This window comes from Pseudomonas sp. Yb2C2, assembly GCF_052112325.1.
GTDB lineage: Bacteria > Pseudomonadota > Gammaproteobacteria > Pseudomonadales > Pseudomonadaceae > Aquipseudomonas > Aquipseudomonas marginalis.
In genome coordinates this window covers 1-98,187 of record NZ_JAVAJK010000026.1, presented here as the reverse complement: position 1 = coordinate 98,187, position 98,187 = coordinate 1, and the positions used below count along the sequence as shown (strand labels likewise).

The following is a 98,187-nucleotide window of genomic DNA, read 5'->3' as shown; positions in this document are numbered from 1 at the left end:
CGTTAGCGGCCAGGCTGTCGATGGCCGAGAGGGTTTTCTCGCCATCGGGCACGGCGATCTTGATCACGGTAAAGCCATGTTCCTTGCCGGCTTTTTCGGCAAAGGCCCATTCGGTCTGGAACCACGGCTCCTCGGCCTGCTTGACCAGGAAGCCGATTTTCACTTCCTCGGCAAATGCGAAAGTACTGAGGCCGCTGAGCACGGCGGCAGCTGCCAGTACGCGTATTGCTTTTTTCATGAACGGCACCTCTTGTTGTTATTGGGAGTGGCAAGTTCTAGTCGTGGTACATCACCGACCGCCCGCCATCGATCATCAGGCAGGTGGCATTGATAAAGGGCGCCTCGTCGGTCGCCAGGAACAGCGCCGTCATCGCCACCTCGACGGGCTGGCCGATGCGCTTGGGCGGGTGCAGGTCGAACGCACGCTGGCGCTCGGCGTGGGGGTCGGGGAAACCGTTCCAGTAATCGACGTTGAGCTGGGTTTCGATATAGCCCGGGGCGATGGCATTTACGCGGATGCCCTTGGGCGCGTATTCGATACCCAGAGCGCGGGTAAGGCCGAGCAGGCCGTGCTTGGCGACCGGGTAGGGAAAGCAGCCGGGAATGATGTGGCTGGAATGGGTGGAGGCGATATTGATGATGTTGCCGATGCCCTGCTCGATCATGTGTGGCAGCACCGTGCGGCAGCCGTACCAGGCGCCGTCGAGGTCGATGGCGAAGCAACGGCGCCAGTCTTCGTCGCTCATCTCCAGCGGGTCGCGGAACACGTTGACCCCGGCGCAATTGACCAGCACATCCACCCGGCCGAAGCGCTCAATGGCCACATTGACCAACGCCAGCCATTGCGCTTTGGAGGTGATATCGACGGGTTGGGCGTAGATCTCGGCGCCGCGTTCGCGCCAGTGGGCAGCGACTTTCTCGACCTTTTCGGCCTGGATATCGGCGATCACCAGGCGCGCCTGCTGGGCCTGGAAACACGCGACGATCGCCTCACCAATGCCCTGGGCGGCGCCGGTGATGATCACCACCTTGTTCTTCAGGCGCTCGCCGTAGGTTGGCTCGGGCACAGCGGGTAATGACAACGGTTGGGCCTGCATCGCGTCACCTGTTTTATTTTTGGCAGTGAGTGCTGATGCAGACGACTATAAACCCATCATTTGAAACATCTCAATATATAAATTTGCATCCCACATAGTGAGCAAAATCAAAAAATAATGTGGGAGGAGGCTTGCTCCCGATAGCGGCACGTCAGCTACAGAAAGGCTGACTGATTCACCGCTATCGGGAGCAAGCCCCCTCCCACATTTGATCTACAGTGTGTTCAAGAAGGTGGCTTCAGCCGAGAGCAAAATCCCGCAGCGCATCACCTTCCATGCGATAGCGCACCCACTCCTCCTGCGGCTGGGCGCCGATGGATTTATAAAAGGCAATCGCCGGCTCGTTCCAGTCCAGCACGCTCCACTCGAAGCGCGCGCACCCGTTATCAAAGGCAATCTTCGCCAAATGACGCAACAGCTTCTTGCCCGCCCCGCCGCCACGTTGTTCCGGGTTGATATACAAGTCTTCCAGGTACAGGCAGTTGCTGCCCAGCCACGTGGAATAGCTGAAAAAGAACACCGCAAACCCAATCGGCAAGCCATCCCGCGAGCAGATCAGGCCATGGGCGGTGGCGCCCTCGCTGAACAGGCTGCGCTGGATGTCCACCACGCTGGCGATCACTTCATGCCGGGCTTTCTCGTACTCGGCGAGTTCGGTGATGAAAGTCAGGATCTGCGCAGCATCGCTGGGCACGGCGGGGCGAATCTCGATGGTCATGGGCGAGCCTTGGGCAATTTCAAAGCACACATACTAAGGCGCTTTGATGACTGATTGCAGTGCAATTTATGGGGAGCCCGGCAGCCGACACACAAAATCTTACAGGTGCCACGGCACCGTTCGTCGCCACCCAGGCACGATCATCAAGGCACAACTGACCAATAGAGGGTAAGGACATCAATCATATGGAGACACCCTCATGAAGCATTCCAAGTTTGCCGCCCTCGCATTTGCTGGCCTGTTGTCTTCGGTTTCGCTGAGTGGTTTGGCTGCCACGTCGTCCACTGGTCCTACCAACCCGGACGCCACCACCGAATCGCAGAAATCCATGGGCACGGGCCTGGACACCAACGGCGGCGCGGTCATCGATAACACCAATGGTGCCGACCCGCATACCCAGGGTCACGATACCCAACGCCAAGCGCCCGCGGCCGTCGGCAACGGCAAAATGGGCCCTTCGGTGAATGAGCCGAAGATAAATAAAGGCGATGACTCGAACCTGCCGGGCGCGCCGAAACAGCCTGCGCCTTAACGCATCAAATGCAATCGCAACACCCGATCATTCCCCAATGAAGAGGTACGCATGAACGTCGATAAAGACCTTGAAAAAGAAGTCCTCACCCGCCTGCTGCACGCTCATCCCCAGGGGCTGGGCAAGGAAGTGCTGGATAACTACCGCGGAGAGAAAGTGGTCGCCAGTGCGTTGGCATTTCTGCAAGACCGCGGGTTGATCAAGGATGGGCATGTGACCACCGACGACGCCGGTGAATACTCGCTGAATCTGCCGATCAAGTTGACGGCGTCGGGTGTGGACGAGGCGCGCAAACTCGAAGGTGAGACGCGCCAGTAGTCCTCATGTAAAACCCAATGTGAGAGGGAGTAAGCCTTCCTCTCACATGCTTGGGCCTATGTTCAGTCAGTAAGTAATGCGTCGACTTCAGCGGTGCCTGGGGAAGTTGCCGGGCCCCAACGCGTCACCGCCAGGGCCGCCGCTGCGTTCGCCCGCTGTGCTGCCGCAGCAGGTTTCAACCCAGCCGCCAACCCCGCAATAAACACGCCCGCATGCGCATCGCCCGCGCCATTGCTATCCACCGCCTGCACCTTGAAGCCCGGCACATGCTCGATCTGACCCGCACGCCCCACCCAGCAGCCATTCGGTCCGTCACGCACCACCAATAGCGTCTCGGCGCGCAGGTGCTGGCTGAGCGCCGGCAACGCTGCAGCGATGTCCGCCGCGCCGGTAAACGCCAAGGCTTCAGGACCATTGCTGGTCCAGATATCGATACGTGGCAACAGCGCACCCATCAAGGCCGAATCCGGCGCTTTGACCAGCGGCCCCGGATCGAACACCACCACGACTTCCGGGGGCAGTGCCAGCAGCCAGTCGATCAGCGCCTGGGCCTTGCCTTCCAGGAGCAGGCTGTAGCCACTGACGTAGACGTAGTCGTCGACACGCGGTACGACGGTGGTCAAATCCTCCTGGCTGAGTTCACCCTCGACGCCGATATGGGAAATGAACGTGCGCTCGGTAGTGGCTTCGGTCAGGGACACGCACAAGCCAGTGTCCTTTGCGCTGCTGGCCGCCAGGGCCATGTCAATGCCCTCGGCCTGCATCGCTGCGCGGGCCAGGTCGCCGAAGCGGCCAGTGCCGTGACGGCCCAGATAGACCACCGGCAAGCCATTGCGCCGCGCCGCCGCCATCACGTTGAAACCACCGCCGGCTTCGAAGCTGGCGGACTTGGCCAGCACGTCGCCGCCGGTCGCAGGCAAGGTGTCGAGGGCCATGACCAGGTCGACGATGACCTGGCCGGTGTGCAGCAATCTAGACATTAGGGCTCTCTACCAACGCCGGACGACGGTCAGCCGCGCCGCCCAGTACCGCATAAATCCCACCGGCGACCAGGAAAGTGACGATCCAGCCCAGGCCATTGTGGCCGAGCCAGGAGTCGGACAACGGCCCGGCGAACCAGATATTCTCGGCGGTGGTGCCGATGGTGGTGAAGCTGAAACCCAGCACGATGGCCACGGCCCAGGCGCCGAAGGCGCGCCATTCCACACCGCCGCGATACCAGTAGGCGCTGCTCGGGCTCACGTCCAGCAGGTCCTTGGGGCTGTAGTAGTGACGATGGATCAGGTCGACCACGAAGATCCCCACCCACGCGGTGATCGGCACCGCCAGCAACGAGATGAAGGTGATGAACGGGCCGTAGAAACTGTCGGCGATCAGCATGAAGTAGATGGAACCGGCGAAGATCGCCACGATGTCGACGATCACCGCATGCACGCGCTTGACCTTCAGGCCAAGGGTCAAGGTGGTGAGGCCGGCCGAATACACCGACAGGTTGTTCGACAGCAGCAGCCCGCCAAACGCGGTGATCAGGTACGGCACCGCCATCCAGGTGGGCAGCATGTCGCGGATCGCGATGATCGGGTCAGTGGCCGCGGCCAGGTCGTTGTTGCCGACCGACAGCAGGCCGCCGAGGGTAATCAGCAACACCAGCGGAATGCCCGCACCAAATGCCGCCGACGCCACCAGGCGCACGGCCGTGACGCTGCGGTGCTGGTAGCGCGACATGTCGGCACCGGCGTTGGCCCAGCCGATACCGGTACCGGCGGCCATGGTGCCGATGCCGATGATCATCGCGCTCAAGGGAGCCGGGGTGGCGTTGAACACCGCACTCCAGTCGATGGTGGCGCAGAGGAAACCGCCCACCAGGATATTCAACGCGCCGAACACGTAGGTGGCCCACTTCTGGATCACCAGCAAGGTGGCGTGGCCCAGGCCCGATACGGCCAAGGTCAGCAACACGAACATGCCGATGAAGATCAGGGTGAGGACCGGTGCGCTTTTCGCCTCCACCGCAGAGCCGAACAGAATTGAACACAACGACAGCAACACGAAGGCCGCCGTGGTGGTGTTGACGGTTTCCCAGCCCAGGCGCGACATCAACGACACCAGCGTCGGGCCGATATTGCCGCGCACGCCGAAGATGGCGCGGGACAAGGTCAGGCTGGGGGCACGGCCGCGACGGCCGGCGATGGAGATGATGCCCACCACGGCGAACGAGCCGGCAGCACCTAGGATCGCGACGATGATCGCCTGCCAGATGGCCAGGCCGCGAAACGCCACGAGGGTGGCGCCGAGGGGCAGGCCGAGGATGCTGATATTAGCGGCGAACCACACCCAGAACAGTTGCAGTGGATGGCCGTTGCACTCCCCTTCAGGGACCGGTTCGATACCGCGGGTTTCCAATTGCCCGGCGCTTTGGCCGGAAGAAGTGCTGCTCATGAGTGGTGCTCCTGGTGCCTGTATTGTTGTGGTTGTGGCGGATACGCGGTCTTCCTGACTCAGCGCAATGCGAGCAAGCCTTGAACCAGCGGCTGCAGATCGAGGCCGTTGACCTGCTTGACCTGTTTGATCATCGATTCGGGCCAGCACTGCAGGCCGAGGCAGGCACCGAGCATCGCGCCGAGCATCGCGGCAATCGTGTCGGTATCGCCGCCCAGGCTGGCGGCCAGGCAAAGGGCTTCGAACGCGTTCATGGCCCCCACCGCCACTTGCTGGGCGAGGGCAAACGACACCACCACCGATTCCTGGGAGGCGACGGAGGTGCCAATCAATTCATACAGCAGGTCAGCGAACAGGGCTGTGTCGCCGCTGCCGACGCTCAGGGTGCGCGCCCAACTGATACGGGTGGAGATGCGCCCGCCGGCAATCCAATGGCCATGGCCTTCCGCCTGTTGAGCCACCTGGGTGCCGATATTCAAGGCTTCACCCAAGTCCACACCGTTGATGCCCGCGGACACCACCGCCGCCACTGCCGCGGCGCTGGAGATGCCCAGGTTGGTGTTGTGGGTGACCTGGCAGGCCTGGATCACCGCCTGGATAAATCGCGCCGGGTCGCTGACATCGGCGGCGATTCCCACTGGGGTGATGCGCATGGCGGCGCCATTGGTGGTGCCGTAGCGCCCGGATTCTTCCGGGGTATGGCCGTTGAGGATCATATCGATTGCACGCTTGGTCGACGGGCCGAGCAGATCCTGGGAGCCCTTGGCGCGCATCACCGCTTCCCAATCGATCAGGCGCCGGGCGAGCACGGCGGGGTCGATCTTGCCTCGGCCCTCGACCAGCAGCTCACCGACCAGGATCGCTTGCTCGGTGTCATCGGTGATGGAGCCCGCCGGCATATTGGGCGCGATGGGTTGGTCGGCGTCGGCATTTTCCAGGCCGGTAATGGCACCAAAGCGCTGTTGCACTTGCTCACGGCTCAGGGATTGGGTGGGCATGCCCAGGGCATCGCCCAACGCCAGGCCGTAGAAAGCGCCGAGGGCGCGGGTATTGGGGGTCATTTTGAAGATCCAAACTGCAGGTGCAGGCGAAAGTGCAGAGGGTCGAGCAGGCTTTCGACGTACTCCATGAAGCGCTCGCGGCGATCGTAGGTGGTGCGCGAGGCCTTGAGGAACACCGTGCCCACCGGGCGGCCAAGCAACTCGGCGTCTTCATCGCTGAGGGGCTCGGCGCCGATCCATTGGTCACCTTCGGCACCGACGTAACCGTAGGCTGCCAGGGTGATGGTCAGGGAATTATCGATCAGCCCAACGCGCGGCAGGCTTTCCAGGCCACCGGACGCGGGCATCAGCGAGCGCTCAAGGGAAACGGCCGTGCCATCAGTCGTGCGGCGACGGCGGTCGAGGGCGATAAATTGGTCGGTGCCGAAGCGACTGAACAGATCGGCGCGCGTCACCGCTTCCAGGCGCAGAATATCGGTGGTCACCAGGGCCCCGGTGTCCGCCAGCGCCTGGGCCCAACCGCTGGTTTGATCCAGCGCCATGCCATCAAATGTGACGATGGAGCCCACGCCGCTCTGGGTCGCGATGTAATTGCGCCTTTTGAGTTCGGCGAGGGCTTCACGCAGCGTGCCCCGGCTGACCGCAAACTCTTCAGCCAGTTGATGCTCGCCCGGCAACAGGAAACCGTCGGCCATCACCCCTCCCTCGATACGGCGGATGAGCTCGTCGACGACGCGTTTTTTCTTATCAAATCGGACATGTCTAATCATGTACAAATTGATAACCGAAAGCGGCCATTTGCAGCAAGCGAATTATTTCAGGGAGATGAAAAAACCGGTCTCACGGCTCCAGGCCAATACGGAAAAACTCGCCGCCGCTCCATACGCCAAGCCAGTTCTGACCATTGATCGGGCGACTCACCGCCAACTCCACCAATTGGTAGAACACATTGCGATGCACCAGGGCTTCGAGGTTGGTACGCACGCGCAGATAGGGGGACGGTTCCTGGGTGACGGGATCGATCACCACCCGCAGTGGATGCTCAATATCGGCTGCAACCTGCTCGTCGACGTTGGTGGTGAAACGCAGCACCTGGCTTTCGCCCTGCCCTTCGACGTCGAGAGTAACCGCGACAAAGGGCGCATCATCGACGGTGATACCGACTTTTTCCACTGGGGTGATCAGGAAGTAATCATCGCCATCTCGGCGGATGATATTAGAGAACAATTTGACCATCGGCTTACGCCCGATCGGCGTGCCCTGGTAGAACCAGGTGCCGTCACGGGCGATGCGCATGTCGATGTTGCCGCAGAAATCCGGGTTCCACAGATGCACCGGCGCCGGTCCCTTGCCCTTGGGCAACTGAGCCAACAGATCGTTGGCCTTGGCGGAATCGGTCATGGTGTTCTCCTTGGTGTTACTGATCGCCCATGCCCAACAGGCCTCGGGCGTACTGCGCCAAGGGGCGGGCAATCAGGTCTTCTGGCTTGTTGTCGTGGAACGTCAGTAAACCGCCACGACTGCGAATACGTGCAGTATCAATCAAATACTGGGTGCTGGTCTCGATCAACATGATCTGGATTACCCCGTTGTCCAGGCCAAGCCGGTCCAGCGCCTCTTGATCAGCCCATTCGTCGGCGTTGCCGATACGGTCATCGGCCTTGGCGAAACGGCAGTACAGCAGGTAGTGGGCACCCGCCGCACGGGCCTCGGCCATCGCCTGCTCCAGGCCTTCCGGCTGACGAGCACGACGCACCATGGGGAAGTATTCGACGAAACCGTTGAAGGCTTCCTCGGCCACCACATTCGGCCGCGGGTAGGCGCTGCCGGGCGGTACAAATGCACCCTGGGCGATAAAGACAAAGGAATCCGGCTGTATGCGCACCGAGGCGGTACGACGAGTGTCGCTGTGGTCCAGCAACCCGGCGTCGCTCATCTGATAACGGGTGCCTTCGGCCATATCGCTGACGGTCATGCAACCACTCAGCGTCAACGACGCCAGCAACAAAACCAGACTACGCATCCTAATCCTCCAGAAGCCGGTGACGGAAAACCGGCGAATGGACACGAGATGCAGAATCCGCGCCATTTGGAAACAACGCAGAACTAAATGTGGGAGGGGGCTTGCTCCCTCCCACATTGGATGATGTTTAATCTTGGGAAAGCATTATCCGCCAATGATCTTCATGATCGTCGCACCGCCGGAGAAGGCCACTTCCTGCTTATCGCCCAAGGCCTTCATCAGCAGGCCTTGCAGGGCCGGCAGCGCCTGGTGGCGAGGCTTGTCCAACAGGTCGCCGACATAGTGACGGTTGCTCGACGACAGGCAGCCATGCAGCCAGCCGGTCGACGACAAGCGCAGCCGTGAACAGGTGCGGCAGAACGGTACGCTTTCGTTGGCGATCACGCCGAAGAAGCCTTTGCCCGGCACTTCGTAGCGTACCGCCGTGGCATCCACGGGAGCGTTGGCTTGCAGGTATTCGTGGTGTTCGCCGATCAGGCCGAGCAGCTGTTGCAGGCTGACGAACTGCTGCAGGAATGCATTGGAGTCCTTGGCCAGGTGGCCCATGCGCATCAACTCGATAAAACGCAGCTCGTAGCCACGCTCCAGACAGTAGTCGAGCAGCGGCATCACCTGGTCGAGGTTCTGGCCGCGCAACGGCACCATGTTGACCTTGATCTTGATCCCGGCAGCACGCGCCTGGTCCATGCCATCGAGCACGGTCGCCAGGTCGCCGCCACGGGCGATGCTGCGAAAGGCGCCGGCATCCAGGGTATCGAGGGAGACGTTGATACGCCGAATTCCCGCATCCACCAGCAGCGGCAGTTTGCGCGCCAGCAACTGGCCGTTGGTGGTCAGGCTGATGTCGCTGAGGCCCATGCCGCCCACGGCGCCCATGAAGGCTTCCAGCTTGGGGCTGACCAGCGGCTCGCCACCGGTGATGCGCAAGCGCTCGATGCCCGCCGCCTCGATCAGGTAGGCCACGCCACGGGCCATGGCCTCGGCCGAGAGTTCGTCCTGGGCAGCCACCAGCCGCTTGCCGTTCGGCACGCAGTAGGTACACGCGTAATTGCAGGCTGAGGTCAGGCTGATCCGCAAATTGCGAAAACGCCTGCCTTGACGATCAACGATCATGGATCACTCCGGCAGAGGATGATTCGGGCGTGCTAAAAACTGACTGATAAATCAGCTTTTAGCAATATCCTTGCCTGAGTATATTCCTGGGTTACTGCGCCTGGCAGCAAATCATTACGTGGCCGGGGTTTCGACGGGGGCCGCTTCAACCAGTGCCGGCTCGGAGCTGTGCTTGCGCTTGTTGCCCATGCGCACACCGATATCCATCAGGAACTGGAAGAAACCTTCCTGGTCTTCCAGCACATTGCTCCAGAACGGCGAGTGGTACAGCGCCACGGCGCCGTGCACCAAGGCCCAGGCGGCGCAGTAGTGGAAATACGGCGGTACGTCTTCAAGCTTGCCTTCGCTGATGCGGCCCTTGATCAGCAGGGTCAGGCGCTCGAAGTTCGAGGCGCGGATCTTGTGCAGCTCCTCGACCATCTCCGGCACTTGATGGCCCTTGACCACCTTCTCTTCCAGGCGGTCGAACAGGCGGTAGCGCTGCGGGTCGCGCATGCGGAACTCGAAGTAGGCGCGGGACAGCGCTTCCTTGTCCTTGTCGACATCGGCCGAATGCAGCAGCTCGTTCAAGTCGCGCTCGTAGTCGAGCATCAGGCGCAGGTAGATCTCGGCCTTGGACTTGAAGTGCTTGTAGATCGTGCCTTTGCCGATACCCACGGCATCCGCGATCATCTCGACGGTGACGCTGTCTTCGCCTTGTTCGAGGAACAACTTGAGTGCGGTGTCGAGAATTTCCTGCTCACGGCGGCGAAACTCACGGACCTTACGGGGTTCTTTGTGCATGAGGAAGAGGTCTGCAAAGGTCGGAATAGGGAGGGCTGCGCAGGGCCACGAATACATGGCGATACGATTTACCCAGTGCGAGGGATTATCCCGACTGAACGGTCGTTGGGCAACGTCTATGTGAACCCGCCCTGCACTTTACTTTCAAGGCGCCAACGTTTTCATGCCTATCAGTCAGAAATAATACGCAACAACAGCACCCGTGCACCTGCCCAATGAGAACTCAAGCGAAGCGCATGTATTCCAAATCTGTTTAAAAAACGATCAGTCGCGACTGGACTGAATCAGATACTGATCAATACTTGAACTGTCGGCGTGACATCTCCCCCAAGTGAAGCGCCGACCTGGGTACCGACGGACTGTGTGCCCTTGTTTTACTCCTAATGGTCTTAACCCGGATTCACCCCCCAGAACCCGGGTTTTTTTTGCCTGCGATTCAGTCGTGTCATGCGGCGACGTGGGCCAGCGGGAACAGGCGCTTGAAGTTCTCGGTGGTCTGCTCGGCAAAGCGCTCATAGGACTCACCGCGCAGCATCGCCAGGTAGTCCGCCACATCCCGTACATATTCGGGCAGGTTCGGTTTGCCACGATGGGGAATCGGCGCCAGGTACGGCGAATCGGTTTCCACCAGCAGGCGGTCGGCTGGCACTTGGCGCGCCACGTCGCGCAGGGCATCGGCATTGCGGAAAGTGACAATGCCCGACAGGGAAATATAGAAGCCCAGGTCGAGCGCTGCCCTGGCCATGTCCCAATCCTCGGTAAAGCAATGCAACACGCCGGCCTGGGGCAACGCGGCTTCGCGCAACAGGGCCAGGGTGTCGGCACGGGCGCCGCGGGTGTGGACAATCACCGGTTTGCCGGTTTGCCGGGCGGCCTGCAAATGCAGGCGAAACGAGGCCTGCTGCAACTCGGCGGCTTCCGGCTCGTAATGGTAGTCCAGGCCGGTTTCGCCAATGGCCACCACGCGCGGGTGATTGAGTTCGCCCAGCAGCCAGTCGAGGGCCGGGGCTTCGCCGGGCTTGAGGTCCAGCGGGTGGATACCCACCGAGCAATCCACATCGGCATAACGCTCAGCCAAGGCTTTGACGTCGGCAGCATTGTCGGCGCTGACGCCAATGCACAGGAAATGCCCTACCCCACGCTGGCGTGCAGCGTCGAGGGCAGCATCCAGGGAGCCGCCATGCTGGGCAAGGTCGAGGCGATCAAGGTGGCAATGGGAATCTACAAGCATAGGAAATTACGACTTAGGTCACGGAAAGTGTCTGGCCAACGATACACCCGTCGGCCAAGGAAATTAACGGCGGCCGAGCAAGCCAACCCACTGCACCAGCAGCGCTTCAAGCAACAGCACGCGGTTGAGGTTGGCCTTGCCGAGCACCTTCTGGCGCTGGGCGAGGATCCAGTCCTGGATAGTCAGCACCTTGTCCTGGGCACTTTTCTGCGCGAGGTATTGCACCACCTTGCGCATGTCCGGCAGGCCCAGGCCGTTTTCATCCTGGGTCAACTGGTAGCGCAGGATCAGGCTCGACCAATCACAGAACCAGTCGAACAGCAGCAGCAAGGGAATGTCCTTCCAGGCGCTTTCAGCCAACTGGGTGGCGGACAGCTCTTGCTTGAGCAGTTTTTTCACCCCATCCACAACCAGGGCGCGTTGCTCACGTACGCCCTGGGCTTGCAGCTTGACGGCCGCCAGCGGGGAACCGGCCGCCAGGGTCAGCAACTCGATCCGCTCCTCTGCGGAGCAATCCGGCAGCGCCTTCGCCAGCCATTGCAGGCTCATGGCTTCGCTGGGCAACGGGCAGGCCTGCTGTACACAACGGCTGCGAATGGTCGGCAACAAGCGGCTGGACTGGTGGCTCACCAGCAACAGCACCGTGTCGCCGGAGGGTTCTTCCAGGCTCTTGAGCAAGGCATTGGCGGCGTTGATGTTCATCGCCTCCACCGGCTCGATCAGCACCACCTTGCGCCCGCCCATCTGCGCGGTCTGCACCACGAAACTGACGAGGTCACGCACCTGGTCGACCTTGATCGCCTTATCGGCCTCCTCGGGTTCGAGCAGGTAGTTGTCCGGGTGGCTGCCGGCCTTGAGCAACAGGCAGGATTTGCACGCGCCGCAGGCTTCAAGGTTGACCGGGCGCTGGCACAGCAGGCTGGCCATGAGTCGCTCAGCCAGATCGCGCTTACCAATACCGATCGGCCCGTGCAGCAGATAGGCATGGGCGTGCTGGGCACGGCCGGCCAACTGCTGCCAGAGACTGTCCTGCCATGGGTAGGCTTCAGCCACGGGCGCGCTCCAACAGCTTGGGTAACAGGGCGTCGATGGCCTGCTGCACCTGCGTCAACGGCTGGGCTGCGTCCAGCAGGTGGTAGCGCGCCGGTTCCGCCTGGGCGCGCCTGAGGAACGCGCTGCGCACAGCATCGAAAAAACCCTGGCCTTCCAGTTCGAAACGGTCGAGACGCCCACGGGCGCTGGCGCGGGCCATGCCCACTGCCACCGGCAGGTCGAACAACAGGGTAAGGTCGGGACGTAGATCACCCTGCACAAAGGTTTCCAACGTGGCGATACGCGCCAGGGACAAACCCCGGCCACCGCCCTGGTAGGCATACGTGGAATCGGTAAAACGGTCGCAGATCACCACGGCACCGCGGGCCAGGGCCGGACGAATCACCTCGGCCAGGTGCTGGGCACGGGCAGCGAACACCAGCAGCAGCTCGGTGTCCGGGTTCATCTGTTCTTCGCCTGGGGCCAGCAACACGTCACGGATGCGCTCGGCCAGGGGTGTACCGCCGGGCTCACGGGTCAACACCACCTCGACACCTTCAGCGCGCAAGCGGCCGGCCAGGTAATCGCGGTTGGTGCTTTTGCCGGCGCCTTCGGGGCCTTCCAGGGTAATAAACAAGCCAGTCACAGGCAGTCCTTAGTCAGAGTCATTGCGGGCTTTGCGGCGCGGCGGCATCCGGCGCGGGCTCGGCGGGTGCATCAGCAGGCGGCGCTACGTCTTCCGGCGGTTTTACCAGCGGTGCCGGGCTTGAGCGGTAATCGGCACGGCGCTTGAGCTGGAACTCACGCACAGCGGCATTATGCGCACCCAGGTCATCGGAGAAAATATGGCTGCCGTCGCCACGGGCGACGAAATACAGGCTGCTGCCCGGCACCGGGTTCAACGCGGCATGGATCGCCTCGCGGCCGACCATGGCGATGGGTGTCGGCGGCAGGCCGGCAACCATGTAAGTGTTATAGGGGTTGGCTTCCTTGAGGTGCGCACGGGTCAACTTGCCGTTGTAGCGCTCACCCAGGCCGTAGATCACGGTGGGGTCGGTCTGCAGCAGCATGCCGATCTTCAGGCGGCGTACGAATACCCCGGCAATCTGCCCGCGCTCTTCCGGCACACCGGTCTCTTTCTCCACCAGGGAGGCCATGATCAAGGCTTGATAGGGGTCGGTATAGGGCGCGTCGGCAGCACGCTTGCTCCACTCCTGGGCGAGGACATCATCCAGGCGGTTATAGGCTTTCTTCAGGAACTCGACATCGGTCATGCCGCGCACGAAGCGGTAGGTATCCGGGAAGAACCGACCTTCGGGGAACACGCCAGGATGGCCGAGCTTGTCCATCACTTCGCTGTCACTCAGGCCCGCCAGGGTCTGCACGATCTTTTCATGCTTGGCCAGGGCCGAACGCACCTGGCGGAAATTCCAGCCCTCCACCAGCGTCAGGCTGTATTGCACCACTTCGCCGCGCTGCCACAGGCCGATCAGGCCTTCGGCGGTCATGCCCGGGGTCATGCGGTATTCACCGCTGTGCAGCGGTTGACCGTCCAGGTTGAAGCGCCAATACAGGCGCAACCAGAACGCGCCGTCGAGCACGCCATCGGCTTCCAGGCGATTGAAGGTCCCGGTGGGCGTCGCCCCGGCCGGCACATCGAGCAATTGCTCCTGGGTCAGATTCAACGGCTGCTTCAAGGCAGCGTCATATTTCCACGCGGAAAACCCCAACAGCAAAGCCGCCGAGAACAGACCGATCAGCAGCAGTACAACCAGTTTTCGTATCAACTCAAATATCCAATAGCGCGCGAACAATGCCCTGCAGTTTACGGGTGAGCGGCCCAACCGACCAGCTCATCGCAGCGCACCCACGCACCGGCCAAATGCCATATACGCTGTTGCACATAAAGACTTCGTCAGCCTCCCGCAATTGCTCAAGGCTGATGTCAGCCACGGCTACCGGGATGCCCAGGGCGCTCGCCTGAGCCAGAATCTCGGCGCGCATGACGCCTGCAACGCCGCAACGATTCAGATCGGCGGTTAGTAACAAGCCATTACTTACCAGGAACAGGTTGCTGAACACGCCTTCGATGACACGCCCGGACACATCCAGCATCAACCCTTCGGCATATTCGGCATCCTGCCATTCCGCACGGGCGATCACCTGCTCGAGGCGATTGAGGTGCTTGAGACCGGCCAGCAGCGGCTGCTCGGCCAGGCGGGTGGCGCACGCAAACAGACGAACACCGTCGGCCCCATGGGCCTGGGGATAGGTAGCAGGCGGATTGCCCTGCAAGATACGACGCACTGGCGCCTCGGGGTTGATGCCATAACCGCGCAGGCTGTCGCCGCGGGTGAGGATCAGCTTGAGGACACCGTCGCCGAGAGCGGCGGCATAGGCCTGCACTTCGCTGCGGACCAGCACCTGATCCACAACGAGAGCGAGGCGCCTGCAGCCCTCATCCAGGCGTTGCAGGTGACGGTCAAGCAGCACGGGCTGCCCGGCCTTGACGGCGATGGTCTCGAACAGGCCATCACCGTACGCCAGGCCGCGATCTTTCAGGGGCACGCTGTCCGCTGGCTGACCGTCGACCCAACTGTGCATCACTCGGCGAACCGGCGGAACACCAAGGAACCGTTGGTGCCACCGAAGCCGAACGAGTTGGAAATCGCAACGTCGATCGGCATCTGTTGCGGCTCATGCGGCACGAAGTTCAGGTCGCAGCCTTCGTCCGGCTCATCGAGGTTGATGGTCGGCGGAGCGACCTGGTCCTTGATGGCCATCACGCTGAAGATCGCTTCTACCGCGCCCGCCGCACCCAAGAGGTGGCCGGTCATGGACTTGGTAGAACTGACCGCCAGCTTGTAGGCGTGCGCGCCGAACACCGACTTGATGGCTTCGGCTTCCGCCAGGTCGCCCGTCGGGGTCGAGGTGCCATGGGCATTGATGTACTGCACCTGGTCCGGGTTGACCTTGGCATCGCGCAAGGCGTTGGTGATGCAACGCGCAGCGCCGGCACCGTCGGACGGTGGCGAGGTCATGTGATAGGCGTCGCCACTCATGCCAAACCCGATCAACTCGGCATAGATGGTGGCACCACGCGCCTTGGCGTGTTCCAACTCTTCGAGCACCAGGGCACCGGCGCCGTCGGCCAGTACAAAGCCGTCACGGCCCTTGTCCCACGGACGGCTGGCACGGGTCGGCTCGTCATTGCGGGTCGACAGTGCACGGGAGGCGCCAAAGCCGCCCATTCCCAGGCCACAGGCGGCCATTTCAGCACCACCGGCGATCATCACGTCGGCTTCGTCATAGGCGATGTTACGCGCCGCCATGCCGATGCAGTGGGTACCCGTGGTGCACGCGGTAGCAATCGCGTAGTTAGGCCCCTGCGCCCCCAAGTGGATGGACAGGAAACCGGAAATCATATTGATGATCGAGCCAGGCACGAAGAACGGTGAAATTCGACGAGGGCCGGAATCATGCAGCGTGCGGCTGGTTTCTTCGATATTGGTCAAACCGCCAATACCCGAACCCATGGCCACGCCGATGCGCTCACGGTTGGCGTCGGTCACTTCCAGGCCAGCGTTACGCACTGCCTGGAAACCGGCTGCCAGGCCGTATTGAATGAACAGGTCGAGCTTGCGGGACTCTTTGATCGAGAGATATTCCTCGACATTGAACCCCTTTACCGAGCCGCCAAAACGGGTGGAATAGGCAGAAAGGTCCGTGTGTTCGATCAGACCAATACCACTGCGGCCAGCCAGAATGCCCTGCCAACTGCTCGGCACATCCGTACCCAGTGGCGACAACATACCCATACCGGTGACTACGACGCGTCTACGCGACACAGCACTCTCCTTTTTCTAATGACGACACTTTGCTTCAGAGCTTACTTTTCATCAGCGCTAAAGAAAAAACCGCACGCCGTTACAGCAGTGCGGTTTTTCCCTAACAGCAGGCGACGACTACAAACTATTACGCCTGGTGGTTCGTAACGTAGTCGATAGCAGCTTGAACAGTAGTGATTTTTTCAGCTTCTTCGTCCGGGATTTCGGTCTCGAATTCCTCTTCCAGAGCCATCACCAGCTCAACGGTGTCAAGGGAATCGGCACCCAGGTCTTCTACGAAGGAAGCAGTGTTGACCACTTCTTCTTCTTTGACGCCCAGTTGCTCGGCAACGATTTTCTTGACGCGCTCTTCGATGGTGCTCATACCTTGTTTAACTCCTAATGGACAAATTCAGGCAGCTGGCCAGTGGGTAAGTGTATAGAAAGCCTTTTCAGCTTTTCAACTGAAAGCTTCACCCTGTACCCGGTTTGCCACCTGCCTATAAATTAAGTTGCAGCTTTATAACGGATTTTAGACAGCTCGTATGACATTTTTTTGAAGCGATCCGTCACAATTTAGCTCATGTACATCCCGCCGTTCACCGGGATTGTAGCCCCAGTCACGTATGCCGCACCGTCGGATGCCAGGAAAGCGACCACATTCGCGATCTCTTGAGCCTGGCCCAGACGGCCCAGCGGAATCTGCGTCAGCAAGCCTTCACGCTGTGCTTCCGGCAGTTCGCGGGTCATATCGGTGTCGATGAACCCTGGGGCCACCGAGTTGACCGTAATCGACCGCGAACCGACTTCACGCGCCAATGCACGGCTGAAACCTTCCAGGCCGGCCTTGGCGGCTGCATAGTTTACTTGGCCTGCGTTGCCCATGGCACCCACTACGGAGCCAATATTGATAATTCGACCCCAACGGGCCTTGGTCATGCCGCGCAAAACCCCCTTGGACAGGCGAAACAGACTGTTCAGGTTGGTATCGACCACGTCGTACCATTCGTCGTCTTTCATGCGCATCATCAGGTTATCGCGGGTGATACCGGCGTTGTTCACCAGAATTGCCGGCGCACCGAACTGTGCGGTGATCTCGGCCAGTACGGCAGCCACGGACTCATCGCTGGTCACGTTCAGCTCAAGGCCGGTGCCTTGAACGCCGTTTTCCTTCAGGGTCGCGGCGATACGCTCGGCGCCCGAAGCAGAAGTGGCGGTGCCGATCACGACGGCGCCCTGACGGCCCAGTTCCAGGGCGATGGCCTGGCCAATGCCACGGCTCGCGCCGGTAACCAGTGCAACTTTACCTTGCAGACTCATGCAGGCTTCTCCTAAGTTCGGGGATCAGGCCAGCGCCGCACGAGCGGCAGCGAAGGCATCCGGGGTATTGAGGTTGGCAGTCGACACGCCGTCGGCGCAGCGTTTGTTCAGGCCAGCCAGGACTTTGCCCGGGCCGCACTCGACCAGCTCGGTGGCGCCATTGGCGGCCAGGGTCTGGACCGACTCGACCCAGCGCACAGGCTTGTAGAGTTGCTCCAGCAGGTCGCGCTTGAGGGTGTCGAGGTCGGCGGCCACGGCTGCGCTGACGTTCTGCACCAGCGGGATCTGTGGCGCCTGCCAGTTGATGGCAGCAATGGACTCGGCAAAACGCTCGGCAGCCGGGCGCATCAGCTCGCAGTGTGACGGCACGCTCACCGGCAACGGCAATGCACGCTTGGCACCCCGCGCCTTGCAGCCTTCGATGGCACGCTCGACGGCCGCCCTGGCACCGGCGATCACCACCTGGCCTGGGGAGTTGAAGTTTACCGCGCTGACCACTTCGCCCTGGGCCGCTTCGGCGCAGGCTTCGATCACGACGGCATCGTACAGCCCCAGGATAGCGGCCATGCCGCCCTGCCCGGCCGGAACGGCTTCCTGCATCAGCTGTCCACGACGCTCGACCAGCTTGACCGCTTCAGCAAGGGTCAGGCTGCCCGCCGCCACCAGGGCGCTGTATTCGCCCAGGCTATGACCGGCCACGAAAGCCGGACGCGCACCGCCTTCGGCCAACCACAAGCGCCACAGGGCTATCGAAGCGGTCAGGATGGCTGGCTGGGTTTTATCGGTTTGATTGAGCTGCTCTTCCGGCCCCTGTTGGGTCAGCGCCCACAGGTCGTAACCCAGGGCCTCGGAAGCTTCCTTGAACGTGTCCAGGATCAGCGGGTATTGCGCGCCCAGCTCGGCCAACATGCCGAGGGACTGCGAACCCTGCCCTGGAAAGACGAATGCGAGGGATGTAGACATGTAACAAGCCCCTAATGATCTGGTCGTCGGAAATGGTCGCTCCTCGGTGGGAGCGCACGAAACTGACAGATTGGATGGTCAATTGAACTGGCCGGTCACATTTAAGCATTCCCCGGCCGATTCGCCTAAGGCAACAGGTCCTCGAGACGGCCGTGCAAGCGTTGCGGCAGGTTTTCCTGGATCTCGATCACCGCCCGCGCAATCGCACTCTGGAAGCCTTCGACCCCGGCCGAACCGTGGCTTTTCACCACGATGCCCTGCAACCCCAGGAAGCTCGCACCATTATGCCGCGCCGGGGCCAGATCGGCCTGCAGGCGACGCATCAACGGCAGCGCCAGGGCGCCCACCAGGCGCGATACCAGGTTACGCCTGAACAAGGCCTCGATACGCGAGGCGATCATGGTCGCCAGGCCTTCACTGGACTTGAGCAGGATATTGCCGACAAACCCGTCGCACACCACCACATCCGCCTCGCCTCGGTACAACCCATCACCCTCGACAAATCCGATGTAGTTCAGGCCTCGCGCACCTTGCAGCAAGGTGGCGGCAAGCTTGACCTGCTGGTTGCCCTTGATGTCTTCGGTGCCGATATTCAGCAAGGCCACCCGCGGCCGGGCCACGCCCAGCGCTTCGGCGGCCACCGAGCCCATCACGGCAAACTGGAACAGGTGCTCGGCACTGCAATCGACGTTCGCCCCCAGGTCCAGCAACTGGCAATAGCCCTTCTGCGTCGGAATCGCCGCCACCATTGCCGGCCGATCAATGCCAGGCAGCGTCTTGAGCACATGCCGCGACAACGCCATCAGGGCGCCGGTGTTGCCGGCACTGACACAGGCTTGCACCTTGCCATCACGCAGCAGCTCCAAGGCCACCCGCATCGACGAGTCAGGCTTGCCACGCAGGGCTGTCGCCGGTTTCTCATCCATGGTGATGGTTTCGCTGGCTGGCGTAATCGTCAGGCGCGCGCGATCCACCGCCGGATGGCTGGCAATCAATTCTTCAAGGAGGGAGGGTTGACCGACGAGGGTCAGATGCAGCGAGGGCGTGGCAGACAGGCTGGCAATGCAGGCCTGAACAATGCTGCGGGGACCGAAGTCCCCGCCCATTGCGTCAATCGCGATGACTTGAGCAGACAAGTGATTACTCGTCAGCGCCCTTGTCGATCACTTTACGGCCACGGTATACGCCTTCTGGCGATACGTGGTGACGCAGGTGAATTTCACCGGTGGTTTTTTCTACAGACAGAGTGCTTGCCGTCAGGGCATCGTGGGAACGACGCATGTCACGGGCAGAGCGGGATTTTTTGTTCTGCTGAACAGCCATAATTGATTAACTCCTAAACGTTTGGGTCACGCTTTAACTGCGCCAATACACTGAACGGGTTGGACCGCGTTACCTCGTCCTCGCTCGGTTCGGACTCGTCATCGAGACCCGCCGGCTGCTGGCATTCTTCCGGATGATGAGCAGGCACAATGGGCAAGGCGAGCAGAAGCTCCTCCTCGATCAGTGCATGCAGATCCAAAGGATCTTCGCCCAGTTCCAGCACGTCATAACCTTTCGGCAACGACTGGGTATTCGCACCCTCCTTTACCACAGCATAACTGCACTCGCTGTGAATCGGCAGGGTGACCAGCTCAAGACAACGCTGGCAAACCATTTTGACCTCGGTGTCGATAAAACTGTGAATTACCACAGATTTACGTTCATCTCGTTCAAAAACGAATTTGGCCTGCACCGTACCGACAGTGTCGGAAAGCGGGTCGCAGAGTCTCTCCAAATCGGCCAGCAGCAACTCACCTTGAAGGGAAGTGCCACGATCAGCCAATTTGCGCGGGTCAACGTGAGGTGGAATCGGGTCATTCAACATAGGCGCAGCATTATAGGGATGCACCCAGCCATGTCAAAGGAAATTCAGCCCTGTGCGTCGGCCGGTCGCCCCGCTAGAATCGGCGGCTGCCTTGAGGAGACGTATATGCTGCCTTTATTACTCGCTTCCAGCTCGGTTTATCGCCGGGAATTGCTCAGCCGCCTGCACCTGCCATTCATCTGCAGCTCGCCGGATATCGACGAAAGCCATGCTGCACATGAGTCCGCCATCGAACTGGTCAAGCGCCTGGCCGAAGCAAAGGCCCGCGCCCTCGCCGCCAGCCACCCGGGACACCTGATCATCGGCTCAGACCAGGTCGCCGCGCTGAAAGGCCGCATCATCGGCAAGCCTCACACCTTCGAAAATGCGCGCGAGCAGTTATTGGCCGCCAGTGGCAAGCGTGTCAGCTTCCTCACCGGCCTGGCCCTGTTGAACAGCGAGACGGGGCACTGCCAGGTCGACTGCGTGCCCTTTACCGTGCACATGCGCGAGCTGGATGCAGCGCGCATCGAGCGCTACCTGCGGATCGAGCAGCCGTATGACTGCGCGGGCAGCTTCAAGGCGGAAGGATTGGGCGTGAGCTTGTTCCAAAGCACCGAAGGGCCGGACGCAACCAGCCTGGTCGGCTTACCGCTGATTCGGCTGGTGGATATGCTACTCAGCGAGGGCGTGCAAATCCCTTAAGAACACAACCAAATGTGGGAGGCGGCTTGCCCCCTCCGACATTTATCCATACTGACTAAAATCTCAGCGCAGCGCCGGGCCCTGGAAGCCCATGTACAGCGCCAGCTTCTCAGCCACGCTGGCGCCGAGCTTCTTGGAGAAACGATCAAACGGCGACTCTTCAACGGTGAAGTCCACCAGTTCTTTCTCGCCGACCACATCCCGCGCTACCGAACTGGCACTGCCCAAACCATCGATCAGCCCCAGCGGCAATGCTTGCTCGCCCGACCACACCAACCCGGAGAACAACTCCGGGTGATCTTTGTCCTTCAGGCGATCCCCACGCCCCTGCTTCACGCTGGCGATGAACTGGCGATGGGTAGTGTCGAGCACGCCTTGCCAGAACTGGGTTTCATCGGCCTTTTGCGGCTGGAACGGATCAAGGAACGACTTGTGCTCGCCCGAAGTGTAGGTGCGGCGTTCAACACCCAGCTTCTCCATCGCGCCAACAAACCCGTAACCGGCCGCGGTCACGCCGATGGAGCCCACCAGGCTGGCCTTGTCGGCGTAGATCTGGTCAGCGGCACTGGCAATGTAATAGGCACCCGAAGCCCCCAAATCGGAAATCACCGCGTACAGCTTGATATCCGGGTGCAGGCCGCGCAGGCGGCGAATCTCGTCATACACATAACCCGATTGCACCGGGCTGCCGCCTGGGCTGTTGATGCGCAGGATCACGCCCTTGACCTTGGGGTCTTCAAACGCGGCACGCAGACTGCTGACGATATTGTCGGCGCTGGCAGGTTCCTTGTCGGCAATCACCCCCCGCACTTCGATCAACGCGGTGTAGTTGGCGCCACGGGTCGCGCTCTTTTCCATGTCCATCAGCGGGCTGAACAGCGCCAGCATGAGCAACAGGTAAGTGAAGGTCAGCAACTTGAAGAAAATCCCCCAGCGCCGCGCACGGCGTTGCTCCTGGACACTGGCCAGCAGCGTCTTCTCCAGCAGTTTCCAGCTCTTGTCGTCACCGCTTTCAGCCTTTTCAGGCGCTTTCCACTCGTCACTCATGCCATCAACCCCAGCAAAGACTTATTGGGCCCGACCGAGCCAGGCCTGCAATTCAGAAAAATGATCAATCGTGACCCTCGGCTCGTATTGCTGCAACGCCTCGGGGGACTGGGCGCCATAGCTGACTGCCACGCTGTCCATGCCGGCGTTGCGCGCCATCATCAGGTCGAAGGAAGCATCACCTACCATCAGCGCCTCACGCGGCGACACACCGCAATGGGCAAGGATCTGCTCCAACATCAGAGGGTGAGGTTTGCTGGCGGTTTCATCTGCGGCACGGGTGATGTCGAAATAATCTTCAAAACCGTGGGCACTGAGCACCCGATCCAGGCCGCGACGGGCCTTGCCGGTGGCGACGGCCAGGTGATAGCCCTCGGCGCGAAAAGCCTCCAGCGACTGCGCCACACCCTCGAACAACGGCGAAGGTGTGGCTTCCAGCGCAATGTAGTGATCCGCGTAATGCTCGCGGAACGTCACCAGTTCAGCGTCGCTGATCTCGGGGTACAAGGTGCGGATCGCCTCAGGCAAGCCCAGGCCGATAATGCCTTTGACCGCCAGGTCAGTGCACAACTCGAAGCCCGAGCGGGTCGAAGCCCTGTGCATCGACTCGACAATCCGACCGATGGAGTTACACAGGGTGCCGTCCCAATCGAAAATCAGCAGCTTGTAGTCAAGGTGCGACACTCAAACGCTCCACGGTCTTGGCCCACATCTCATCGACCGGCGCCTGCAGCTTCAGCTCGCCGCCGTCAGGCAGCGGCACGGTGAGCATGTAGGCGTGCAGGAACAGGCGCTTGCCGCCCAGGTCGCGGATTTCCTTGGAAAAACCCTCGTCGCCGTACTTGGTATCACCGGCGATGCAGTGACCGGCGTGCAGGGTGTGCACACGAATCTGGTGGGTACGCCCCGTCACCGGCTTGGCCTCGACCATGGTGGCGAAATCACCAAAGCGACGCAGCACCTTGAACAGGGTCAGGGCTTCCTTGCCCTCCTCGTCCACTTCGACCATGCGCTCGCCGGAGCGCAGGTTGCTCTTCTGCAACGGCGCGCGGACGCTCTTGATCGAGCTGGCCCAGTTGCCGCGCACCAGCGCCATGTAGCGCTTGTCCACGCCATCGCCGCGCAGGGCGGTGTGCAGGTGGCGCAACATGCTGCGTTTCTTGGCGATCATCAACAGGCCGGAGGTGTCGCGGTCCAGGCGGTGAACCAGTTCCAGCTCCTTGCAATCCGGGCGCAGCTGACGGAAGGCTTCGATCACGCCGAAATTCAGGCCGCTGCCACCGTGAACCGCAATACCGCAGGGCTTGTTGATCACAATCAGCTTGTTATCTTCGAAGACAATCGATGCCTCAAGGCGCTGCAACAGGCCCTGGGCCAATGGCACGGGCTCATCGCGCTCAGGTACGCGCACGGGCGGCACACGGACAATATCGCCCGCCTGCAACTTGTACTCAGGCTTGATGCGGCCCTTGTTCACGCGCACTTCGCCTTTGCGCAAGATGCGGTAGATCAAGGTCTTGGGCACACCCTTGAGCCTGGCCAGGAGAAAATTATCGATGCGTTGGCCGGCATATTCCGGCGAGACCTCGAGCAGCTGGACGCTGGGGGTCTGGGGGGCGGTAGTCGTCATGGCGGCGATGATAACAATTTTTTATGGAATTGAAGCACTTAATCATTACTGCTATAGTCGCGAACGCCGCCAAAAGCGGCCTGGGCAGAGGACTAGCGGCAAACTGCCGGCCCTGACCATCGCAATTCATCAGGACGCGAGGCCGTCCTACGGGGCTTTCGCCACCCTGGAAGGCTCGAGATTGTAACAAGCGCAGGTGACATGAGGCCTGAAGCGAGTGCAGAAAGCAGAGTGAATACTCGCGTTCTGCGCCGATATTTACGGCCAGTTCACAAAGTGCAGTCAGTCTTGAGCCGGACCACGGCGAATGCTTCGGAAACAACGCCTGTTAAGAGCTGAGTGTGAGCGCAGTCGCCCACATTCAGTCTTGTTTAGCCATGAGCGTGGACTCCCCATTGGAGAACACGGTAAATGCCAACCCGCTGCGGATTCTGCGCGCGGCAGCACCCGAATTATCAGGGATACGTGTAGGGTGGAGATGCACAACCGTCGGACCGTGTAGCACTAGGCTTATATTTAGACGCTTCATCTCGTCCACAGTCGCCGGTTGATTCCTCCTCCTGACCTTAGCTTTTGTTGAAGTGGTGCCTTTGTCACCACCGCTAACAAGCAGGACGCGTCCGTCGCGATACCGGCCCAATTGGCCGATTTTGCTGGACACTGGAGTGGCCAACCACTCTTGACGCACCTGACACCGACCGTGAGAAGTCGTGTGTGCCGAACGCCGTTTCCGGCAGCCCGGAAACCGACGGTACAACATGAAAAGAATGCTGATTAACGCAACTCAACCCGAAGAGTTGCGTGTTGCACTGGTAGATGGCCAACGCCTCTACGACCTGGACATCGAATCCGGTGCACGCGAGCAAAAGAAGGCCAACATCTATAAAGGCCGTATTACTCGCATCGAACCAAGCCTTGAGGCTGCCTTTGTCGATTTCGGCTCCGAGCGCCACGGCTTCCTGCCCCTCAAAGAAATCTCCCGCGAATACTTCAAGAAATCCCCCGAAGGCCGCGTAAACATCAAGGACGTCCTGAGCGAAGGCCAGGAAGTCATCGTTCAGGTCGAAAAAGAAGAACGTGGCAACAAGGGCGCCGCCCTGACCACCTTCATCAGCCTGGCCGGCCGTTACCTCGTGCTGATGCCGAACAACCCACGTGCCGGCGGCATCTCCCGTCGCATCGAAGGCGAAGAGCGCAACGAACTGCGTGAAGCGTTGAACGGCCTGATCGCACCGGCCGACATGGGCCTGATCGTGCGCACTGCCGGCCTGGGCCGCAGCAGCGAAGAAATGCAGTGGGACCTCGACTACCTGCTGCAACTGTGGACCGCCATCAAAGAAGCCTCCCTGGATCGTTCCGCGCCGTTCCTGATCTACCAGGAAAGCAACGTGATCATCCGCGCCATCCGCGATTACCTGCGCCAGGACATCGGCGAAGTGCTGATCGACAGCGTCGAAGCCCAGGACGAAGCCCTGACCTTCATCCGCCAGGTGATGCCGCAGTACGCCAGCAAGATCAAGCTGTACGAAGACAGCGTGCCGCTGTTCAATCGTTTCCAGATCGAAAGCCAGATCGAGACCGCTTTCCAGCGTGTGGTCGAACTGCCTTCCGGCGGCTCCATCGTGATCGACCCGACCGAAGCCCTGGTGTCCATCGACATCAACTCGGCGCGCGCCACGAAGGGTAGCGACATCGAAGAAACCGCCCTGCAGACCAACCTGGAAGCGGCTGAAGAAATCGCCCGCCAGCTGCGCCTGCGTGACATCGGCGGCCTGATCGTGATCGACTTCATCGACATGACCCCCGCCAAGAACCAGCGCGCCGTGGAAGAGAAAGTCCGCGAATGCCTGGAAGCCGACCGCGCCCGCGTACAGGTCGGCCGCATCTCGCGCTTCGGCTTGCTGGAAATGTCCCGTCAGCGCCTGCGTCCATCCCTGGGCGAGAGCAGCGGCATCGTCTGCCCGCGTTGCAACGGCACCGGCATCATCCGTGACGTTGAATCGCTGTCCCTGGCGATCCTGCGCCTGATCGAAGAAGAAGCCCTGAAAGACCGCACCGCCGAAGTCCGCGCACAAGTGCCGATCCCGGTTGCCGCTTTCCTGCTCAACGAAAAACGCAACTCGATCACCAAGATCGAACTGCGCACCCGTGCTCGTATCGTGATCCTGCCGAACGATCACCTCGAGACGCCGCACTTCGAAGTACAGCGCCTGCGTGACGACAGCCCGGAAGCCCACAGCGGCCAGTCCAGCTACGAAATCGCTGCCGCCGCCGCCGAAGTGGAAGAAGTCCAGCCAGCCGCCGCGACCCGCACCCTGGTGCGCCAGGAAGCCGCCGTGAAAACCGCGCCAGCCCGTGCCAACGCACCGGTGCCGGTTGAAGCCGCTGCCCCGGTTGCCGCACCGGCCGCCCTGCCTGAGCCGAGCCTGTTCAAGGGCCTGGTGAAGTCGCTGGTCAGCCTGTTCGCCACCAAGGAAGAGCCTGCGGCACCGGTCGTGGTTGAAAAACCTGCGACCGAACGCCCAGCACGCAACGAAGAGCGTCGCAACGGTCGCCAGCAGAGCCGTAACCGCAACGGTCGCCGTGACGAAGAGCGCAAGCCGCGTGAAGAACGTGCGCCTCGCGAAGAACGCGCACCACGTGAAGAGCGTGCACCTCGCGAAGCGCGTGAAGAAACCCCGGCCGTAGCCCGTGAAGAACGTGCACCGCGTGAAGAGCGCGCACCGCGTACCCCACGTGCGCCGCGTGAAGATCGCAAGCCGCGTGGCGAGCGTGAAGAACGCGTGCGTGAACTGCGCGAGCCATTGGATGCCGCCCCTGCCGTTGCAGGTGTTGCAGCCACTGCCGCTGAAGAGCGCCCAGCTCGCCAGCCGCGTGAAGAGCGTGCACCGCGTGAAGAGCGTCAGCCGCGCCCACCGCGTGAAGAGCGTCAACCACGTGCCGAGCAAGCCGCTGCCGCCAGCGAAGAAGAAGTACTGGCCGGCGAAGAGCAATTGCAGGAAGACGGCCAGGACAACGCCGAAGGCGATCGTCCACGCCGCCGCTCCCGTGGCCAGCGTCGTCGCAGCAACCGCCGTGAGCGTCAGCGTGATGCCAATGGCAATGTGATCGAAGGCTCGGAAGAGGCCGGCGAGAACGCAGAAGCCGCCACCCACGAACCGACCGGTGCCGAACTGGCTGCCGGCCTGGCCGTTACCGCAGCGGTTGCCAGCTCGGTGATCAGCGCACCGGCTGAAGCCCAGGCGCATGAACAGGCTGAACGCGCGACTGCCACTGTTGAAGAAACCGCTGCTGTAGAAGCGCCAGTTACCGAGACCCCAGTGGTTGAAGCACCGGTCGTTGAAGCAACTACCCCTGTCGAAGCCCCAGTGGTTCCGGAAGTGGAAGTGGCACCGATCCGCGACGCCCAGCCAGAAACCGAAGTGGTTGCAGTTGAAGCCGCTCCGGTTGTTGAGCCTCAGCCAGTAGTTGAAGCCGCCGCTGAAGCCCCGGCTGTCGAAGAAGCTGCCCCGGCAGTGCGTGAAGTTCGCGAAGAACAGACCGCCTTCCAGTGGACTGCCGAACCTGCCGCCCCGGTTGAAGCACCAGCGCCTGCACCGGTGGTAGAAGAAGCGCCTGCGCCGGTTGCCGAAGCAGTGGTTGCCGAGCCTGCGCCAGCCGTCGAGTCTGCACCGGTGGTTGTTGAAGCACCGGTGGTAGCCGAAGTCGAAGCACCCGTGGTAGAAGCGGCACCGGCCAGCGCCCTGACCGAAAACGGCCGTGCGCCGAACGACCCACGTGAAGTGCGTCGTCGCCGCAAGGAAGCTGAGGCAGCTGCCGCCGCTGCTGCTGCCGCTCCAGCCGTAGTCGAAGCTGTCGAGGCGCCAGCCCCGGTTGCTGAAACCGTGGTTGAGCACACTGCTGCTGAAGCAGTGGTAGAGCACAAGGCCCTGGAAGAAGAACACGAGCCTAAACCCCTCGCCTGATTCCATCCGCCACTAAAAAGCCCCGCCTGAGTGATCAGGCGGGGCTTTTTTATAGATCTCGAAAACAACGAAGATCAAATTTAGTCTGGGTTAAAAATTAACCGTTTCGGCAGATCCACATCCCACAGAACACCCGCATCTTCCACCTGCACTTCCCGCACCCGGGCACGTGCGAACAATGGCTTGCCTCCACGATCCCCGGTCAGCGCCATCAGGTCCGGACCAAAAGCGCGACCAAAGGCCACTGGATGCCCATAGTCACCCGCCTGCACCGGCACGCTGATGCCATCCTCCTCCAGCACGTCAATCACCCGTTCAATGCTCGATGATTGGATAAACGGCATATCCCCCAACACCACCAGCCAGCCATCCGCCGAGGCACTGGCCGCGACGGCTGCGGCGATGCTCTCGCCCATGCCGGCTGACTGCAACAGTAAGACCTGGCAGCCATACACTTCGGCCAACCGAATGACCTCCGTGCGATCCGGCGAGGTCACCAGCCAGCGCGCCACCAGGCGATCCGGCAAATTCACCAATACCTGCTCGATCACCGGACGCATCACCCCATCACGGCCCAGGCAATCGGCCAGCAACTTATCCTGGTCAGCCCCCGCTTCGGCTCGGAACCGGCTGCCCTGCCCCGCCGCCAAGACAATCGCCGTCACCATTACTCAGCAACCACCGGCAGGGGCTTTTTCTGCATCGGCGCCACGCCGTTCTTGATCGCGACAATTTCCGCCATCAACGACAAGGCGATCTCCGCCGGCGTATGGCTACCGATATGCAGGCCAATCGGCCCATGTAAACGCGCAATCGCATCCGTCGACAAACCCAGCGCCGCCAGGTTCTCGCGACGCGTCTGGCTATTGACCCGCGAACCCAGCGCACCGATGTAGAAGGCACTGGAGTTCAGCGCCGTCAGCAACGCCATATCATCAAGGCGCGGATCATGGGTCAGGCAGACAATGGCCGTGCGCTCGTCGGTCTGGATATTCAGCACCGCCTCATCAGGCATACCCGGCACGAAGCGGCCGTGCTGCTCTTCCCAGCCGTAGACAAACTCGCTACGCGGATCGCATATCAGTACTTCGAAATCCAGCAGGCGCGCCATTTCCGCCACGTAGCGCGACAGTTGCCCGGCACCGATCAACAGCAGGCGCCAGCGCGGGCCGTAGATAGCCCGCAGGCGTTCGCCATCGAAGGTGACCACATCGGTCTTGTTCGCACTGCTCAACGTGACTTCGCCGGAGACCAGGTCCAGTTCCCGCGCGACAATTTCATGCGCCTCGCAACGCTCCAGCAACTGCGCGACCCAGGCCCAGTCTTGCACCCGCTCCTCGGTCAAGCGCAGGGTGCCGCCGCATGGCAGGCCGAAACGCGCCGCCTCGTCGCGCGTCACGCCGTAGGTCACCAACTGCACCGGCGGCCCGTCGTGCGTCAGACGGCCATCCTGCAAGCGGGCGATCAAGTCGTCCTCGATGCAACCGCCGGACACCGAGCCGATCACCACGCCATCCCCCCGCAACGCCAACATGGCGCCCGGTGGACGCGGCGCGCTGCCCCACGTCTGCACAACGCTATACAACACCACCTGCTGCCCGGCGCGGCGCCATTCGAGCACGCTGCGCAGGACATTTAAATCAACACTGTCCATATATCCTCCTGCCAGTCTGCGTTTGGAACATGCCGCGTAGCGCGAATTTCATCAGTCGCTGACTCTAAGTGAAAATATTGCAAAAAAGTAATCCCCCACAAACGCAAACGCCCCGAACCAGTCGGGGCGTTTGCGGATAGCTGTCAGCGTGGGTTCACGCCATCAGCGGCTTACTTGATCACCGGTGCAGGGCCTTCGGCCACGCCCAGGTCATCTTCTTCACGGGTGTCGGAGATACTGCGACCACCGGAAGCCAACTCGCTTTGCAGTTGGTCGGTGTCCAGTTCCTTGACCCACTTGGCCACAACGAGGGTGGCAACGGCGTTACCCACCAGGTTGGTCAGTGCACGGGCTTCGGACATGAAGCGGTCGATACCCAGGATCAGCGCCAGGCCGGCAACCGGCAGGTGGCCGACAGCCGACAGGGTGGCTGCCAGTACGATAAAGCCGCTACCGGTCACGCCAGCAGCACCTTTGGAGGACAGCAGCAGCACCAGCAGCAGGGTGATCTGGTGGGTGATGTCCATGTGGGTGTCAGTCGCCTGGGCGATGAACACGGCCGCCATGGTCAGGTAGATCGAGGTACCGTCGAGGTTGAACGAGTAGCCGGTCGGGATTACCAGGCCGACTACGGATTTCTTCGCGCCCAGACGCTCCATCTTGATCAGCATGCGTGGCAGTGCGGACTCAGAGGAAGAAGTACCCAGTACGATCAACAGTTCTTCACGGATGTAGCGGATCAGTTTGATCACGCTGAAACCGTGGGCGCGGCAGATACCGCCCAGCACCACCAGCACGAACAGCAGGCAAGTGATGTAGAAGCAGATCATCAACTGGCCCAACTGCACCAGGGAACCTACACCGTAGGCCCCGATGGTGAACGCCATGGCGCCCAGGGCACCGATTGGTGCGAGCTTCATGATCATGTTGATGATGTTGAACATCACGTGGGCGAAGCGATCGATGAAGTCCAGCACCGGCTTGCCGTAGGCACCCAGGCGATGCAGGGCGAAACCGAAGATCACCGAGAACATCAGCACTTGCAGGATGTCGCCGTTGGCGAAGGCGCCGACGATGGTGTTCGGGATCACATTGAGGATAAAGCCAACGATGCTCTGGTCTTTACCGGCAGTGACGTAGGCCGCCACTTTGGAGGCGTCCAGGGTTGCCACGTCGATGTGCATGCCGGCGCCCGGTTGCACGACGTTCACCACGATCAGGCCGATCAGCAGTGCGATGGTGGAAACGATTTCGAAGTACAGCAGCGCGTAGCCACCGGTTTTGCCGACCGATTTCATGCTTTGCATGCCGGCGATGCCGCTGACAACGGTGCAGAAGATGATCGGGGCAATGACCATTTTGATCAGCTTGATGAAGCCGTCACCCAGTGGCTTGAGCGCCACACCGGTCTGCGGGTAGAAGTGACCGAGCAAAATACCGATAACGATTGCAACGATCACCTGGAAATACAGGGATTTGTAGATTGGCTGACGAGTCGTCATTGCAGAGTTCCTCAATCGTCCCGTGTGGCAAATATCCGCCATTGCCCACGACACTTGAATTGCGAACCCTCCTGCACTGGAGGGATTTGTTGTTTGCGAAGCCTGTAGCACCAGGCCTGCGCTGTAATCCTTATCGCAAACGCCGTGCCACTTTGCTGAAAACCCCTGGGGGCCTTAAGACATCAGGGCTGCGGATTTCAAAGCCCCCTCCGAAGAGCCGAATCGGCTGGCGGATTTCCGCCGCACTGCCCAATCCCGTCCTACAATTTGGCGGATATCCGCCTTGTTGCCCTGCCGGGTGATGACTACCATCCGCCCTTCCATGGACGAGGGCCCCGCATGCGTGAACGTACCATCGCCAGCCATTACGCCCGGGCAGCCCTGGGCGGTGCGCGTCGAACCGGTTACGACTATTCGGGCCTGTTGCAACAGCTGGGCATCACCCCGGAACTGTTGACCGAACCTCGCGCCCGCATTGCGCCCGAGCAATTCACCCGGCTGCTGCAAATGCTCTGGCTGGCACTGGACGATGAGTACCTGGGGTTCGCCGACGGCCCGAGCAAACGCGGCACCTTCGCCATGATGTGCCATGCGCTGATCCACTGCCGCACCCTGGAGAAGGCTCTGGAACGCGGCTTATTATTTTATAGCCTATTCCCACAAGGCCCGCGCTGGCAGCTGACACGAGAAGGCGAAATGGCCCGCCTGAGCCTGGATGATTCTCACCTGTGGGACCCGGATCACTTCCTCAGCGAATGCCTGCTGGTGATCTGGCACCGCCTGGGCAGTTGGCTGATCGGCCAGCGCATTCGTTTGCACCAGGCCACGTTCAGCTACCCGATGCCGGCCCACGCCGCTGAATATGACCTGCTGTTCCCCTGCGCCCAGGTGTTCGGTGCCCCGCACAGCAGCCTGGTGTTTCCCGCCCGCTACCTGAGCCTGCCATTGTTGCAGGACGAACGTACCCTAAAGCATTTCCTTGAGCGTTCCCCCGCCGACCTGCTGTCACGCCCGGATGAAGGCGACAGTTTGAGCAGCCAGCTGCGACGCTTGTTGAGCCGCGACCGCACGCCTTGGCCAGACCTGGAGGCCATCGCCCAGCACTTGCACGTCAGCCCGCAAACCCTGCGCCGACATTTGCGCGAAGAAGGCACCAGCTTTCAGGCGCTTAAGGATGAATTGCGGCGGGACATCGCCATCTACCACCTGGGGCGGGCGGATTTGTCCTTGCAGGCGATCGCCGAGCAGCTGGGGTTCTCCGAACCGTCGGCGTTTCATCGGGCGTTCAAGAAGTGGACGGGACTGACACCGGGGGCCTATCGGGCGCAGGAGAATTAGAGGGGTGTTGTTTGTGAGGGCCTCATCGGGGTGCAAGCCCCCGATAGGCATAAGTATCTACACAACTTCAGCAGGATAACGCGTAGCAGGGGGCTCGGCTCAAGATGTGTAGATACTTATGCCCCGACAGGGCCAGCCCAGCCACTGAAGATCACACAGACGGAAAGTGAATCTTGAACGCCGCCCCACCCAGCGGCGAATCCCCCAGGGTCAGTCGTGCGCCGTAGCTTTCTATGATGTCCTTGACCACCGCCAACCCGATCCCCTGCCCCGGATGCTGACGGTCCAGGCGCTCGCCCCGTTGCAGAATCCGTGCACGCTGGTCCGGCGGCACCCCGGGGCCGTCGTCCTCGATGCACAACTCGAGCCCTTCGGAATTTTCCACCAGGCTGACGCGCACTTCACTCAGGCACAACCGATAGGCGTTTTCCAGCAGGTTGCCGAGCAATTCAAGCAGGGCGCCCTTCTCGATCGGTACATCGCATTCGTCCGGCAGTTCAAAGGACACCGCGACGCCCTTGTCGCGGTAGACCTTGCCCAGGGTATCGCAGAGGCTTTGCACTACCGGTTCCAGGCGCACCTGATGGCGCACCAGGCCGCTTTTGCGCAGGCTGGCACGCTGCAGCTGGTAGCCGATCTGCTGGCTCATGCGTTCGATCTGGGATTGCAGCACCCAGGCCTGGTCGCGATCTTCCGGACGTTGCGCCATGTCTTCGCTCACGCTTTGCAACACGGCGAGTGGCGTTTTCAGGCTGTGGGCCAGGTCATCGAGGGAGTCGCGGTAACGTGCCCGTTGTTCGCGCTCGCTGTGCAGCAGGCGGTTAAGGGAGCCGGTGAGACGCAGCAATTCGCGAGGGTGTTGCTCGGAGAGGCTTTCGCGGGTACCGCCTTCGATCTGGTCAAGCTCCTGGCTCAATCGCCGCAGGGCCTGCAGACCCCAGGTCAGGCCCAGCCACAGCAAGGTCAGCAGCACCAGCAGTGCCGCGCCGAAGCCCAGGTAGAGGTTTTCGCGCAGGCCTTCGAGGGTCAATTGGTATTCGCGCACCGGTTGCAGGGCCACGATACTGAACGCCGCACTCTTGCCGCCGAGCAGCCTGACCTCGACGTCATAGACGAAGAACTCCTGCCCGTCGGCCTCGCGAATCCGCGCAAACTCATTGCCGCGCCCGTCATAGCGCGGCTTGTAGTTGATGTTTTCGTCCCGGGTGGCCCGCGAACGCCACACCAGGTGGCCTTCGCGGTCATAGATATAGCCGAGCAACCGGCTATCGGTGAGGTTGAAGCGTTCATCCGGCAACTGCGCCGGCATCAGCAGGCGATTGTTTTCCACCCGCGCGGCGGAGATCAGGGTGGTGACGTCCGACGCCAGGCGCTGCTCGATGGAATCCTGCAATGCCAGGCTGAACGCGCCCTGCATGGCGGGCAACAGGCCCAGCATAAACAGCACGGCCAGGGTGGCGGCCGCCAGCATCAAGCGCACACGGAGCGAGCGAATCAACGGCAGCGCTCATTGAACAGGTAGCCCAGGCCACGCACGGTGTCGATCGGCTTGAACCCCGCCGGGCCTTCCAGCTTGCGGCGCAGGCGGCCGACCAGCACTTCAATCACATTCGGATCGCGCTCATCGTCGTCGGGGTAGAGCTGCTCCATCAGGCGGTCCTTGGCGACGACCTGCTGGTGATGGCGCATCAGGTATTCGAGGATGCGATATTCATAGGCGGTCAATGCCAGGGGCTGTTCATCGAGGGACGCCTGCTTGCGGTTGAGGTCCAGCAGCAAGGGCCCGGCGACGATGGTCGACTGGGTAAACCCGCTGGAGCGGCGCAGCAAGGCGTTCATCCGCGCCTCCAGCTCTTCGAACTGGAACGGCTTGACCACATAGTCGTCGGCCCCGGCGGCCAGGCCTTCGACCTTGTCCTGCCAGTTGCCGCGCGCGGTGAGGATCAGGATCGGAAAGGTCTTGGCCTGGCTGCGCAGTTGGCGGATCAGGTCCAGGCCGCCCATGCCGGGCAGGCCCAGGTCGATGATCGCCAGGTCATGGTTGAATTGACCGGTCTGGTACAGGGCCTCTTCGGCATTGGCCACGGCCTCGACCACGTGGCCGCTGTCGGTCAGGCGGGTAAACAGGTGATGGCGCAACAGCGCCTCATCTTCCACCACCAGCAATTTCATAAGGCTCTCCAAAGCAAATCAACTGTCCGACAGAGGGATATCATAGCGGCCCTGCAGGTCTTGCGGGCGCAGTTTAATACCGTTGAACCGGCCGCTCAGGTGTTCATAGCCGGCGCGATAGCTCGGCTGCGGGGTGGCCTGGCCAAGGGACTGCCCCCAGGGCGTGGGCTGACTGCCAGCATCTTCGATGCTGACGCGCTGCATCAAGATGCTGGACTTCTTGGTTTTCTCACGACCGAATGCGGCAAAGGCACCATCGGAGGCCTGAACCCCGACGGTGGCACTGAGCATGGTTAAGGCCAACATCAGCTTCTTGATCGCAGTCATGGTGTTACCTCATTACGCGTTTGGCTGTGAGGCCAGACTACGCAAGCGCCCCTGAACTCCCCCTGAACAGGCTTTGAACCTCGCCTGAATCACGGCGGGCTATCCTCTTGCCCATCAACTCGGCAAAATACCGCCCATGACGCCCCTACCCGCTTGCTGCACCCCACTCGACGCCCATTGGCCGCTGCCCGACCCCTTGCCGGGCACGGTGTTTCTCAGCACCCGGTTCGATCCTGCATTGCTGGCACCTGGCGACTTCCAGCATTGCGCCGTGCCGCCACCGGCGAGTATCCAGCGTTCGGTGGCCAAGCGTCAGGCCGAGTTTCTCGCCGGCCGCCTGTGCGCGCGCGCGGCCCTGCAACAGCTCGATCAGATCAACTGCATCCCGGCGATCGGCGAAGACCGCGCACCGGTGTGGCCCGCCCACATCAGCGGTTCCATTACCCACAGCACCGGGCATGCCGCCGCGATTGTCGGGCACAAGGCGCAATGGCGTGGGTTGGGGATGGACCTGGAGAACCTGCTGAGCCTGGAACGGGCGGAGCGCCTGGCCGGGGAAATTCTGACGGTGCAAGAGCTGCAGCGTATGGCTGATGTGCCGCGAGAACAGATCGCCTTGCTGGTGACGCTGACGTTTTCGGTCAAGGAGAGTTTGTTCAAGGCGCTCTACCCGATCGTGCAGAAGCGCTTTTATTTTGAACATGCCGAGGTGGTGGAGTGGTCAGAGGCCGGGCATGTGCGCTTGCGCTTGCTCACCGACCTGTCCAGCGAGTGGTGCCACGGCAAGGAACTATCGGCGCAATACTCAGTGAATGATGGCCAACTGTTGAGCCTGGTAGCCGTAGCAGCTGTCGAGCCTTAGCGAGGCTGCGCCACGCGCAACTCGACGTTAGATCGGTAGCGCGGCCGACGCAGCCTCGCTTGCGCTCGGCAGCTGCTACGGATTTGCTCGGCGTGGGATAAGACGTCAGGGTTTGTCTTGATCTCTGGGCCAACTCAGGCTGAAGCAGGCGCCGCCCAGGTTGTTGCTCTTGCTGATCAACGCTCGCCCGCCGTGCCAATAAATGATGCGCCGCACAATCGACAACCCCAGGCCATGCCCGCCCGAGGCACGGGTGCGGCTGTCATCCAGGCGCAGGAACGGCGTGAAGATACGCTCCCAGGCACTTTCCGGGACACCGGGCCCGTCGTCCTCCACATCGATGCGACAGCGCACCTGGCCCACCTGATAACTGATCAACACCTGGCCCTGGGCGTGGCGCATGGCGTTGCTCACCAGGTTTTGCAGGGCGCGGTGCAAGTAGCGCGGTTCGGCATCGACCCAAGCGTCATCCCAATGTGCCGACGACAGGCAAATCCCCCTGGCCACAGTCACTTGCGGGCGCAGTGGCGATAATTCGCCGATCACTTGATCAAGCAGCGCATCGAGATCGACCCGTTGGAAAATCAACGCCGGCGCACCCTGCTCAAGCCTTGCGTAGGTGAGCATTTCATCCACCAGGCCGTCTAGGTCCTGGATATCACTGTCCATGCCTTCCAGGTACTTGCGCCGCGCTTCAGGCGTGGCGGCGTCGCCGATCATCTCCAGGCCGAAGCGCAGGCGTGCCACCGGTGTTCGCAGTTCATGGGACACCGCGCGCACCAGTTCGCGCTGGATTGCCAGCAGTTGCTGCAGGTGCTCGGCCATGCCATTAAAGGCCGCCGCCAGGCGCCCCACCGAGTCGGCACCCCGGGCCGGCACACGCACCTCGAGGTTGCCTTTGGCGATGCGCGTGGCGGCGGCTTCCAGGCCTCGGAGCCGGCGCTCAAGCTGACGCACCAATAGATAGACAATCAGGCCGATCAGGGTCAGGCCGATCAAGGCGATCAGGACCAGCCATTGCGCCGGGTACGGGCTCATCTGGTACAGCGGGCCGAGCTCCAGCACCCAGGGCGTGCCGACCATGCCGGCAAACACGCGGATCGAATCGCCGCCCTTGCCCAGGGCCATGACCGTATCGCCCTCCGATACACGGCGGCGTTGGTCGTCGTCCATATCGGCCTGATCCAAGGTCATCAGGTGCATTTCGAAACCAAAGCCCTTGGCTTCCTTTATATCCGCCAGCCGTTGCGGCTGCTCGGCCACGGGGAAGCGCACCAGTTCATCGGCCAGCAGGTAAATGGTCGCGCGGGCCAGTTGCTCGCTGATCTGCTGCACCTCCCCCGTCAGCACCCACTGTTCCTTATCGCTGACCAGGCGCAGCACCCGGGCGGCATGGGGGCCGGTCTGCTCCACCAGCACCTGGCCGCGTTGCAGGCGGGTGCGCTGGCTGAGGTCCAGTTGGGCATCGGTGAGGCCGCGCAATTCCAGGGGGATGCCGAGCAAACGTTCCCACACGGCCAGGGCGCGCTGGCGTTCGATGGGGCTCATGGGCTGCAGGTTATCGCCCATCAAGGCAAAGGTGCCATGGGCCAGGCGCTCGCGGTATTGGCCGCTGCGCACCTCGTTGAGCAGATGCAGGGCCAACACGCCGAGCAGCGCCACCAGAATCAGCGCCGCGCACATGCCGCCATAGATACGCAGGAAGATCGAGTTCACAACGGCATATCGGCAGCGGCTTCAGGGACGAACAGATAGCCTTTGCTGCGGATGGTCTTGATCAGCCGTGGGTGGATCGGGTCATCGCCGATTTTCGGGCGAATCCGTGAGATGCGCACATCAATGGAGCGGTCCTGGCCGTCGTAGCCTATGCCGCGCAGGGCGATAAAGATTTCTTCGCGGGACAGGATGCGCCCGGCATTCGCCACCAGCAGCCACAGCAGGTCGAACTCGGCACTGGTCAAATCGATACCGTCACCCTGCAGCCAGGCTTCGCGCAGGGCGTTGTCCACCAGCAGCGGGCCGAATTGCAGGCGGCGCTGGCTTTCCACGCTGGCGGGTTCGGCCGGCTCACTGCGGCGCAACAGGGCCTGGATACGCGCGAGCAACAGGCGCGGGCGCACGGGTTTGCACACGTAGTCGTCGGCGCCCATGTCCAGGCCGAGCACTTGGTCCATGTCGTCGGTGCGGGCGGTGAGCATCAGGATCACGCCGTCGTAGCGTTCGCGCACTTTGCGGCAAATGCTCAGGCCGTCTTCGCCGGGCAGCATCAGGTCGAGAATCACCAGGTCCGGTTGCTCGGCGAGGATCCGCGCCGCAGCCAGGGCGCCATCACCTTCCACGGAAACCCGCAGGCCGTTGCTTTCCAGGTAATCGCGGGTCAACTCGGCGAGTCGCTCGTCGTCCTCGACGATCAGGATGTGCCAGGCTTCTTGCTCCACGGGTGATCCTCGTTGTTATAAAGGGATGCGTTGGCCGAGGAGGCCACACCTTATTTGTAATGTTTTGAGGGCATAACAGAGGCCGATTGTAGCCATGCCCAAGCCCTCTCGCACAAGCCGGGAAATCCATTCGGTGATCGCGCTTTTCTGTGATAGGGTTCGCGCCCTCAAAAATCCAACCGACTGTTTTCAACTTGGAATATTCAGTGACAAACGGCCGAATCCAGCAGTGCTGCGGCCTACACGGGTGTTCCACGTTTCATACACATTTTACCCACAACGTTATCCACAGGCAGTACGTTGCTAAGCCCCCCAAAACGCATTATCTTGTAGCTCGGCGCTAAAAAAACCCTACATGTAGGGTTTTCAGCGAAAAGACCCAACACAAATCAGACAAGAAACTCAAGCCCTTTCTTGCTCCTGTTGGGTCTAATCCAAGCATTTTTTGAAAGCCCAAACCGCTCAAGCGGATGGCAGCCGTTTTCCAGCTCCAACAGCGGAAAACGGTACGGGTGTTGCAGTGCTTGAACCTGGCAACTGTCACCCACCAGGAATACGGCCAAGGGCGTTTGAGCCCCGAACCGAAGACTTCGGCATGGAAGCGGCGCGATCAGCTCCCTTCCTCCTGTCCCGAAGTTGTTATGCCAGGCCCAGGCCTGCTGTAAGTGCTTCAGGACGGAACGGTGGGCACCGTGATGGTGCCCAAATAAATATAGAAATGTGGAGACAACCCCCCATGCAAACCGACACAACTCGCGAGAACCCGCAAGGCTCCGTGCCGCAGGCCGCTGATTCGAATATGGATCTGTCCGCCACTGCACCTGGCCAATTGCGCGTGATCAAGCGTAACGGGACTGTCGTTCCTTACACCGATGACAAAATCACCGTCGCCATCACCAAAGCGTTTCTTGCAGTTGAAGGCGGCACCGCTGCTGCCTCGTCGCGCATCCACGACACCGTTGCCCGCCTGACCGAACAGGTCACCGCGACCTTCAAGCGTCGCATGCCGTCGGGCGGCACCATCCACATCGAAGAAATCCAGGACCAGGTCGAACTGGCCCTGATGCGTGCCGGCGAGCAGAAAGTGGCCCGCGACTACGTGATCTACCGCGATTCGCGCGCCAAGGAACGTGCCGTCCGCACCCCGGCCGAAGAAGCCGCCGTGCAAGCGCACCCGTCGATCCGCATCACCCTGGCCGACGGCAGCTTCGCCCCGCTGGACCTGGGCCGCCTGAACACCATCATCACCGAGGCCTGCGAAGGCCTGGAAGAAGTCGACGGTGACCTGATCCAGCGCGAAACCCTGAAGAACCTGTACGACGGCGTGGCCTTGACCGACGTCAACACCGCCCTGGTGATGACCGCCCGTACCCTGGTTGAACGCGAGCCGAACTACTCGTTCGTGACCGCGCGCCTGCTGATGGACACCCTGCGTGCCGAAGGCCTGGGCTTCCTGGGCGTGGCCGACAGCGCCACCCACCACGAGATGGCCGACCTGTACGCCAAGGCGCTGCCTGCCTATATCGCCAAAGGTATCGAATTCGAATTGCTGAACCCGATCCTGGCCACTTTCGACCTGGAAAAACTCGGCAAGGCGATCAATCACGAGCGCGACCAGCAGTTCACCTACCTGGGCCTGCAAACTTTGTACGACCGTTACTTCATCCACAAGGACGGGATCCGCTTCGAACTGCCGCAAGTGTTCTTCATGCGCGTGGCCATGGGCCTGGCGATCGAAGAGAAGCACAAGGAAGACCGTGCGATCGAGTTCTACAACCTGCTGTCGTCCTTCGACTACATGTCGTCCACTCCGACCCTGTTCAACGCCGGTACCCTGCGTCCACAGCTGTCGAGCTGCTACCTGACCACCGTGCCGGATGACCTGTCGGGCATCTACCACGCGATCCACGACAACGCCATGTTGTCCAAATTCGCCGGTGGCCTGGGCAACGACTGGACACCAGTGCGCGCACTGGGTTCGTACATCAAGGGCACCAACGGCAAGTCCCAGGGCGTCGTACCGTTCCTGAAAGTCGTGAACGACACCGCCGTAGCGGTCAACCAGGGCGGCAAACGCAAAGGCGCCGTGTGTGCCTACCTGGAAACCTGGCACATGGACATTGAAGAGTTCATCGAGCTGCGCAAGAACACCGGTGATGACCGTCGTCGTACCCACGACATGAACACCGCCAACTGGATCCCTGACCTGTTCATGAAGCGCGTCTTCGATGACGGCAAGTGGACCCTGTTCTCGCCATCCGAAGTGCCGGACCTGCACGACCTGACCGGCAAGGCCTTCGAAGAGCGCTACGAGTACTACGAAGCCCTCACCGAATACCCAGGCAAGGTCAAGCTGTTCAAGACCATCCAGGCCAAGGACCTGTGGCGCAAGATGCTGTCCATGCTGTTCGAAACCGGCCACCCATGGCTGACCTTCAAGGACCCTTGCAACCTGCGCAGCCCGCAGCAGCACGTGGGCGTGGTCCACAGCTCGAACCTGTGCACCGAGATCACCTTGAACACCAACAAGGACGAGATCGCCGTTTGCAACCTGGGCTCGATCAACCTGCCGAACCACATCGTCAACGGCAAGCTGGACACCGCCAAACTGGAACGCACCGTCAACACCGCCGTACGCATGCTCGATAACGTGATCGACATCAACTACTACTCGGTGCCACAGGCGCAGAACTCCAACTTCAAGCACCGTCCGGTCGGCCTCGGCATCATGGGCTTCCAGGACGCACTGTACCTGCAGCACATTCCCTACGGTTCGGACGCTGCGGTCGAGTTCGCCGACAAGTCCATGGAAGCGGTCAGCTACTATGCGATCCAGGCTTCCTGCGACCTGGCCGACGAGCGCGGCGCCTACGAGACATTCCAGGGTTCGCTGTGGTCCAAGGGCATCCTGCCGCTGGATTCGCAACAGATCCTGATCGAGCAGCGCGGCCAGAAATACATCGACGTTGACCTGAACGAATCCCTGGACTGGGCACCGGTACGTGCCCGTGTGCAGAAAGGCATCCGTAACTCCAACATCATGGCCATCGCACCGACCGCGACCATCGCCAACATCACGGGCGTATCGCAGTCGATCGAACCGACCTACCAGAACCTGTATGTGAAATCGAACCTGTCGGGCGAATTCACCGTGATCAACCCGTACCTGGTCCGCGACCTGAAAGCCCGCGGCCTGTGGGACTCGGTCATGATCAACGACCTGAAGTACTACGACGGTTCCGTGCAGCAGATCGAACGCATCCCGCAGGAACTCAAAGAGCTCTACGCGACCGCCTTCGAAGTGGACACCAAGTGGATCGTCGATGCCGCCAGCCGTCGCCAGAAGTGGATCGACCAGGCTCAGTCCCTGAACCTGTACATCGCCGGCGCATCGGGCAAGAAGCTCGACGTGACCTACCGCATGGCCTGGTACCGTGGCCTGAAAACCACTTACTACCTCCGTGCCCTGGCCGCGACCAGCACCGAGAAGTCGACCATCAACACCGGTAAGCTGAACGCTGTGTCCAGCGGTAACCACGGTGATGATTCGGTGCTCGCCGCGCCTGCCGGCCCGGCGCCAGTGCCAAAGGCCTGCGCGATCGACGAGCCGGATTGCGAAGCTTGTCAATAAGCTGAGTGACTGTTGAAAGCCCGTTAACTGAAAAGTTAACGGGCTTTGTTCTGTGAGCACAGCCCTCCTGCCGATCATCCTATAAAAATGCGTATGCCTGCCGTTGCTCCTCCATCCGCGGCCGGCCACCTCGCCCTCCCCACAACTCGATCTGCCCTCCAATCACCGCCATCGCATGGCCGCTGTAGGCCACGACGCCCAATACACCACCCGCCAGCTCACCGCTTGAAGATTGCCGGTACAAGCCTTTCAACCCCAAACGATCCAACCCCTCATTCAGCATTTCACCGTCGTTCAAGCTTGCCAACGCATCCCGATAGCTTCTCTGAGCATTGTGGTCGTTACCATTAAGCGGCCCCTTATGGCCCTCTATTTGGGCCCGCTTGGCACAGGCTGCGTATAAAAAGTTGGCGTCGGTCATCATGGCCGGATCATCGCCCATGAAACGGGCCTGCTGTGCCGCCTGCTGCAATTCGCCCTTGCTCAAATGAAGCCGAAATCCATCTCGCATTTGAACATCCCAACCATCGCCAGCTGCTTTCACGTCTTTGAAAATATCAGTGGGCTTCTGACCAAACTTCATCATTGCAGCTTTAATTGCTGCAACCGTGGTGCAATTTCCATCTGGCCCCTGCTTGAAACCCGACCAGATGTTGCCAGCCTCTCTGCCCATGCCCGGTGCTTTCCCAGGATTGCTTTTGTCTATCTTGTAGTCGTTGAAACGAGCCCCTTCGGTAAAGGGCTTGTTAGTCATGGACTCCAGGGTGCCAAAGTCTTTCGGATTAACGCTCCTGCCACCACCACCACCACCACCACCACCTGGCGATGGAGAGGGAGAGGGCGGTGCCACACCGCCACCCTCTTCAGGGAACCACTCCTTCAGCAGCCGCCTGAGAAACTCAAGAAAACCGCCCTCAGCTTCGTCAATCAGTTTGCTAAGTGCCTCCTTGAATTTTTCGCTACCCCGTTCCTCGCGAAGATCCTTCAGCTTGTCGCGCAAATCCTGAGCCAATTGTTTTTTTGAGCCTTGCCCTGCATCAAACAGCTCGTTGAGCAACTGCTTGACCCTCGACACTTCAGCCCCAGACTCGACGGGAGTCGACTTCCCTGAAGCAATACCGGGCACGAACATTACGCGCCCACCGCCTGATGCGGACACTCTTGAACTCCACATCTTCACCCCTCCATTGATTGATGAGCCTGCAGGCTCTGGACCAATCAGTGGCAAGGCAGGAATGGAGTGTTCCTCTCCATGCATTTCAACGCGTAACCCGCAGCGTCTAGAGGCCTTTTCCCACACTCAAAAAAAAACCCCTCTTACGAGGGGCTTCTTGTGGAGCGCTACCGCATCAGGTCATCTGAATGATGGTCTGCATGATGGTGCTCTGGGTGGAGATGGTCTTGGCGTTCGCCTGGTAGTTGCTCTGGGCCTTGATCAGGTCCACCAGCTCGTTGGTCAGGTTGACGTTGGAGTTCTCCAGGGAGTTGGCCACGATCGAACCCAGGGTACCGGATTGCGGGGCATCGTAACCCGGCTGGCCCGAGGCGAAGGTCTCTCTCCAGGTGGTGCCGCCCGATGGCTGCAAGCCTTGCTCGTTGTTGAAGCTGGCCAGGGAGATCTGGCCGATGGCCTTGCTCTGCTGGTTGCTGAACGTGGCGAACATTACGCCATTGCCGTCGATTTTCAGGCCGGTGATCTGGCCAGTGGCGTAACCATCGGTGGTCGGCGGGTTGCGGTAACTGGCGGAGTTGTACTGGGTGATATTGGCCATGTTGACGGCAATGTTTGGCGCTGTAGCCTTGTTAGCCGTCCATACGCCGTTGGTCACCGAGCCCGGGATCCAACCGGTGAGCGTCAGGGTCGTGCCCGCCACACCACCGGTGCTGATACCCGTCAGTTTACCTGCACCGTCAAAGCTCAATATCGACGGCACGGGAGCAGTAGTACCGGTGGTGGTAGGCTTGGAGCCATCCAGGTTACGACCGTCAATCAGCGTGTAGGAACTCCACTGGTTGGCGTCGGTTTTCACCATGTACTGCACCATCTCGTGGGAGTTGCCCTGGGAGTCATAGAGGGTGGTGCTGTACTGGGTGGTGAAAGTGGTGGTGTCGGTCGGGTCGAACGGCTTGGTGGTCTGGTTGATCACCGGCTCCGACGAGTTCAGGTTACTGGTGGAGTCCACTTTGGTGGACGCCTTCGGTGGCAGGTACGACAGGTTCAATTGCAGGTCGGTCAAGCCGCCTTTGATGATCTTGCCGTCGTCATCTGCCGCGTAGCCCTGCAGGCGCGAGGTACCGGTGTTGTTGGTGATATAGCCGTCTTTGTCGGCACGGAAGGCACCGCTACGGGTGTATTCCAGCGAGCCATCGCTGCCCTTCTGCACGAAGAAGCCACCGCCCTGGATCGCCATGTCCAGCACGCCGCCGCTGTTGTTGACGTCACCCTGGGTGAACTGTTGGGACACCGCTGCCAGGTTCACACCGTTGCCGATGCTGTTCTGGCCGGTGCCCAGTTTGGACGCGGCGTAGATATCCGCGAATTCCGCACGGGACGACTTGAAGCCAGTGGTCGCAACGTTGGCAATGTTGTTGCCGGTTACGTCCAGTTGTTTGTTGGCCGCATAGAGGCCGCTAAGGCCGATATTAAAAGACATGTTTCTCTCCCTCTGCCGTATTTAGCCGGCTCTATGTACCGATAGTCTGAATTTGCGACAGCTTGACGCTGCCCATGCCACCTGCAAGGTTCAGCAGCATTTCGCCGCCGGTCTTGCTCAACGTCACGCTGGTCACCGTTGCCGGCAACGAAGTCGCCATGGCCACCGACTCACCCTTGTCGTTCTTGGTCGTCGCCGCGAAGGTGTAGGTGCCGGCCGGGGCGACCTCACCGTTCTCGTTCTTGCCATCCCAGATAAAGTCTGACGAACCCGCGCTTTGGGCACCCATATCGATAGTGCGCACCACGTTGCCGTCTTTATCGGAGATCTTGATCGAGACGTTGCCCGTCGCCGCAGTCACCGCCACCGAACCGGTCATGCTCTTGCTCGTGTCCACCAAGGCCTTGTTGGTCTGGGTAATGATCGAGCGCCCCACCAGCGACGAAGCCTGCAGCGCCTGCGACGAGCTGAAGTTACTGGAGATCGCATTGACCGAGTCGTTCAGGGTGTTGATGCCTTCCAGGCTGCTGAATTGCGCCAGCTGGGCCACGAACGCACCGTTGTCCTGAGGCGACAGCGGGTTCTGGTTTTTCAGTTGGGTCACCAGCAGTTGCAGGAACGCATCCTTGCCCAGGGACTGGCTGCCCGTCGCCGTCTTGGTAGCGTCGGCGACGGTGGTGTTGTCGGTGGCGGTCTTGACCTTGGAGTTGAAAAGGTCCTGGACTGCCGTGTTGGTCGTGGTATCAACGATGGCCATTATTTGGCGCCCCTTATCACTGACCCAAGGTCAGGACCTTCTGCATCATGGTTTTGGCGGTGTTCATCATTTCCGCGTTGGTCTGGAACGAGCGGCTGGCGGAGATCATGTCTGCCATTTCCTCGACCACGTTGACGTTGGGGTAATAGACATAACCCTTTTCGTTCGCAGCAGGATGGTTCGGCTCGTAACGGGCCTCGAGGTTGCTCTGGTCTTCGACCACACCGAGGACCTGCACGCCCTGGCCGGCGGCGTCCTGGTTCTGGAACAGCGAATCGCTGCCACCGCTCTGGCCGCCCTGGAACATGGTGGCGAACACCGGGTGACGGGCGCGGTAGGTCTGGTCGATGCTCGAAGACACGGTCTCGGCGTTGGCGATGTTACTGGCGACGGTGTTCAAGCGCGTGGTCTGCGCGCTCATGCCACTGCCGGCAATATTGAAAACACTGGACAGGGACATGGCTTACTCTCCACGCAGGGCTGACATCAGCCCTTTGAATTTACTGTTGAGCAGGGTAAAGCTGGCCTGAAAGTTCACCGAGTTCTCGGCATAGGCCGATTGCTCCAGCTGGGCGTCGACGGTGTTCTGGTCGATCGACGGCTGCATCGGCGTGCGATACAGCAGCGACTCGTCACCACTGCTCAGGCCTTGCGCTTCGATATGACGGCTGTTGGTCATGTTCAAGGCGAAGGTGCCGTTCTTGGTCTTGTCCTGCTGTGCGGCGAGCACGGCGGAAAAATCCAGGTCCCGAGCCTTGTAGTTCGGGGTGTCGGCGTTGGCAATGTTGTTGGCCAGGACTTCGGCACGCTGGGCGCGGAAGCCCAGGGCTTGTTCGTGGATACCGAGCGCTTTATCGAAGCTGATGCTCATGGCGGAAACCTTTAGGCTGACCTGCTGTTAACAGGGTTATAGCAAGGCGCATGCCAATATTTGATACCCCCGTAAATCAAGGGGTTGCGAGGAGTTTGCCGGCGGCAATGCCAGAAAAGCGGCAACGGGTTTCCGCGTGGCGCCAGTAAAGCGGCAATGGGGAGTTGCCGCTTTCTTTAACTTTGCCGCAGAAACAAATATGGGAGGGGGCAAGCCCCCTCCCATATTATTATGTGGCCTGATTATTTAGCCTGGTAGATGATCCCAGGGCTGCATTGCACCATCTGGAAGTGATCCGGCAAACCATTGAGCGCCTCGGATGCACCGAGAAACAGGTAGCCGCCACGCTTGAGGGTGCCGTGGATGCGCAACAGGATGTCTTTCTTCACCTCGGCCGAGAAGTAGATCAGCACGTTGCGGCAGAACACCATGTCGAACTTGCCCAGGCTGGCGTAGCTGTCGAGCAGGTTGAACGAGCGAAACTCAACACGGTTCTTGATCGGCGCCTTGACCGCCCAACGCCCTGCCCCTTTCGGGTCGAAGTAACGTTGCAGGCGTTCCTGGGACAAGCCACGGCCCAGGGCCAGACTGTCGTACTCGCCGGTCTTGCAATTAGTGAGCATGGTGCCGGACAGGTCGGTGGCGACGATCTGCGCCCCGGCTTTAAGCTGGCCCATGTTGGTCCGCTCGAACTCATCGATGGACATCGAAATCGAGTACGGTTCCTGACCCGAAGAGCAGGCGGCCGACCAGATACGCAGGCGCTGGCCCGGGCTGGCCTTGATGGCCTCCGGCAGCACTTTGCTCTTGAGCACTTCAAAGGGGTAGGTATCGCGAAACCATAGGGTTTCGTTGGTGGTCATGGCATCGACCACCATCTCTTTGAGGCCACTGCGCGGCTGGCCCTGGATCCGTTGAACCAACTCGCCCAGGGACTTGATGCCCTGCTGCTCCATCAGTTTGTTAAGACGGCTGGATACCAGGTATTGCTTGTTTTCACCGAGCAATATGCCACAGGCTTTTTCCAGGAAGACCCGGAACTGTTCAAAATCCAAATTACCCGTAGACACTGATACCGCCTCTAAAATCGTATGACCGCCAGGGGAAAACCCTAGCCGTGATCTGCTGCCTTGATCCGGTCGACTACCCGGGATGCCAGGTCATCAGGGCGGAATTTGGCCAGGAAGTCATCGGCACCGACTTTCTTGACCATCGCCTGATTGAATACGCCCGACAACGAAGTATGCAGGATGATATGCAGTTTTTGCATGCGTGGATCGCTGCGTATCTCAGCAGTGAGGGTATAGCCGTCCATTTCCGGCATCTCGATGTCAGAGATCATCATCAAGAATTCTTCTTCCGGCTTCTTGCCTTCATCCACCAGCTTACGCAGGTAATCCAACGCCTGGCGCCCGTCATTGAGGGCGACAACGTCCACGCCGACGGTTTGCAGGCAGCGAGTCACCTGTTTGCGCGCCACCGAGGAGTCATCCACCGTCAGCACACGCAGCGAGACCGCCTTGTGGGCCGTTTCGGCGTCGACCACACCCACGGAAATCGACTCCGAGGTGGGCGCCACTTCGGCGAGGATCTTCTCCACGTCGATGATCTCCACCAACTGGTTATCGACCCGCGTCACCGCCGTGAGGTAGTGATCGCGACCAGTGCCCTTGGGCGGCGGATGGATCTCTTCCCAGTTCATGTTGACGATGCGTTCCACCGAGCGCACCAGGAAACCCTGGGTCTTGGTGTTGTACTCGGTAATGATCACGAACGGGTTCTCGCGATCCTGCAGGCCAGCCGAACCGGTGGCCAGGGCCAGGTCAAGAATCGGGATAGTCGCACCACGAATATTCGCCACACCGCACACCACCGGACTGGACTTGGGCATGATCGTCAGCTTGGGACATTGCAGCACTTCCCGCACCTTGAATACGTTGATGCCATACAGCTGCTTGCCATCCAGGCGAAACAGCAGCAACTCCAGGCGATTCTGCCCTACCAGCTGTGTGCGCTGGTTTACTGAATCCATTACTCCTGCCATGCCATGACTCCTACGCTAAAACCTTTGGCTATACCTACAAGGGCGGCGCGCCCCCAACACTAAAACGGCACGAGCTTTGCTGTTTGTTGAATTATGGACATTAAAACGACAGTTTCCCGACGCCTTCACCTGACACGGTTTTGCAGATTGCTCTGCGTACCGCTGGCGCTGCTTGCCTTCAGCCTGGGCACCACGGCCCGTGCAGAGAACGTCACCTTGCCTGATCTACTTATCGGCGTCACTCAAGGCTTTCTTGAGTTCACTGTAGAAGATTATCTGGCAACCACACAGACGCCGGGGCGTTATGAAATCCAGGTCAACCAGTTGGACCCGCGTCTGCGCATGCCGATGTGCGACAAGGAATTGACAGCGACCCTGGAAAGTCCCGCCCAACCCATCGGGCGCGTAACGGTAAAGGTACGCTGCGAAGGCGCCTCGCCCTGGACCGTGTTCGTACCGGCCCAGGTCAAATTGTTCCGTGATGTGGTGGTGGTTGCCCGCCCACTGAAACGCACGGGCATCATCGGTTTCGAGGACGTTGTATTGCGTGAACGCGACATCAGCCAGATCAGCCAGGGCTACCTGACATCCCTGGACCAGGCCATCGGGCAAAGATTGACCCGACCAGTGGTCACCGATCAAGTGATTACCCTGGTGCACCTGGAACAGGCCGAGGTCATCCGCAAGGGCGACCAGGTGGTGATTTCAGCGAGCAGCGGCGGCTTGAATGTGAAAATGCCGGGCGAAGCACTGTCCAACGGCGGCATGAGCGAACAGATTCGCGTCAAGAACCTCAACTCCAACCGCGTGATCAAGGCGCGGGTGACAGCCCCAGGGCAAGTCGAGGTCGCTTTATAGATTACTGGTACAGGACGCTGGGTTTTCCTACACTGTGCACGAGAGGCCCCGTGCGGAGATTTATTGTCATTCGCGCCTAAAGTTTGTCCGGGTATGGCCGAAAACATGGCAAGCGTCCAAATACCCAGAGGTTTTTTTATCATGGTCATCGATTTCAGCCGTTTGAATAACACCCCGACGACGTCAGGCACTACGCGCACCACCAGTCCCAAGGACAACGTAGAAGCCAAGGCCCCGGCGCTGCCCGCCAAGGCAGAACAGGCCAGTGCCAGCCAGAGCGGGGAATCCGTACACCTGAGCAATGAGGCTCAACAGTTGCAGAAGGTCACTGACTCGCTGCGCGATCAACCGGTCGTCAATAAAGCCCGCGTGGCCGAATTGAAACAGGCGATCGCCGATGGCAGCTATAAAGTCGACAGCAACCGTGTAGCCAGCAAGCTGCTTAACTTCGAAGCCGAGCGCTAGGCAAAGGCCTGCGCAGGGCTTTTGGACGCTTAAAACCCAAGGCCAGCCATGCATCACGACGAACATTTGCTTCAACTGATCATTGATGATCTAGCGCCGACGCAACAATTGCTCGAGCTGCTCAAAGAAGAATCACTGGCCCTCTATGGCCGGGACATGCCGCTGCTGGAAGAAATTCTGGCACGCAAGCAGTCGTTGATCGTCCTGCTGGAACAGCACGGCAAAAAACGCAGCCAGATCCTCATCAGCCTCGGCCTGCCGGCAGACCACGACGGCCTGGCGCAGTTGGCCAGCCACTCCTCGGTCGGCGATCAACTGCTGGCCCAGAGCAAAGAACTCAACCAATTGCTCGCCCAGTGCCAGGAAGCCAACCTGCTTAACGGTCAGTCGATCCAGCTTCAGCAAGCCACGACCGCCAACCAGTTGCGTATACTCCACGGCGGAGAGCCTCCGGCACTCTATAACGCCCAGGGCTCCACCTCGCGCCTGGTCAAGCCAAGCACCCGCAGCCAAGCCTGACACCGGTTTACAGCGCGCCCTATCCAAGGCGCGCCACATGCTGGCAAAATGCCGGTTCTTGCGTGTAGTCGTATTTTGTCTGGAGATGGAAGAACCGTGTTCAACGCCCTTAATGCGGAAGATGCCCCGCAGCCACCCAAGGTCCTCACCACGCCTCTGGAAATCGCCGGCACCTTGCGGATGCTGCAAGACAGCCATGATCCGCTGATCATCACTTTCCACGAACGCAGCCAGCGCTTCCAGAGCTACCTGGTGGACGTCAACCGCGACAGCAACATGCTGGCGCTGGACGAAATGATCCCCCGCGACGGCGAGCGCCACCTCGAAAACGGCGAACCCTTTCGCATCGAAGGTTTCCATGATGGCGTACGCGTCGCCTGGGAAAGCAAAGGCACCCTGACCATCAGCGAAAAAGGCGGCCACCGTATCTACACCGGCAGCCTGCCGGACGAGGTGGTCTACCATCAGCGCCGCAATGCCTTCCGCGCCGCGTTGAAGCTGGCGCAACTGGTGAATATCGAGCTGGGCGGCGAGAAACTTCAGCTGCCGGTCAACGGCAAACTGCTGGATATTTCCGCCACCGGCTGCAAATTGCGTTTTGAAGGGGATATTTCCGAGCGCCTGCAACTGGGCCAGGTCTACGACCGTTTTATCGCAGCCCTGCCGTTTGGCAGCATGACCACCGCCGTCGAACTGCGATACCTGCACTTCGAAGAAAGAATCAACACGACCTTTGCCGGCGTGCGCTTCCACAACATGAGTGGTTTGGTGCAACGCCAGGTCGAGCGCTTTGTGTACCAGCTGCAGCGTGAAGCACGACGGTTCGACAAAGACGACGATTTTTGATCCTTAACGATCGCAGAAAAAAACGGGCAGACCCTTTGGGATCTGCCCGTTTTTATTTTCAGGGGCGCGCCCTGCTCAATTCGTGAGGATGCTCGTCCGGCCCCAGGGGCTCAGGTGGCCCTTCGAAGACGGGCTCATCCACCGGCGGCTCCGGATCGACCTGCGGCTCGGGATCAGGGACAGTCTGCATCTGCTCCTGCACCACCTGCTCGTCGACCCGCGGGTCCAGCGCCGCCACCAGCGGTGAACTCGACATACTGTCGGGCATTGCCACGTGATGCAGGGGGGCATCTTCCACCTGGTGCAGATTGGTCACCGCCTTAGGCCGGATTCGCCACACCAGGATCAGCGCGCACAGACTGAAAAACGCATACAGCATCTGGCTGCCGAACAGCTTCATCACCACACCCGCCAGCAACGGCCCGACGCTGGCGCCGATACCGTAGGTCACCAGCAGCATGGCCGTCAGCGATACCCGGCGATCCCCTTCCACATGGTCGTTGGAAAACGCCACCGCCAAGGGATACAGGCAAAACTGCACGAGAGAACACAGGAAGCCCGCCACGAACAGCACCTCCAGCGGCACCTGGGTCATGATTGCCAACGGCAGTGCCGCCACCGCCAGGCACAAGGCAAAGCAGCGGATCAGCAGCGCGCGATCATAACGATCCGACAACCAGCCCAGGGGCCATTGCACCAGCAACCCGGCAAAAATGCAGCTACCCATGAACAGACCCACCTGTTCGGTGCTCAGCCCTTGCTGGGAGGCATACAGCGGCGCCAGGCCGTAGAACGAACCGACGATCAACCCCGCCCCCAACACCGTACTCAACGACTGCGGCACGCGCTTGATAAAGAAGCGCGGCTCCATCGGCGCAGGATGCAAGGCCGCCGGGTGAATGCGCCGGGTCATGGCCACCGGCACCAGGCACAGGGCGAAGCACAGCGCCACCAGCATCAGCAGCTCAAGGCCAAGCTGGGGATGCATCACCAGTATCAACTGGCCCAATACCAGACCCAGGTAGGAGGCGATCATATAACCGCTGAACACTACGCCACGCTGCTTGGCATCTGCCTGCTCATTGAGCCAGCTCTCGATGACCATGTACTGGCACATCATCCCCAGGCCCACGATTATCCGCAGCACAATCCAGGCCGGCAGCCAATCGACCAGGCCATGGCCCAGCACCGCCGCACCGACAATCCCGGCACAGGTGGCATAGGCGCGGATATGCCCGACCCGGGCAATCAGGCGATGCCCGATCTTGCCGCCCAGTACCAGGCCAAAGTAGTTGGCCGCCATCAGCGCACCCACCCAAAGGCTGTCGACATGGTCGGCCGCCAGGCGCAAGGCCAGGTAGGTACTGAGCAGGCCGGAGCCAATCAGCATCATCAAGGAGGCGAAATAAAGGGCTCGAAAAGATTTCCAGATCTGGCGCATCGGCGTTCCGAGCGGCTCCTTGCGGTGAGAGACAGGGCTATCGGCATGATAGTCCGGGGTGACCGGGTCCGGACAGGCAACATGCGCTGTTTCCGGGGATTATTTTGCTTAACAGCTCAGACGCTGTCGGATGGCGCGCAAGGTACATGGTTGCGACAAATACATCACGGCACCTGCTGTGAACCTTGATCGGCGGCAAGGTTCGACCTGCGTGCAAAAAGATCGAGCACGCACAAAAAAGCCCCGCCAGGAGGTTCTGTACGGGGCTTTCTCTATGGGCTACGAATCTGGTGTCCCAGGGCCGGTTCGAACGGCCAACCTTCCCCTTAGGAGGGGGATGCTCTATCCAATTGAGCTACTGGGACAAATGACAGCCATCAGGCCAAGGGCACTGCGACGGACGGCGTGCATGTTAACGGCCGAGGTGGGTTTTGTCATGTCGTCCGTGGGCTTTTTAAGTGTAGGCCGAGCCTTGCCCGGGCAATTGCGGTTTCGCCCCGCGAATACGGGCACCTGGCCTCATCGTGCAAAATGCAACCACCCAAAATGCCAGCATTGCAAATTGCAATCCTTCAGCCCGCCAAATCAAACTCAAGCCATTGATTTTATTGAATTAATACATTGGCACGACACCTGCAACAGTTCTCCTGCAAACCCCATTCAGCCAGTGCGTTAAACGGAGAACATGACCATGAACAGTGCCATTCTGTTAGCTCTCAACACCGTCGCCCTGGCTGCACTGGTGATGTTCCACTTTCAATCGACTGGCAGCAACGACCCCGCCCAGATCAGCCAGCAGGCAGTCCCCCATCACTTGCAACAACGTCCGCAACTGGCCGTGATGACACCGAATGCACAAGCGCCAGTACGCCTGACTCAAGGCACCCAGGCCGCGCCGGCATCTGAACACTGGGTTTTTTAAGGACGCTGATCATGAGCAAATTTGCCTGGCTGTTCCTGAGCCTGACCATCGCCACTGGCCTTATGGGCCTGAGTGCAAGCTCCCAGGATGGGCAAACCAGCGCATTCGTCGCCGCCGGCGTTTTCGCAGGCCTGCTTCTGTTGACGCTCGTCGTGGGTCGCCGAATCAAATTTGACCCGGTTTTACGCTGACCCCTCCCTTCTCTGCACTGCCCTCCCCCTACCTTATGTCGCCTCGTCCTAGTAAATCGGCAAATTGCCACTAGTCTTAAAACTAAGGGCAAAAGGCCACTTTGCTATAGGATGTGCGACCTCAAACCCTGTGGTGGCCTGGACTTACGGGAAGTTCCCTCGTGGAATCACTCATGGAAAAGTTTTCCAACCAGTCCGCAAAAATGCAAATGAGTGCTGGCATAAAGCCTCTAGGCAGTTCAATATTTGTCACAGAATTGACGCCAAGGAACTGGCAAATCTGAGGCATGATGCGGCCTCTTTGCAATTCGGGTTGAACTTTGGTCGTGAGTCTTGTCTTAACACTCATCTTGCGGCCAATTCCAATAACCGCTCCCCTGAACTAACCGGTTAAATATATGCGCCCATTGAAACAGGCAATTTATTCCAGCCGTACGGCTGACAAGTTCGTCGTACGTCTGCCAGACGGAATGCGGGAACGCATTGCCGAGGTGGCTCGCAATCATCACCGCAGCATGAACTCCGAAATCATCGCGCGCCTGGAGCAGAGCCTTATTCAGGAAGGTGCGCTGGGTGACGAACTGAGCATGCGCCTGGACAGCCCCGAGCTGTCGCTGCACGAGCGCGAACTGCTGCAGCGTTTTCGTCAGCTCTCCCACCGCCAGCAAAATGCCCTCGTCTCGCTTATCGCGCACGACGTAGAGGCGGCCGCAGAAGCCAATTGATCCGCCACTGAAAGCCGAAGCCAGCCCTGTGCTGGCTTTTTTTTGCCCGGGATTCACAGGGCTCGACATTCTTATCACGTAGCAGAGGGCGCCCGGCCGAGACAGATCAGAGCAGGAAGATCGTCGCCAAACCGAGGAAGATGAAGAAGCCACCACTGTCGGTCATGGCCGTGATCATCACGCTGGCGCCCATGGCCGGGTCGCGCCCAAGGCGTGCCAGGGTCATGGGGATCAGCACCCCCATCAGGGCCGCCAGCAGCAGGTTGAGGGTCATGGCAGCGGTCATCACCACCCCCAGGGACCAACTGCCGTACAGCAAGTAGGCCACCACGCCAATCACCCCACCCCACACCAGGCCATTGATCAGGCCCACTGCCAACTCCTTGCGCAGCAGGCGCGAAGAGTTGGCGGTACTGACCTGGTCCAGCGCCATGGCGCGTACGATCATGGTGATGGTCTGGTTGCCCGAGTTACCACCAATGCCTGCCACAATCGGCATCAATGCCGCCAGGGCCACCAGCTTCTCGATGGAACCTTCGAACAGCCCGATCACACGGGAGGCGATAAACGCGGTAATCAGGTTAACGGCCAGCCAGGCCCAGCGGTTATGCAGGGAACGCCAGACTGACGCAAAAATATCTTCCTCTTCACGCAAACCCGCCATGTTGAGGACTTCGGTTTCACTCTCTTCACGAATCAAGTCGACGATTTCGTCGATGGTCAGACGGCCGATCAGCTTGCCGTTCTTGTCGACCACCGGGGCAGAGATCAAGTCGTAACGCTCAAAGGCCTGCGCTGCGTCGTAGGCATCCTCATCGGGGTGAAAGCTCACGGTATCGCTGGCCATCAGGTCAGCAACCTTTTTCTCCGGATCGTTGACCAACAGGCGCTTGATCGGCAGCACGCCCTTGAGAATGCCTTCATAGTCGACCACGAACAGTTTGTCGGTATGACTCGGCAGCTCTTTCAGCCGGCGCAGGTAACGCAAGACCACTTCCAGGCTGACGTCTTCGCGGATGGTGACCATCTCGAAGTCCATCAGTGCGCCGACCTGATCCTCGTCATAGGACAACGCGGAGCGCACGCGCTCACGCTGCTGGCCGTCAAGGGCCTCCATCAACTCATGGACAACATCACGCGGCAACTCTGGAGCCAGGTCGGCCAGTTCGTCAGCGTCCATCTCCCTGGCGGCCGCCAGGAGCTCGTGATCGTCCATGTCGGCGATCAGGGTTTCACGGACCGAGTCGGATACTTCGAGCAGGATGTCGCCGTCGCGGTCGGCCTTGACCAACTGCCAGAGGGTCAGTCGATCATCCAGGGGCAAGGCTTCGAGAATGTAGGCAACGTCGGCGGAGTGCAGGTCATCGAGCTTGCGTTGCAACTCGACGAGGTTCTGGCGGTGGACCAGGTTTTCGACAAGGTCGTTATTCGGACCATCCTGGCGGTGCGTGAAATCTTCGACCACGCGCTGGCGCTGCAGCAGCTCGATGACTTGAGCCAGGCGATCCTGCAGGCTTTCTTGTGTTTTCTTTACTTCTACTTCGGTCATAGGCGAACTCCACTCCCAGCAGCGGGGCACGCCGGAAGGATCAATCAGTCAATTCATGATTGGTAAAACGGGGTACTGAGTAACTACTGGGTAAGTCCATGGAGGTATTCCATAAGCCCCGGCGGGGCTGACGGGCGCAATGATACACCGTGCGTCCGGTTTTAACGTCAAAAAACTGGAAAGAACAAGCGCTTGCGAGCCAAAGTTGAGTATTGGCCACACCTATTCAACTGCGACGCCATCACCGGAATGGAAAACACATAAGGAAGGAGAAAAAGATAAGGATCCACACAAACCCCAGACGGCAAAAAGCCCGCACTAGGCGGGCTTTTTGTTTGTATGGTGCACTCGACAGGATTCGAACCTGTGACCGCTCGGTTCGTAGCCGAGTACTCTATCCAGCTGAGCTACGAGTGCATATTGTGTTTTTAGACCAGATCACAACTGGTTGAAGCCGAGCTACCTGCATTACTGCAACTAACTCTTAAATGGTGCACTCGACAGGATTCGAACCTGTGACCGCTCGGTTCGTAGCCGAGTACTCTATCCAGCTGAGCTACGAGTGCATTTGTTGCCGCGCATTATAGGCCGTTCAATCTCTATGTAAAGCTATTTTTTCGTTTAATTTCAACAACTTAACGAAAAAACCAGATTGCAACGTACTAAGCAAATAATGGCGGAGAACGGGGGATTCGAACCCCCGACACCCTTTTGAGGTGTACTCCCTTAGCAGGGGAGCGCCTTCGGCCACTCGGCCAGCTCTCCGCAACACGGGGCGTATATTAACCACGTTCATCCCCGTTTGCAAACATAAAAAACGATAAAAATTAAAGGCTTGGTTCTTCGTCCTTCTCTTTCTTGATCCGCAAGAAGATTTCCTCGCGATGAACCGCCACCTCTTTCGGAGCGTTAACCCCGATACGCACTTGATTGCCTTTGACGCCGAGCACGGTCACGGTGATTTCGCCATCACCGATAATCAGGCTTTCTGCGCACCGACGAGTCAGAATCAGCATACCTTTCTCCTCACGCATTTCATTTCAGGAACAACAGTCTGCAAAAAAAAGGCGTTCGACCTACGACTCCATAGCCATAGCCCTAACGGCCTAAGTATTGTCGAGCGCACGCAAAAGACCATGCGCCCTACAAAAAAATGAAAGGCGCGGTAAACCGCGCCTTCCTGGCATTGCATCACTCGCCCTGTCGGGCCGGAGCATCCAGCTCAAAAGCGGTATGCAGCGCGCGTACAGCCAGCTCCAGGTACTTCTCTTCAATCACCACCGAGACTTTGATTTCCGAGGTAGAGATCATCTGGATATTGATGCTTTCCTTGGCCAAAGCCCCGAACATGCGGCTGGCAACGCCGGCATGGGAACGCATGCCCACACCTACGATCGAGACCTTGGCAATCTTGGTATCGCCGACCACTTCACGGGCGCCAATTTCGCTCGCGGTGTTCTCCAGGATTTTCAACGCCGCATCGTACTCGTTGCGGTGCACGGTGAAAGTGAAATCGGTGGTGTTATCGTGCGAGACGTTCTGCACGATCATGTCGACTTCAACATTCGCATCGCTGATAGGGCCCAGAATCTTGAAGGCCACGCCCGGGGTGTCTGGCACGCCACGGATCGTCAGCTTGGCTTCATCGCGGTTGAAAGCGATGCCGGAAATGATCGGCTGTTCCATGGATTCCTCTTCATCAATAGTAATGAGGGTGCCCGGACCCTCCTTGAAGCTGTGCAATACGCGCAGCGGAACGTTGTACTTGCCGGCGAACTCCACCGCGCGGATCTGCAACACCTTGGAACCGAGGCTGGCCATTTCCAGCATCTCTTCAAAGGTGATCTTGTCCAGGCGCTGGGCCACGGACACCACACGCGGGTCGGTGGTGTAGACGCCATCCACATCGGTGTAGATCTGGCACTCGTCAGCCTTGAGGGCCGCAGCCAGGGCCACACCGGTGGTGTCAGAACCGCCACGCCCGAGGGTGGTGATGTTGCCGTGCTCGTCCACACCCTGGAAGCCCGCTACAACTACCACGCGACCGGCTTTCAGATCAGTGCGAATTTTCTGGTCGTCAATCTGCAGGATCCGCGCCTTGGTGTGCGCGCTGTCGGTGAGGATGCGCACCTGGCTGCCAGTGTAGGACACGGCAGGCACGCCACGCTTGTTCAGGGCCATGGCCAGCAAGGCGATGGTCACCTGCTCGCCGGTGGACACGATCACATCCAGCTCACGCGGCAGCGGCTGTTGCTCGCCACTGATGGCCTTGGCCAGTTCGATCAGGCGATTGGTCTCGCCGCTCATGGCCGACAGCACCACGACCAGGTCGTCACCGGCATCGCGGAATTTCTTAACCTTGTCGGCCACCTGCTCGATTCTTTCGACAGAGCCGACCGAGGTGCCTCCAAATTTCTGTACGATCAAAGCCATTTCCAAGCCGCCTCAGCCCGTAAAGGGGCGCCTAATATCCAATCAACCAGCACAGAACAGCCCGTGACTAGACCACGGGCAGGTTAACAGTGCCTTAAATACCTGCCTCGACAAATGGCACGGTCAGGGCCAGGGCCGCGTCCAGGGCACTGGCGTCTACACCACCGCCTTGCGCCATGTCCGGACGACCGCCGCCCTTCCCGCCCACTGCCGCAGCGGCTTGCTTCATCAAATCACCGGCCTTGAGTTGGCCAGTCAGGTCCTTGGTTACACCGGCAACCAGCACGACCTTCTCCTCATGGACACTGCCGAGCAGGATCACTGCGCGGCCGAGCTTGTTCTTCAACTGATCGACCAGGGCCAACAGCGCCTTGCCGTCCTGACCGTCCAGGCGTGCAGCCAGGACTTTCACGTCCTTGACGTCAACGGCCGAAGCCGACAGATCGTCGCCCGCAGCGCTGGCCGCCTTGGCTTGCAACTGCTCCAGCTGTTTCTCCAGCGCACGGTTGCGCTCCAGAACGGCGGACAACTTGTCGATCAGGTTGTCGCGACTGCCCTTGACCAGGCTGGCCGCTTCCTTGAGTTGTTCTTCAGCCGCATTCAGGTAGGCCAGGGCCGCAGCGCCGGTCACCGCCTCAATACGACGCACACCCGACGCCACGCCGCCTTCGCTGATGATTTTCAGCAGGGCGATATCGCCGGTACGGTTGGCGTGGATACCGCCACACAGCTCCACCGAGAAGTCGCCGCCCATGCTCAGCACGCGCACGTTGTCGCCGTACTTCTCGCCGAACAGCGCCATGGCGCCCTTGGCCTTGGCCGTCTCGATGTCAGTCTCTTCGGTTTCTACCGGGGAGTTCTTGCGAATCTCAGCGTTGACGATGTCTTCCAGGGCCTTGATCTGCTCCGGCTTGATCGCTTCAAAATGGCTGAAGTCGAAACGCAGGCGCTGGCTGTCGACCAACGAACCTTTCTGCTGAACGTGATCGCCCAGCACCTGGCGCAGCGCGGCGTGCAGCAAGTGCGTGGCCGAGTGGTTCAGCGCGGTGGCATGGCGTACGTCGGCATCGACCTGGGTGTCCACCGGCGCACCGACCGTCAGGTTGCCCAGCACCAGCACGCCGTGATGCAGGAACGCACCGCCGGTCTTGGTGGTGTCGCGTACCTCGAAACGACCGGAGGTCGAGCTCAGGAAACCACAGTCACCGACCTGGCCACCGGATTCGGCGTAGAACGGCGTCTGGTCCAGGACCACAACCGCTTCTTCGCCTTCGCTCAACACGTCGACCGACTTGCCGTCTTTATAAATGGCAACGATCCTGGCCGCGCCGACGGTCGCCTTGTAACCGGTGAATTCGGTGGGCACGTCAACCTTGACCAGGGTGTTGTAGTCCAGGCCAAAGGAACTGGCGGAACGGGCGCGCACGCGCTGGGCTTCCATCTCACGCTCAAACCCGGCTTCGTCGACGGTCAGCTCGCGCTCACGGGCGATGTCGGCGGTCAGGTCCATCGGGAAGCCATAGGTGTCGTACAGTTTGAACACGACATCGCCCGGCACCACGGTGCCTTTGAGCTCGGCCAAGTCCTGCTCCAGAATCTTCAGGCCGTGCTCCAGGGTCTTGGAGAACTGTTCTTCTTCAGCCTTGAGCACACGCTCGATGTTGTCCTGCTGCTGCTTGAGTTCCGGGAAGGCATCGCCCATCTCGGCAACCAGCGCGGCCACGATCTTGTAGAAGAAGCTGCCAGTGGCGCCCAGCTTGTTACCGTGACGGCAGGCGCGACGGATGATACGACGCAGCACGTAGCCACGGCCTTCGTTGGACGGCAGTACACCGTCGGCGATGAGGAAACCGCAGGAACGGATGTGGTCCGACACCACCTTGAGGGACGACTGGCTTTCATTGGCACAACCAATGGCTGCGGCCGACGCGCTCAACAGGTTGGTGAACAGGTCGATCTCGTAGTTGGAGTGAACGTGCTGCATCACCGCACTGATCCGCTCCAGACCCATGCCGGTGTCTACCGAAGGCGCTGGCAGCGGATGCAGCACGCCATCGGCGGTGCGGTTGAACTGCATGAACACGTTGTTCCAGATCTCGATGTAACGGTCGCCGTCTTCTTCCGGCGAGCCCGGTGGGCCACCCCAGATGTCGGCGCCGTGATCGTAGAAAATCTCGGTGCAGGGGCCGCATGGGCCGGTGTCGCCCATGGTCCAGAAGTTATCGGACGCGTAAGGCGCGCCCTTGTTGTCGCCGATACGAATCATGCGCTCGACGGGCACCCCGATTTCCTTGGTCCAGATGTCATACGCTTCGTCGTCCGTGGCGTAGACGGTCACCCAGAGTTTTTCCTTGGGCAGCTTCAACACGCCGGTCAGGAAGGTCCAGGCGAAGGTAATCGCGTCTTTCTTGAAATAATCGCCAAAGCTGAAGTTACCCAGCATCTCGAAGAACGTGTGGTGGCGGGCGGTGTAGCCGACGTTTTCCAGGTCACTGTTCTTGCCGCCGGCACGCACGCACTTCTGGCTGCTGGTGGCGCGGGTGTAGGCGCGTTTTTCCTGGCCCAGGAAGCAGTCCTTGAACTGGTTCATCCCCGCGTTAGTGAACAGCAGGGTTGGGTCATTGCCTGGGATCAAGGAGCTGGAGGAGACACGGGTGTGACCTTGCTCTTCGAAGAAGCGAAGGAAGGCTTCACGGATTTCTGCGCTTTTCATAGGTTCTTCCACGGAGGCTGCGGCCAAAGGCCAGTGCGCAACATCATCAGACGGAGCGACGGCAAAAGGCCGCATTATATCGGCCCTTTGCCGGTGGTACAGCGTGTTTATGCGATAGAGAGGTTCAATTAGACGGTCTGCACACTCATTTGCGCGAAAAATCGACGAATGCCTTGAGCACTTGCTCGATCTGCGCCCGGCTCACATCCAGATGCGTCACCATGCGCAGGCGCGGCGCAGCACTCAACTTGATCCCACGCTCGGCGGCAAACGCCTTCAAGGCCTGGGCCTGGTCGCCGATCTGCACGTAGACCATGTTGGTCTGCACCGGCTCCACCGCGTAACCGGCGTTGCGCAGCTCATCGCCCAGCCATTGCGCATTGGCGTGGTCGTCGGCCAGGCGCTGCACCTGGTGATCCAGGGCATACAGCCCTGCTGCCGCCAGGGAACCGGCCTGGCGCATGCCGCCGCCGACCATCTTGCGCAAACGGCGTGCCTTGGCGATCAACGCCGTGGAGCCGCACAGCACCGAGCCGATCGGCGCACCGAGGCCCTTGGACAGGCACACCGACACCGAGTCGAAATGCTGGGCGATCTCCCGTGCATCGACCCCAAGCTTGACCGCCGCGTTGTAGAGTCGCGCGCCATCCAGGTGCAGGGCCAGGCCATGTTCGCGGGTAAACGCCCGCGCCTTCGCCAGGTAGTCCAGCGGCAGCACCTTGCCCTGCATGGTGTTTTCCAGGGCCAGCAGGCGGGTGCGGGCGAAGTGGAAGTCGTCGGGCTTGATGGCCTCGAGCACCTGACTCAGGTCGAGGGAGCCATCCGCCTGCACGTCCAGCGGCTGCGGCTGGATCGAACCCAGCACGGCCGCGCCGCCGCCCTCGTATTTGTAGGTGTGGGCCTGCTGGCCGACGATGTACTCCTCGCCACGCTCACAGTGGGCCATCAGCGCCAGCAGGTTGCTCATGGTGCCGGTGGGCACGAACAGCGCGGCCGCAAAGCCCAGGCGCTTGGCCAGCTCGGCCTCCAGGCGGTTGACGCTGGGGTCTTCGCCGTAGACGTCATCGCCGCTGGCGGCATTGGCCATGGCGTCGAGCATGCCGGCGGTGGGTTGGGTCACGGTGTCGCTGCGCAGGTCGATCACAGACATGAAACAAGCCTCGAAGGGGTTCATTAAGATTCTTATGAGGATGATTACTGCGGGCAAAGCCGCGGAATATCAAGCCCCACGCGTTCTCAATCGAATACCAACCAAACAAACCGATATAGCTTATCGATACGACGCTCGTGCAGTTTATGAAAAACCATGTTAAAAACTCTCCGCCACCAGGGTTCTGGTGGCAACGTTCTCAGGGCGGGGTGCAATTCCCCACCGGCGGTAATTGCACGCAAGGTGCATAGCCCGCGAGCGCTTGGCGCCTCGAACTGCTCACGCAGGACGGCGACAAGGTCAGCAGACCCGGTGTGATCCCGGGGCCGACGGTCATAGTCCGGATGAAGAGAGAACGGGATTGGCACCTAAGGGCCGCACGCTGAGCGCATGCCTGCATGACTCGGCGGTTCGTACCCTTAAATCCCATTCGATTCATAACGCCCTGTTTTTTTCTTAAACAGGAGTCAGAACATGCAACCCACCGCAATCGACAGCAAAAGCAAAAACCATCACGGCGAGCGCGTCGCGTTTATCCAGGCCTGCTGGCACAAGGATATTGTCGACCAATCCCGCAAAGGCTTCCTCGCCGAAATGATCGCCCAGGGCTACCAGGAATCGGACATCGATTTCTTCGAAGTCGGCGGCGCCTTTGAAATGCCCCTGCACGCCAAGCTGCTGGCCAAGACCGGTCGTTACGCCGGTATCGTGGCCGCCGCGCTGGTGGTGGACGGCGGGATCTACCGTCACGAGTTCGTGGCCCAGTCGGTGGTCAGCGGCCTGATGCAGGTGCAGCTGGAAACCGAAGTGCCGGTGTTCTCGGTGTCCCTGACGCCGCATCACTTCCATGCCGGCAGCGAACACACCGCGTTCTTCCATGAGCACTTCGTGCACAAGGGCCAGGAAGCTGCACGTACATGCGCCGACACCCTGCACAAGGTGCGGGCGATCCGTCGCAGCGAGCCACGGGCGGTAGCGGTCTAAGCAACACTGCAAAACAAGATGTGGGAGGGGGCTTGCCCCTCCCACATTTGGACCAGGTTAAGGCTCAGATCTACGCCAGCCCGGCCTCTGTGGTTGGCACAATCAATATCCCCGCCCGCAAGCCATTCTTCACCTTCGGGTTGGGGAAGATGATGCGCGCCCCCTCCTCCTCGATCACCCAGCGGGTCTTGGCCACGTCTTCGGCCAGCAGATAACCCTTTTCCAATTCCGAAAAGTTTTCCACGTCCGCCGGCAAGTGCAGCAGGAATGCATCGCTGTGCTTGATGACTTCCCGCGACACGGCGAACAGTTTCAACCCGTCCAGGCTGTCAGTCTCAGGCTCGGTGCCTTCGATGATCTGCTTGAGGCGCAGCTCCAGGCGGGAGACATTCACGCCCTGGTTGTGCCCGAACGGCCGTGCCTTGCCCAGTTCCAGGGTGAAAGCCTCGGCCTCCAGCTGCTCATAGGTAAACGCGGTAAAGGTGATCGAGCTCTTGTTCTGCAGCAGCACCGCTTCCATGCCAGCGGCGTTCAGGCGCGCCAGTTCGTGACGTGAATGCTGGCGCCCCTCCTTCCAGGGGTACAGCGCAAACTGCTCGATCTTCGAGCCGCGGATGGCGGTGTGCAGGTCGTAATGCAGGCGCGAACGGCCAGGCAAGCTGAAGAAGCTGCGGGCCAGTTGTTCAAGCTCGGCGGCGCGCATGGCTTCGGGGCCGATGTTTTTTTCATGCCGGCCGTTGAACAGCCGGTTGACGTCCAGTTCAAGGTAACGCTCGCCGCGGCGCATGGCCTCAGGGTTGCCGAACAGGAACAGAATACGGGTGCGGGGCTTGATCTCCCCACGGGCGATGCCATGCAACAGGCGGTCGAGCAATTCGATCGGCGCGGTTTCGTTGCCATGGATGCCGGACGACAGCAGCAGGTCGCTGCCATTGTCCGTTGCCTGCGGCGGGCGCACTTCGAGTGCGCCCTCGCTGAGCCAGCGCATCTGCACGCCGTCGACAGTCAGTTGAATTTTTTGCGCCGGTTCGCGACCGGCGAGGGTCAGTTCAAGCAGTTTGCCGAGGGCGAGCATACGCAGCTTCCTTAGTGGTTGCAGCCTGGGCCATGGACGTGATCGTCGTCATCACCTTCAACGTCGGCCGGTTCCATTTCCAGTTGCAGGCTCATCAGGTTGGTGGCCAGGGGGCGCATCAACAGGTTGGCGTATTCGGCGTCGCCTTCTTCCACGTCCACGCCGATCAGCAGTTGGCCACGGCCGTCGTGCTGGATCCAGATTTCCTTGCCCTGCCAGACCACGGCGACGCGGGTGCAGGAGGTTTCCAGCTGGGTACCGTCGGTGTCTTCAAGGATCAGTTGCAGGGTGTCGGTGCTCATAAATAATTCTCAGCCATAGGGTGTAAAAAGAGGTGGCGTTAATTGATCTGGAAAGGATAAACCGAGCCCAGTTTAAGGATTTGCGTCAGTTCATCCAGTGCCGTCCGGCACTCAAGCAGCAATTGCGGGTCAGCCAGGTCGGTTTCGCGCAGGCTGTCGCGGTAGTGCTTGTCGACCCATTGGGTCAGTGTGTCGTACAACGGCGCGGTCATGATAACCCCTGGGTTCACCGCTGCCAGCTCGGTTTCGTTCAGGGCCACGCGCAGGCGCAGGCACGCCGGGCCTCCGCCGTTCTGCATGCTTTGCTTGAGGTCGAAGACTTTGACTTCGCGGATCAGCCCAGCGGACGCCGTCAGGCCTTGCAGGTACTGCCAGACGCGCTCGTTGGCGCGGCACTCCTCCGGCACGATCAGCAACATCGAACCGTCGGCGCGGGTCAGCAACTGGCTGTTGAACAGGTAGGAACGCACCGCGTCCTCGACGCTGACCTGGGCACGCGGCACACACACCGCCTGGAAGTTGCCGCCCAGCTTGCCCAACTTGCCCTGCAACTCGGCCAGCATCTGTTCGGTATTGAGGAATGCGTCCTCGTGATAGAACAGCACCTCGCCGTTGCCCACCGCGATCACGTCGTTGTGGAACACGCCGGCATCGATCACCGCCGGGTTCTGCTGGGCGTAGACCACGCCTTCATCCTTCAGGCCATGCAGGCGGGCGACGGCCTGGGAGGCTTCGAGGGTCTGGCGCGCCGGGTACTTCTGCGGGGCCGGGTAACGGGGGTCGAACGCGCTGCGCCCGAACACGAAAAACTCCACGCCCGCGTCGCCGTACTCACGGCAGAAACGCGTGTGGTTGGCCGCACCTTCGTCGCCGAACTGCGCCACCGCCGGTAACGCGGCGTGGTGGGCAAAGTGCTTCTGGTCGGCAAACATCGCCCCCAGCACTCGGCTGGTGGTGGGGTGTTCGATGCTGCGGTGGTATTTGCAATTGAGGTTGGCGGCGGTGAAATGCACGCGGCCATCTGCCGTGTCGGCGCTCGGGCTGACGGTGGCGGCGTTGGCCACCCACATGCTCGATGCCGAGCAACTGGCGACCAACAACGGCATGGCCTGCTTGGCCGCCTGCTGGATGACCTGGGCGTCGGTGCCGCTGAAACCGAGGTTGCGCAACGCCGCTACGTCCGGACGCTCCTGGGGCGCGAGCACGCCTTGCACAAAGCCCATGTCCATCAGGGCTTTCATTTTCTGCAGGCCCTGCAACGCCGCTTCCCTGGGGTTGGAATGCTGCTGGCTGTTGCTCTGGGACGCGACGTTGCCGAAGGACAAACCGCCGTAGTTATGGGTCGGCCCCACTAGACCGTCAAAATTGACTTCATAGGATTTCATCGGCGAGGCTCCACGAACATCTGTTTTTATAGGCTTCAAAAATCTTCAACACACCACAAATCCAGTGTGGGAGGGGGCTTGCTCCCGATAGCAGTCTGTCAGTTGATCAATCAGGTGACTGACACACCGCCATCGGGAGCAAGCCCCCTCCCACATTTAGATCAGCGTAATGCCGGGGGTTAGCGTGGCCGGTACCACCAGGCTTGGCGTTTCAAGCGACGCCACCGGGTACGCACAATAATCCGCCGCGTAATACGCACTGGCGCGATGGTTGCCCGAGGCCCCTACCCCACCAAATGGCGCGGTGCTGGCGGCGCCGGTCAGCTGTTTGTTCCAGTTGACGATGCCAGCACGGCTTTCCAGCCAGAATTGCTGGTAACGCACCTCGGAATCGGACAACAGGCCCGCGGCCAGGCCGTACTGGGTGTTGTTGGCTTCGGCAATCGCCGCCGCGAAATCGGCGTAGCGGATCACCTGCAACAACGGGCCGAACAGCTCTTCGTCTTCGCGCTCGGTCACGCCGGTTACGTCGATGATGCCTGGGGTCAGCAAGGCGGCCTGGTCCTGGGGCTGGGTCATCTCCAACAGTGCCACGGCGCCATTGGCCAACATCAGTTCCTGGGCCTCCATCAGGGCTTTTGCCGCTGCCAGGGAAATCACCGAGCCCATGAACGGCGGCGGTTGCTGGTCGAACGCGCCGACTTCAATCGTCGCACTCACCGCCACCAGCCGCGCCAGCAACGCATCGCCCCAGGCACCTTCCGGCACCAGCAGGCGACGGGCACAGGTGCAACGCTGGCCGGCAGAGATAAACGCCGACTGGATGATGGTGTAGACCGCCGCATCCACGTCGGCCACTTCATCCACCACCAGCGGGTTGTTGCCGCCCATTTCCAGGGCCAGGATCTTGTCCGGGCGCCCGGAGAATTGCTGGTGCAGATGATTGCCGGTACGGCTGGACCCGGTGAAAAATAACCCGTCGATACCGGGGTTGGCGGCCAACGCAATGCCGGTCTCGCGCGCACCTTGCAGCAGGTTCAACACGCCCGCCGGCAAACCGGCGTCGATCCAGCACTGCACGGTCAGCTCGGCGACTTTCGGGGTCAGCTCGCTGGGCTTGAACAGTACGGTGTTACCCGCCAGCAACGCCGGGACGATATGCCCGTTGGGCAGGTGACCGGGGAAGTTGTAAGGACCAAACACCGCCACCACGCCGTGGGGCTTGTGGCGCAATACGGCAGTGGCGTCGCCCAGGGGGCCGCTCTTCTCGCCGGTACGCTCGCGGTAGCTTTGCACCGAGATCGCGATCTTGTTGGCCATGCTGGTGACTTCGGTGGCCGACTCCCACAGCGGCTTGCCGGTCTCCTCGCCGATGCAGCGGGCGATTTCATCGGCGCGGCTTTTCAGGCTCGCGGCGAAGGCTTCCAGCACGCTGATGCGCTCTTCCAGCGGGCGCCGGGCCCAGGCCGGGAACGCCTGGCGCGCGGCCTGCACGGCCGACTCGACCTGCTCGACCGTGGCGCCATTACCGACCCACAGCACCTGCTGGGTCACCGGGTTACGCGATTCAAACAGTTCACCCTGGCCAGCCAGCCAGCTACCTGCGATATACAACGAATTCATTATTTCGACTCCCGAGCAGCAGACAACGGTACGGCACGCACTTGATCACCCACCACCAGTTGCAGGCGCTTGGCGGTTTGCGGATCGACCACCAGCGTGCCTGCCGCCAGGCGCGCCGGTGCGGCGGTGATGCGGCAATCTTCGCGTTTGCGGTTATGGATCAGGAACGGCGTGGCGTCGTCCCCCGGTGTGCCGATGGCCAACACCAATGATTGGCTGTCGCGCACCGCACGGATCTTGGCGGTCTCGCACTCCACCGCCGGGCCGGCGTCGAAAATATCGACGTAGCCCTGGTAGCTGAAGCCTTCGCTCTTGAGCATGCTCAACGCCGGCTCGGTGTCCGGGTGGACCTTGCCGATCACGTTGCGCGCGTCCTCGGAAAGGAAGCAGCTGTACAACGGAAACTTGGGCATCAGCTCAGCGATAAACGCCTTGTTGCCCACGCCGGTCAGGTAGTCGGCCTGGCTGAATTCCATCTTGAAGAAGTGCCGGCCCAGGCTTTCCCAGAACGGCGAACGCCCGGCGTCGTTGGACACGCCACGCATCTCGGCGATGATCTTGTTGCCAAACAGCTGTGGGAACTCGGCGATAAACAGCAGGCGCGCCTTGGCCAGCATGCGGCCGTTGAGGCCGTTGCGGTAATCGGCATGCAGGAACAACGAGCACAGCTCGGAATTGCCGGTGAGGTCGTTGGCCAGGAACAGCGTCGGAATTTCACGGTAGATATTCAGTTCCTGGGAGGCGCTGACCGTCAGGCCGACCCGGAAGTTGTACCACGGCTCGCGCAGGCCGACGGCACCGGCGATGGCGGAAATCCCAACCACCCGACCTTCGTCGTTTTCCAGCACGAACAGGTAGTCGGCATCACCGCGCCCGGCGTCGCCGCGAAAGGTTTTTTCCGCCCAGCCAACCCGGTGGGTCAGGCGCTCTTCGTTGGCCGGCAAGGTGGTGAGGCCGGTGCCGGTGCTGCGCGCCAGATCAATCAGGGCCGGTAAATCGCTGCTGCGTACGGGACGAACGATCATGCTATCTCCTCAGACGGGCCGCTGCTGCCAGCCACCCGCGACACTCTGTTTATACCGCTACCAGGCGCACACTCGCACCTTCACCAACACCCAGGGCTTCGGCGGCTGCCAGGTCCAGGGTCACCGGTTTGCCCGGCGCGTAGTCCAGCTCCAGCATGACCGCGCGGTAATCCTGCAACTGCGCGTTGCTCACCAGGTACTGGCGGCCGACACCCTTGACCATCTCGCCGATCTTCACCGGCACCACACGGCTCTGGGCGATCGAGCGAATGCCCGAGACCCGTGCGTGCAGCGTTGGGCCGCCGTCGAAGATGTCGATGTAGTGGTCAGTCTCGAAGCCTTCGCGCATCAGGATGTCGAAGGTGATCTGCGCACGCGGGTGCACCTGGCCCATGGCTTCCTGGGCTTCGTCCGGCAACAGCGGCACGTAGATCGGGTAATGCGGCATCAGCTCGGCGAGGAACGTACGGCTTTTCAGCCCGCACAGGCGCTCGGCGGCAGCGTAGTTGAGGTCGAAGAAGTTGCGGCCGATGGCATCCCAGAACGGCGAATCACCGTTCTCGTCGCTGTAGCCGACAATCTCGGTCACCACCGAGTCGGCAAAGCGCTCGGGGTGGCTGGCGACGAACAACAGGCGGCCACGGGAATTGAGTTCCGACCACGGCGAACCGACCAGCTCCGGCACCACGTAGAAGCTGGTGAGCAGGCTGTTTCCGGTGAGGTCATGGCACTGGGAAAGCACGTGGATCTTGTTGTGGATCTTCAGCTCGCGGGAGGCGTGCACGAAGGTCTCGTTACGAAAACTGTAGAACGGCTCCGAGTAACCGGCCGAGGCGACAATGGCCGAGCAGCCGGCGAGCTTGCCGGTCTCGGTGTCTTCCAGCACGAAGAAATAGCTTTCTTCACCGTTGAAACTCACCTCGGCCGCGAAGGACGCTTCGCTGGCGGCGATCTTGTCGCTCAGGCGTTCCACATCATCCGGCAAGGAGGTGACACCAATCGGGCTGTCCGCAGCCAGACGCTGTACCTCGCCCAGATCAGCCATTTGCGCGGGGCGCATCACCAGCATGGTGTCACTCCTTAACTCTAGAACTCACAGGAAAAAAATACCGAACAGGTCAGGAACACCCCATATCTTCATGTGGGGCATATTCCAGTGTGGGAGGGGGCAAGTCGAATCGTCGCACCGCCCCTCCCACATTTTTGACCCAGTCCAGCCGGCAGAAGGTGTCGCTATCAGGCTTGGGTCAGCGTTTTTACCGCACGCTCGAAACGATCCAGGCCTTCGTTGATGTCCGCGTCTTCCACCACCAGGCTCGGCGCAAAACGCACCACGTCGGGGCCGGCTTGCAGGATCATCAGGTTTTCTTTCTCGGCCGCGTTGAACACGTCCTTGGCCTTGCCTTTGAACGCATCGCTCAGTACGCAACCGATCAGCAGGCCCATGCCGCGCACTTCGGTGAAGATGCCGTACTGCTTGCCGATCTGCTCCAGGCGCGCCTTGAACAGGTCGTGCTTGGCGTTGACGCCGGCCAGCACCTCAGGGGTGTTGATCACGTCGATGACCGCTTCGGCCACTGCGCACGCCAGCGGGTTGCCGCCGTAGGTGGTGCCGTGGGTACCGACCACCAGGTGCTTGGCCAGGTCTTCACGGGTGAGCATCGCCGCGATCGGGAAACCGCCGCCCAGGCTCTTGGCGCTGGTGAGGATGTCGGGCACCACGCCGTAGTGCTGGTAGGCAAACAGATGGCCGCTGCGGCCCATGCCGGTCTGCACTTCGTCGAAAACCAGCAGCGCATTGTTGGCGTCGCACAGTTCGCGGGCACCTTGCAGGTAAGCCAGTTCGGCCGGCAGTACGCCGCCTTCGCCCTGGATCGGTTCCAGCACCACGGCGCAGGTCTTGTCCGATACGGCGGCTTTCAGCGCTTCCAGGTCGTTATAAGGGACGTGGGTGATGCCGGTGATTTTAGGCCCGAAACCATCGGAGTACTTCGACTGGCCACCGACGTTGACGGTGAACAGGGTACGGCCGTGGAAGCTGTTCAGCGCGGCAATGATCTCGTACTTCTCGCTGCCGAAACGGTCGAACGCCACGCGACGGGCCAGCTTGAATGCGGCCTCGTTGGCCTCAGCGCCCGAGTTGCAGAAGAACACGCGCTCGGCAAACGTGGCGTCGATCAACTTATGGGCCAGGCGCAGGGCCGGCTCATTGGTGAAGACGTTGGAGACGTGCCACAGCTTGTTGGCCTGCTCGGTCAATGCACCGACCAGCGCCGGATGGGCGTGGCCCAATACGTTGACCGCGATGCCGCCGGCAAAGTCGATCAGCTCGCGACCCGCCTGGTCCCATACGCGCGAACCTGCGCCGCGCACGGGGATGAACGCAGCAGGGGCGTAGTTGGGAACCATGACCTGGTCGAAATCGGCACGTTGCACCGGGGCTTGCTCAACGGACATCGGAGTCTCCTGAAGAGGAACGCCTGCCTGGAACTGGCGGGCGATGCAGGGATTGTAAGGACAGTTTTCAGAGCGGCCTTGCCGCCAAGCGACAACTTCTTATAGCGCCAACCCGCGATTTAGGCGGGTTTACGCCAATGCGACAAATAGCGTCGCAATGGCGCAGTTTAAACCGTGTGCCGGCTCCATGGGCAGGTGATGTTCGCGAATCCGCAGAAGCACACCGCACCAACTATCTACCGCCGTCGATCGCGTGCCGACTGGTCTGCTGAAAAGACACTCACACTGTCAAGGATCGATCCCATGCCTCCCCTCCCCGCGCCAGCCAGCGGCGAAGTTCGCCACACCATTGTCATGCAGGCCATTCCCCACTGGCTGGGTGACGCCACGCCAGCCAGGCGTTCCACCCTGGGCGAAGTGTCCGGGAGTTTTCCCGACTGGTACAAAAACGCCTCCGCCACCCAGCACGCCGAACTCAAGCGTCTCAACGGCGAAGCCTGGACCCGGCAGAATCAGGTAGACAAGGCTCTGGCCGGCCTCAAAAGCCCGCAAACCTTCGGCGCCGAACTGCTGCAACCGGCGCTGAAGCGCCAATACGGCGTCGATCTGGATGTGCGCAGCACCTGGCTGCAACTCTATGTGCCATTGACGCTTGCGGGGTTTCGGGTTCAGGCCGGGGCCTCGCGTACGTGGAGCGTTTCACTGCTCAACGCCGCGCTGCATAACTTCGAGCCCGCCGAAGCACAGCCCGATGCCTACGAGCGCAACTCCGGTTTCAGCAACCAACCCAACGCCGCCGGGCATTTCCAAAGCCTGCCGGCGGTTGACGCACGCATCACCATTGCCCAATTTGCCACCCTCTGCCGTGAATTGGATATCGGCGGGCGCTATCAGCGCTATCTCGAAGATTACCTGGGGCTGGACAACCCTGTGGCCATGGCCGCCCTGCAATACAAGGTCGAGCAGAGCCTGAGCAGCGCGCTCAAACGCTCGCTGTACATGGCACTGCTCACGGGCGACATCCCGCAAACCGGCTACGACGCGGTCCACAGCCTGATTGATCACGGACAGCACCGCCCGATGTGGGTCGCTCATGAGCTGATGATCATGTCCAGCCGCCTGACCGGGATCGTACTGTTTTCCCAGGACCTGGATGCAAGCCGCGAGCCGGTGCCGGTGATCGCCTATATCCCTGACGACCCGCAGCACCCCATCAAGCAATACGCCAGCACGCAGGCGTTTATCCAGGCGCTCACCGCACGGTTGCGCGCCTCGGACTTTCAGCACTTCTTCAGCCGCTTTGTCGACCATGCCGACCTGGGGCGTTTTTTCGCCGACCTCACGGGCCGCCTGAGCCAAGTGACCTGGCACTCGCATACACCGGGCGATCCGCTGCCCAGTTGGCGCGGCAGCGAGGTGGAGCGAGCAAACCTGCAGTTTCGTGGCATTCCCATCAAGCAGCCGCTGTTCCATTACCTGCATCAGATGAAGTTGAGCAAACTGCTGAACGACGCGCGCAGCCAGGCCGTGAGCACCGCCAGCGCCAACCAGAAAGCGCGCTGGGAGCGCTGGGACCTGGTGCAAAAAATCGCCTCGGCACTGCTGCAAGTCGTCGCCCTGATTGCCACCCCCTTTGTGCCGCCACTGGGCATGCTCATGCTCGGCTACACCGCCTACCAATTGCTGGACGAAGCCTTCGAAGGGGTTATTGACTGGGCCGAAGGCCAGGTGCAGGAAGCCTTCGGACATGCGATGGGGTTTATCGAGCAACTGGTGCAATTGGGCCTGTTTGCCACCGGCATCCCCATCGCCCAGGGCATTCTGCGCAAAGTGCTGCCGAGTGAGTGCCTGGGGTTTCTGGATGGCCTCACACCCGTGACCAGACCCGATGGCGGCGAACGCCTGTGGAAGCCCGATCTTGAGCCTTATCGTCTCAAACAGAGCCCGCCCAGCGGCGTACGTCCTGATGAGAAAGGCGTGTACCGCTTCAACGGCAAAAACCTGCTGCAGGTGGGCGACGACTATTACACCGTCCGGCAAGACCCCATCAGCCAGCGCTATTTTGTGCAGCACCCCAGCCGTGCGTCGGCCTACCAGCCGCAGGTGATCAGCAACGGCCAGGGCGCCTGGATTACCGAGTTGGACCGCCCGCTGAGCTGGGACAGCGCCACACTGATGCGGCGTCTCGGCTACCCGGCCGAAGGCCTGGATGACGCGCGCTTGCAGCAGGCGCGCAGCGTCAGCGGTACCCACGACAACGCGCTGCGCCAGATGCACCACACCGGGCAAACGCCGCCGCCGCTGCTGGCCGATACCCTCAAGCGCTTCAAGATCGATCTAGCGCTGCAAGACTTCATCACGCAACTCAACAGCGATGACCCGCTCATCTATGGCCAGGCGGACGTTCAGACACAGTTGCAGATACTCACCAGCTACGGCCTGTGGCCCGCCTCCAAGACCTTGCGGTTCCTGGATACCCACGGGAAAACCCAATGGGAGTTTCTTGGCCGGCCCGACGCTAGCGTGGTACAGATCCATGAAAGCCAATTGGAAAATGGTGATCTGCTACGCGTGCTGGTGGAGAGTTTGGATGAAGCCGAGCGCAAAGCACTGCTTGAAGAACCCGCCGACCAGCCCGCCTCCCATGCGTCTATTCGCGCCGCGGCCCTGCGCAAAAAGATCGCCCGCCTTGCCCACGAAAAACGCTTCTCGCTGTTCGATTCCCGCTACCGCAGCGAAGAACATAGCCCGGGGGCAGCGCTGCAAAAAATCATCGACGCCGCCCCCGAGCCCGGCCTGCCCGTCAGCGTCGCCCATGAACTGCTGGCCAATGCCACCGGCGACGAGTTGCAAGCCATCGACCAAGGCAAGGTGCCGACGCATATAGCCGAGCAAGCCGCAGCCGCCCAACTGGATGTGCGCACCACCCGTGCTTACGAAGGGCTCTACCTGGACGCCGTCGACAACCCCGACACTCACCTGCTCGCGCTGCTGTCCCTGGAGCGCCTGCCCGGATGGTCGACGCGCATGCGCCTGGAAGTCCGGCAGTACCGTAGCGACGGCCCGTTGCTGGAGGCTATCGGCGCCGAAGACGCGCCGCTCAAGCGAATCGTCATCCATACCGAATCGGGCCGCTATACGCCTGTCGATGAAAAGGGCCCGGTGTTTGGCGACACCGATTTCTTCACCGCCATCCTCCAGGCGATCCCCGATAGCCAGCGCGACGCCCTGAACATCCACATCGGCCAGGGCGAGCGCCTGCGCCAGGCGATTGGCGAGCACGTGCTCGATCGCGAGCGGCTGCGCACCTTGCTCAGCGCAGACACTTACCGCAAACCGACGTTCGACCCCACAGTCATGCGCCTGCGTGGCGGCATGGACGGTTATCAGGCAGCAGGGCCGTCACGGCCACCAGCCGCCGAGCCGCAGCCCACGCTTGAGCAGCGCGCCCAGCACTTGCTGCCCAGCCTCCCTGCGGAACAGATCGCCGACCTGGTTCAGACCCTGGAAAGCCGTCCCGGCGGCGCCTTGGCGACCCTGATAACCCTGCAGGTCGAATACAACAAACTGGACACCGACCTCGCCGTCTGGGAACACATGACGCCCACCTTCCACCCCATCACTGAAGCACCACTGACGCCCCGGGAATACCAGTACGTGCGACGCAACCGTGCCCTGTGGGCCCAGGAGGTCAGGCGCGGCTGGCGCCAGGAAACCGCGATTGATCACTACCATGACCAACTGCTCCTCAATGGCCACAAGCTGCAACTGACGATCCCGATCTACGGCGAACTGCCCAGGCTCACGGCACGCTTCGAGCACATCAGCCTGCTGGAGCTCAAGGGTCAGCACACCGCACTGCAGATCAATGACTTCGTGCAGTTGTTCCCACGCCTGCGTCACCTGAACGTCAGCCAGTTTTACCTGGGTGGCCTTGCGCCAAGCATCGCGCAACTGCCCAGCCTCGACGCGCTGATATTGAGCGACTGCAACATTACCCTGACCGAAGAAACTCGGGTGGCCCTTGGCAGCATGACTCGCCTGAAGACCCTGGACCTGTATAACAACCCTCTGGGCCTGACGCCCAGCGTTACCCACATGGCCCACCTGCAACACTTGGACCTGAGCTACACCGGCATCCGTGATTTGCCGCCAGGCCTGCTGAACCGTCCACAGTTGGAACTGGCGGTTTTGTCCAATAACCAGATCCGCGAACTGCCTCCGGCGCTGTTCGAGTTGCCGGTAGAAACCAGCCGCAAGTTCGACCTCTCCAGCAACCCGCTGTCGGGACCCACGCTGGAGCGGGTCAAGGGGTACTACCAAAGAACCGGTGGCCGCTGGGACATTGACGCGCCCGGCACCGAAATCCAAAGCGCCAGACGCCTTTACCCAACGCTGTCGGACAATGACATCAATCAGCTCATCTTCGATTTCCCGGGCAACCTGGACGCAGGCCGCGCAGCGCTGGCGCAGCTTGAAATCGAATACCCGCGGATTCGCCAAACGCTGGCACCTTGGGCCGACGACGAGCAAGTGTCCGGCCAGGAGCGCACCTATCGCTCACTGTTCGTGGACACGCTCGAAGCCGGCTGGCGTCGGGAAACCGAGCAGGACACACGCGCCCCAGGGCGTCTCCCGCGCTTCACACTCAACCTGCCCTACCCCATCAGCGGCGATATTCCCGCCCTGAGCACGCCCTTCCCCCATGTCTCATCACTGAGCCTGTCCGGCAATGCATCCACCCTGCAGCCCAACGCGTTTCTGCGCAGCTTTCCACAGTTGGAGCGCCTGTCCATCGAGCGCTATACCCTGATGCATTTGCCCAGGACCCTGCCGCAACTGGAGCGGCTGACCCATCTGCGCCTGGATCGCTGCGCCATTGAACTGAACCCCGCCAGCGCCCAGGTGCTTTCCAGCATGACCCACCTCCAACACCTGGACCTGGCCAATAACCGCCTGGTCTGGCTACCGGACTTCAATCGCCTGACAGCCCTGACCAGCCTGTCACTGAGCAACACCGGCCTGCGGGAAATTCCACCGGCGCTGCTGGCGGGCAACATCGCCCGGACACGGGTAGACCTGAGTCACAACGCCATCGAGCAGATTCCCGATCAAGGCTTCCAACTGCCCGCCACCCTCAGCGCAGCCTTTGACCTGTCGGATAATCCGTTGTCACGGCACACCCTCGCCCGCATCAAAACCTACTGCCAGGCCACTGGCGAGCACTGGAACGCGCCGGCCCCCCAACCCCAACTGCAACAGCTACAAGCACTGTACCCAAGCCTCAACAACCGCGAGGTCAGCCGTGTGTACTTCCAGTTACCGGGCGACCTGGACACCGTAGACCTGCACATCACGCGCCTGGATGGCGAGTATCAGGACCTGCAGGCACACCTCCAAGCCTGGGCTATGGAGGTCCCCTCCAGAGACCCACTGCTCGACACCGTGCTGGACGAGGGCGCGCGGGCCGAAGAACAAATCCGTCGCCTGGGCTTCAAGGATTTGCTCGAACGCTGCTGGCGCCGGGAGGGCGAGTTGGACGACTCCAACGGTTTCACCCGCCACAGCCATAAACTGGTGTTCCACGGCCAGTTATTGGGGGACATGCCGATGCTGAGTGCGCAGTTCGATCACGTGAGCCTGCTGGAGATCATCGGAGACGGTACCAACCAGCAAGTGGACGGTCTGCTGCGCTGCTTCCCCAACCTTGTCAGCCTGACCCTCGAACGCCACACACTGCTGGATATCCCCGCCTCGGTGTTCGGCCTCCGACGCCTGCGCTATCTGAAGCTGGCGGAAAACCATATCCGTCTGACCCGCGAGAGCAAAGAGCAGCTCTCACGCCTTATCCACCTGGAATACCTGGACCTGAGTGACAACCCGCTGATATTTATTCCCGACATCCGCAACCTTGGACGGCTAGTGTCGATCTACCTGCACAACTGCGGACTGACACACGTGCCGGAAGGCGTCTTTGCCCTGGGCCGCCTGCGGGTGCTGGACTTGAGTGACAACGAAATCGTCGACGTGCCCAGCGACCTGTTGGAAATGCCGTTGCCACTCAACGATGACTCCGACCTCAGCGGCAACCCACTGTCCGATCAGAGCATCGAGCTGCTGCGCGACTATTACCGCCAGACAGGCTACGAACTGGGCGTGGAAGAGGCGATGTTCGACGAGTTCGGCGTGGCGCTGATGGCCCCGGGAACCCCGAGACCCATGGAGGAATAAGCGAGGATGCTCAGCCGCGCTCGGACGGCACTGACGACAACTCGAACGGGCTGCTGCTGCGCCGCTGGTTGCGATCTTCACGTGGGGTGGCGCCAAAGAAGTTGCGGTAGGCGCTGGAGAAATGCGGCCCCGACGAGAAGCCGCAGGACAGGCCGATCTGGATGATCGATTTGCTGGTTTGCATCAACATCTGGCGCGCCTTGTTCAGGCGCAGTTCCAGGTAGTACTGGCTGGGAACGCGATTGAGGTATTGCTTGAAGATCCGTTCCAGTTGTCGTCGCGACACGCACACGTGCTGGGCGATCTCGTCGGTGGTAAGCGGTTCTTCGATGTTGGCTTCCATCAGCAACACCGCCTGGGTCAGCTTCGGATGGCTGGAGCCCAGGCGATTTTGCAAGGGAATGCGCTGGCGCTCGCCGCCTTCGCGGATGCGCTCCACCACCAGTTCTTCCGACACCGCGCCCGCCAGCTCGGCGCCGTGGTCGCGGGCCAGCACCGCCAGCAACAGGTCGAGTACCGACATGCCACCGCAGGCGCTCAAACGGTCACGGTCCCAGTCGAACAGGTGGCTGGTGGCAATGACCTTAGGGAAGCGCTCGGCAAAATCGTCCTGCCAGCGCCAGTGCACAGCGGCGCGGTAGCCATCCAGCAGACCCAACTGAGCCAGCGGGTACACACCCGCTGACAAGCCGCCGATCACACAACCAGCACGCACCAACTGCTTGAGCGCAGTGCTGAGCTGGGAGGCAATAGCCGTGGGCGGTTCGTCAGCCAACAGGAACAGCTTCTGGAAACCTTCCAGCTTGCCGGCCCACGGCTCACCCGGCAATTGCCAGGCCCCTTCGGTCGCCGGTTCTGCGAGCAGAAACGACAACTCGTAGACCACATCCGGATGCACCCGCTGAGCAACGCGCAAGGCCTCCTCAGCCAGCGCAAGCGTGAGTGCTTTTGTGCTGGGCCAAATCAGGAAACCAATTTTATGGGCGGTCATGGAGTGCTATCCGAAGCGAGTAACAGTAATGAAGACAGAGGCCAATGCTAGCCCGTAAACCAACACAAAGCTCAAAAACGATAAAGACCTGCTTTCCTGTAGGAGCGAGCTTGCTCGCGAAAAACCTGAGAACACCACGGGGCATCAGGCTTCCCGCGTTATCGTTGACGATCTTCGCGAGCAAGCTCGCTCCTACAGGGGGAAAGCAGCGGCCTTGATTATTTCAAGCTGCCGGACAGGAACTGCTGCAACCGCTCGGACTGCGGGTTGACCAGCACTTCCCGCGGGTTGCCACGCTCTTCGACGATGCCTTTATGCAAGAACACCAGCTGGTTCGACACTTCACGGGCAAAGCCCATTTCGTGGGTCACCACCACCATGGTGCGGCCTTCCTGGGCCAGGTCCTGCATGACCTTGAGCACTTCGCCCACCAGCTCGGGGTCGAGGGCCGAGGTGGGTTCGTCGAACAGCATCACCTCAGGCTCCATCGCCAGGGCACGGGCGATCGCCACGCGCTGCTGCTCGCCCCCGGACATGTGGCCGGGGAACGCATCCTTGCGATGGCCCACGCCGACCTTGGCCAAATAGTGCTCGGCCTTTTCACGGGCCTCTTTCTTCGACACGCCCAGCACATGCACCGGGGCTTCCATCACGTTTTCAATCGCGGTCATGTGCGACCACAGGTTGAAATGCTGGAACACCATCGACAGGCGCGAGCGCATGCGTTGCAGTTGCTTAGGGTCGGCGGCCTTCATGGCGCCGTCCTTGTTGGCCACCAGTTTCAGCTCTTCGTTATTGAGCAGGATCTTGCCGGCGTGGGGTTGCTCCAGCAGGTTGATGCAGCGCAAAAAGGTACTTTTGCCCGAACCACTGGAACCGATGATGCTGATCACATCACCGGCCGCGGCGGCCAGGGACACGCCTTTGAGCACTTCATGACTGCCATAGCGTTTATGCAGGTCTTGGACTTCAAGTTTGTACATGCGGTCGGTTCTCACAAAAACAGGTGGTCAGTCGTTGAGCAAGCGCCCGTGACGCAGCGCTTCGCGCCCCGCCACCTTGGCCAGCCAGAAACCCGCTTGGGCATAACGTAGCCGTTCAACGGCAAACAACACCCCCGAGGTGCCTGCGCAGATAATGCTCACGCGGTCTTCCAGGGGGTCAATCACTTCAAAAATCGGCTCGCCCTTCTCGATCCAGTCGCCGGCTTTACGCAGGTAACTGATCACCCCGGCGTGGGGCGCGAACAGCAATTCGGTGCCTTCGAAGGGCACGCCTTCACACGGTTCGTGTTGCGGCGCCGGCCATTCGCCCTTGATCAGGCCTTGCTCGGCGAGAAACGCGAGGATGCCTTCGGCGTGGAAGATCGCTTCGTCACGACCGGTGTCCGCTTGACCGCCCAACTCCAAGGTAGTCGCCAGGCAGGCCAGCGGGATCTGCGCGTCAGGGAAGGCGCGGGACAGACGCAGCCACGGCAACGAGCAGGCCTCATCAAACGAGCTGCCGCCGGAATCTTCCGCGAGCAGACCGACTTTCACATTCAAGTGCGCCGACAGCGAACGCCACTGCGGCCAGTGCTGGGGCAGCGCGTACATGTGCAGTGCAGCTTCGGCGTCGCAGTGCAGGTCGAGGACGATATCGGCGCTGCACGCATGGCTCAGCAGGATGCGTTGCATGCCTTGCAATTGGCTGCTCGGCTCGGGCAATGCGTTGAGCGCATCGGCCATCGCTTGGCGAATCATGCGCACGTTGGCGTGAGCATCATCCCCCAGCTTGCCTGTGAGCAACTCGGCCACCGGCTCGCTCAACTCAACGAAATCGCGGTTGAAATTCTTGCCGCTGCCCACTTCGAAACGGCCCTGGTGGCTGCCTTGCAGCAACTGGCCCAGGCCCATCGGGTTGGCCACCGGCACCAGCTCGATCACGCCGTTGAGGGCACCTTGCGCTTCAAGTTCGGCGAGGCGTTTTTTCAGCTCCCACGCGGCGCGCATGCCGGGCAATTCATCGGCGTGCAGGCTGGCCTGGATATAGGCCTTGCGCTCGCCACTGCCGAAACGGAACACGCTCAGTTGGCGCTCGCAGCCCAGGTGGCCCCAGGGCAACAGGTGATCGATACGTTCCATATCAGTGCTTCCGTGGAGCCAGGTAGCTCAGCCAGCGGCGCTCGGCCAACTTGAACAGGCGCACCAGGATAAAGGTCAGGCACAGGTAGAACACGCCGGCGGTGATGTAGGCTTCGAACGGCAGGTAAAACTGCGCGTTGACCGTGCGCGCGGCACCGGTGATGTCGATCAGGGTGACGATGGACGCGAGACTGGTGGTCTGCAGCATCATGATCACTTCGTTGCTGTACTGCGGTAGCGCGCGGCGCAGGGCCGACGGCAGCAGGATGCGGCGGTACAGCTTGTAGCGCGACATGCCCATGGCCTTGGCCGCTTCGATCTCGCCATTGGGGGTGGCCTTGAGGCTACCGGCAATGATCTCGGCGGTGTAGGCGCTGGTGTTGATCGCAAAGGCCAGGCACGCGCAGAAGGTCGCACTGGACAGCAGTGGCCACAGGAAGCTCTCGCGCACCGCTTCGAACTGCGCCAGGCCGTAGTAGATCAGGAACAGCTGCACCAGCATCGGCGTGCCGCGGATCACGTAGGTGTAGAGCCAGGCAACGCCGTTGACGACCGGTTGCTTGGACACACGCATCAAGCCCAGGGGCAAGGCGGCGAGCAGGCCGAAGAACAGCGAGATGGCGAGCAGTTTCAGGGTGGTCAGCAGGCCGCCAAGGTACAGCGGCATGGCCTCCCAGATGACGTTGTAGTCGAAGATCATAGATCAGCCGCCCTTACGCCTACCGAGTAGCGCTTCTCAAGATGACGCAGGGCCAGCAACGACACGCTGGTGATCACCAGGTACATCGCCGCCACTGCGAGGAAGAAGGTAAAAGGCTCGCGGGTGGCATCAGCCGCCTGCTTGGCCTTGAACATCATGTCTTGCAGGCCCACCACCGAGATCAGCGCGGTGGCCTTGGTGAGTACCAGCCAGTTGTTGGTAAACCCGGGGATCGCCAGCCGGATCATCTGCGGCACCATCACCCGGAAAAACACCTGGAAGCTGCTCATGCCATACGCCAGGCCGGCTTCAGCCTGGCCCTTGGGGATGGCCATGAAGGCGCCACGGAAGGTTTCCGAGAGGTAGGCGCCAAAGATGAAACCCAGGGTGCCGATACCGGCGGCCAAGGGGTTCAAGTCGATATAGTCGTCATAGCCGAGCATCGGCGCGACGCGGTTAAGCAGGTCCTGACCACCGTAGAAAATCAGCAGGATCAGCACCAGGTCGGGGATCCCGCGGATCACCGTGGAGTACAAGTCACCCAGCCAGGCCAACCAGCGCACCGGCGACAGGCGTAACGCGACCCCGATCAGACCCAGAACAATGGCCAAGGCCATGGACGACAAGGCGAGCTGAAGCGTCAACCATGCGCCATCGAGGATGACGGCCCCGTAGCCTTTCAACATGATTCAGGTCCTCGAAAAGGGGGATGAAAAAATGGCGCAAACCGCAGGAATTCTGTTGCTTGCGCCATTTCGGACAGATCGCTGCGACGATTTACTTGGCGTCAGCGCCGTAAATATCGAAGTCGAAGTACTTGTCCTGGATTTTCTTGTATTCGCCGTTGGCACGGATCGCGGCAATGGCTGCGTTGATGCGGTCGAGGTTTTCCTTGTCGCCTTTGCGTACGGCGATGCCGATGCCGTCACCGAAGTACTTGGCGTCGGTGAACTGTGGGCCCACGAACGCGTAGCCTTTACCGGCTGGCGTCTTCAGGAAGCCGTCTTGCAGCAGGGTGGCGTCGGCCACGGTGCCGTCGAGGCGACCGGCTTCCACGTCCAGGTAGATTTCGTTCTGCGAGCTGTAAGGCACAACAGTGGCGCCTTTAGGAGCCAAGACTTCCTTGGCGAAACGATCGTGGATCGAACCGCGCTGCACACCGATCTTCTTGCCCTTCAATTCATCCAGGCTGTCGCTGACGGTGGTGCCTTCCTTCATCACCAGTTGCGCTGGGCTGAGGTAGTAACGGTTGGTGAAGTCCACGGACTTCTTGCGGTCTTCCGTGATGGACATGGACGACAGGATCGCGTCGATCTTGCGCACTTTGAGCGCAGGGATCAGGCCGTCGAACTCTTGCTCGACCCAGGTGCACTTGACCTTCATCTCTTCGCACAGGGCGTTGCCGATGTCGTAGTCAAAACCGACGATGCTGCCATCCGGTGCCTTGGAGGCAAACGGAGGGTAGGCCGCTTCGATACCAATTTTCAGGGGCTTGCCTTCAGCGAAAGCCTGCATGGACAGCACGGACAGCGCCAGGGCGCCCAACAGCACGAGTTTCTTCATCTTGGGACTCCATCGGTATAGGGCAAAACAGCAGTATGAGCCATGGCCCACGATGCGACTGAGTGAAACCGAATAGCGGTGCTGCGTCCTACACCAGTTCAACAGTGGAGACGACGAGCGAGTGATCGGCATTCTAACGACAGGCCGGAAGCCGATATTTCCTCAATGCGACAACAATTTACAGAAGCACTGAGAAAGCGGTTCCAGCACATTGACAGCCTCTGAATTTTATGCAGAGACAAAAGATATTAAACCTGTTGATGCTGCAAATTGCGGGCCTATTATTCGCAAACCCTTCTAGCACGGCAAGTGTGGCGTTTAATCTTATGGCTCGGGGTGTCTAAGGCGCGGTTTTTCGGGGCATAAGCGTAGCCCTTTGCCTCAGGTTTGGGCGATGGGTTACACATTTGTGCCACTCGGTAACATTCAGAAACCTCCTACGCGAAAAACCGATATTTATTTGCCTGATGATCATGCGGGCCTGTCAGACCCTCCCCCCTACCCACCTTGGATTGCAATCCAAATGTAGGAAAGGCGGTGATTTTGAGAAATCATAAAAAAGCCCCACTCGGCATACACCGAATGGGGCTCTTTCCCACCTACCCCGCCTTACGCGACATTCATGGTCTTGTGTGTCTCAATCAAATGCGCCACTACACCTGGGTCCGCCAGGGTGGAAATATCGCCCAGCCCGTCGTACTCGGCCGTGGCAATCTTGCGCAGGATACGCCGCATGATTTTCCCCGAGCGCGTCTTCGGCAAGCCCGGTGCCCACTGGATGACGTCCGGCGAGGCAATCGGCCCGATTTCCTTGCGCACCCAGTTCTTCAGCTCCAGGCGCAGGGCTTCGCTGGGTTCTTCGCCATTCTTCAGGGTCACGTACACATAGATGCCCTGGCCCTTGATGTCGTGCGGCACACCCACCACCGCCGCTTCGGCGACTTTAGGGTGGGCAACCATGGCGCTTTCGATCTCGGCGGTGCCCATGCGGTGGCCGGATACGTTCAACACGTCATCCACACGGCCGGTGATCCACCAGTAGCCATCTTCATCGCGACGGGCGCCGTCACCGGTGAAGTACATGCCACGGAAGGTCTTGAAGTACGTGTCGACAAAACGGTCATGGTCGCCGTACAGGGTACGGGCCTGGCCTGGCCACGAGTCGAGAATCACCAGGTTGCCTTCGGCGGCGCCTTCGATGATGTTGCCCAGGTTGTCCACCAGCGCCGGCACCACGCCGAAGAACGGCCGTGCGGCAGAACCCGGCTTGAGTGCATGGGCACCCGGCAGCGGGCTCATCAGGGTGGCGCCGGTTTCGGTCTGCCACCAGGTGTCGACGATCGGGCAACGGGATTGGCCGACATTCTTGTAGTACCAGTCCCACGCTTCCGGGTTGATCGGCTCACCCACCGAGCCCAACAGGCGCAGGCTGCTGCCATCGACGCCTTCGCAGGCAGCGGTGCCGGACGCCATCATCGCGCGGATCGCGGTCGGGGCGGTGTAGAGGATATTGACCTTGTGCTTGTCGACGATCTTGCCCACCCGGGTAATGTCCGGGTAGTTCGGCACACCTTCGAACAGCAAGGTGGTCGCGCCATTGGCCAGCGGGCCGTAGACAATATACGTGTGGCCGGTGACCCAGCCGACGTCGGCGGTGCACCAGTAGATTTCGCCCGGGCGGTAGTCGAATACGCGCTCGTGGGTCAGGGCCGCGTACAACAGGTAGCCGCCGGTGGTGTGCTGCACGCCTTTCGGCTTGCCGGTGGAACCTGAGGTGTAGAGGATGAATAGCGCTTCTTCGGCGCCCATCTCTTTGGGCGCACACACGGTGCCCGCCACTTTCATCAGGTCTTCGTACCAGATGTCGCGATGCTGGTTCCACTTGATCGAACCATTGGTGCGCTTGCACACGATGACCTTCTGGATGCTGCTGGTTTCCGGGTTGGTCAGCGCGTCGTCGACGTTGGCCTTCAGCGGAATCTTCTTACCGGCGCGAATGCCTTCATCGGCCGTGATCACCACCTTCGACTTACAGTCGATGATGCGACCGGCCAGGGCCTCCGGCGAGAAACCACCAAACACCACGGAATGGATCGCACCGATGCGGGTACACGCCAGCATGGCGACCACGGCTTCGGGAATCATCGGCATATAGATGGTTACCACGTCGCCGCGGTGTACATCCTGGCCACGCAGGGCGTTGGCGAACTTGCAGACTTCTTCGTGCAGCTCGCGGTAGGTGATGGTACGGCTCTCGGCCGGGTCATCGCCCTCCCAGATGATCGCCGCCTGGTCGCCGCGCTCGGCGAGGTGACGGTCCAGGCAGTTGTAGGAAACGTTCAGGGTGCCATCGGCGAACCACTTGATGTCGACATGGTGATCGTCGAAAGAGGTCTGCTTCACCGCGGTGAAAGGCTTGACCCAGTCAAGGCGCTTGGCTTGCTCGCGCCAGAAACCGTCGGGGTTGACCACCGACTGCTGGTACATGGCCTTGTAGGTTGCCTCGTCGGTCAGCGTGTTGGCTGCTACTTCGGGGCGAACGGGGTACAGGGAAGCCGCACTCATCTTTCTTACCTCGGTGACATAGTTGTTGTTGTATGACCCAGTTGTATCCGGGGTGGGCCTATAGAACCATTCGACGATGGTAGTAACAAGACCCTACAAAATGCCCTGCTATCCCCGTTTACCGCTCTGGCCCGCAGCCTGCGGGGCTTTGCGGGTGGGTGAAAAAACCTTTATCACGGGATTGTTACAAAAACCGCCAATAGTCTTTATCAAAAGCACGGGTATATGAATATAACCCGCAGGCCTAGAATCACTTCCGCCAACCAAGGCATTGTGATTAATACAACAGTGATTAACAACGTAACAGCCCCCACGAAGGCACGTTAATCCGAACTAACCAATCCTAAGTTACACACGTGGCCTCACAAGGGCCCCGTGACCCCTTTCGCCCTGAAGAAGGTAAGTAAAGAAATGAAAGCTCTCGTAGTTATGGCCCTCAGCAGCTTGTGCGCCACCGCCGCCCTGGCCGACGAGGCCCCGACCGAGCTGGCCGGCCAGAACGCCCCGATTGTCGAGGACTACACCTATAGCACCAAGCTGGACGTGGCCAAAGTATTGTCCATGAGCACAATCCCGGAAGTCTGCGAAGTTGTGCCGGTAAAGATGGAATATGAAGACTCCCAGGGTCAGCGCCATATCCTTAATTACCATGTCATGGGTAATGGTTGCTCTAACGGATAACAACTTCGTTAGTTGGAACAGACCCGGATCTTATTCGCCGCAAGAAATCGTTCTTGCGGCAAAGAACCGGTCCTCCCTTCCCGCCCTCAAAAAGCCCTCCCCTCTTCCCCACAATAAATAGCCCACCGCCCGTCAAAAATTTCCTACCCCATCAACCCCCCGCAAACCCTCACTCTGGCTCAAATAGCCGCCTTTTTGTCTCTGATCCGAGACCATCCGCCGCAACACAAAGCCGAATTTTTCCCTATAATGCGCGGGTAAATCGGGCCTGCAATATCCCTTTACACAGGGACGAAGAGCCAGATCTTGAGCCTGCGCTGGAGTATGCATCCACCGCTCCGCCCCTCAAGCCTCATGCAGTACCCGTTACCCAATTCCGTTTATTTGCCTGCGCGAGCTGTTGCAACAAACGATTCCTTAAGATCCACCGCGGCCCGAGGGCCGTGTGAACACCCAACCATCCGGTTTCACACGGGCACCTTTGAGCCCTCACGCAGGAGACGACACGTCATGCTGAGCTGGGACGAATTCGACAAAGAAGAAGACGGTGAAGTAGCCACCAAAGGCGCCAACGCCGGCCACGCCACCGAAGCCAACATGGACCGCCTCGACGGTGCCGGTGCCGCTGCCGCCATCGAAGCACGCGCCGTCACCGCCAGTGACTCCGCCGCCATCGTGCGCGCCAAGGCCGCCTTGGACAAACTCGACGTCGCCGAAGGCCTCGCCGAACTCGAAGGCGCCTCCGCCCGCGTCGCCGTTGACGAAAAGCGCATGATCAACTGCCGCGCCGACCTCAACCAACTCGTGCCTTTCAAGTACGACTGGGCCTGGCAGAAGTACCTCGACGGCTGCGCCAACCACTGGATGCCGCAAGAGGTCAACATGACCGCCGACATCGCCCTGTGGAAAAACCCCGAAGGCCTGACCGACGACGAACGCCGCATCGTCATGCGCAACCTCGGCTTCTTCTCCACCGCCGACTCCCTGGTCGCCAATAACCTGGTCCTGGCCGTCTACCGCCTGATCACCAACCCGGAGTGCCGCCAGTACATCCTGCGCCAGGCCTTCGAAGAAGCGATCCACACCCACGCCTACCAGTACTGCATCGAATCGTTGGCCATGGATGAAGGCGAGATCTTCAACATGTACCACGAGATTCCATCGGTGGCTAAGAAGGCAGCCTGGGGCCTGAAATACACCCGCTCGATCTCCGATCCGAAGTTCGAAACCGGCACCGTCGACACCGACAAGGAACTGCTGCGCAACCTGGTCGCCTACTACTGCGTGCTGGAAGGCATCTTCTTCTACTGCGGCTTCACCCAGATTTTGTCCATGGGCCGCCGCAACAAAATGACCGGCGTGGCCGAGCAGTTCCAGTACATCCTGCGCGATGAGTCGATGCACCTGAACTTCGGTATCGACGTGATCAACCAGATCAAGATCGAAAACCCACACCTGTGGGATGCCGAGATGAAGGAAGAAGCGACCCAGATGATCCTGCAGGGGACGCAGCTGGAGATTGAATATGCGCGGGATACCATGCCGCGCGGGGTGCTCGGTATGAACGCCGCGATGATGGAAGACTATTTGAAGTTCATCGCTAACCGTCGCCTGTCGCAAATTGGGTTGAAGGAAGAGTATCCGGGGACGACTAACCCGTTCCCTTGGATGAGCGAGATCATGGACTTGAAGAAAGAGAAGAATTTCTTTGAGACTCGGGTTATTGAGTATCAGACGGGTGGGGCGTTGAGCTGGGACTAAATCCTCAGTTGAAAAGGCTGCTTACATAGCGGCCTTTTTTTTGCGTTGAGTTCTACAAACAACTTAAAAAACAAAGAATTACTAAGCCTGAGGACCCGCGAATAAGCACATCCGTCAGTTTGGTAGACAACCGCCGAACGAATCAGTATGTTTACATTTGATTTCCTACCAAGCGGAAAGACGTCAACAAAAAAACTTAAAACACCCCCTCCTATAACCATCGTACTGAATGCCAGGTCACATAATGGAATCTAGTCACCAACTAAAAGTACAGAGCCACATCCTTAGATTACTAGGAGACCAACTAATCGGGCATGATCGCCTTGCGGTTTTTGAACTAGTAAAAAACTCATATGATGCTGACTCAAGTAAAGTTTCAGTTACCTTGGACCTCCTTAAACCAGTACCCTCTATTACGGTACTGGACAATGGCACAGGAATGTCACTTGAGACATTAATAAATGCTTGGCTTGAAATAGGAACAGATTCAAAAAGATCAAAAGAAGGAAAGAAGAGATCTATTGAATTCAACCGAAAACCGTTAGGCGAAAAGGGTGTCGGTCGACTGGCAGTTCAAAAATTAGGAAAAATACTAAAACTAGTAACAAAACAAAAAAATGGGGATGAATATGAGTTCTCAATAGATTGGGACTCCCTCATAAACAGCTCAAAGTATCTAGACAACAAAATGCAGGTGAAGATTATAAAAAATGAAACACCTAAATTTTTTACCTCGTCACACGGAACCTACATAGAAATAACAGAATTACATAATTCTGATTGGACACGAAGAGATATTCGTGACTTATATCGCCTAGTCAAATCGCTTTCAAATCCATTTAGCACCAACGACTCCTTCAATGTCGAACTGAATATTCCCGGTCGAGAGGATGACATATCAGACCTGCCTGACGTGGGTGACATGCTCGGCAATGCACTTTGGAAATTTGTATTTAGAATAGATCAAAAAGGTACACTACGATACGCCTACGTATTCAATCCCCCTCGTTTTAAAAGTCTAAAGCCTGATTTCAAACGTTTTACAGAAAAGCTACCGTTAATCCCTGAAGACAAAGATGACCTAGCAAGCAAGTCTTCCGAAAAACGGAACAAAAATATTTTTTTAACCCCAGAAGAACTTCACGGCATAGGCCCAATAACTGGTCGCATCTACGCCTTCTTGCAAACATCAGAAGTACTTAAACTAATGGGCAATTCCCAACAATTAAAGAATTGGCTCATGGCTCAGTCTGGTGTAAGAGTATATCGTGATCAAATTCGTGTTTTTAACTATGGCGAACCCGGGGATGATTGGCTCCGACTGAACACTCGCCGCATCAATACGCCAGGAGGAAAGTTTGGTACCAACAGCATCGTCTCATATATAAACCTCTCTCTAGAGCAAAGTTCCCTTCTACAAGAAAAAACAAACCGAGAGGGATTTGACGAAAACGAAAGCTACAAAACCCTTAGAAGAATAACATTAAGTATATTTGAACGATTCGAAAGTCGCCACTCGGCGGACCGAACCGCAATTGACGTAGCAATTAAAGGCGAGGGTATTATCCCCCCGTTTGATCAAGCGATTGATAAAATCAAGAAAACGGCATCTAAGCATAAACTACAGGCAGAAATTGGGCCTGCATTGATCTCTATCAAAAATGAGTTGGATAGATATAGAGAAGTAATGACCGCATCCGGTGTTGCGGCAATGAATATTAACCTAGCATTTCACGAGATGGTGCACGGAGTCGATAGAATAGTTCATCAATTGGAAACAAACGTAAACCCTGAAGCAATTCAGAAAACCGTTACCCACTTGAGAAGCTTACTCGCCACATTCAAGCCATTATTAAAAAAAGAGAAAACAAAAACACTCCCCGCGGAGGAACTTACAAAACGAGTTCTTGCAATGCATGAACATCGCTTCCCTCGCCATGAAATAGTTCTTTCAAATCGTACATCCGATAGCGACGAAGCAATCAATTTCAATGTAAAAGGTCCGATAAATCTAATAATAGGAGCTCTTAGCAATATAATCGACAATGCAATTTATTGGTCGAGGTATCGTAAAGAAAGAGATAACAGCGAATTAGACGCTGCAATTCTTATTATTTCAACTTGGGATCCAGAACTGAAAGAAGGCATCATCGCCGTTATTGACAACGGCCCTGGCTTTCAACTTCCAGAGGAGGCGATTGGCAAGCCCTTCGCAACAACAAAAACAGGAGGAATGGGATTAGGACTCTATTACGCTCGACTAGTGATGGAATCAATACAGGGCAAGCTCATAATCTGCCCCGCCGAAGAGCTTCGAGAAGACCTTGGCTTCTCTAAAAACTATGATGGATCTGCAGTTGTTCTCCAATTTAAGGATTAAAAAATGAGAGCGTTCGCAAGGGTTGTAGTTCTTGATGATCAAAGAAAACACTTAGATATTATCGTGCGTGCACTAGGAAGAGCGGGCTTTGGAGCTATTTCATATCACGTAGAAGATGGTGCTATTACGCCTGAAGTCCTTGAGCCTTGCAACGGCCTACGATTAATTTTTTCTGACATTCATTTAACTCCCACTAGCGGAATTAGTGGAATTGACAACATCGGAATTTTAGGTCCGTTTTTACGAAAAATCGCTATTCAGGGGCCTTACGGTCTAATATTTTGGTCAAAATTCGCGGACGATGAAGCCGAAATTGTCCAAACACTCAAAGACCGCGCCGATGATCTAGGAATACAGGTTCCAGTATTCTTTGGTTTTATAAACAAAAACGCAGTTCTGACAGACATTGATGACGATGCGCAGGAAGTTGAAGAGCAAGAGCCAAACCATTTCAGAAATCTTATATTAACTGAAATCGCAAAATGCCCCACTCTTAAAGCCGTAATGGAATGGGAAGAGAGGGCATTCCTTGCAGCCAATGCAGTGAGTAACAGTTTATTCAAAATCTCAGAAAGCCTTCGTGCAGATGCTCCAGCAGATGCATGGCTCGACTTGATAGCATATCTGGCACAAGAAGCTGTCGGTAGAGAAAATGCAAAGCTAGATCCTTTACGAGCTATTGACAACGCATTACTACCAATTTTAGAAGATCAATTTAGATACTCACTACCCAATGATGCAAGCAACGCTTTTGACCACATCAAAGAAAAATTATCAAAAGCAAAGCTAACTCTTCCCCCTGGAGTAAGCGCCGCAAAACTGCACTCCTATTATCTCGTAGAAGAAATAACAGTTCCAAATGCACATCACAATCTTCGCGGAACGATATCCACCATTAACGAAGATGACTTCGACAAGTTCTTTTCTCAGTGCTTTGCATCAAAATGGCGAACTTTAATGCTGGATGAGTTCATAGTTCAAGGCGGAGAGCGCGTCTTATACCAAGAAGCCCGAAGCACCCCCGACCTTCCTAAGAGATTATCGCCGTGTTTGATCTCACTTTCTCCAGAATGCGATGATGTGCAAGGAAAAGTAGTAACTCAGAGATATTTACTTGGTGTAATACTGCCATCTGAAGACAAAAGGTTTTGCGAGCTAGATGGTAAGCTTGCTCGCGATGCGCTGCACTCAATTGGCACTGTTGAACACCAAGGGGTTGAGAAGGTTATTATAGTTTCCTGCAGAAGATTTTTGGCAGTACCCTCGACAGCTTTAAAAACTATGCCCCTGACTCCAATATTGCGTCTTAGAAGGACAATGATAGACGAACTCTCCCACCAATACACTACTTACACTCGCAGACCGGGTGTAATGCGATTCTCTTAGCTACCGAACTGCACCGTCATTTATTGACGGTGCAGTTAAACTCATGCAGCATCACTATTTTTTCTTAGCTTTTCCGACTCTAGTAAAGATGCAATAATAGCTTCCATAACAGGGGAACAAACTGCGTTCCCCATTAACTTTACCTTTTCACGCCTAGTCACATTCGGAAAATTGTATTTTTCTGGAAACCCCATAGCTTTCCGCAGCTCGTCAGGTTGAAGCATACGCATCAGATGCCCTTGAGGGCTGGGTCTGACATAGGCAAATCGATCAACTGTTGTAATAGTTCTCAAAGGGGAATCCATTCGCTGCCACCCCCCACCACCATCAGTACCATAATATACAATCAAAAATGATGTATTTTCCCCCAGCTCAGCAATCGCACGATCAGCACGTGCAAGGGTTTCTTTCGCCCGATTTGGTCGGCGTAGCGGAGTCATTTTGTACTTTTCAGTTTTATCTAAAATATCCCAAACATTCTTATAAACTGTGTTTAATGGCAACACCGGACTTGGCATATCTACTAAGTCAGCAATCATAAAAAGCCTACGTCGACGCTGAGCCACACCGAAGCCCGAAGCGTCTATAACTTGCTCACGCACGTTATATTTCAAACGAATAAGCTCCTGCATCAACTCTTTATACCTACCCCAAGGCTTCATATGCACAACATTTTCCAGCGTAATCCATCTAGGCTTCATTACCTCTGCGTATCTGATTACTTGAAAGGCGGTGTCCTTACTTTCTTCAGAACGAGGTTTGGCTCCACGCGCGCATGTGTGATGTGTGCACTCAGGGGACGAGATAAGTAAATCTATTGGTCCGGTTTTCAATAAAACATCTTCGGGCGTCAGAATCCGTAGGTCTTCTTGAAAAACATGCGCCTCAGGAAAATTCAGCTTGAAGGACTCGACCGCTGGCCCCCACAAATCGACTCCGCCCATGATTTTCGCACCACCTTCACGAGCCCCCAAGCTGCTGCCACCTGCCCCACAGAACATGTCAAACGTACGAATCTGATCCATTACACAGCCTTTAATTTTATCTTCTAGCCAGGTTACCAGGTTCCCGGCACCATTCAACCTTAATGGCACAAGGACACCACCATGAACGAGAACCTGGTTTACACAGTTGATGAGCTATCAAGCTCAGATTTGGTGATCGATGCGCGCTACTCAGGTAGCCGAAACGGCAATTCGAGTGACGACCCTCTGACGAAGCTTCTTAACCTCAGTAACCAAGGCGGCTTCCGAATCAGAGGAAAGCGCAACGACCCGCGTCTCATCGCACTGCTGTCGAGCATGGAGGATCTTGACTGGCCCGATGAGCTGGACCTCTCCACAGGTGTGTTTACCTATTATGGCGATAACAAGAAGCCGGGGCGTAAATTGGACGAAACCAACCGGTATGGCAACAATCTTTTAGAGCTAATTTTCGAACGGCAACACTCCGGCTTACGGGCGGATATCCCACCAATTTTCGTTTTCACCAAGGCTGGTATCTATCGCGACATGATTTTCAGGGGACTGGCAGTGCCCGGCAGAATTGGAAGCACTCACAATGATGATTTGGTAGCAGTCTGGCACGCGAGCAAAGGTCAGCGATTTCAGAATTACAGAGCCACCTTCACCATTCTCGACCTGCCAGAGATCCCCAGGGCATGGCTTACGGATATTATTTCAGGCGTACGAGCGAACGACAGCGAGAATGCTCCGGCAGGATGGCTTAAATGGGTGAAAACAGGCCAATACACCCCTCTGATCGCCAAACGCTCACAACCCATCAGGTCAAAGAAAGACCAGCTCCCAACCTTGAAAGATGATGTCAAGACGTTGGCGATCTTACATAAACACTTCGAGTCAGACCCTTACGCATTCGAGGAGTGTGCAGCCCACTTGGTTAGGGTGTGCTTGCCCGATACTGTCGAGCTGGACCTGACACGGCGATATCGAGACGGGGGGCGGGATGGTATTGGCAGACTTCGGATCGGGAGACCTGAGACCTCAGTGCTCGTAGACTTTGCTATTGAAGCCAAGTGTTACGGTACGAATAACTCTGTGGGTGTCAGGGAGGTTTCAAGGCTGATCTCTCGCCTTCGGCACCGTCAATTTGGCGTAATCGTCACGACATCATGGCTACATGATCAAGCCTATAAGGAAATCGTGGAGGACGGTCACCCTGTAATGATTCTTGCCGGCAAAGACCTTGTGGAGCTACTGAGAGAAACTGGCCTACAGGACAGCGCTACGGTACTGATTTGGTTGAAAGCAAGTTTTCCATTGAGTGGAACCTAAATGAGTGCAGACGTAGTCACCCAGGAGCAGCGGTCTAAAAACATGTCCAAAATCAAGGGCAAAAACACGAAGCCCGAAATGATTGTCCGGTCGGCGTGCCATGAGCTGGGGCTTCGCTATCGTCTACACCGAAAGGACCTACCGGGAACGCCAGACTTGGTATTCTCGAAGCACCGATTATGTTTATTCGTTCACGGCTGCTTCTGGCATAGGCACCCCGGATGTAAATACGCATATACGCCCAAAAGCAGATTAGATTTTTGGTTACCTAAGCTCGCAAAAAACGTTGAGAGAGATACGAAGGCTCAGCGAGCACTTGAAGCAGCAGGTTGGCGCGTATCGATCATCTGGGAATGCCAGACAAAAAACAGAGATGCTTTGCGAACTGAAATCCAAAAAATGATCGACCCCGAACTCGATAGTCAGCGCACCACCGCTGAAATATGATGAATAATCTTGATAGCTTGACCACCTTCAACCGTCCACCTACCCTCCCAACTCGGCGCCTAAGAAACGCCTCAACCAGAGCGGTCCTCCGCACCCGACAGCCATGCGGCTTTTTTTCGCCAGCGGTTTCTCTACGCCTGTGAAAAATCCCCGTTATGTCGGGAGTGGGCGAATACAAGACCCGAAAGGGGAATATGTCCGGCCCGTCTCTGGTGGGTTTCTTAGCTCCCGACACCCATAACGCATGCCCTAAGAAAGCAACCAGAGGTAACGGAAATGCCTGGATACTTTGCATCCCCAGCGAAGGACATTCGCAGCACCCGCACCATTTCTCATACACGCTCCGGCCCGGAGGTGTGTCATGCATGAACCTACCGTCTACACCCGCCACAACCTGCAACTGCACGCTCTGCTCCTTGAGAACCAGCCTTGGTTTTGTGCCCGCGACCTTGGGCGCCTGACTGGTCTCTACTTGGACGAGCGCAAGGTCAGCAAGCTCGATGAGGATCAACGGCAAACGCTGGAAATCCGCTATCACGGTCAGCCTGAAAACATGCTGATGATCAGCGAGTCCGGTGTATATGCATTGCTGGTGTATCACTACGCGCCAGGGCATCGCCTGCTGCGTGAATGGTTGACCCATCAAGTCGTACCGACTTTACGTGATAAACAACAATCAAGATCCACGGACCGCCCAATGCTGAGCTTGCTGGATTGGCCGGAGATGTCGTTGAGCCTTTTGCATTGGCAGGACGAAGGTTGGATTCGGTTGCGGGATATGCCGTATCTGTTGCTTAACCGGACTCGCCGACGGGTTCCGCCGAGTAAGACTTGGTTGCAAAAAGTAGCTGAATATTTCCAGTCTGCGGGTCATTCGACACGCTGAATCTAGCAGAGGGCTCCGTCCGGGCTGGTGTTCGGACGGACAACCAACACGCTCTTCCTGGTCCGCGCAGTAACAATGCCGGATACCTTCCGACGTTCATTCCTATGCCCGACCGGGTAAACTCCCGCTGATCATTGCCAGTAGAAGAACAACAGCGCCTCCCCTGGATGATCTGAATTGCATAACCGTTATTAGCCTGAACCCATGCAGTGGGGACCAGTCACAACGTTATGAGAACCCGCCCCACCTGATCAAGGACCACTCGTGAACCCAGACATGCTCGAAGCCGGCCCCGTTGACGCCAAAGTACTCTCCGTCTTTGACTTCGACGGCACCCTGACCCACCACGACAGTTTCGTGCCCTTCCTCAAGTTTGCCTTTGGCACCGGCGAGTTTTATGGCCGGATGGTCAAGCTGGCGGTGCCTGGGCTGCGCTTTTTGGTGCGGCAGATCAGCCGGGATGAGTTGAAGGCGCAGTTGATCCGCACCTTTATGACCGGGGTGGAGAAGACGTGGGTGCAGCAGAAGGCCGAGGAGTATTGCCAGCGCAATTGGGCGCGGTTGATGCGCCCGGCGGGGGTGTTGTCGGTGGAGCAGGAGTTGGGCTCGGGGGCGGTGGTGACGCTGTGTTCGGCGTCGCCGGCGTTGGTGCTGCAGCCGTTTGCCGATCGGCTTGGGATCAAGTTGATTGGCACTGAGCTTGAGGTGGTCGACGGGGTGTTGACCGGCAGGCTCACCGGGAATAACTGCCGGTGTGAGAATAAGGTGCTGCGGCTTGAGGCGGTGTACGGGGACCTGGGGGAGTATCGGCTCAGGGCCTGGGGCGATACGCGAGGGGATCGGGAGTTGCTGGCGGCGGCGCAGGATGCACATTTTCGGCATTTTCATGCGAAGAAGAAAAAGCGGGCCAAGTTGCAGCGGTGATGCGGGTGGGTGGGATCCACCGGGAACACCGAGTCGATCCCATCGCCGCCTCGCTGGGGCTCGACAGCTCCCACAGTTGAGCGGTTTAGGCTTGAGTGTCGCGACTAGCATGGGGTGCTTGGGGTTGAGCTGGACTTGTTCCCTCGCAGCGGACGGCGGGTTGCAGGTTCTTGCTGATATTTACGCGGGTTCCCGCTATTAATAGCGAAACCTCTCACGGACCCGAGCCCCATGAAATTCGACACGGCCTACAGCCTGAGTCTCGATGACAAGCTGTCGATCTATGACGTACGAGACCTGAATTTCGACGAAACCAACACCTTCGATTCCGACAAGGACAGTTTCCTCTGCCCCAACGATGCCTGTCGCGCCGCCTTCGAAGCAGGCAATGTGCTGAGCACGTTCAACGCCAGGAACGTCAACTACCAACGCACCCCGCACTTCAAAAACACGCCGAGCACCCGGCATATCGACGGCTGCCGCTATGCCAGTCTCCACAAGGGTGCAGCAGGCGAAAACGACGATGAGCGTGAGGATAATTTCCCATCGGAGTTTGTGCTGACACGTCGTACGTACGAGCGTAAAACCGCGGAGGTCGGCACCGAGGGGCTGGTCCCACAAGATTCAGCGAAAACACCTTCACCCCGCAGCGACGAATCTGTCAGCGCCAGCGACACCACCCCGGAAAAAACCAGCGTGTTTGCCCACCCGGTGGAGTGTTTTGTGTCGAACATCGACGACAAGGAAAAGCTGAAAAGCATGCCGCTGAAAATCGGCGAGCACACCGCGACTTACGCGGCGTTTTTCAAGAAGATCGAATACCTGCAAGACAACAAGGGCCTGATCTACTGGGGCAAGGTCAAAGCGATCAAGGACTACACCAGCAGCTTTCGCATCGACTTCGAAAAGAAGGTGTGGCTCGACAAAAAGCCCTACTCGGTCAACGTCTACCTGAGCAAAAAGCTCATCGAGAACTACCGCAAGCGCAAGGCGTTCCTGGAGCAGATCAGGGCGGCGGCGGACAGTGAGCGGGCGTTGTATTGTTTCTTCTACGGGGTGACACCGGAGCTGAAACAAGTGCCCAGCAAGAAAAACCCCGAGCAGACCTTCGGGGTGTTCAGCGCGAATATCGAGAACCTCGATCACCTGATCATTCGTGAGGCGCCGGGGTTGGAATAGTGGGTCGATAAGCATCCAGTTGATGAGCGGTCAAAACAACTGTACAAAAACACAGTATAGTTTGCCCTCCCCCGTCGAATCCTGGAGAAACCCCATGTCCTCTCTGGCAATGAGCTCTTTCGTAGAACAGCAGATCGTCCTGCACCAATTCACCGCCAAACACAGCGTACAGGCCCGCGCGATGCTGGGCTGGAGCCGCGACGAGCTGGCCCGCCAGGCGGGTGTGACGGTGGATGCCATCCAACAGTTTGAAAGCCAGGGCGATGTGGGTGATGAAACCCGCCTGGCATTGGCGTTTCGGTTGGAGGCGCAAGGGCTGGTGTTTTTCCCGGGGTTTGCGCCGGGGTGGGGCATGAGTGTGCGGCGGTTTGAGACCGCCCCAGCCGAACCCGCTGCACAAAACATTATTTCGCGGCTGATGGGCTCAACAGCGGCATCAATTGATTCACCAACGCCCCAGCCGAATGGTGCGTAGAGTCCAAGCGGATCACCGGACAGGTCAGTGCCGCCAACCAGGTTTCATGCCGACGCAGGCTGCGTAGGCTGTGGTTGCCGCTGTCGTAACGAGCGGCCCAGGCCAGGAAGGCGACGCTGTTCTCGTGGCGACTGCCACCTTCCAGGATTTCATCACCGTAGCGTTGCACCTCCCTCATGCGCAGACGGTGCAGGCGTACTTGCGGGTCGAGGCGCAGGAACACCACGTGGGTGAACTGCGCGATCATCGGGTCGCCCCAGCCGCACAGTGAACCGGACAGCACCCAGCCTTCCAGGCCGACAGTCTGCTCCTGCAGCAGGCGGATGCGTTCATCCTTGGGCCGGGCAATGGTGAAGGGGGCGTCGGTTTGCTGCGAGTAGAAATAGTCGGTGTCGAAGTAAGCGACGTTCAGACTCTCCGCCAAGGCCCTACCCAGGGTGGTAGTGCCCGCCCCCGCAGCACCGAGGATATGAATTCTATAGGCCATGGCTTCCCTCCCTGGCATTGCGATAACCCAGCGCCAGCGCGGCCAACGATTCCTTCGACCATCGCGCACCGTAGAACCACAACGTCGCGCCACCATCGAGAGCCTCGCCAAACCTCGGGTAACCACTCCAGCACGCACTATGGAATGCAGCACTTTGACTGTCCGACACCAGGGCATCCAGTCGGTATTCATTCACGATTTCATCGATTTCATTATGGGTGTGCAGTTTGAACGTGAGGGTGCCGTCGATACGTTGCGCCGGCACGGGTATCAGTTGCGCCCCGGCCCGGCGCAGTACGTCCAGCGCACGCATGAAGGGCGCACGGTGTCGAATCGGTTCATGCCCATCGCCACGTCCATATCGGTCGGCATACCCCACGCGCCTGCCGGCCAACGCTTGCATGGCGGCAAAGCGGCTATTGTTCTGCACCAGGGGCACCTCCACCATCACTGGGCCCTCTGGGTCGATACCGCTCAGGGCAATCAGCGTCAACGAGGGGTCAGGCATGGGTCTGATGGGAATTGCCGGTACGTTATACCCGGGGATCAGGACGCCACCCTTGGGGTGGGTTTGAGGGGGGGGATCGACATCAAACTCGATACTGCGGGGG

The 98,187-nt window shown here is 59.4% G+C and carries 89 protein-coding genes, 4 tRNA genes, 1 pseudogene and 1 riboswitch; of the genes and pseudogenes, 26 read left to right on the top strand and 68 right to left on the bottom strand.

What is annotated here, in order from left to right:
* The 3 genes and pseudogenes from Q8X51_RS27850 to Q8X51_RS27840 all read right to left on the bottom strand — a co-directional run.
* Positions 1-238, bottom strand: a pseudogene (locus Q8X51_RS27850) (arabinose ABC transporter substrate-binding protein); the annotation flags it as partial.
* Between the two features lie 37 nt (positions 239-275).
* On the bottom strand, positions 276-1,097 hold the full coding sequence (locus Q8X51_RS27845) for an SDR family oxidoreductase (RefSeq protein ID WP_407694780.1): 822 nt from the start codon (positions 1,095-1,097) through the stop codon (positions 276-278).
* 238 nt (positions 1,098-1,335) lie between these two features.
* Positions 1,336-1,815, bottom strand: coding sequence for a GNAT family N-acetyltransferase (locus Q8X51_RS27840; protein ID WP_027607824.1), 480 nt, complete (start codon positions 1,813-1,815; stop codon positions 1,336-1,338).
* 199 nt (positions 1,816-2,014) lie between these two features.
* On the opposite strand from Q8X51_RS27840, the gene Q8X51_RS27835 reads away from it, so the two are divergent.
* Positions 2,015-2,347, top strand: coding sequence for a hypothetical protein (locus Q8X51_RS27835; protein ID WP_407694779.1), 333 nt, complete (start codon positions 2,015-2,017; stop codon positions 2,345-2,347).
* A 51-nt stretch (positions 2,348-2,398) separates the two neighbouring features.
* Positions 2,399-2,665, top strand: coding sequence for a hypothetical protein (locus Q8X51_RS27830; protein WP_027607822.1), 267 nt, complete (start codon positions 2,399-2,401; stop codon positions 2,663-2,665).
* A gap of 62 nt (positions 2,666-2,727) precedes the next feature.
* Here Q8X51_RS27830 and Q8X51_RS27825 read toward each other — a convergent pair whose 3' ends face one another.
* The 20 genes from Q8X51_RS27825 to Q8X51_RS27730 form a co-directional block, all read right to left on the bottom strand.
* Positions 2,728-3,645 (bottom strand): PfkB family carbohydrate kinase, encoded by a 918-nt coding sequence (locus Q8X51_RS27825; RefSeq protein WP_407694778.1) that lies wholly within the window; start codon positions 3,643-3,645, stop codon positions 2,728-2,730.
* On the bottom strand, positions 3,638-5,104 hold the full coding sequence (locus Q8X51_RS27820; RefSeq protein WP_065926344.1) for a purine-cytosine permease family protein: 1,467 nt from the start codon (positions 5,102-5,104) through the stop codon (positions 3,638-3,640). The genes Q8X51_RS27825 and Q8X51_RS27820 overlap by 8 nt, the downstream gene beginning before the upstream one ends.
* Positions 5,105-5,163: 59 nt before the next feature.
* Complete coding sequence (locus tag Q8X51_RS27815; protein ID WP_065947751.1) at positions 5,164-6,165, bottom strand: ADP-ribosylglycohydrolase family protein; 1,002 nt, start codon at positions 6,163-6,165, stop codon at positions 5,164-5,166.
* Positions 6,162-6,875: a GntR family transcriptional regulator gene (locus Q8X51_RS27810; RefSeq protein ID WP_051429403.1), complete on the bottom strand. Its 714-nt coding sequence runs from the start codon at positions 6,873-6,875 to the stop codon at positions 6,162-6,164. The genes Q8X51_RS27815 and Q8X51_RS27810 overlap by 4 nt, the downstream gene beginning before the upstream one ends.
* 70 nt (positions 6,876-6,945) lie before the next feature.
* A complete protein-coding gene (locus tag Q8X51_RS27805; protein ID WP_065947752.1) occupies positions 6,946-7,506 on the bottom strand; it encodes a DUF1285 domain-containing protein in 561 nt (186 codons plus the stop codon).
* A 16-nt stretch (positions 7,507-7,522) separates the two neighbouring features.
* A complete protein-coding gene (locus Q8X51_RS27800) occupies positions 7,523-8,128 on the bottom strand; it encodes a DUF4823 domain-containing protein (RefSeq protein ID WP_027607816.1) in 606 nt (201 codons plus the stop codon).
* A 144-nt stretch (positions 8,129-8,272) separates the two neighbouring features.
* Entirely contained in the window at positions 8,273-9,241 is a 969-nt protein-coding gene (locus Q8X51_RS27795; RefSeq protein WP_065926347.1) for a GTP 3',8-cyclase MoaA, read from the bottom strand.
* Positions 9,242-9,355: 114 nt separating this feature from the next.
* Positions 9,356-10,024 (bottom strand): TetR/AcrR family transcriptional regulator, encoded by a 669-nt coding sequence (locus tag Q8X51_RS27790; RefSeq protein ID WP_027607814.1) that lies wholly within the window; start codon positions 10,022-10,024, stop codon positions 9,356-9,358.
* Positions 10,025-10,469: 445 nt separating this feature from the next.
* Positions 10,470-11,255, bottom strand: a complete 786-nt coding sequence (locus Q8X51_RS27785; RefSeq protein WP_407694777.1) for a TatD family hydrolase — start codon at positions 11,253-11,255, stop codon at positions 10,470-10,472.
* A 63-nt stretch (positions 11,256-11,318) separates the two neighbouring features.
* Complete coding sequence (locus Q8X51_RS27780; protein ID WP_074847484.1) at positions 11,319-12,308, bottom strand: DNA polymerase III subunit delta'; 990 nt, start codon at positions 12,306-12,308, stop codon at positions 11,319-11,321.
* Positions 12,301-12,933 carry a dTMP kinase gene (tmk, locus tag Q8X51_RS27775; protein ID WP_065947755.1) on the bottom strand — a complete coding sequence of 211 codons (633 nt, stop codon included), beginning with the start codon at positions 12,931-12,933 and terminating at the stop codon, positions 12,301-12,303. The genes Q8X51_RS27780 and tmk overlap by 8 nt, the downstream gene beginning before the upstream one ends.
* A 19-nt stretch (positions 12,934-12,952) precedes the next feature.
* Positions 12,953-14,074: an endolytic transglycosylase MltG gene (gene mltG / locus Q8X51_RS27770; RefSeq protein WP_137212983.1), complete on the bottom strand. Its 1,122-nt coding sequence runs from the start codon at positions 14,072-14,074 to the stop codon at positions 12,953-12,955.
* A gap of 1 nt (position 14,075) precedes the next feature.
* On the bottom strand, positions 14,076-14,891 hold the full coding sequence (pabC, locus tag Q8X51_RS27765; protein ID WP_137212982.1) for an aminodeoxychorismate lyase: 816 nt from the start codon (positions 14,889-14,891) through the stop codon (positions 14,076-14,078).
* Entirely contained in the window at positions 14,891-16,135 is a 1,245-nt protein-coding gene (gene fabF, locus Q8X51_RS27760; RefSeq protein WP_065926163.1) for a beta-ketoacyl-ACP synthase II, read from the bottom strand. Before fabF ends, pabC begins: the two co-directional genes overlap by 1 nt.
* Before the next feature lie 127 nt (positions 16,136-16,262).
* A complete protein-coding gene (gene acpP / locus Q8X51_RS27755; protein ID WP_003442511.1) occupies positions 16,263-16,499 on the bottom strand; it encodes an acyl carrier protein in 237 nt (78 codons plus the stop codon).
* A 191-nt stretch (positions 16,500-16,690) separates the two neighbouring features.
* Positions 16,691-17,434, bottom strand: a complete 744-nt coding sequence (gene fabG, locus Q8X51_RS27750) for a 3-oxoacyl-ACP reductase FabG (RefSeq protein ID WP_065926164.1) — start codon at positions 17,432-17,434, stop codon at positions 16,691-16,693.
* Between the two features lie 24 nt (positions 17,435-17,458).
* Positions 17,459-18,397 carry an ACP S-malonyltransferase gene (gene fabD, locus Q8X51_RS27745; RefSeq protein WP_407694776.1) on the bottom strand — a complete coding sequence of 313 codons (939 nt, stop codon included), beginning with the start codon at positions 18,395-18,397 and terminating at the stop codon, positions 17,459-17,461.
* 125 nt (positions 18,398-18,522) lie between these two features.
* Positions 18,523-19,533 carry a phosphate acyltransferase PlsX gene (gene plsX / locus Q8X51_RS27740; RefSeq protein ID WP_074847485.1) on the bottom strand — a complete coding sequence of 337 codons (1,011 nt, stop codon included), beginning with the start codon at positions 19,531-19,533 and terminating at the stop codon, positions 18,523-18,525.
* 4 nt (positions 19,534-19,537) lie between these two features.
* Complete coding sequence (gene rpmF / locus Q8X51_RS27735) at positions 19,538-19,720, bottom strand: 50S ribosomal protein L32 (RefSeq protein WP_008152339.1); 183 nt, start codon at positions 19,718-19,720, stop codon at positions 19,538-19,540.
* A gap of 13 nt (positions 19,721-19,733) precedes the next feature.
* A complete protein-coding gene (locus Q8X51_RS27730; protein ID WP_027607804.1) occupies positions 19,734-20,264 on the bottom strand; it encodes a YceD family protein in 531 nt (176 codons plus the stop codon).
* A 105-nt stretch (positions 20,265-20,369) separates the two neighbouring features.
* Here Q8X51_RS27730 and Q8X51_RS27725 point away from each other — a divergent pair, with 105 nt between their 5' ends.
* Complete coding sequence (locus Q8X51_RS27725; protein WP_065926167.1) at positions 20,370-20,948, top strand: Maf family protein; 579 nt, start codon at positions 20,370-20,372, stop codon at positions 20,946-20,948.
* 63 nt (positions 20,949-21,011) lie between these two features.
* Here Q8X51_RS27725 and Q8X51_RS27720 read toward each other — a convergent pair whose 3' ends face one another.
* The 3 genes from Q8X51_RS27720 to rluC are packed head-to-tail and all read right to left on the bottom strand — an operon-like array spanning position 21,012 to position 23,625.
* Positions 21,012-21,995 carry a S49 family peptidase gene (locus Q8X51_RS27720; RefSeq protein ID WP_074847486.1) on the bottom strand — a complete coding sequence of 328 codons (984 nt, stop codon included), beginning with the start codon at positions 21,993-21,995 and terminating at the stop codon, positions 21,012-21,014.
* 21 nt (positions 21,996-22,016) lie between these two features.
* Positions 22,017-22,679, bottom strand: coding sequence for an HAD-IA family hydrolase (locus Q8X51_RS27715; protein ID WP_074847487.1), 663 nt, complete (start codon positions 22,677-22,679; stop codon positions 22,017-22,019).
* A complete protein-coding gene (rluC, locus tag Q8X51_RS27710) occupies positions 22,666-23,625 on the bottom strand; it encodes a 23S rRNA pseudouridine(955/2504/2580) synthase RluC (protein WP_053140114.1) in 960 nt (319 codons plus the stop codon). The genes Q8X51_RS27715 and rluC overlap by 14 nt, the downstream gene beginning before the upstream one ends.
* A gap of 767 nt (positions 23,626-24,392) precedes the next feature.
* Here rluC and rne point away from each other — a divergent pair.
* Positions 24,393-27,590 (top strand): ribonuclease E, encoded by a 3,198-nt coding sequence (gene rne / locus Q8X51_RS27705; RefSeq protein ID WP_083381384.1) that lies wholly within the window; start codon positions 24,393-24,395, stop codon positions 27,588-27,590.
* 80 nt (positions 27,591-27,670) lie between these two features.
* Here rne and Q8X51_RS27700 read toward each other — a convergent pair whose 3' ends face one another.
* The 3 genes from Q8X51_RS27700 to Q8X51_RS27690 form a co-directional block, all read right to left on the bottom strand.
* Positions 27,671-28,258: a nucleotidyltransferase family protein gene (locus Q8X51_RS27700; RefSeq protein WP_407694775.1), complete on the bottom strand. Its 588-nt coding sequence runs from the start codon at positions 28,256-28,258 to the stop codon at positions 27,671-27,673.
* Positions 28,258-29,244, bottom strand: coding sequence for an XdhC family protein (locus Q8X51_RS27695; protein WP_315872378.1), 987 nt, complete (start codon positions 29,242-29,244; stop codon positions 28,258-28,260). Before Q8X51_RS27695 ends, Q8X51_RS27700 begins: the two co-directional genes overlap by 1 nt.
* A gap of 170 nt (positions 29,245-29,414) precedes the next feature.
* Positions 29,415-30,746 carry a dicarboxylate/amino acid:cation symporter gene (locus tag Q8X51_RS27690; protein ID WP_074847492.1) on the bottom strand — a complete coding sequence of 444 codons (1,332 nt, stop codon included), beginning with the start codon at positions 30,744-30,746 and terminating at the stop codon, positions 29,415-29,417.
* Positions 30,747-31,085: 339 nt separating this feature from the next.
* On the opposite strand from Q8X51_RS27690, the gene Q8X51_RS27685 reads away from it, so the two are divergent.
* Positions 31,086-32,084 carry an AraC family transcriptional regulator gene (locus tag Q8X51_RS27685; protein WP_407694774.1) on the top strand — a complete coding sequence of 333 codons (999 nt, stop codon included), beginning with the start codon at positions 31,086-31,088 and terminating at the stop codon, positions 32,082-32,084.
* Between the two features lie 151 nt (positions 32,085-32,235).
* Here Q8X51_RS27685 and Q8X51_RS27680 read toward each other — a convergent pair whose 3' ends face one another.
* From Q8X51_RS27680 to Q8X51_RS27670, 3 genes are read right to left on the bottom strand one after another with little or no spacing between them, the layout of a single operon-like run.
* Positions 32,236-33,582, bottom strand: a complete 1,347-nt coding sequence (locus Q8X51_RS27680; RefSeq protein ID WP_065926175.1) for an ATP-binding protein — start codon at positions 33,580-33,582, stop codon at positions 32,236-32,238.
* The gene (locus Q8X51_RS27675; RefSeq protein WP_017138377.1) at positions 33,579-34,256 is read right to left on the bottom strand and encodes a response regulator; all 678 of its coding nucleotides are present in this window, start codon (positions 34,254-34,256) and stop codon (positions 33,579-33,581) included. The genes Q8X51_RS27680 and Q8X51_RS27675 overlap by 4 nt, the downstream gene beginning before the upstream one ends.
* 18 nt (positions 34,257-34,274) lie before the next feature.
* On the bottom strand, positions 34,275-34,583 hold the full coding sequence (locus Q8X51_RS27670; RefSeq protein WP_065926176.1) for a hypothetical protein: 309 nt from the start codon (positions 34,581-34,583) through the stop codon (positions 34,275-34,277).
* Between the two features lie 136 nt (positions 34,584-34,719).
* Between Q8X51_RS27670 and Q8X51_RS27665 the strand changes: the two genes are divergently transcribed.
* The gene (locus tag Q8X51_RS27665; protein WP_065926177.1) at positions 34,720-35,445 is read left to right on the top strand and encodes a 4'-phosphopantetheinyl transferase family protein; all 726 of its coding nucleotides are present in this window, start codon (positions 34,720-34,722) and stop codon (positions 35,443-35,445) included.
* A 105-nt stretch (positions 35,446-35,550) separates the two neighbouring features.
* On the opposite strand, the gene Q8X51_RS27660 is transcribed toward Q8X51_RS27665, so the two are convergent.
* Together Q8X51_RS27660 and Q8X51_RS27655 are read right to left on the bottom strand one after the other, a co-directional pair.
* A complete protein-coding gene (locus tag Q8X51_RS27660; RefSeq protein ID WP_065926178.1) occupies positions 35,551-37,161 on the bottom strand; it encodes an ATP-binding protein in 1,611 nt (536 codons plus the stop codon).
* Positions 37,158-37,883: a response regulator gene (locus Q8X51_RS27655; RefSeq protein WP_407694773.1), complete on the bottom strand. Its 726-nt coding sequence runs from the start codon at positions 37,881-37,883 to the stop codon at positions 37,158-37,160. Before Q8X51_RS27655 ends, Q8X51_RS27660 begins: the two co-directional genes overlap by 4 nt.
* A 736-nt stretch (positions 37,884-38,619) precedes the next feature.
* Here Q8X51_RS27655 and Q8X51_RS27650 point away from each other — a divergent pair.
* Positions 38,620-41,514 carry a ribonucleoside-diphosphate reductase subunit alpha gene (locus tag Q8X51_RS27650; RefSeq protein WP_065947763.1) on the top strand — a complete coding sequence of 965 codons (2,895 nt, stop codon included), beginning with the start codon at positions 38,620-38,622 and terminating at the stop codon, positions 41,512-41,514.
* 79 nt (positions 41,515-41,593) lie between these two features.
* Here the strand turns inward: Q8X51_RS27650 and Q8X51_RS27645 are convergent, their stop codons facing one another.
* From Q8X51_RS27645 to Q8X51_RS27615, 7 genes are all read right to left on the bottom strand, one after another.
* On the bottom strand, positions 41,594-42,646 hold the full coding sequence (locus Q8X51_RS27645; RefSeq protein WP_407694772.1) for a hypothetical protein: 1,053 nt from the start codon (positions 42,644-42,646) through the stop codon (positions 41,594-41,596).
* Between the two features lie 217 nt (positions 42,647-42,863).
* The gene (gene flgE, locus Q8X51_RS27640; protein WP_065926182.1) at positions 42,864-44,168 is read right to left on the bottom strand and encodes a flagellar hook protein FlgE; all 1,305 of its coding nucleotides are present in this window, start codon (positions 44,166-44,168) and stop codon (positions 42,864-42,866) included.
* Between the two features lie 31 nt (positions 44,169-44,199).
* On the bottom strand, positions 44,200-44,925 hold the full coding sequence (gene flgD / locus Q8X51_RS27635; RefSeq protein ID WP_027607786.1) for a flagellar hook assembly protein FlgD: 726 nt from the start codon (positions 44,923-44,925) through the stop codon (positions 44,200-44,202).
* A 16-nt stretch (positions 44,926-44,941) separates the two neighbouring features.
* A complete protein-coding gene (gene flgC / locus Q8X51_RS27630) occupies positions 44,942-45,385 on the bottom strand; it encodes a flagellar basal body rod protein FlgC (RefSeq protein ID WP_024076985.1) in 444 nt (147 codons plus the stop codon).
* Positions 45,386-45,388: 3 nt separating this feature from the next.
* Positions 45,389-45,796 carry a flagellar basal body rod protein FlgB gene (flgB, locus tag Q8X51_RS27625; protein WP_003175633.1) on the bottom strand — a complete coding sequence of 136 codons (408 nt, stop codon included), beginning with the start codon at positions 45,794-45,796 and terminating at the stop codon, positions 45,389-45,391.
* A 242-nt stretch (positions 45,797-46,038) separates the two neighbouring features.
* Positions 46,039-46,866: a protein-glutamate O-methyltransferase CheR gene (cheR, locus tag Q8X51_RS27620; protein WP_027607785.1), complete on the bottom strand. Its 828-nt coding sequence runs from the start codon at positions 46,864-46,866 to the stop codon at positions 46,039-46,041.
* Positions 46,867-46,907: 41 nt separating this feature from the next.
* Complete coding sequence (locus Q8X51_RS27615; protein WP_027607784.1) at positions 46,908-47,840, bottom strand: chemotaxis protein CheV; 933 nt, start codon at positions 47,838-47,840, stop codon at positions 46,908-46,910.
* 93 nt (positions 47,841-47,933) lie between these two features.
* On the opposite strand from Q8X51_RS27615, the gene flgA reads away from it, so the two are divergent.
* The 4 genes from flgA (at position 47,934) to Q8X51_RS27595 (ending at position 50,528) form a co-directional block, all read left to right on the top strand.
* A complete protein-coding gene (gene flgA, locus Q8X51_RS27610; protein ID WP_330216336.1) occupies positions 47,934-48,698 on the top strand; it encodes a flagellar basal body P-ring formation chaperone FlgA in 765 nt (254 codons plus the stop codon).
* A gap of 141 nt (positions 48,699-48,839) precedes the next feature.
* Complete coding sequence (gene flgM / locus Q8X51_RS27605) at positions 48,840-49,163, top strand: flagellar biosynthesis anti-sigma factor FlgM (protein ID WP_065939081.1); 324 nt, start codon at positions 48,840-48,842, stop codon at positions 49,161-49,163.
* A 48-nt stretch (positions 49,164-49,211) separates the two neighbouring features.
* On the top strand, positions 49,212-49,682 hold the full coding sequence (locus tag Q8X51_RS27600; RefSeq protein ID WP_027607781.1) for a flagella synthesis protein FlgN: 471 nt from the start codon (positions 49,212-49,214) through the stop codon (positions 49,680-49,682).
* A 96-nt stretch (positions 49,683-49,778) separates the two neighbouring features.
* Positions 49,779-50,528: a flagellar brake protein gene (locus Q8X51_RS27595; protein ID WP_065926185.1), complete on the top strand. Its 750-nt coding sequence runs from the start codon at positions 49,779-49,781 to the stop codon at positions 50,526-50,528.
* A gap of 58 nt (positions 50,529-50,586) precedes the next feature.
* On the opposite strand, the gene Q8X51_RS27590 is transcribed toward Q8X51_RS27595, so the two are convergent.
* Positions 50,587-51,969, bottom strand: a complete 1,383-nt coding sequence (locus tag Q8X51_RS27590; protein ID WP_065926186.1) for an MFS transporter — start codon at positions 51,967-51,969, stop codon at positions 50,587-50,589.
* A gap of 288 nt (positions 51,970-52,257) precedes the next feature.
* Positions 52,258-52,334, bottom strand: a tRNA-Arg gene (locus tag Q8X51_RS27585).
* A gap of 326 nt (positions 52,335-52,660) precedes the next feature.
* Here Q8X51_RS27585 and Q8X51_RS27580 point away from each other — a divergent pair.
* The 3 genes from Q8X51_RS27580 to Q8X51_RS27570 all read left to right on the top strand — a co-directional run bounded on the left by Q8X51_RS27580 (position 52,661) and on the right by Q8X51_RS27570 (position 53,807).
* Entirely contained in the window at positions 52,661-52,891 is a 231-nt protein-coding gene (locus Q8X51_RS27580; protein WP_065926187.1) for a hypothetical protein, read from the top strand.
* A gap of 11 nt (positions 52,892-52,902) precedes the next feature.
* A complete protein-coding gene (locus tag Q8X51_RS27575) occupies positions 52,903-53,082 on the top strand; it encodes a PA3371 family protein (protein ID WP_027607777.1) in 180 nt (59 codons plus the stop codon).
* Between the two features lie 398 nt (positions 53,083-53,480).
* Positions 53,481-53,807, top strand: a complete 327-nt coding sequence (locus Q8X51_RS27570; protein ID WP_003175643.1) for an Arc family DNA-binding protein — start codon at positions 53,481-53,483, stop codon at positions 53,805-53,807.
* 106 nt (positions 53,808-53,913) lie between these two features.
* On the opposite strand, the gene mgtE is transcribed toward Q8X51_RS27570, so the two are convergent.
* From mgtE to ltaE, 8 genes are all read right to left on the bottom strand, one after another.
* The gene (mgtE, locus tag Q8X51_RS27565) at positions 53,914-55,356 is read right to left on the bottom strand and encodes a magnesium transporter (RefSeq protein WP_065926188.1); all 1,443 of its coding nucleotides are present in this window, start codon (positions 55,354-55,356) and stop codon (positions 53,914-53,916) included.
* A 340-nt stretch (positions 55,357-55,696) separates the two neighbouring features.
* A tRNA-Arg gene (locus Q8X51_RS27560) sits at positions 55,697-55,773 on the bottom strand.
* 72 nt (positions 55,774-55,845) lie between these two features.
* Positions 55,846-55,922, bottom strand: a tRNA-Arg gene (locus Q8X51_RS27555).
* 108 nt (positions 55,923-56,030) lie between these two features.
* Positions 56,031-56,121, bottom strand: a tRNA-Ser gene (locus Q8X51_RS27550).
* Positions 56,122-56,183: 62 nt separating this feature from the next.
* Entirely contained in the window at positions 56,184-56,372 is a 189-nt protein-coding gene (csrA, locus tag Q8X51_RS27545) for a carbon storage regulator CsrA (protein ID WP_003233512.1), read from the bottom strand.
* Between the two features lie 175 nt (positions 56,373-56,547).
* Positions 56,548-57,789 (bottom strand): aspartate kinase, encoded by a 1,242-nt coding sequence (locus Q8X51_RS27540; protein WP_027607775.1) that lies wholly within the window; start codon positions 57,787-57,789, stop codon positions 56,548-56,550.
* Positions 57,790-57,883: 94 nt separating this feature from the next.
* Positions 57,884-60,502, bottom strand: coding sequence for an alanine--tRNA ligase (gene alaS / locus Q8X51_RS27535; RefSeq protein WP_065947828.1), 2,619 nt, complete (start codon positions 60,500-60,502; stop codon positions 57,884-57,886).
* 145 nt (positions 60,503-60,647) lie between these two features.
* The gene (gene ltaE / locus Q8X51_RS27530) at positions 60,648-61,652 is read right to left on the bottom strand and encodes a low-specificity L-threonine aldolase (RefSeq protein WP_137212976.1); all 1,005 of its coding nucleotides are present in this window, start codon (positions 61,650-61,652) and stop codon (positions 60,648-60,650) included.
* Between the two features lie 191 nt (positions 61,653-61,843).
* Positions 61,844-62,013, top strand: a riboswitch (FMN riboswitch).
* 113 nt (positions 62,014-62,126) lie between these two features.
* Between ltaE and Q8X51_RS27525 the strand changes: the two genes are divergently transcribed.
* Positions 62,127-62,636: a 6,7-dimethyl-8-ribityllumazine synthase gene (locus Q8X51_RS27525; RefSeq protein ID WP_065926190.1), complete on the top strand. Its 510-nt coding sequence runs from the start codon at positions 62,127-62,129 to the stop codon at positions 62,634-62,636.
* Positions 62,637-62,706: 70 nt separating this feature from the next.
* Here the strand turns inward: Q8X51_RS27525 and astE are convergent, their stop codons facing one another.
* The 7 genes from astE to Q8X51_RS27490 all read right to left on the bottom strand — a co-directional run bounded on the left by astE (position 62,707) and on the right by Q8X51_RS27490 (position 70,503).
* A complete protein-coding gene (gene astE / locus Q8X51_RS27520) occupies positions 62,707-63,711 on the bottom strand; it encodes a succinylglutamate desuccinylase (RefSeq protein WP_065926191.1) in 1,005 nt (334 codons plus the stop codon).
* An 11-nt stretch (positions 63,712-63,722) separates the two neighbouring features.
* Positions 63,723-64,013: a hypothetical protein gene (locus Q8X51_RS27515; protein ID WP_027607770.1), complete on the bottom strand. Its 291-nt coding sequence runs from the start codon at positions 64,011-64,013 to the stop codon at positions 63,723-63,725.
* A 38-nt stretch (positions 64,014-64,051) separates the two neighbouring features.
* Positions 64,052-65,398, bottom strand: a complete 1,347-nt coding sequence (gene astB / locus Q8X51_RS27510; RefSeq protein ID WP_065926192.1) for an N-succinylarginine dihydrolase — start codon at positions 65,396-65,398, stop codon at positions 64,052-64,054.
* Positions 65,399-65,554: 156 nt separating this feature from the next.
* Positions 65,555-67,024 carry a succinylglutamate-semialdehyde dehydrogenase gene (gene astD, locus Q8X51_RS27505; RefSeq protein WP_407694782.1) on the bottom strand — a complete coding sequence of 490 codons (1,470 nt, stop codon included), beginning with the start codon at positions 67,022-67,024 and terminating at the stop codon, positions 65,555-65,557.
* Entirely contained in the window at positions 67,021-68,046 is a 1,026-nt protein-coding gene (astA, locus tag Q8X51_RS27500; RefSeq protein ID WP_027607767.1) for an arginine N-succinyltransferase, read from the bottom strand. Before astA ends, astD begins: the two co-directional genes overlap by 4 nt.
* A gap of 49 nt (positions 68,047-68,095) precedes the next feature.
* Positions 68,096-69,115 (bottom strand): arginine/ornithine succinyltransferase subunit alpha, encoded by a 1,020-nt coding sequence (gene aruF / locus Q8X51_RS27495; RefSeq protein WP_003175655.1) that lies wholly within the window; start codon positions 69,113-69,115, stop codon positions 68,096-68,098.
* Between the two features lie 167 nt (positions 69,116-69,282).
* Positions 69,283-70,503, bottom strand: a complete 1,221-nt coding sequence (locus Q8X51_RS27490; RefSeq protein ID WP_027607765.1) for an aspartate aminotransferase family protein — start codon at positions 70,501-70,503, stop codon at positions 69,283-69,285.
* 303 nt (positions 70,504-70,806) lie between these two features.
* Between Q8X51_RS27490 and Q8X51_RS27485 the strand changes: the two genes are divergently transcribed.
* Positions 70,807-76,734 carry a dermonecrotic toxin domain-containing protein gene (locus Q8X51_RS27485; RefSeq protein WP_407694771.1) on the top strand — a complete coding sequence of 1,976 codons (5,928 nt, stop codon included), beginning with the start codon at positions 70,807-70,809 and terminating at the stop codon, positions 76,732-76,734.
* Between the two features lie 10 nt (positions 76,735-76,744).
* On the opposite strand, the gene argR is transcribed toward Q8X51_RS27485, so the two are convergent.
* The 7 genes from argR to acs all read right to left on the bottom strand — a co-directional run bounded on the left by argR (position 76,745) and on the right by acs (position 84,676).
* Positions 76,745-77,725, bottom strand: coding sequence for a transcriptional regulator ArgR (argR, locus tag Q8X51_RS27480; protein ID WP_065947832.1), 981 nt, complete (start codon positions 77,723-77,725; stop codon positions 76,745-76,747).
* A 218-nt stretch (positions 77,726-77,943) separates the two neighbouring features.
* Positions 77,944-78,708 carry an ABC transporter ATP-binding protein gene (locus Q8X51_RS27475; RefSeq protein ID WP_010208310.1) on the bottom strand — a complete coding sequence of 255 codons (765 nt, stop codon included), beginning with the start codon at positions 78,706-78,708 and terminating at the stop codon, positions 77,944-77,946.
* A 27-nt stretch (positions 78,709-78,735) separates the two neighbouring features.
* Positions 78,736-79,848 carry a succinylglutamate desuccinylase/aspartoacylase family protein gene (locus Q8X51_RS27470; RefSeq protein ID WP_065926196.1) on the bottom strand — a complete coding sequence of 371 codons (1,113 nt, stop codon included), beginning with the start codon at positions 79,846-79,848 and terminating at the stop codon, positions 78,736-78,738.
* A gap of 1 nt (position 79,849) precedes the next feature.
* On the bottom strand, positions 79,850-80,548 hold the full coding sequence (locus Q8X51_RS27465; RefSeq protein ID WP_053140043.1) for an ABC transporter permease: 699 nt from the start codon (positions 80,546-80,548) through the stop codon (positions 79,850-79,852).
* A complete protein-coding gene (locus Q8X51_RS27460; RefSeq protein ID WP_010208305.1) occupies positions 80,545-81,234 on the bottom strand; it encodes an ABC transporter permease in 690 nt (229 codons plus the stop codon). The genes Q8X51_RS27465 and Q8X51_RS27460 overlap by 4 nt, the downstream gene beginning before the upstream one ends.
* Positions 81,235-81,325: 91 nt before the next feature.
* Positions 81,326-82,111 carry an ABC transporter substrate-binding protein gene (locus Q8X51_RS27455; protein ID WP_065926197.1) on the bottom strand — a complete coding sequence of 262 codons (786 nt, stop codon included), beginning with the start codon at positions 82,109-82,111 and terminating at the stop codon, positions 81,326-81,328.
* Positions 82,112-82,720: 609 nt separating this feature from the next.
* Positions 82,721-84,676 carry an acetate--CoA ligase gene (gene acs, locus Q8X51_RS27450; protein ID WP_065947833.1) on the bottom strand — a complete coding sequence of 652 codons (1,956 nt, stop codon included), beginning with the start codon at positions 84,674-84,676 and terminating at the stop codon, positions 82,721-82,723.
* Positions 84,677-85,087: 411 nt separating this feature from the next.
* Here acs and Q8X51_RS27445 point away from each other — a divergent pair, with 411 nt between their 5' ends.
* From Q8X51_RS27445 to Q8X51_RS27430, 4 genes are all read left to right on the top strand, one after another.
* Entirely contained in the window at positions 85,088-85,357 is a 270-nt protein-coding gene (locus tag Q8X51_RS27445; protein WP_027607759.1) for a DUF2790 domain-containing protein, read from the top strand.
* Between the two features lie 510 nt (positions 85,358-85,867).
* The gene (locus tag Q8X51_RS27440; RefSeq protein ID WP_024077017.1) at positions 85,868-87,118 is read left to right on the top strand and encodes a ribonucleotide-diphosphate reductase subunit beta; all 1,251 of its coding nucleotides are present in this window, start codon (positions 85,868-85,870) and stop codon (positions 87,116-87,118) included.
* A 244-nt stretch (positions 87,119-87,362) separates the two neighbouring features.
* On the top strand, positions 87,363-89,498 hold the full coding sequence (locus Q8X51_RS27435) for an ATP-binding protein (protein WP_407693926.1): 2,136 nt from the start codon (positions 87,363-87,365) through the stop codon (positions 89,496-89,498).
* 3 nt (positions 89,499-89,501) lie between these two features.
* Complete coding sequence (locus tag Q8X51_RS27430; protein ID WP_407693925.1) at positions 89,502-90,884, top strand: hypothetical protein; 1,383 nt, start codon at positions 89,502-89,504, stop codon at positions 90,882-90,884.
* Between the two features lie 41 nt (positions 90,885-90,925).
* Here the strand turns inward: Q8X51_RS27430 and Q8X51_RS27425 are convergent, their stop codons facing one another.
* Entirely contained in the window at positions 90,926-91,909 is a 984-nt protein-coding gene (locus tag Q8X51_RS27425) for a DNA cytosine methyltransferase (RefSeq protein WP_407693924.1), read from the bottom strand.
* 81 nt (positions 91,910-91,990) lie between these two features.
* On the opposite strand from Q8X51_RS27425, the gene Q8X51_RS27420 reads away from it, so the two are divergent.
* From Q8X51_RS27420 to Q8X51_RS27395, 6 genes are all read left to right on the top strand, one after another.
* Positions 91,991-93,178, top strand: coding sequence for a restriction endonuclease (locus Q8X51_RS27420; RefSeq protein ID WP_407693923.1), 1,188 nt, complete (start codon positions 91,991-91,993; stop codon positions 93,176-93,178).
* A complete protein-coding gene (locus Q8X51_RS27415) occupies positions 93,179-93,625 on the top strand; it encodes a very short patch repair endonuclease (RefSeq protein WP_407693922.1) in 447 nt (148 codons plus the stop codon).
* A 361-nt stretch (positions 93,626-93,986) separates the two neighbouring features.
* Positions 93,987-94,511, top strand: coding sequence for a BRO-N domain-containing protein (locus Q8X51_RS27410; RefSeq protein WP_169898570.1), 525 nt, complete (start codon positions 93,987-93,989; stop codon positions 94,509-94,511).
* 276 nt (positions 94,512-94,787) lie between these two features.
* On the top strand, positions 94,788-95,435 hold the full coding sequence (locus Q8X51_RS27405) for an HAD-IB family hydrolase (protein ID WP_407693929.1): 648 nt from the start codon (positions 94,788-94,790) through the stop codon (positions 95,433-95,435).
* Between the two features lie 231 nt (positions 95,436-95,666).
* Complete coding sequence (locus Q8X51_RS27400) at positions 95,667-96,614, top strand: hypothetical protein (protein WP_065925246.1); 948 nt, start codon at positions 95,667-95,669, stop codon at positions 96,612-96,614.
* A gap of 94 nt (positions 96,615-96,708) precedes the next feature.
* Positions 96,709-97,089: a helix-turn-helix domain-containing protein gene (locus Q8X51_RS27395; RefSeq protein ID WP_074847504.1), complete on the top strand. Its 381-nt coding sequence runs from the start codon at positions 96,709-96,711 to the stop codon at positions 97,087-97,089.
* On the opposite strand, the gene Q8X51_RS27390 is transcribed toward Q8X51_RS27395, so the two are convergent.
* Positions 97,019-97,576, bottom strand: a complete 558-nt coding sequence (locus tag Q8X51_RS27390) for an AAA family ATPase (RefSeq protein ID WP_407693921.1) — start codon at positions 97,574-97,576, stop codon at positions 97,019-97,021. The genes Q8X51_RS27395 and Q8X51_RS27390 overlap by 71 nt on opposite strands.
* The coding region (locus Q8X51_RS27385; RefSeq protein WP_407694986.1) for a hypothetical protein at positions 97,566-98,187 on the bottom strand (622 nt) is incomplete at its 5' end. The genes Q8X51_RS27390 and Q8X51_RS27385, both read right to left, overlap by 11 nt.

Bases quoted from the DNA above. Each gene is read 5' to 3' on its own strand.
- rpmF (WP_008152339.1), bottom strand. From the start codon at position 19,720: ATGGCTGTTCAGCAGAACAAAAAATCCCGCTCTGCCCGTGACATGCGT.
- mgtE (WP_065926188.1), bottom strand. From the start codon at position 55,356: ATGACCGAAGTAGAAGTAAAGAAAACACAAGAAAGCCTGCAGGATCGC.
- Q8X51_RS27815 (WP_065947751.1), bottom strand. From the start codon at position 6,165: ATGACCCCCAATACCCGCGCCCTCGGCGCTTTCTACGGCCTGGCGTTG.
- Q8X51_RS27430 (WP_407693925.1), top strand. From the start codon at position 89,502: ATGAGAGCGTTCGCAAGGGTTGTAGTTCTTGATGATCAAAGAAAACAC.
- aruF (WP_003175655.1), bottom strand. From the start codon at position 69,115: ATGCTGGTGATGCGCCCCGCGCAAATGGCTGATCTGGGCGAGGTACAG.
- Q8X51_RS27835 (WP_407694779.1), top strand. From the start codon at position 2,015: ATGAAGCATTCCAAGTTTGCCGCCCTCGCATTTGCTGGCCTGTTGTCT.
- flgD (WP_027607786.1), bottom strand. From the start codon at position 44,925: ATGGCCATCGTTGATACCACGACCAACACGGCAGTCCAGGACCTTTTC.
- ltaE (WP_137212976.1), bottom strand. From the start codon at position 61,652: ATGTCTGTGATCGACCTGCGCAGCGACACCGTGACCCAACCCACCGCC.
- Q8X51_RS27810 (WP_051429403.1), bottom strand. From the start codon at position 6,875: ATGATTAGACATGTCCGATTTGATAAGAAAAAACGCGTCGTCGACGAG.
- Q8X51_RS27600 (WP_027607781.1), top strand. From the start codon at position 49,212: ATGCATCACGACGAACATTTGCTTCAACTGATCATTGATGATCTAGCG.
- Q8X51_RS27400 (WP_065925246.1), top strand. From the start codon at position 95,667: ATGAAATTCGACACGGCCTACAGCCTGAGTCTCGATGACAAGCTGTCG.
- Q8X51_RS27730 (WP_027607804.1), bottom strand. From the start codon at position 20,264: ATGTTGAATGACCCGATTCCACCTCACGTTGACCCGCGCAAATTGGCT.
- Q8X51_RS27485 (WP_407694771.1), top strand. From the start codon at position 70,807: ATGCCTCCCCTCCCCGCGCCAGCCAGCGGCGAAGTTCGCCACACCATT.
- Q8X51_RS27790 (WP_027607814.1), bottom strand. From the start codon at position 10,024: ATGCACAAAGAACCCCGTAAGGTCCGTGAGTTTCGCCGCCGTGAGCAG.
- Q8X51_RS27415 (WP_407693922.1), top strand. From the start codon at position 93,179: ATGAGTGCAGACGTAGTCACCCAGGAGCAGCGGTCTAAAAACATGTCC.
- Q8X51_RS27840 (WP_027607824.1), bottom strand. From the start codon at position 1,815: ATGACCATCGAGATTCGCCCCGCCGTGCCCAGCGATGCTGCGCAGATC.
- Q8X51_RS27650 (WP_065947763.1), top strand. From the start codon at position 38,620: ATGCAAACCGACACAACTCGCGAGAACCCGCAAGGCTCCGTGCCGCAG.
- Q8X51_RS27425 (WP_407693924.1), bottom strand. From the start codon at position 91,909: ATGGATCAGATTCGTACGTTTGACATGTTCTGTGGGGCAGGTGGCAGC.
- Q8X51_RS27460 (WP_010208305.1), bottom strand. From the start codon at position 81,234: ATGTTGAAAGGCTACGGGGCCGTCATCCTCGATGGCGCATGGTTGACG.
- Q8X51_RS27615 (WP_027607784.1), bottom strand. From the start codon at position 47,840: ATGGCAGGAGTAATGGATTCAGTAAACCAGCGCACACAGCTGGTAGGG.
- Q8X51_RS27720 (WP_074847486.1), bottom strand. From the start codon at position 21,995: ATGAGTGACGAGTGGAAAGCGCCTGAAAAGGCTGAAAGCGGTGACGAC.
- flgB (WP_003175633.1), bottom strand. From the start codon at position 45,796: ATGAGCATCAGCTTCGATAAAGCGCTCGGTATCCACGAACAAGCCCTG.
- Q8X51_RS27570 (WP_003175643.1), top strand. From the start codon at position 53,481: ATGCGCCCATTGAAACAGGCAATTTATTCCAGCCGTACGGCTGACAAG.
- astE (WP_065926191.1), bottom strand. From the start codon at position 63,711: ATGCTCGCCCTCGGCAAACTGCTTGAACTGACCCTCGCCGGTCGCGAA.
- Q8X51_RS27785 (WP_407694777.1), bottom strand. From the start codon at position 11,255: ATGCTTGTAGATTCCCATTGCCACCTTGATCGCCTCGACCTTGCCCAG.
- Q8X51_RS27445 (WP_027607759.1), top strand. From the start codon at position 85,088: ATGAAAGCTCTCGTAGTTATGGCCCTCAGCAGCTTGTGCGCCACCGCC.
- Q8X51_RS27695 (WP_315872378.1), bottom strand. From the start codon at position 29,244: ATGGACAGTGTTGATTTAAATGTCCTGCGCAGCGTGCTCGAATGGCGC.
- rne (WP_083381384.1), top strand. From the start codon at position 24,393: ATGCTGATTAACGCAACTCAACCCGAAGAGTTGCGTGTTGCACTGGTA.
- Q8X51_RS27665 (WP_065926177.1), top strand. From the start codon at position 34,720: ATGACGCCCCTACCCGCTTGCTGCACCCCACTCGACGCCCATTGGCCG.
- Q8X51_RS27830 (WP_027607822.1), top strand. From the start codon at position 2,399: ATGAACGTCGATAAAGACCTTGAAAAAGAAGTCCTCACCCGCCTGCTG.
- Q8X51_RS27685 (WP_407694774.1), top strand. From the start codon at position 31,086: ATGCGTGAACGTACCATCGCCAGCCATTACGCCCGGGCAGCCCTGGGC.
- Q8X51_RS27525 (WP_065926190.1), top strand. From the start codon at position 62,127: ATGCAACCCACCGCAATCGACAGCAAAAGCAAAAACCATCACGGCGAG.
- Q8X51_RS27845 (WP_407694780.1), bottom strand. From the start codon at position 1,097: ATGCAGGCCCAACCGTTGTCATTACCCGCTGTGCCCGAGCCAACCTAC.
- argR (WP_065947832.1), bottom strand. From the start codon at position 77,725: ATGACCGCCCATAAAATTGGTTTCCTGATTTGGCCCAGCACAAAAGCA.
- Q8X51_RS27670 (WP_065926176.1), bottom strand. From the start codon at position 34,583: ATGACTGCGATCAAGAAGCTGATGTTGGCCTTAACCATGCTCAGTGCC.
- astB (WP_065926192.1), bottom strand. From the start codon at position 65,398: ATGAAATCCTATGAAGTCAATTTTGACGGTCTAGTGGGGCCGACCCAT.
- Q8X51_RS27435 (WP_407693926.1), top strand. From the start codon at position 87,363: ATGGAATCTAGTCACCAACTAAAAGTACAGAGCCACATCCTTAGATTA.
- rluC (WP_053140114.1), bottom strand. From the start codon at position 23,625: ATGACGACTACCGCCCCCCAGACCCCCAGCGTCCAGCTGCTCGAGGTC.
- Q8X51_RS27490 (WP_027607765.1), bottom strand. From the start codon at position 70,503: ATGTCCGTTGAGCAAGCCCCGGTGCAACGTGCCGATTTCGACCAGGTC.
- acpP (WP_003442511.1), bottom strand. From the start codon at position 16,499: ATGAGCACCATCGAAGAGCGCGTCAAGAAAATCGTTGCCGAGCAACTG.
- flgC (WP_024076985.1), bottom strand. From the start codon at position 45,385: ATGTCCCTGTCCAGTGTTTTCAATATTGCCGGCAGTGGCATGAGCGCG.
- Q8X51_RS27580 (WP_065926187.1), top strand. From the start codon at position 52,661: ATGAACAGTGCCATTCTGTTAGCTCTCAACACCGTCGCCCTGGCTGCA.
- acs (WP_065947833.1), bottom strand. From the start codon at position 84,676: ATGAGTGCGGCTTCCCTGTACCCCGTTCGCCCCGAAGTAGCAGCCAAC.
- flgM (WP_065939081.1), top strand. From the start codon at position 48,840: ATGGTCATCGATTTCAGCCGTTTGAATAACACCCCGACGACGTCAGGC.
- Q8X51_RS27805 (WP_065947752.1), bottom strand. From the start codon at position 7,506: ATGACCGATTCCGCCAAGGCCAACGATCTGTTGGCTCAGTTGCCCAAG.
- Q8X51_RS27645 (WP_407694772.1), bottom strand. From the start codon at position 42,646: ATGTTCGTGCCCGGTATTGCTTCAGGGAAGTCGACTCCCGTCGAGTCT.
- alaS (WP_065947828.1), bottom strand. From the start codon at position 60,502: ATGAAAAGCGCAGAAATCCGTGAAGCCTTCCTTCGCTTCTTCGAAGAG.
- Q8X51_RS27395 (WP_074847504.1), top strand. From the start codon at position 96,709: ATGTCCTCTCTGGCAATGAGCTCTTTCGTAGAACAGCAGATCGTCCTG.
- Q8X51_RS27575 (WP_027607777.1), top strand. From the start codon at position 52,903: ATGAGCAAATTTGCCTGGCTGTTCCTGAGCCTGACCATCGCCACTGGC.
- Q8X51_RS27800 (WP_027607816.1), bottom strand. From the start codon at position 8,128: ATGCGTAGTCTGGTTTTGTTGCTGGCGTCGTTGACGCTGAGTGGTTGC.
- Q8X51_RS27725 (WP_065926167.1), top strand. From the start codon at position 20,370: ATGCTGCCTTTATTACTCGCTTCCAGCTCGGTTTATCGCCGGGAATTG.
- astA (WP_027607767.1), bottom strand. From the start codon at position 68,046: ATGATCGTTCGTCCCGTACGCAGCAGCGATTTACCGGCCCTGATTGAT.
- Q8X51_RS27690 (WP_074847492.1), bottom strand. From the start codon at position 30,746: ATGACGACTCGTCAGCCAATCTACAAATCCCTGTATTTCCAGGTGATC.
- Q8X51_RS27465 (WP_053140043.1), bottom strand. From the start codon at position 80,548: ATGATCTTCGACTACAACGTCATCTGGGAGGCCATGCCGCTGTACCTT.
- Q8X51_RS27405 (WP_407693929.1), top strand. From the start codon at position 94,788: ATGCTCGAAGCCGGCCCCGTTGACGCCAAAGTACTCTCCGTCTTTGAC.
- Q8X51_RS27795 (WP_065926347.1), bottom strand. From the start codon at position 9,241: ATGATCGTTGATCGTCAAGGCAGGCGTTTTCGCAATTTGCGGATCAGC.
- flgE (WP_065926182.1), bottom strand. From the start codon at position 44,168: ATGTCTTTTAATATCGGCCTTAGCGGCCTCTATGCGGCCAACAAACAA.
- Q8X51_RS27475 (WP_010208310.1), bottom strand. From the start codon at position 78,708: ATGTACAAACTTGAAGTCCAAGACCTGCATAAACGCTATGGCAGTCAT.
- Q8X51_RS27470 (WP_065926196.1), bottom strand. From the start codon at position 79,848: ATGGAACGTATCGATCACCTGTTGCCCTGGGGCCACCTGGGCTGCGAG.
- Q8X51_RS27455 (WP_065926197.1), bottom strand. From the start codon at position 82,111: ATGAAGAAACTCGTGCTGTTGGGCGCCCTGGCGCTGTCCGTGCTGTCC.
- Q8X51_RS27515 (WP_027607770.1), bottom strand. From the start codon at position 64,013: ATGAGCACCGACACCCTGCAACTGATCCTTGAAGACACCGACGGTACC.
- Q8X51_RS27675 (WP_017138377.1), bottom strand. From the start codon at position 34,256: ATGAAATTGCTGGTGGTGGAAGATGAGGCGCTGTTGCGCCATCACCTG.
- Q8X51_RS27390 (WP_407693921.1), bottom strand. From the start codon at position 97,576: ATGGCCTATAGAATTCATATCCTCGGTGCTGCGGGGGCGGGCACTACC.
- csrA (WP_003233512.1), bottom strand. From the start codon at position 56,372: ATGCTGATTCTGACTCGTCGGTGCGCAGAAAGCCTGATTATCGGTGAT.
- flgA (WP_330216336.1), top strand. From the start codon at position 47,934: ATGGACATTAAAACGACAGTTTCCCGACGCCTTCACCTGACACGGTTT.
- fabD (WP_407694776.1), bottom strand. From the start codon at position 18,397: ATGTCTACATCCCTCGCATTCGTCTTTCCAGGGCAGGGTTCGCAGTCC.
- Q8X51_RS27440 (WP_024077017.1), top strand. From the start codon at position 85,868: ATGCTGAGCTGGGACGAATTCGACAAAGAAGAAGACGGTGAAGTAGCC.
- Q8X51_RS27420 (WP_407693923.1), top strand. From the start codon at position 91,991: ATGAACGAGAACCTGGTTTACACAGTTGATGAGCTATCAAGCTCAGAT.
- pabC (WP_137212982.1), bottom strand. From the start codon at position 14,891: ATGCACAGTTGGGTCGACGGTCAGCCAGCGGACAGCGTGCCCCTGAAA.
- Q8X51_RS27410 (WP_169898570.1), top strand. From the start codon at position 93,987: ATGCATGAACCTACCGTCTACACCCGCCACAACCTGCAACTGCACGCT.
- Q8X51_RS27825 (WP_407694778.1), bottom strand. From the start codon at position 3,645: ATGTCTAGATTGCTGCACACCGGCCAGGTCATCGTCGACCTGGTCATG.
- Q8X51_RS27590 (WP_065926186.1), bottom strand. From the start codon at position 51,969: ATGCGCCAGATCTGGAAATCTTTTCGAGCCCTTTATTTCGCCTCCTTG.
- fabG (WP_065926164.1), bottom strand. From the start codon at position 17,434: ATGAGTCTGCAAGGTAAAGTTGCACTGGTTACCGGCGCGAGCCGTGGC.
- Q8X51_RS27820 (WP_065926344.1), bottom strand. From the start codon at position 5,104: ATGAGCAGCACTTCTTCCGGCCAAAGCGCCGGGCAATTGGAAACCCGC.
- Q8X51_RS27540 (WP_027607775.1), bottom strand. From the start codon at position 57,789: ATGGCTTTGATCGTACAGAAATTTGGAGGCACCTCGGTCGGCTCTGTC.
- Q8X51_RS27700 (WP_407694775.1), bottom strand. From the start codon at position 28,258: ATGGTGACGGCGATTGTCTTGGCGGCGGGGCAGGGCAGCCGGTTCCGA.